The sequence below is a fragment of the Enterobacter cloacae complex sp. 2022EL-00981 genome, assembly GCF_028737495.1.
Taxonomy (GTDB): domain Bacteria; phylum Pseudomonadota; class Gammaproteobacteria; order Enterobacterales; family Enterobacteriaceae; genus Enterobacter; species Enterobacter cloacae.
The window spans coordinates 1-84,403 of record NZ_JAQZRK010000022.1 but is presented as its reverse complement, the minus strand read 5'-3'; the positions used below and the strand labels follow the sequence as shown (position 1 = coordinate 84,403).

The 84,403-nt window shown below is 51.8% G+C and carries 68 protein-coding genes and 1 riboswitch; of the genes, 50 read left to right on the top strand and 18 right to left on the bottom strand.

Going from position 1 to position 84,403, the window contains the following annotated elements:
* Positions 1-335 precede the first annotated feature (335 nt).
* Positions 336-1,043, bottom strand: coding sequence for a DarT1-associated NADAR antitoxin family protein (locus PUZ33_RS17825; RefSeq protein ID WP_097649333.1), 708 nt, complete (start codon positions 1,041-1,043; stop codon positions 336-338).
* A gap of 9 nt (positions 1,044-1,052) precedes the next feature.
* Complete coding sequence (locus tag PUZ33_RS17820; RefSeq protein WP_097649334.1) at positions 1,053-1,688, bottom strand: DarT ssDNA thymidine ADP-ribosyltransferase family protein; 636 nt, start codon at positions 1,686-1,688, stop codon at positions 1,053-1,055.
* Between the two features lie 485 nt (positions 1,689-2,173).
* Positions 2,174-2,270, top strand: a riboswitch (TPP riboswitch).
* Positions 2,271-2,306: 36 nt separating this feature from the next.
* On the opposite strand from PUZ33_RS17820, the gene thiM reads away from it, so the two are divergent.
* From thiM to PUZ33_RS17805, 3 genes are read left to right on the top strand one after another with little or no spacing between them, the layout of a single operon-like run.
* Positions 2,307-3,077: a hydroxyethylthiazole kinase gene (gene thiM / locus PUZ33_RS17815; protein WP_058680593.1), complete on the top strand. Its 771-nt coding sequence runs from the start codon at positions 2,307-2,309 to the stop codon at positions 3,075-3,077.
* Complete coding sequence (gene thiD / locus PUZ33_RS17810) at positions 3,074-3,874, top strand: bifunctional hydroxymethylpyrimidine kinase/phosphomethylpyrimidine kinase (RefSeq protein ID WP_058680594.1); 801 nt, start codon at positions 3,074-3,076, stop codon at positions 3,872-3,874. Before thiM ends, thiD begins: the two co-directional genes overlap by 4 nt.
* Positions 3,875-3,916: 42 nt before the next feature.
* A complete protein-coding gene (locus PUZ33_RS17805; protein ID WP_013097911.1) occupies positions 3,917-4,663 on the top strand; it encodes a GntR family transcriptional regulator in 747 nt (248 codons plus the stop codon).
* Here PUZ33_RS17805 and PUZ33_RS17800 read toward each other — a convergent pair.
* The 3 genes from PUZ33_RS17800 to PUZ33_RS17790 are packed head-to-tail and all read right to left on the bottom strand — an operon-like array spanning position 4,637 to position 7,865.
* Entirely contained in the window at positions 4,637-5,590 is a 954-nt protein-coding gene (locus tag PUZ33_RS17800; RefSeq protein ID WP_058680596.1) for a PfkB family carbohydrate kinase, read from the bottom strand. The genes PUZ33_RS17805 and PUZ33_RS17800 overlap by 27 nt on opposite strands.
* Entirely contained in the window at positions 5,587-6,591 is a 1,005-nt protein-coding gene (locus PUZ33_RS17795) for an ADP-ribosylglycohydrolase family protein (protein ID WP_040022486.1), read from the bottom strand. Before PUZ33_RS17795 ends, PUZ33_RS17800 begins: the two co-directional genes overlap by 4 nt.
* Positions 6,588-7,865: a nucleoside permease gene (locus PUZ33_RS17790; RefSeq protein ID WP_013097908.1), complete on the bottom strand. Its 1,278-nt coding sequence runs from the start codon at positions 7,863-7,865 to the stop codon at positions 6,588-6,590. Before PUZ33_RS17790 ends, PUZ33_RS17795 begins: the two co-directional genes overlap by 4 nt.
* 252 nt (positions 7,866-8,117) lie before the next feature.
* On the opposite strand from PUZ33_RS17790, the gene fbaB reads away from it, so the two are divergent.
* Positions 8,118-9,170: a class I fructose-bisphosphate aldolase gene (gene fbaB / locus PUZ33_RS17785; RefSeq protein ID WP_008500869.1), complete on the top strand. Its 1,053-nt coding sequence runs from the start codon at positions 8,118-8,120 to the stop codon at positions 9,168-9,170.
* Between the two features lie 46 nt (positions 9,171-9,216).
* On the opposite strand, the gene yegS is transcribed toward fbaB, so the two are convergent.
* The 10 genes from yegS to PUZ33_RS17740 all read right to left on the bottom strand — a co-directional run bounded on the left by yegS (position 9,217) and on the right by PUZ33_RS17740 (position 23,500).
* The gene (gene yegS, locus PUZ33_RS17780) at positions 9,217-10,116 is read right to left on the bottom strand and encodes a lipid kinase YegS (protein ID WP_023621952.1); all 900 of its coding nucleotides are present in this window, start codon (positions 10,114-10,116) and stop codon (positions 9,217-9,219) included.
* 124 nt (positions 10,117-10,240) lie between these two features.
* A complete protein-coding gene (yidD, locus tag PUZ33_RS25280; protein ID WP_071829996.1) occupies positions 10,241-10,456 on the bottom strand; it encodes a membrane protein insertion efficiency factor YidD in 216 nt (71 codons plus the stop codon).
* Complete coding sequence (locus tag PUZ33_RS17775) at positions 10,449-10,691, bottom strand: hypothetical protein (protein ID WP_013097906.1); 243 nt, start codon at positions 10,689-10,691, stop codon at positions 10,449-10,451. The genes yidD and PUZ33_RS17775 overlap by 8 nt, the downstream gene beginning before the upstream one ends.
* A 346-nt stretch (positions 10,692-11,037) precedes the next feature.
* Positions 11,038-12,399 carry a prephenate-dependent tRNA uridine(34) hydroxylase TrhP gene (gene trhP, locus PUZ33_RS17770; protein WP_040022494.1) on the bottom strand — a complete coding sequence of 454 codons (1,362 nt, stop codon included), beginning with the start codon at positions 12,397-12,399 and terminating at the stop codon, positions 11,038-11,040.
* Positions 12,400-12,562: 163 nt separating this feature from the next.
* On the bottom strand, positions 12,563-13,285 hold the full coding sequence (gene baeR / locus PUZ33_RS17765; protein ID WP_013097904.1) for a two-component system response regulator BaeR: 723 nt from the start codon (positions 13,283-13,285) through the stop codon (positions 12,563-12,565).
* Positions 13,282-14,685 (bottom strand): two-component system sensor histidine kinase BaeS, encoded by a 1,404-nt coding sequence (gene baeS / locus PUZ33_RS17760; RefSeq protein ID WP_045903330.1) that lies wholly within the window; start codon positions 14,683-14,685, stop codon positions 13,282-13,284. The genes baeR and baeS overlap by 4 nt, the downstream gene beginning before the upstream one ends.
* Positions 14,682-16,097, bottom strand: a complete 1,416-nt coding sequence (locus PUZ33_RS17755) for an MFS transporter (protein WP_274205352.1) — start codon at positions 16,095-16,097, stop codon at positions 14,682-14,684. Before PUZ33_RS17755 ends, baeS begins: the two co-directional genes overlap by 4 nt.
* Entirely contained in the window at positions 16,098-19,175 is a 3,078-nt protein-coding gene (gene mdtC / locus PUZ33_RS17750) for a multidrug efflux RND transporter permease subunit MdtC (RefSeq protein ID WP_058680598.1), read from the bottom strand. It lies immediately after the preceding gene.
* Entirely contained in the window at positions 19,176-22,298 is a 3,123-nt protein-coding gene (locus PUZ33_RS17745; RefSeq protein ID WP_058680599.1) for an MdtB/MuxB family multidrug efflux RND transporter permease subunit, read from the bottom strand.
* Entirely contained in the window at positions 22,298-23,500 is a 1,203-nt protein-coding gene (locus PUZ33_RS17740; RefSeq protein ID WP_013097899.1) for an MdtA/MuxA family multidrug efflux RND transporter periplasmic adaptor subunit, read from the bottom strand. The genes PUZ33_RS17745 and PUZ33_RS17740 overlap by 1 nt, the downstream gene beginning before the upstream one ends.
* Positions 23,501-24,290: 790 nt before the next feature.
* Between PUZ33_RS17740 and ecpA the strand changes: the two genes are divergently transcribed.
* The 8 genes from ecpA to PUZ33_RS17700 all read left to right on the top strand — a co-directional run bounded on the left by ecpA (position 24,291) and on the right by PUZ33_RS17700 (position 33,605).
* Positions 24,291-24,875, top strand: coding sequence for a common pilus major fimbrillin subunit EcpA (gene ecpA, locus PUZ33_RS17735; protein ID WP_013097898.1), 585 nt, complete (start codon positions 24,291-24,293; stop codon positions 24,873-24,875).
* Between the two features lie 52 nt (positions 24,876-24,927).
* A complete protein-coding gene (locus PUZ33_RS17730) occupies positions 24,928-25,602 on the top strand; it encodes a hypothetical protein (RefSeq protein WP_013097897.1) in 675 nt (224 codons plus the stop codon).
* A gap of 54 nt (positions 25,603-25,656) precedes the next feature.
* Positions 25,657-28,149, top strand: a complete 2,493-nt coding sequence (locus PUZ33_RS17725) for a TcfC E-set like domain-containing protein (RefSeq protein WP_029881795.1) — start codon at positions 25,657-25,659, stop codon at positions 28,147-28,149.
* A gap of 4 nt (positions 28,150-28,153) precedes the next feature.
* Complete coding sequence (locus tag PUZ33_RS17720) at positions 28,154-29,770, top strand: fimbrial protein (protein ID WP_252107842.1); 1,617 nt, start codon at positions 28,154-28,156, stop codon at positions 29,768-29,770.
* A gap of 17 nt (positions 29,771-29,787) precedes the next feature.
* Positions 29,788-30,462, top strand: a complete 675-nt coding sequence (locus PUZ33_RS17715; protein WP_072203608.1) for a fimbrial protein — start codon at positions 29,788-29,790, stop codon at positions 30,460-30,462.
* 99 nt (positions 30,463-30,561) lie between these two features.
* The gene (locus tag PUZ33_RS17710; RefSeq protein WP_038979540.1) at positions 30,562-31,299 is read left to right on the top strand and encodes a winged helix-turn-helix domain-containing protein; all 738 of its coding nucleotides are present in this window, start codon (positions 30,562-30,564) and stop codon (positions 31,297-31,299) included.
* Positions 31,274-31,747, top strand: a complete 474-nt coding sequence (locus tag PUZ33_RS17705; protein ID WP_058678672.1) for a hypothetical protein — start codon at positions 31,274-31,276, stop codon at positions 31,745-31,747. Before PUZ33_RS17710 ends, PUZ33_RS17705 begins: the two co-directional genes overlap by 26 nt.
* 370 nt (positions 31,748-32,117) lie before the next feature.
* Positions 32,118-33,605 carry an EAL domain-containing protein gene (locus PUZ33_RS17700; protein WP_058680602.1) on the top strand — a complete coding sequence of 496 codons (1,488 nt, stop codon included), beginning with the start codon at positions 32,118-32,120 and terminating at the stop codon, positions 33,603-33,605.
* A gap of 51 nt (positions 33,606-33,656) precedes the next feature.
* Here PUZ33_RS17700 and yegD read toward each other — a convergent pair whose 3' ends face one another.
* The gene (gene yegD, locus PUZ33_RS17695) at positions 33,657-35,009 is read right to left on the bottom strand and encodes a molecular chaperone (RefSeq protein ID WP_058680603.1); all 1,353 of its coding nucleotides are present in this window, start codon (positions 35,007-35,009) and stop codon (positions 33,657-33,659) included.
* Positions 35,010-35,139: 130 nt separating this feature from the next.
* On the opposite strand from yegD, the gene alkA reads away from it, so the two are divergent.
* The gene (alkA, locus tag PUZ33_RS17690) at positions 35,140-36,012 is read left to right on the top strand and encodes a DNA-3-methyladenine glycosylase 2 (protein WP_058680604.1); all 873 of its coding nucleotides are present in this window, start codon (positions 35,140-35,142) and stop codon (positions 36,010-36,012) included.
* On the opposite strand, the gene PUZ33_RS17685 is transcribed toward alkA, so the two are convergent.
* Positions 35,977-39,306, bottom strand: a complete 3,330-nt coding sequence (locus PUZ33_RS17685; protein ID WP_038420943.1) for a diguanylate cyclase — start codon at positions 39,304-39,306, stop codon at positions 35,977-35,979. The two genes, alkA and PUZ33_RS17685, sit on opposite strands and share 36 nt — an antisense overlap.
* 344 nt (positions 39,307-39,650) lie before the next feature.
* Here PUZ33_RS17685 and udk point away from each other — a divergent pair, with 344 nt between their 5' ends.
* From udk to asmA, 3 genes are all read left to right on the top strand, one after another.
* Positions 39,651-40,292 carry a uridine kinase gene (gene udk, locus PUZ33_RS17680; RefSeq protein ID WP_008500855.1) on the top strand — a complete coding sequence of 214 codons (642 nt, stop codon included), beginning with the start codon at positions 39,651-39,653 and terminating at the stop codon, positions 40,290-40,292.
* 88 nt (positions 40,293-40,380) lie between these two features.
* Positions 40,381-40,962, top strand: a complete 582-nt coding sequence (dcd, locus tag PUZ33_RS17675) for a dCTP deaminase (protein WP_013097886.1) — start codon at positions 40,381-40,383, stop codon at positions 40,960-40,962.
* A gap of 22 nt (positions 40,963-40,984) precedes the next feature.
* Positions 40,985-42,835 carry an outer membrane assembly protein AsmA gene (asmA, locus tag PUZ33_RS17670; RefSeq protein WP_038979551.1) on the top strand — a complete coding sequence of 617 codons (1,851 nt, stop codon included), beginning with the start codon at positions 40,985-40,987 and terminating at the stop codon, positions 42,833-42,835.
* Between the two features lie 88 nt (positions 42,836-42,923).
* Here asmA and PUZ33_RS17665 read toward each other — a convergent pair whose 3' ends face one another.
* Entirely contained in the window at positions 42,924-44,507 is a 1,584-nt protein-coding gene (locus PUZ33_RS17665; RefSeq protein ID WP_029881804.1) for a TerC family protein, read from the bottom strand.
* Between the two features lie 691 nt (positions 44,508-45,198).
* On the opposite strand from PUZ33_RS17665, the gene PUZ33_RS17660 reads away from it, so the two are divergent.
* The 34 genes from PUZ33_RS17660 to PUZ33_RS17495 all read left to right on the top strand — a co-directional run.
* Entirely contained in the window at positions 45,199-46,338 is a 1,140-nt protein-coding gene (locus PUZ33_RS17660; protein WP_014170829.1) for a polysaccharide export protein, read from the top strand.
* A gap of 6 nt (positions 46,339-46,344) precedes the next feature.
* Positions 46,345-46,788 (top strand): low molecular weight protein-tyrosine-phosphatase Wzb, encoded by a 444-nt coding sequence (gene wzb, locus PUZ33_RS17655; protein ID WP_058680606.1) that lies wholly within the window; start codon positions 46,345-46,347, stop codon positions 46,786-46,788.
* A gap of 2 nt (positions 46,789-46,790) precedes the next feature.
* Entirely contained in the window at positions 46,791-48,953 is a 2,163-nt protein-coding gene (wzc, locus tag PUZ33_RS17650; RefSeq protein WP_058680607.1) for a tyrosine-protein kinase Wzc, read from the top strand.
* Between the two features lie 108 nt (positions 48,954-49,061).
* Positions 49,062-49,904, top strand: coding sequence for a colanic acid biosynthesis glycosyltransferase WcaA (gene wcaA / locus PUZ33_RS17645; protein WP_013097880.1), 843 nt, complete (start codon positions 49,062-49,064; stop codon positions 49,902-49,904).
* Positions 49,904-50,395 (top strand): colanic acid biosynthesis acetyltransferase WcaB, encoded by a 492-nt coding sequence (wcaB, locus tag PUZ33_RS17640; protein ID WP_013097879.1) that lies wholly within the window; start codon positions 49,904-49,906, stop codon positions 50,393-50,395. Before wcaA ends, wcaB begins: the two co-directional genes overlap by 1 nt.
* Entirely contained in the window at positions 50,392-51,609 is a 1,218-nt protein-coding gene (wcaC, locus tag PUZ33_RS17635) for a colanic acid biosynthesis glycosyltransferase WcaC (protein WP_058680608.1), read from the top strand. The genes wcaB and wcaC overlap by 4 nt, the downstream gene beginning before the upstream one ends.
* Positions 51,584-52,813, top strand: a complete 1,230-nt coding sequence (wcaD, locus tag PUZ33_RS17630; protein ID WP_057072527.1) for a colanic acid polymerase WcaD — start codon at positions 51,584-51,586, stop codon at positions 52,811-52,813. The genes wcaC and wcaD overlap by 26 nt, the downstream gene beginning before the upstream one ends.
* Before the next feature lie 129 nt (positions 52,814-52,942).
* A complete protein-coding gene (wcaE, locus tag PUZ33_RS17625) occupies positions 52,943-53,689 on the top strand; it encodes a colanic acid biosynthesis glycosyltransferase WcaE (RefSeq protein ID WP_013097876.1) in 747 nt (248 codons plus the stop codon).
* 15 nt (positions 53,690-53,704) lie between these two features.
* Entirely contained in the window at positions 53,705-54,253 is a 549-nt protein-coding gene (wcaF, locus tag PUZ33_RS17620) for a colanic acid biosynthesis acetyltransferase WcaF (protein ID WP_013097875.1), read from the top strand.
* Between the two features lie 24 nt (positions 54,254-54,277).
* Positions 54,278-55,399 (top strand): GDP-mannose 4,6-dehydratase, encoded by a 1,122-nt coding sequence (gmd, locus tag PUZ33_RS17615; protein ID WP_003863514.1) that lies wholly within the window; start codon positions 54,278-54,280, stop codon positions 55,397-55,399.
* 2 nt (positions 55,400-55,401) lie between these two features.
* Positions 55,402-56,367, top strand: coding sequence for a GDP-L-fucose synthase (gene fcl, locus PUZ33_RS17610; protein ID WP_013097874.1), 966 nt, complete (start codon positions 55,402-55,404; stop codon positions 56,365-56,367).
* A 2-nt stretch (positions 56,368-56,369) separates the two neighbouring features.
* Positions 56,370-56,849, top strand: coding sequence for a GDP-mannose mannosyl hydrolase (locus PUZ33_RS17605; protein WP_013097873.1), 480 nt, complete (start codon positions 56,370-56,372; stop codon positions 56,847-56,849).
* Positions 56,846-58,069 (top strand): colanic acid biosynthesis fucosyltransferase WcaI, encoded by a 1,224-nt coding sequence (wcaI, locus tag PUZ33_RS17600; RefSeq protein WP_013097872.1) that lies wholly within the window; start codon positions 56,846-56,848, stop codon positions 58,067-58,069. Before PUZ33_RS17605 ends, wcaI begins: the two co-directional genes overlap by 4 nt.
* 3 nt (positions 58,070-58,072) lie before the next feature.
* Positions 58,073-59,509, top strand: a complete 1,437-nt coding sequence (cpsB, locus tag PUZ33_RS17595) for a mannose-1-phosphate guanyltransferase (protein WP_000084309.1) — start codon at positions 58,073-58,075, stop codon at positions 59,507-59,509.
* Between the two features lie 110 nt (positions 59,510-59,619).
* Entirely contained in the window at positions 59,620-60,990 is a 1,371-nt protein-coding gene (gene cpsG, locus PUZ33_RS17590; RefSeq protein WP_013097871.1) for a colanic acid biosynthesis phosphomannomutase CpsG, read from the top strand.
* 46 nt (positions 60,991-61,036) lie between these two features.
* Positions 61,037-62,431, top strand: a complete 1,395-nt coding sequence (wcaJ, locus tag PUZ33_RS17585) for an undecaprenyl-phosphate glucose phosphotransferase (protein WP_014832616.1) — start codon at positions 61,037-61,039, stop codon at positions 62,429-62,431.
* Position 62,432: 1 nt separating this feature from the next.
* Positions 62,433-63,911 carry a colanic acid undecaprenyl disphosphate flippase WzxC gene (wzxC, locus tag PUZ33_RS17580; protein ID WP_058681412.1) on the top strand — a complete coding sequence of 493 codons (1,479 nt, stop codon included), beginning with the start codon at positions 62,433-62,435 and terminating at the stop codon, positions 63,909-63,911.
* A 17-nt stretch (positions 63,912-63,928) separates the two neighbouring features.
* Positions 63,929-65,209 (top strand): colanic acid biosynthesis pyruvyl transferase WcaK, encoded by a 1,281-nt coding sequence (gene wcaK, locus PUZ33_RS17575; protein WP_062676686.1) that lies wholly within the window; start codon positions 63,929-63,931, stop codon positions 65,207-65,209.
* A complete protein-coding gene (gene wcaL / locus PUZ33_RS17570) occupies positions 65,206-66,426 on the top strand; it encodes a colanic acid biosynthesis glycosyltransferase WcaL (protein ID WP_020690194.1) in 1,221 nt (406 codons plus the stop codon). The genes wcaK and wcaL overlap by 4 nt, the downstream gene beginning before the upstream one ends.
* Before the next feature lie 12 nt (positions 66,427-66,438).
* The gene (gene wcaM / locus PUZ33_RS17565) at positions 66,439-67,830 is read left to right on the top strand and encodes a colanic acid biosynthesis protein WcaM (RefSeq protein WP_058681410.1); all 1,392 of its coding nucleotides are present in this window, start codon (positions 66,439-66,441) and stop codon (positions 67,828-67,830) included.
* A gap of 175 nt (positions 67,831-68,005) precedes the next feature.
* Positions 68,006-68,902: a GalU regulator GalF gene (galF, locus tag PUZ33_RS17560; RefSeq protein WP_013097865.1), complete on the top strand. Its 897-nt coding sequence runs from the start codon at positions 68,006-68,008 to the stop codon at positions 68,900-68,902.
* A gap of 476 nt (positions 68,903-69,378) precedes the next feature.
* Positions 69,379-70,635: an oligosaccharide flippase family protein gene (locus PUZ33_RS17555; protein ID WP_058681409.1), complete on the top strand. Its 1,257-nt coding sequence runs from the start codon at positions 69,379-69,381 to the stop codon at positions 70,633-70,635.
* On the top strand, positions 70,628-71,608 hold the full coding sequence (locus tag PUZ33_RS17550) for a glycosyltransferase family 2 protein (RefSeq protein WP_058681408.1): 981 nt from the start codon (positions 70,628-70,630) through the stop codon (positions 71,606-71,608). Before PUZ33_RS17555 ends, PUZ33_RS17550 begins: the two co-directional genes overlap by 8 nt.
* A gap of 45 nt (positions 71,609-71,653) precedes the next feature.
* The gene (locus tag PUZ33_RS17545) at positions 71,654-72,745 is read left to right on the top strand and encodes a glycosyltransferase family 4 protein (protein WP_058681407.1); all 1,092 of its coding nucleotides are present in this window, start codon (positions 71,654-71,656) and stop codon (positions 72,743-72,745) included.
* Positions 72,745-73,893, top strand: a complete 1,149-nt coding sequence (locus tag PUZ33_RS17540) for an EpsG family protein (RefSeq protein ID WP_058681406.1) — start codon at positions 72,745-72,747, stop codon at positions 73,891-73,893. Before PUZ33_RS17545 ends, PUZ33_RS17540 begins: the two co-directional genes overlap by 1 nt.
* A gap of 3 nt (positions 73,894-73,896) precedes the next feature.
* Positions 73,897-75,000 (top strand): glycosyltransferase family 4 protein, encoded by a 1,104-nt coding sequence (locus tag PUZ33_RS17535; protein ID WP_062676688.1) that lies wholly within the window; start codon positions 73,897-73,899, stop codon positions 74,998-75,000.
* Between the two features lie 33 nt (positions 75,001-75,033).
* Positions 75,034-76,089 (top strand): glycosyltransferase family 4 protein, encoded by a 1,056-nt coding sequence (locus PUZ33_RS17530; protein ID WP_058681650.1) that lies wholly within the window; start codon positions 75,034-75,036, stop codon positions 76,087-76,089.
* A 1-nt stretch (position 76,090) separates the two neighbouring features.
* Entirely contained in the window at positions 76,091-77,512 is a 1,422-nt protein-coding gene (locus PUZ33_RS17525; RefSeq protein WP_062676689.1) for a mannose-1-phosphate guanylyltransferase/mannose-6-phosphate isomerase, read from the top strand.
* A gap of 110 nt (positions 77,513-77,622) precedes the next feature.
* A complete protein-coding gene (cpsG, locus tag PUZ33_RS17520) occupies positions 77,623-78,993 on the top strand; it encodes a colanic acid biosynthesis phosphomannomutase CpsG (RefSeq protein ID WP_062676690.1) in 1,371 nt (456 codons plus the stop codon).
* Between the two features lie 164 nt (positions 78,994-79,157).
* The gene (gene gndA, locus PUZ33_RS17515) at positions 79,158-80,564 is read left to right on the top strand and encodes an NADP-dependent phosphogluconate dehydrogenase (RefSeq protein WP_058681266.1); all 1,407 of its coding nucleotides are present in this window, start codon (positions 79,158-79,160) and stop codon (positions 80,562-80,564) included.
* A 92-nt stretch (positions 80,565-80,656) separates the two neighbouring features.
* Positions 80,657-81,742, top strand: coding sequence for a dTDP-glucose 4,6-dehydratase (gene rfbB / locus PUZ33_RS17510; RefSeq protein ID WP_062676691.1), 1,086 nt, complete (start codon positions 80,657-80,659; stop codon positions 81,740-81,742).
* Positions 81,742-82,623, top strand: a complete 882-nt coding sequence (rfbA, locus tag PUZ33_RS17505; protein ID WP_058681268.1) for a glucose-1-phosphate thymidylyltransferase RfbA — start codon at positions 81,742-81,744, stop codon at positions 82,621-82,623. The genes rfbB and rfbA overlap by 1 nt, the downstream gene beginning before the upstream one ends.
* Positions 82,624-82,850: 227 nt before the next feature.
* A complete protein-coding gene (gene ugd, locus PUZ33_RS17500; protein ID WP_058681269.1) occupies positions 82,851-84,017 on the top strand; it encodes a UDP-glucose 6-dehydrogenase in 1,167 nt (388 codons plus the stop codon).
* Positions 84,018-84,141: 124 nt separating this feature from the next.
* On the top strand, positions 84,142-84,403 hold a 262-nt coding region (locus tag PUZ33_RS17495; protein WP_274205351.1), incomplete at its 3' end, for a transposase domain-containing protein.

Genomic DNA, 84,403 nt, shown 5'->3' with positions numbered 1-84,403 from the left:
CGATCAACAACCTGTTTGACTGCTTCAGTTTTAAACTCTTCGGGATAACGCTTACCGCTCATGGGCACCTCTCTTTAAGCCATCTTAAATGACTCTGAGGTGTCTGTTAAACCCGTGGCGATTCACAACTCGAAAGGTCTGCCACTTCTGGCAATGAGCCTTGATAACCGATCTGATAATTGGCTGAACCTGTCAGCCATTGCGAGATATTTCGACGTTCCACGCAGCACTTTTTTGCAGCGGATGAATGATTACGGTTGGGAATCAGCACTTGCTCATTATGAGCAGCATCGAAAGACTAAACTGAAACATTGAGGCCGGGTTAATCCCGGCTTTCAAAACCCAAAACCCGATTGAGTTGTTTCATCTTGAAGAGCATTACTTATTGATGCACTTTTGATCGTTTCTAGGAAACTCTCTTTAGATGCAATGGCATCATCAAGAATGCCTTGTTTGTACAATGAAACATATAATGCCGCAGAATATGCTTGGCAATTTATCGAGCGCTCAGGGTTAAACTCTATGTCGGTAAATGCTGAATATTCAATTAGTTGCTCTGCTAGCTCGGTACGTTTTTTCAATGCACTTATGTACAGCCAATCATAAAATGCAGTACGTGGCTCCAGTTCCCATTCTTTACCAAAAAACTTGAATCCGGTTAGTCTGCCAGAAGTCAATAAACGTTTGTCCTTTTTGGCCTCGCGTGGAGTCATGTCAAACATGTCGGTATATGGCCCCCCTCGTTGGAAGACTTTGCTACCTTGAAACGCACATTCGATAGTTAATGTGCGTTGGTGTTTCAGAGTAGTAAAAGACAGGTTAAAAGCACTCAATGCAATACCGAGACTGTCACGCGACTTGCTGGAAATCTCAAGAATTTTGTCAACATTTGGCAGATTTGTTTTGGCTGCTTCATGAAGAGAGTCGATAGACTTCTGTTTCTGTGAAACTGACATGCCCGGAAACCACTTGAATTCCACAAGTTCGGTTTTAACGAAGAGTGATTGTTCAACAACAGGAACGTATACTGGTCTTTGTGCCATGAAACTACCTTATCGAACGAATGAGCGAGAAGCAAAGAAACCGCCCCCTACTTGGTTCAAACATACATTTCTTCCCAAAAGCAGATTTTCATAATCTGCTTTTACCGCTTGTTTGCAGAATGCTGCGCCAACAATATAATGTGGCTCAATCGTATCAAATACTAACACTTCTGCTTGCGCGTCTGTAGTGTCGTAGGGCAGCAAGCGTTGCTCTTGTCGAGTTTGTAACGCTGGCATTTCATCAAACATTCCTGAGAGTGCGGCAGTATCTTGAAGCTGATCTAGGGGTTGGCTACTCATTGTTCCATCGGCAGCATTGTGGCAACAAAATGCACATGGTTTTTCCCAAAGTAAAGCTGGACGCAAAAGTAGAACAACCCATTCAGTTTGAGGGTTATCGCAACGTAACCTGTAAAACATATGGTGGTTCGGTCGCGTTATTGATAGACATGACGCATTTGTATGTCCATCCCATCTATAAGGATCATTAATGACTGGATTAATTTGATTTTGGGCGGTGTTTGCAATTGGGATGATGCCATTTTGCATTATGCTTGCTAAGTTATCGACCCGAGTGAAATGAACAAGATGCTCGATTCCTCTTTGAGCCACGATGCTTTGGATTTGCTGAATTCGTTGAGGCATGGTCAGTTCTCTTTGTTTTTTATTTCAATTTATTTCTAAATGAATGAAAAAAAAACTGAATTTATTTGCCTATAATTAATACGGATTTATCATATTGTATTATGATTTTTTTTAATATTTTTATCTGAAATTTATTTTTTTTTTGGTTTTTTATGCTTTTTTCTGAGTTTGGTATCCAATATATGAGCTATTTTCATGCTGACGTCTTGACTGCTGATGAGGAAACAATCGGATAGTCCTGTTCTGGCGTAGATGCATAGTGGAAACTTGCATCTGCCAATTTGGAAACAAATGAGAACAACCCGTGAAACTTAGGCTGGGGCTACCCGGCCTTTTTTGTATTAGTAGGTTACCGCAGTGAGCCACAATGTGAGCCACAAGCTGGGACACATGCTGTTTTTAGAAGGGTTGTGTCTTTGACTTCCCGGTGGCATTATCCTGATCAGGGATTAACGGGACGTTAATCGCAAGCTTTTGATTTTGTTTTATTTGACTCGGGGTGCCCTTCTTTGTGAAGGCTGAGAAATACCCGTATTACCTGATCTGGATAATGCCAGCGTAGGGAAGTCAGATGCCTCCTCTGGTCATCGCTTCTTCACGCAAGGCAGGAGCGAACCTATGCAGCCTGACCTGCTCGATTTACACGTTTTACATCACTTCCGAACCCGTTCCCCGCTTACGCACTGTATGACCAACGATGTCGTGCAAACCTTTACGGCCAACGTTCTGCTGGCGCTTGGCGCTTCTCCGGCAATGGTGATTGAAGCCGAAGAGGCCGAGCAGTTTGCCGGGATGGCCGATGCGCTGCTGATTAACGTCGGTACCCTCACCACGCCCCGCGCCCAGTCGATGCGTCGGGCTATTGAAAACGCGGTGGCGGCAGGCAAGCCCTGGACGCTCGACCCGGTTGCGGTGGGCGCTCTGGCGTTCCGTACCCGCTTTTGTCATCAAATCCTTGCCCTGAAACCAGCCGCCATTCGCGGCAATGCGTCGGAAATTCTCGCCCTTGCGGGGATGAGCGCAGGGGGACGCGGTGTGGATACCACCGACACCGCCGTTGCCGCGCTACCCGCCGCGCAGGCGCTGGCTCGCCAGACCAATGCCATTGTGGCGGTGACGGGGGAGGTGGATTACGTCACCGACGGCCAGCGCACCCGAACGGTTGCGGGCGGCGATCCGTTAATGACCCGCGTGGTGGGCACCGGGTGTGCGCTCTCGGCGGTGGTGGCGGCGAGTTGTTCCCTGCCGGGGGATCGGCTGGATAATGTTGCCGCTGCCTGCGGATGGATGAAGCGTGCCGGAACGATCGCCGTTGCGCAGTCTCACGGGCCGGGCAGCTTTGCCAGCGCGTTCCTTGATGCGCTGCATAACCTGGAGGCACAGGCATGAAACGAATTAATGCTCTGACGATTGCCGGTACCGATCCAAGCGGCGGTGCCGGTATCCAGGCCGACCTGAAAACGTTCTCCGCTCTTGGCGCTTACGGCTGCTCGGTGATCACCGCGCTGGTGGCGCAAAACACGCGCGGCGTGCAGTCGGTCTACCGTATCGAGCCTGATTTTGTCGGTGCACAGCTGGACTCGGTGTTCAGCGATGTGCGCATCGACACCACCAAAATCGGGATGCTGGCGGAAACGGATATCGTCGAGGCGGTGGCTGAGCGGCTGCAACGTTATCAGGTGCAAAATGTGGTGCTTGATACGGTGATGCTGGCTAAAAGCGGTGACCCGCTGCTCTCTGTATCTGCTGTTGAGACATTGCGCAAGAAACTGCTGCCGCAGGTGGCGCTGATTACGCCAAATCTGCCGGAAGCGGCCGCACTGTTAGACGCGCCGCACGCGCAGAACGAACGTGAGATGAAAGAGCAGGGGAACGCCCTGCTGGCGATGGGGTGTGGCGCGGTGCTAATGAAAGGCGGCCATCTCGATGACGATGAAAGCCCGGACTGGCTCTTTACCCGCGACGGTGAACTGCGTTTCACGGCCCCGCGCGTGCATACCAAAAATACCCACGGTACGGGGTGCACGCTCTCTGCCGCGCTGGCGGCGCTGCGTCCACGGCACAACAGCTGGGACGATACGGTACGCGAGGCCAAAACATGGCTCTCGGCCGCGCTGGCAAAAGCCGATACTCTGGAAGTGGGTCACGGTATTGGGCCGGTTCATCATTTTCATGCATGGTGGTAAGCCAGTATACTGGCAGGAAACACCACGCCTGAGAAAACAGAGATGGAACAAGCGCATACCCGGTTAATCGCTCAACTCAATGAACGGATCGCCGCGCCCGACAACATGCCGCTGTATCTGAAATTTGCCGAAACGGTAAAAAACGCGGTACGCAGCGGGGTGCTGGAGCACGGGAATATTCTGCCCGGCGAGCGCGATCTGAGCCAGTTAACCGGGGTGTCGCGCATTACCGTGCGCAAAGCGATGCAGGCGCTGGAAGAAGAGGGCGTGGTAACGCGCGCCCGGGGTTACGGGACACAGATCAACAACATCTTTGAATATTCGCTCAAGGAAGCGCGCGGGTTTTCCCAGCAGGTGGTGCTGCGCGGTAAAAAACCTAACACGCTGTGGGTGAATAAACGGGTGGTGAAGTGTCCGGAAGAGGTGGCCAGCCAGCTGTCGGTCCCCCCGGACAGCGAGGTATTCTTGCTTAAGCGCATTCGTTACGTTGACGATGACGCGGTGTCGATTGAGGAGTCCTGGGTTCCGGTTGAGTTAATTCATGACCCGGACGCAATTGGCATCTCGCTGTACGACTACTTCCGTAGCCAGAATATCTTTCCGCAACGCACCCGCTCCCGGGTCAGCGCCCGGATGCCGGACAGCGAGTTTCAGGCGCATATCAGTATGGATGACAAAATACCGGTACTGGTGATCAAGCAGGTTGCGCTTGACCAGCAGCACCGGCCGATTGAGTACAGCATCAGCTACTGTCGCAGCGACCTATACGTCTTTGTGTGCGAGGAGTAAGGCCTCGCGCGTCGGCGCGCAATCCCCGCCGCGGTGGCTGACCACCCAGGCCGCCACGGCATTCCCCAGCGTCACGGCATCCGCCAGACGCCATCCTGCCGCCAGACCGGCAAGCGTACCGCCCGCATGGCTGTCGCCTGCGCCAATGGTATCGACGACGGTGGCGGGAAACGCAGGAACATAACCCGATGCGTCGCCTTCATACCAGGCTGCGCCATCTTTGTCGTGACGAATAATCAGCGCGGCGCCATAACGGTGCTGCCACTGCACGCCTAAAGTCTCAACGTCCATGCCAGCGCGCTCCGCGGCAATCTGCGCCTCCTGACGATTGAGCGACACGATGGGTTTCAGGGCCATGATCCGCGCCATCAGCGCGTCGGGAATATCGGCAATGCGGGGGCCAAAATCGATAAACGCGGTGACATTTTCCAGCGACTCCAGCCAGCGTGTGAGCAGTTCACCCGATGGTGATGCCAGCTGATAGCCGGACAGATACACCAGGCTACCCGGCGGGACATTCAGCCCATCCAGCCAGTGCGGCTGCCACTGGTTCTCCACGCCGCTGAACGACATAAAGGTACGTTCACCGTCAGGCTCTACCAGCGCCAGACACCAGCCGTTATCGCCTGCTTCGGCCTCCACGGCGCTGTGCAGATCCTGCCTGGCCATGGCGTTACGGATGATCTCCGCCCATACGCCGTGGCCGACGGGCAGGGCGTTTTGCGCCGCAATGCCGAGGCGCTTCAGGGCGATGGCAATATTCAGCGCACAGCCGCCGATATTCACCCCTTGTTGTTTCAGCTCGATATCGCATCCGCGCCAGGGCAGGGCGTACGCGTCGGCGATCACGTCGATGACCGCCGCGCCCAGCACCGTGACCGGGCGTGTGGCCTGTAACGTTTCAAGACGTTGGGCTAACGTACTCATACGCCCTCCCTTTGCTCCCGGTAGTGCAGCAGTTTTTCGCAATAGTAGTCAAAATCGAGCCGGTTTTCGGTATCGAGTTCATCCTTCAGCGCCGGGTCAATCGCCTGCACGCCGTGCAGTGCCCCGCAGATGGCCGTTGCCATCGCCCCGATGGTGTCTGTATCTCCGCCGAGGTTGGCGCACAAAATCGCGCAGCGGTTAGGGTCCGTGCCGGCCAGCTCCACCATCGCAATCGCCGCCGGAACGGACTCAATGGTGCTGGTGCCCGCGCCAATAAGCTGGTAAACCTGCTCGCTGGCGGAGTCGATGCCGTGGGCTTCCCGCACGGTCTTAAGCGCCAGTTCAATACGAGCCGCCAGCGAGGCGCTGAAGGTGGTGGTATTCGCCTCCTGTGCGTAGCGGGCAATACCGGGCAGGGCATCGACGATGTTCTGCCAGCGCTCGCCGTCGATGGCGCGCGAAACCGCCCAGGCAATCACCACGGCCCCGGCGATGGCGAGGTCCGATTTATGCGTCGGGCTGGAGGCCAGCGCGACCTGCCCGACAAAATGTTCCAGCCGCGTCGCCGGTAGCAGGCAGCCCAGCGGGGAAGCCCGCATCGCCGCCCCGTTGGTCACACCGTTGTTGTCCAGTTCACTGACGGGTTTGCCGTCGCGGATGGCGTTAAGCGCGATTTTTGAGGTGGGACCCAGCACGTTTTTATTAAAGGCATCGAAATCCAGCGCCCAGTTCAGGATGTGTTTGCCGATGACATCCGCGTCAATCTCCCCGTCGCATTCGATAATCGCATCGGCCAGGCACAGTGCCATCGAAGTATCATCGGTAAACTCCGCGCGCTTAAAATAGCAGGCCGCGTTATTCTCTGCCGGACCGGGTAAGAAGCGGTCGATCCAGCCGAAGTGCGCTTTTACGCGCTTTCTTGGCCACAGCTCGGAGGGCATACCCATCGCATCCCCTAACGCCTGCCCGTAAAGAGCACCGAGAATACGTTCTTGTTTCATTTAACTTCCCCTTGTGTCAGCGCAGCATCGCCATCAACCACCTCAATTGCGGTGATCTCTTTGTCCGATTCGCGGAAAAACAGCATAAACAGCACGGCGATCACGGCAATCATGATCGCACCGAATGTCCACATTCCGGCCCAGTTGAAGGTCAGCCCATTCACCGGCTCTTTGTAAGCGAACATTTTTTCCATCATCACGCCGCCCAGGCGGTAACCCAGCAGGCTACCAAAGCCCTGACAGCACAGCGTAATCAGGCCTTGCGCAGCCGTACGCATATGCGCCGGCGCTTTTTTATCCACGTAGATATACGCGGTTACATAGTAGAAGTCGTAGCTCACCCCGTGCAGCAGAATGCCGAGGAACAGCAACGCATAGGTGAAGTATTGTTCCGCGCCACCGTAAACAAAGAAACCGTAGCGGATGGCGGCCGTGAGCAGGCCCAGCAGTAAGACCTTCTTAATACCAAAGCGTTTAGTGAAGAACGGCAGCGCCAGCATAAAGAAGATTTCAGAGAACTGGCCGAGCGTCATCCAGCCGGTGGCGTTTTTCATCCCCACTTCGGTGAGATAGCCGTTGGCGAAGATGTAATAGAAGGCCAGCGGCATCGCGAACAGGAAAGAGCAGAAGAAGAATACCAGGAAGTTTTTGTCGCGCAGCAGGATCAGCGCGTCCAGACCGAGCATCACTTTGAAATCCAGCTTGCCGGTACTTTTCGGCGGCGTATTCGGCAGGAACAGGGCAAACACGCCCAGCAGGGCGGAGCTGGCTGCGGTCATCAGCAGCGGAATATTGGTATCAGAGATATCGCTATAGCCCAGCATCTGCGGCAGGAACCCGCATGCCAGACCGGAGGCGATCCAGCCGATAGTGCCCATCACGCGAATACGCGGGAAATCGGCTTCCACGTCATCGACGTTGGCGAAGGCAATACTGTTGGTCAGCGCAATGGTGGGCATATAGGTAAGAGAGTAGGCCAGCAGCAGCGGGAAGAAGGTGCTGAACTGGGTTTGCTGTGCGGCGAAGTACATCAGAATGGCACCGGCAAACATCAGAACCGCCAGCACTTTCTGGGCGGCAAAGAAGCGGTCGGTCAGCGAGCCGACGAGAATAGGCGACAGGATCGCCGCAATGGCCGTACAGGCGTAGGACCAGCCAATCTCCCCGGCGGTAAAGCCGCTTTTGCTCAGCCATAGCCACAGCGGCACAAACCACGCTCCCCAGATAAACCATTCAACAAACATCATGAATGACAGTTGGACTTTCGTTTTCATTGTTTAATCCTGCATGTCAGTGAGAGTACGCCTTTAACATACCATTCAATAATACCTTTAAAATACCTTTGTGGTGATTGTTTGATCAATGTAACAGTTTTGTTGTACACGAATCGAGCCAGCAGATTGTGCTGAAAAAAAATGCAAATGCTGGAAAATCTGTTAAGTCGGTACCAGGCTTAGTCTGCCCATAAAAATGTGGGTCTGGATAAACACTCACCGACATGACGTCGGAATTACGGGAGCATCGCTATGACTGATATTGCGCAGTTGCTTGGCAAAGACGCCGACAGCCTTTTACAGCATCGTTGTATGACCATTCCAGCCGACCAGCTTTATCTGCCCGGCCACGACTACGTTGACCGCGTGATGGTGGATAACAACCGTCCACCGGCCGTGCTGCGAAATATGCAGACGCTCTATAATACCGGGCGGCTGGGCGGTACCGGGTATCTCTCGATTCTGCCGGTTGACCAGGGCGTTGAGCACTCGGCAGGCGCCTCCTTTGCAGCCAATCCGCTCTACTTTGATCCGAAGAACATTGTTGAGCTGGCGATTGAAGCAGGCTGTAACTGTGTGGCCTCTACCTATGGCGTGCTGGCGTCTGTTTCACGGCGTTATGCCCACCGCATTCCTTTCCTCGTCAAACTGAACCACAACGAGACGCTCAGCTACCCAACCGAATATGACCAGACCCTCTACGCCAGCGTTGAGCAGGCGTTCAATATGGGCGCAGTAGCGGTTGGGGCGACGATCTACTTCGGCTCTGAGCAGTCCCGTCGTCAGATTGAAGAGATTTCCGCCGCCTTTGAACGCGCCCATGAGCTCGGGATGGTGACCGTGCTGTGGGCGTATCTGCGTAACTCCGCGTTTAAAAAAGACGGGGTGGATTACCACGTCTCAGCTGACCTGACCGGTCAGGCGAACCACCTGGCCGCAACCATTGGCGCTGACATCGTGAAGCAGAAAATGGCCGAGAATAACGGCGGCTATAAGGCGGTGAACTTCGGTTATACCGATGACCGTGTCTACAGCAAACTGACCAGCGATAACCCGATCGACCTGGTGCGCTACCAGCTGGCGAACTGCTACATGGGACGCGCCGGGCTGATTAACTCCGGCGGTGCGGCGGGTGGAGATACTGACCTGTCTGACGCGGTACGCACGGCGGTTATCAACAAACGCGCAGGCGGTATGGGGCTGATACTTGGCCGTAAAGCGTTTAAGAAATCGATGGCTGACGGCGTGAAGCTGATCAATGCAGTTCAGGATGTCTATCTGGACAGCAAAGTGACGATCGCCTGACGCCTCACTCTCCCTCTCCCTGTGGGAGAGGGCTGGGGTGAGGGGATTAGCGCAGAAGCACACAATCCGGCGGCAACCGGCACTGCAGCGCGCCGGGCAACACCTCTATGCGGAAATGCTCCCCGCTCAACGGTTCCCCATCCAGATTAAACGTCATCCCGTGCGGGGCATTTACTTCGAACCACGCGGATTTTCCGGCAATAATGTTTGGGCTCTCTTCGGGCTGCGTCAGCGTGGTAAATAGCGCGGGCAGCAGGCCGTCGCCGGTGAAAATACGCAGCTGAAGCTGACCGTCATTAATCAGCGCCTCCGGGCAAAGCTGCTGCCCGCCGCCTGCCTGACGACCGTTGCCAATGCCAATCACCAGCGCGTCTCCCTGCCACTGGAAATCCTCGCCGCGAATTTCACAGCGGTCCGGCTTGAGGGTGTCCATGCGCATCAGACCGTGGATCAGATAAGAGACACCGCCCAGCGCCGCTTTGAGTTTTTCCGGCGTTTCGCTGGTGATCCGCGTGCCGAACCCGCCCGTCGCCATGTTGATAAAGCAGGTTTTGTCATTCACCTGCGCAATGTCCACGGCGGTAGCTTTGCCAAGGATCGCCAGTTGCAGGGCTTTACTCAACTCCTCCGGAATGCCAGCGCTGGTGGCAAAATCATTGGCGGTACCGAGCGGTAAAATGCCCATCACCGGACGGTCTTCGGTGGGCAGGTCGACAAGCGCAGAGGCGATCTCATTGATGGTGCCGTCGCCGCCGCCGGAGATAATGGTTTCGACGCCCAACGTCAGGCCTTCATGGATATACCGTGCCGCGTCGCCTTTTTCCCACGTGACCCGTACATGGATCCGCGCCCCGTCTTCCCGCAAATCAGTGATTGCCTGACGCAGCAGATCGTTGCCTGCACTTTTACCATTGAGAATCAATAAACTGTCTGGATAGGTTGCCATCCTCGCTGCTCCCTTTTTTAGCGTTAGTAAGAGTGTATAGCAGTGTGGAAAAAAGCGGGTAAGAACAGGATGAAAGGGAAAAATAAGGCCGCCAATTTTATCTGGAGGCCTTACCAATTTAGACTCATTTATGAGGAGGATAATCGAAACCTCCATGAGGAGGACGACAGCGATAAATGCGTTGTAATCCCAATCTCCACCCTTTCAGAAAACCGAACCGCTTCAGGCTAATCAGCGTGTACTTTGAGCAGGAAGGAGTATGGCGGCAGCGATTACGGATACTCATTGGGGCATGGTTACGGTATAAGAGTATGAAATGTATGCTAAGCCATTTAAGCATCTGTCACTTCTTTTCTGAAAGTAATGACATAATAGTGTGTCAATGTTGATTTATTTCCGCCAAAGCACCCTGGCCGCTCTTCTATACCGATTGTATCAACGCGCTGGAATTCCCACCCTTCGGCAGCCCAGGAATTCACTTCTTGCTCTAAATACGCTGCTGCAATGCCATCTTTATTATCCTTTGCCTTGATAGAAATGTTTGGTGGAATCTGAACCATCTTATAGGTGTACATATAGAATCCCTTGCTTTTTGAGTGGTTATTGATGGTAAGGCCTGACATCTTTTGATTCAAATGGATTGTTGCAGAAACAAGGTGATGCGATCGCCTACAGGCATCAAAAGTGTAATTTTATTTCCTCAGGAGATGTTCCATGCAAGTGCAGCAGAATGGCGAAAAACAGAGCATTAAAAAATAAGCCCACGTAAGGGAGATTACGCGGGCTAAGGAGGTGGTTCCTGGTACAGCTAGCATTTATGGGTTATGTTTTTCAGCGCTGGGGATAATACCCGTATTGAACGAAGCGGTATGTGATCCGATTCTAAGAATTTTCCCGGCGCGAAAAAATTTCCCTGGTTGACTATTTACTATGCGGATTTCGGGTGCTTTCACCGTTGAAATTGCGCATCAGCAGGGCAAACTCCAGCTCCACCTCTTCCGGTACCGGCAGCCAGACGGTATGGCCATTGCCCGGCGCGACCTCAATCGCTTCGCCTTTGCCGTTCTCCAGGTGTTCCAGCGTGAAGTTCATGTTGCCCTGCGGGGTCATCAGCTCCAGGCTGTCGCCTTTGGTGAACTTGTTTTTCACCGCCACGGCGGCCAGCGCACCTTTGCGCTCGCCGGTAAAATCGCCGACAAACTGCTGACGCTCGGACACGGAGTAGCCATGCTCGTAGTTCTGGTAGTCGTCATGGGTATGACGACGCAGGAAACCTTCGGTATAGCCGCGGTGCGCCAGACCTTCCAGAGTTTCCAGCAGGCTGGTGTCGAACGGTTTACCGGCTGCCGCGTCGTCAATCGCTTTGCGGTACACCTGTGCGGTACGCGCGCAGTAGTAATAGGATTTGGTGCGGCCTTCAATTTTCAGGGAGTGCACGCCCATCTGGGTCAGACGTTCAACGTGGGCGACGGCGCGCAGATCTTTTGAGTTCATGATGTACGTGCCATGCTCGTCTTCAAAGGCGGTCATGTACTCGCCCGGACGTTTGGCCTCTTCAATCATAAACACGCTGTCGGTTGGTGCGCCGATGCCCAGCGTAGGCTCAACGTTCGTAACCGGGATTGGCTCATGCTTGTGGACGATATTACCGATATCGTCCTCTTTGCCTTCCTGGACATTATATTCCCAGCGGCAGGCGTTGGTGCAGGTGCCCTGGTTCGGGTCGCGCTTGTTGATGTAACCGGAGAGCAGGCAACGCCCGGAGTAGGCCATGCACAGCGCACCGTGAACGAAAATTTCGATTTCCATATCCGGCACCTGGGTGCGGATCTCTTCAATTTCGTCGAGGGAAAGTTCACGCGACAGAATGACGCGGGTCAGCCCCATCTGTTTCCAGAATTTGACCGTCGCCCAGTTAACGGCGTTAGCCTGCACGGAGAGGTGAATATCCATCTCCGGGAAGTTCTCCCGAACCAGCATGATTAAACCCGGATCCGACATGATCAGCGCGTCCGGCCCCATATCCACCACCGGCTTCAGGTCACGGATGAACGTCTTCAGCTTGGCATTGTGCGGCGCGATATTAACCACCACGTAGAATTTTTTGCCCAGGGCATGCGCTTCGTTGATGCCGAGCTGCAGGTTCTCGTGGTTGAATTCGTTGTTGCGCACGCGCAGCGAGTAGCGCGGTTGGCCCGCGTAGACGGCGTCGGCACCATAGGCGAAAGCGTAACGCATATTTTGCAGCGTTCCCGCCGGGGAAAGGAGTTCCGGTTTAAACATGTTTATTCTCGTTCTGATGACAGGTCAGATCCGCGTGCACCAGGTGCAGCGGTAAGGGGAGATCCCCCACTTTAAGGGCGGGCATTGTAGCGCTGCGGGGCAGGGAGGTAAAGCTTTGCCCCTCACCCCTTTGTGGAGAGGGTTAGGGTGAGGGGGCGTTTAGCTATGCAATCCTGCACGCATCCGCTTCCCAGCGGTATCCCACGCCATACACCGCGCGAATAAATGACTGTTCGGCGTCGAGCGCCTCCAGCTTACGGCGCAGGTTTTTGATGTGGCTGTCGATGGTGCGGTCTGTCACCACGCGGTAATCGTCATACAGGTGGTTGAGCAGCTGCTCGCGAGAGAACACTTTTCCCGGCTCGTGGGAAAGGGTTTTCAGCAGGCGGAACTCAGCAGGCGTGAGATCGAGAAGCTTGCTGCGCCAGCTGGCCTGGAAGCGGCTCTCATCGACAATCAGCGGGCTTTCGGCGTCCAGCACCTGAAGCTCGCGCTGCGGCTTACAGCGACGCAGAATGGTTTTCACGCGGGCGACCACTTCACGCGGGCTGTAGGGTTTGCAAATGTAATCGTCCGCGCCAATTTCGAGTCCCAGCAGTCGGTCGATCTCTTCGATTTTTGCCGTCACCATGACGATCGGCACGTCGGAGAAGCGACGAATTTCCCGGCACAGGGTCAGGCCATCCGTGCCGGGGAGCATCAGATCCAGCAGGATCAGATCCGGCGGCGTCTGGCGCACGTACGGTAACACCTGATCGCCATGGCTGATAAGCGACGGGGCGTAGCTGGCCGCACGTAAATAGTCGATCAGTAACTGCCCAAGCTTAGGCTCGTCTTCCACAATCAAAATGCGTGGCGTGTTTTCGTCAATCGGTAATTCGGTCATGCTTCTCTCGATAAATCCCGTTCCAGCGGTAACTCTACTGTAATGCTAACCCCGCCAAAAGGCGAATGGGCGGCATGCAGGGTGCCATTGTGCGCCTCGACGATATTAACGCAAATCGCCAGTCCCAGCCCGGAGCCGCCGCTGGCACGGTTGCGGGAGCCTTCGGTGCGATAAAAACGTTCAAACAGTTTTTCCAGCTGCGCATCCTGCACGCCGGGAGCGGAGTCGGCAAAGGTGAGGGCGAAGCGGCCGTTTTCCTGTCTGCCGGAGATGTGGAGTCCGCCACCGCTGTCGGTGTAGCGCAGGCTGTTTTCAAGCAGGTTGTTGAAAAGCTGCATCAGACGATCTTTATCGCCAAACACCACCGCGCTGTCCGGCAGGGAGAGGTCAATGGTCAGGTTGCGGCTGGCAAAACGTTCGCGGAAAGCCCCACTGATAACCTCCAGAATGTTGATCACGTCCACCGGTGCTTTCTGGTAGGCCAGCGCCCCTTCGTCTGACATGGAGAGCTGGTGCAGATCGTCTACCAGTTTGGTCAGCGTACCCACTTCCGCCTGCAGCGAAGCCACGGATTCGGGCGTGAACTTGCGCACGCCATCCTGAATGGCCTCCAGTTCGCCGCGCAGCACTGCCAGCGGGGTGCGCAGCTCGTGCGAAATATCGGCCATAAAATCGCGCCGCATCTGCTGGTTTTTCTCCAGCGTACTGGCGAGCTGGTTAAAATCCTGCGCCAGCTTGCCCAGCTCATCCTGGCTGCGCGTGTCCACGCGGGTGGAAAAATCCCCGGCGGCCAGTTTATGCGTACCTTCCACCAGCCTTTTCACCGGGGCGAGCAGGCCCCGCGCCAGCGGGAAGGTGGCAAGCGCGGCCAGCAGCGTGGAGAGGATGACGATCAGCCAACTGGCCCGGCGCTGCTGACGATCGAAGTTGATATCGGTGTTGCGCGTCAGGCGTTCCACTGGAGAGGCGATAACCCAGCCGACGGTAGCGTTATTCACTTTGATTGCCCGCCGGGTGCCGTCCGGGGGGATGGGCGCACGAGGGCCAACCAGCGTGCGCATATCCTGGTCGATCACCCAGAACTGGGTGCGCCAGCCGTGGGGCGGCATGCCCGGGCCGGGGCGGTCATCGCCGCTATCGTGCTCCAGCGAGCGCAGGATCTGGAAGATAAAACGGTCATTGTTGCGCAAAAAACGCCAGTTCCCGTGCTGGGCATACTGCTCGCTCAGTGCATCGCTCAAACCTTGCAGGCGCTGCTCATTACCATGCTTAATGTAATCGATAAAACCGCGCTCAAAGCTGAGCCGTACGGCCCAGTGCATGGTGATTAGCAGGACAATACAGGTGGCAAAAATTGCCAGAAAGAGCTTACCGGTAATGCCCGGACGCCAGAATTTCATGATCCACTCCTTTTACTGCGCCGGATAACGACGTTCTTACGGGTATCATCCGGCACACGGGCGAAGATGAAAGCGGGCAGGGCGATGATAACCGCCATGCTGAGATACGTGTATAAAAAGACCTGATGCGCCACCGGTGTGTCGATGCTGAGATGGTGCTGACCGTACATGCCGAGCAGTAAACCGGCAATGGTGACCCCCACGCTCATGGAGAGCTGCATGATCATCGACAGCAAACTGTTGCCGCTGCTTGCCAGTTCGTCCGGCAGATCCTTCAGCGTCAGGGTGTTCATCGACGAGAAGCGCATGGAGTTAATAATGCCCTGGCAGAACAGCACCAGCGGCAGGGCGTAGTACCAGCCCATCAGCGCTACGGCCATAAACAGCAGGCTGACCAGTGCCAGCCCCAGCGTGGCGGTGACCAGCACGTGGCGATAGCCAAAGCGGTTAACCACCTGCACCACAATGCGCTTCATTCCCATGCTGCCCAGCACCATCGGGATCATCATCAGCCCCGCGTGAAACGGTGAAAAGCCCATACCGATTTGCAGGAACACGGGTGTCATAAACGGCAGCATGCCGCTGTCCACGCGCCCCGCAAAACTTCCGAACAGGCCAAGCCGGTAAGTAGGGTTTTTAAACAGCGTCAGGCTGAACAGCGCCCGGTCGTTTCCTCTGGCATGCCACAGATACCACAAAATGGCGCTCATCCCGATAACGATCAGAATGGCGAGCGTCAGTGAGGAGATTCCCAGCCCTTTTTGCCCGTCGAGAGCGAGGGTCAGCGTCGCCATACCGGTGGCGAGCAACAGAAAACCGACTACATCAAAGCGCCGCGTCTGCAGGGTGTAGTTGGGCATCAACGCCAGGGTGGCGATAGCGCCAATAATGCCCACCGGCAGGTTGATGAGGAAAATCCAGTGCCAGGAGGCATATTCCACGAGTATCCCGCCCAGCGCCGGACCAAGCAGCGGACCCACCTGGCCTGGTAAGGTCACAAAAGTCATTGCCGCCATATACTGCTCGCGCGGGACGATTTTCATCACCGTCAGTCGCCCGACTGGCACCATCATAGCCCCACCGACGCCCTGCAGAACGCGTGCCATTATCAGCTGATCCAGCGTATTCGCCATCGCGCAACACAGCGAACCCGCGGTAAACAGCACGATAGCGGTGAAGAAGATATTGCGCACCCCCACTTTGTCCGCCAGCCAGCCGCTGGCAGGGAGCATCACGGCAACGGTCAGCACATAGGAGACAATCACCATATGCATGTGCAGCGGGCTCTCCCCCAGGCTTTTTGCCATTGAGGGGAGGGCGGTGTTGACGATGGTAGTATCCAGCGACTGCATAAAAAAGCCGAAGGCCACTATCCATAATTGCCAGCGAACGTTACTGGGAAGATCAGTCATTTACCCGGTCACCGTGGTTCTGTTTTTACGTGAAAAACGCAGCCGCAGGCGGTCAAAGAACAGATAGACCACCGGCGTGGTGTAGAGCGTCAGGAGCTGACTCATCACCAGCCCACCGACGATAGTGATCCCCAGCGGCTGGCGCAGCTCTGAACCATCGCCACCGGAGATCACCAGCGGCAGCGCGCCAAACAGCGCCGCCAGCGTGGTCATCATGATCGGACGAAAACGCAGCAGGCAGGCCTGGAAAATCGCCTCTTCTGGCGTCAGGTTGCCGTTACGCTGAGCCTCCAGCGCAAAGTCCACCATCATGATGGCGTTTTTCTTCACAATACCAATTAACAGCATGATCCCGATTAAGGCGATGAGGCTAAAGGGCGCGCCAAACAGCTCCAGCGCCAGCAACGCCCCCACGCCTGCCGACGGCAGCGTCGAGAGAATGGTCAGCGGATGAACATAGCTCTCATACAGCACGCCAAGCACGATATAGACCGTGGCAATGGCCGCCAGAATCAAAATCACCTGCGAATTCATCGTCTCCTGGAAGACCTGCGCGGTCCCGGCAAAACTGCCGCGTACGGTCGAGGGCACGCCGAGCTGGGTCATGGCACGGTCGATGGCCTCGCTGGCCTCGGAAAGCGACGAGCCGGTGGGCAGGTTAAAGGAGATTGTGGACGCTGCCGACAACCCCTGATGGTTCACAGAGAGCGGCGCGTTAGCGGGCCGCCAGCTGGCGAAGTAAGAGAGCGGGATCGCTTTACCGTCGTTGTTAATGACAAACATTTTATCCAGCGCGCTGATGTCCTGGGTATAGCGCGGGTCCACTTCCATCACCACCTTGTACTGGTTCATTGGCTGATAGATGGTGGAAATCTCGCGCTGGCCAAAGGCGTTGTTCAGCAGACTGTTGGCGGCTTCAACGTTAATGCCCAGCCGCGACATGGTTTCACGATCGTAGGTCAACCCCATCTCTGCCCCGTTGTCCTGCTGATCGGAGTTCACGTCCGCCAGCTGCGGCAGGGCGGCCAGCGCTTTACGGATTTTGGGCTCCCACTCGCGCAACGCGGCCAGATCGTCAGAGAGCAGGGTGTACTGGTAGCTGGCGTTCGCCTGACGTCCGCCCACGCGGATATCCTGAACGGCCATCAAAAACAGGTTGGCGCCTGGCTCTTTGGCGAGCTTCATTCGCAGCCGGTCTATCACCTGCTGCGCCGTTTCATTGCGCTCGCCGCGCGGCTTAAGGGTGATAAACATCATCCCGCTGTTAACGCGTGACCCGCCGGTAAAGCCGGTAACGTTATCCACCGCCCTGTCTTCGCGGATGATCTTCATAAAATCCTGCAGCTTGCCGCGCATCGCCTGGAAGGAAATACTCTGGTCAGCCTGGATGCCGCCCATCAGCACGCCGGTGTCCTGCTCCGGGAAGAAGGTTTTCGGGATGGAGATATACAGCCAGACGTTGAGCGCGATGGTGCCGACAAGCACCAGACCAACCAGCCGCGTGTGGTTGAGCACCCACTTCAGTGATTTTCCGTACCCTTCCTGCATTGCCAACAGGAAACGGCCAAACCCTTTACGACGCGGCTGCGAGTGCGGTTTGCTGCGCTTAAGCATCCAGCCGCACATCATTGGCGTGAGCGTTAGCGAGATAATCAGCGAGATGCCGATAGCCACCGAAAGGGTGACGGCAAATTCGCGCAGCAGTCGCCCCGGCAGCCCGCCCATCAGCAGCAGCGGCAGGAATACCGCCACCAGCGACAGGCTCATGGAGAGCACCGTAAAGCCCACTTCGCGCGTGCCCTGCAGGGCGGCCTGCAGCGGTTTTACCCCGGCTTCCAGATGGCGGGAAATATTCTCCAGCACCACGATGGCGTCATCGACCACAAAGCCGGTGGCGATGGTCAGCGCCATCAGCGACAGGTTGTTCAGGCTAAAGCCGCACAGGTACATGGCGGCGAAGGTACCAATCAGCGACACCGGTACCGCAACGGCGGGAATAAGCGTTGCGCGGCCCGAGCGCAGAAACAGGAACACCACCAGGATCACCAGCCCGACGGAGATCACCAGCGTCTGTTCCACCTCTTCAAGCGAGGCGCGAATGGTCGGCGAACGATCCTGGGCAATCTGCAGATCAATAGCGGCTGGGATGGTCTTCTGTAACTCCGGCAAACGCGCGCGAATGCTGTTTACCGTTTCGATAATATTGGCTTCCGGCAGCTTGCGGATCATCAGCAAGATGGCCGGTTTGGCGTTGGTCATCCCGGCGTTGCGCACGTCCTGCACCGAGTCGGTGACGCTGGCTACGTCGCTTAAACGTACCGCCGCGCCGTTATTGTAGTGGATGATGAGCGGCTGATATTCGGCGGCGGTTTTGAGCTCGTCGTTGGTCTGGATCTGCCAGCGGTGGCTGTTGCTCTCTATCGCCCCCTGCGGCCTGCGCACGTTGGCGCTGCTAATGGCGGAGCGCACGTCATCCAGCGACACGCCCTGGTTAAACAGCGCCTGCGGGTTCAGGCCGACGCGCACGGCGGGCAGGGAGCTACCGCCAACGCTCACGTCACCCACGCCGTTTATTTGTGAGATCGTCTGCGCCAGTTGGGTCGACGCAAAGTCGTAGAGCTGCCCCTGGGAATAGGTGTCCGAGGTCAGCGTCAGGATCATGATCGGCGCGTCGGACGGGTTGGCTTTACGGTAGGTCGGGCGGCTTGGCATTCCGCTCGGCAGCAGGCTTTGCGCGGCGTTGATGGCGGCCTGCACGTCGCGCGCCGCACCGTTAATATCCCGGTCGAAGCTGAACTCCAGAATGATGCGCGTGCTGCCGAGCGAGCTGCTGGAGGTCATCTCGTTGACCCCCGCAATTCGCCCGAGCGAGCGTTCCAGTGGCGTGGCAACCGACGAGGCCATGGTCTCCGGCGACGCGCCCGGCAGCGATGCGCTGACCATGATCACCGGAAAATCCACCTGCGGCAGGGGGGCTACCGGCAGCAGGCGGAAGCCCAGCACGCCGCACAGCGTAATGGCGAGCGAGATTAAAATCGTCGCCACCGGGCGGTAAATGAAGAGGGCGAAAAACTTCACTTACGCCTCCTCTTCACGTTTCGGGAAGCGGCTTTTGGTCCACAGGGCCAGTTGGTCAAACAGCAGGTAAATCACCGGCGTGGTGAACAGCGTCAGCACCTGGCTCACCAGCAGACCACCGACCATGCCGATACCCAGCGGACGGCGCAGCTCGGCACCGACGCCGGTGCTGAGCATCAGCGGCAGCGCGCCCAGCAGGGCGGCGAGCGTGGTCATCAGGATCGGACGAAAACGCAACAGACAGGCCTGGAAGATGGCGTCTCGCGGCGACATGCCCTGCTCGCGCTCGGCGGCAAGGGCGAAGTCGATCATCATGATGGCGTTTTTCTTCACGATCCCGATAAGCAGGATGATGCCGATAATGGCGATGACGTCCAGTTCGCTGCCCGCCAGCATCAGGGCCAGTAGCGCACCCACCCCGGCGGTCGGCAGGGTGGAGAGGATGGTGATTGGGTGGATAAAGCTTTCGTACAGCACCCCGAGGACGATGTACATCGCCACCACGGCAGCCACGATCAGCCAGATGGTATTGCCCAGCGCAGCCTGGAACGCCAGGGTGCTGCCCTGGAACTGGGTCTGAATATCAGACGGGAAGTTGAGTTCTTTCTCTGCGCCCAGAATGGCCTCGACCGCTTCACCCAGCGAATAGTTGTCCGGTACGTTGAACGAGATGGTGGTGGACGGGAACTGATCGAGATGGTTAATCGACAGCGGCGTATAACGCTCCTCCACGCTGGCAATGGCGTTTAACGGTACAATGCCGCCCTCTTTGCTGGTCAGGCGCACCGAGTCCAGCGCGGCCAGGCCGGGCGTGTTATCGGTGTTGTGTTCCAGCACCACGCGATACTGATTCGCCTGGGTATAAATGGTGGAGATGAGGCGCTGACCAAAGGCGTTATAGAGCGCGTTGTCCACGTCGGACATGGTGATGCCCAGTCGGCTGGCAGTATCGCGATTGACATTCACATATGCCGCCAGCCCTTTGTCCTGCCAGTCGCTGCTGACGTCAGAAAGCTGCGGCAGCGCCTTGAGTTTGTTGACCAGTTGCGGTACCCACGTGCTCAGCGCATCAAGGCTGGTGGCCTGAAGCGTGAACTGGTACTGCGTGCGGCTGACCTGGGTATCGATGGTCAAATCCTGAATTGGCTGCAGGTAAAGTTCAATCCCCGGCACGCGCGCCACGGCAGTTTGCAGCCGCTCAATAACGGCGTTGACCCGATCGTCGCGGTCGTCCAGCGGCTTGAGGTTGATCTGCAGACGCGCACTGTTCAGCGACGGGTTGGTGCCATCGACGCCCACGTACGCGGTCAGGCTTTCCACCGCCGGATCTTTCATGATGATGTCAGAGACCTGCTGCTGACGCTGCGCCATGCTGGCGAAGGAGACCGACTGGGGCGCCTGAAGCGTGCCCTGAATAATGCCGTTGTCCTGAATCGGGAAGAAGCCTTTCGGGATAACGATCCACAGCATGACGCTGAGTGCCAGCGTGCCGAGCGCCACGCCGAGCGTCGCCCACGGGTGGTTAAGCACTTTTGCCAGCACCCGGCCATAAGCGGCAATGATCCGTTCGAACATCCGCTCAGAGGCGCGAGAGAAACGGTTTTGCTTGCGCAGGGATTCATGGCTCAGCATGCGGGCGCACATCATTGGCGTCAGGGTCAGCGACACCACGGCAGAGATCAGAATGGCGACCGCCAGCGTGACGGCAAACTCGCGGAACAGTCGCCCGACGATATCGCCCATAAACAGCAGCGGGATCAGCACCGCAATCAGCGAGAAGGTCAGCGAGATAATGGTAAATCCGATCTCGCCCGCACCTTTCAGCGCAGCGGCCAGCGGTTTTTCGCCTTTCTCGATATAGCGCGAGATGTTCTCGATCACAACGATGGCATCATCCACCACGAAGCCGGTGGCGATGGTGAGCGCCATCAGCGTCAGGTTGTTGATCGAAAAATCGAGGAACACCATCACGGCAAATGTTCCCACCAGCGAGAGCGGCACGGCAACGGCGGGAATGATGGTTGCCGGTACGTTGCGCAGGAACAAATAGATGATCATCACTACCAGCGCAATCGCCAGCATCAGCTCAAACTGGGTATCGGTAACCGACGCGCGAATGTTGGTGGTACGGTCGGAAAGCACCTTCACAGTGACCGATTTGGGCAGGCTTTCGATAAGCTGCGGGAGCATGGTGCGAATGCTGTCGGCGGTTTCAATGATGTTAGCGCCCGGCTGGCGCTGCACGTTCATTACAATCGCCTGCTGTTTGTTGGCCCACGCACCCAGCCAGCTGTTTTCCGCGCCTTGTTCAACGGTGGCGACGTCACCCAGACGTACCGGCGCACCGTTCTGGTAGGCAATAATCAGCTGACGGTACTCATCGGCAGATTGCATCTGATCGTTGGCCGAGAGCGTCACAGCGCGGGTCGGGCCGTCCAGCGAGCCTTTCGCCGAGTTGACGTTGGCGTTGCTGATGGCGGTGCGGATGGTTTCGCTGGTCAGCCCCAGCGCAGCGATGGCCTGCGCATTAAGCTTCACGCGCACCGCCGGGCGTTGTCCGCCCGCCAGCGTTACCAGCCCGACGCCGGAGACCTGGGAAATTTTCTGCGCCACGCGGGTTTCGACCATGTCTTCCACCTGGGTCATTGGCATGGCGGAAGAGGTGACAGCAAGGGTCATGATCGGCGGATCCGCCGGGTTTACTTTGCTGTAGACCGGCGGGTTAGGCAGGTCTGACGGCAGCAGGTTGGTGGCGGCGTTGATCGCAGCCTGCACCTCCTGCTCGGCCACATCCAGTGACAGCGAGAGCTGGAACTGCAGCGTTACCACCGATGCCCCACCGGAGCTTTGCGATGACATCTGTTTCAGGCCCGACATCTGACCAAACTGGCGTTCCAGCGGTGCGGTAATGGCGGAGGTCACCACATCCGGGCTGGCGCCAGGATAGAGGGTAACGACCTGAATGGTGGGGTAATCCACTTCCGGCAGCGCCGAGACGGGCAGGAAGCGATAGCCAATAATCCCGGCGAGCAGGATCGCCACCATCAGCAGCGTGGTGGCAACAGGGCGCAGAATAAACAGGCGTGATGGCCCACCTGTTGCGCCTGGCGGCATGACCTGCATCAGGAGTTCGCTCCCTGTTTTGCGGGTTCGACCACTTCGACTTTGGCGCCTTCGGTCAGACGATCGATACCGTCCGTCACCACGCGGTCGCCCGCAGAGAGTCCGGCGCTGATCACAACCGTCTGGCTGTCCTGAATCCCGGTTTTCACCAGGTGCTTGCTGACTTTATTGTCGCTGTTCAGCACCCAGACGAAGTTACCTTCGTTGCCCATCTGCAGCGCGGCGGTGGGGATCACCACCGCGTTTTCTTCGGTCGCCACCAGCATGCGTGCGTTTACAAACTGATTCGGGAAGAGGGCGTCGTCCTGGTTGTTAAAGCGCGCTTTCAGCTTGATGGTGCCGGTGGTGGTGTCGATCTGGTTATCCAGGCTAAGCAAAGAACCTTCGCTCAATTTCTGCTTGTTGGTACGGTCCCAGGCTTCCACCACCAGCCCCTTTCCGGCTTTCTGCGCCTGCACCACCGTCGCAATTTCGCTTTCCGGCAGGGTGAAGACTAAATCAATCGGGTGGGTCTGGGTTATGACCACGATGCCCGTGGTATCACCGCTTGAGATCTGGTTGCCGATATCGACCTGCTTGAGGCCAACGCGTCCGTCAATTGGCGCGGTGATGCGGCTCCAGTCAAGCTGCAGCTGTGCGCTGGCCACCGCGGCCTCGTCAGCTTTGATGGTGCCCTGCGTTTCGCTGACCAGCGACTGCTGCGTGTCCAGCTCCTGACGAGAGACCAGGTTGGTTTTCACCAGCTGCTGATAGCGCGCCAGATCGCGCCGGGCGTTAGCGAGCGTGGCTTTGTCTTTCGCCAGCTGTCCCTGAGCCTGGGCAAGGGCGACCTTAAACTGGCTTGGGTCGATTTCAGCCAGTAAATCGCCAGCTTTCACCTGCTGACCTTCCTGGAAGTGGATCGCCATGAGCTGACCGTCGACGCGGCTGCGTACCGTGACGGTGTTGGCGGCGGTAATGGTCCCCAGGCCTGTGAGATAGCGAGGCACGGCTTTATTCACCGCGGTGGCCGCCTGAACCGGTGCCAGCGCGCCGCCGCGCATACCGTGACGTCCCCCGCCCGCAGGGCGTTTTGACTGACTGCTGGCGCCTGCCGGAGTAGAAGGCTCGGCGGATTGAGTGTGCCAGTACCAGGCGGCGGCAAGGACCACCACAATGATGCCAGCGGCGATTGCCCAGCGGGATTTATGACTGCCTTTCATCGTTATACGTTCTCATCCTGAAACACTTCGGGGAATGATACTAGTTTAGTCAGGTCAGTCGGCAGAAAAATGGAGGAAATATGGAAGACTGTCGGGAATTGTCTGAATGGCGGAGAGGGCAATGTGACACCGTGTGTACGGGTATAAGATGCTATCTCATCGCTTTGAGTGAAAGCGGCGAAGAACAGCAACACGTTGTGATAAATGCGCGAAATAAACCGTATCATTCGAATACCAGGATTTTTATATTATTCGCGGAATATTCTTATTTTTATAAATAACCACGAAAATAATGAATTTCTCGTGCGTTATTACTTTTAGGTTGTGTATAAGAATTTTCCTTGATTTATTTATTTGCGTTAGGAGTATTTCATTTTTTACTAAAATGGGTTGTTTTTGTAGCATTTTTTTAACAAGTTTTTTCTTTTCTGAGGGTTTTCATAGTTTATTGATTTGAAATGTTTTTTAATCCTTTGAATCTTTTTTTAATTTTGATTTGCATCAAAAAGCAAGAATGGATGTAAATTCTCTAATTTTATTATTTTTTAGATATAAAAACTTAATTATGAATTTTTATGGTTTTAAGTTCTAATCTTTAGGCATTTACTTATCTTCCAGACAAGAAAATTCCTAATGATGTTGAGGATTTGATAATTTCATGCTGTTGCTGTTAACAATATCTCGGAACATAATTTTTCGGCGCGGCAATTCTCGCTCGCAATTAAATGGAGCTTCCCGGTTACTTATTATGAAAAGTGCCAGGTTGCGCGTTTGTTCTTAGGAGAAGAAAATGAAAAAATTATTACTGGTGGCCTCTCTGGTTTCTGTTTTCGCAGCAGCAAATGCAATGGCTGATGTTACTGCATCTGCCACTGCGTCATGGGATGCTACAGCAACAAAAGATACAACTAGCATGCTGGTTGTTACTCCGCTGAACTCGCTGACATTCCAGTATGCGGAAGGTCTGAATGCTTTTAATACTCAGGATGGTGCTTTTGACATTACGATCCAGGGACAGGAAAGTGCAACCGACTTTGAACTGACTGCACAGGTCATTAGCAATACCCTAACCAATGCAAGCGGCGATGCATCTACTCTGGATGTCGGTGTTGCCTGGAACGGTAATGCACTTTCCAGTTCTGCTGAAACCGTTCTGGTTAATGCCTCATCAACTTCTGGTCTGGAAAGTCTGATGGCTGACGGTGCTTATAACGGTGCTGAACGCGTGAGCGATCAGTCCAGCTTTAAGTTCTCTATCGCCTCTGCGACGTCTGATGGTTCAACAGCTGTCACTGACTATTCTGCTTTGCCTGATGGCTACTGGACAGGCGATGTGAAAGTACAGTTCAACGCGACCTGGACTACGCCTGCGTAATGAATGAAAAAATTCGGGAGATTTTTCTCCCGAATTTCTTAGGAATGTACTGATGAATAAATATTTACCCTTTGCCATATTGGCGGGGATCGCTACGTCTTTTTCCAGTTGGGCAATTAATGTGGGTGATATCACGTCGATAATGACTTCCGAGCAGAGTTCATTATCTAAAGAAATTATCAACACGACGAATTCCGCACGCTATGTCAGCGTTACGGTGAAACGACTCTCATCACCGTTGCCTGATGGCACCGAAATAAGCATTAATCCAGGCGAATTACTGTCTACACCCGCCAGCCTTATTCTTCCAGGCGACGCGAAAGATGTTTTCCGCTTTTTCTATAAAGGGCCAGAGGATGATAAAGAACGCTATTATCGCCTGCAATGGATCGATGAACCTGTGAGCGAAAGCGCAGCAACGAAAGCGGGCAAAGCCGCGACGGCAACGGCTTCAGCGGAAATTGGGACTATTTTAGTTGTAGCTCCGCGTAATGAGCGCTTCAACTACAGTCGTCAGGACGATTTGATCATCAACACAGGCAATGTCTCTTTCCGCGTGATTGCCTATGGCGTGTGTAAGGATCCCGCTCAGGACCAGGGGCGGGGATGCCGGGAACGCTATTACGTTATGCCTGGAACCAAAATAAGGCTTCAAAAAAGCGATGTATCAAACAGCCGCACTCGTATTGGCATTTGGCATGGCAAGCAATTTATTACAGTGAAGTAATGCACGACGCCATTACCGGTGCCAATAATAAAATGCTGAAGTGTAAGGATGCATATGTCATTTAAATATTTTATTGGAGGGAGTGTATTTCTCTCTTTAGCGTTAACACCAGGGGCCGTTCATTCCGCCCCCGTTAAAATTGGTCATTATGTCATTCCTGGTACTTTTGCGCGCTCTCTGGAGCAAGGGATGACAGTTCCGGTGTTTATTCGGTATCAAGAGACGGACGAAAAAAGCCAGCAAAAAATTGCTGATGCGGTGATCTCATTGGTTGACGGGAATATTACAGTCAAATCGATAATGGTTTCAGACTTGCCAAACAATGCTGTGCTGGCGGATAAAACGCGCGAGATGGTAGAAAAAATAGGCAATGTGAAATTTAAGGACAACACCGCTATTGCCCTTACGCCTGAAGCACGTCTTCAACTGAACATTTCATCGTTCCACCTGGAGATGATCGTCAGCAGGGACGCGTTGACCGAGGCTGTTGTGGCGCGCAGCTCCTTGTTAGGTCCGTCAAGCGTTGACCGGTTAACTAACGTGCTCAATTACAGTTTTGGTACCTATTACAATGATTATCAAAACGGCAACAGTTCCCGCAGCTATTTAACGCTGGATAATACAACGTCACTTCGTGAGCACCATTTTAATATTAATGGTTCGGTATATGGTATTGGTGAAAGTAATGGTTCCAGCAACGTTTATCGGGCGATGTACGAGCGCGATTACGAAGGTTATCGCCTGGCATTAGGAATGCTTGATACGTGGAATGTCCAGTCTATTGCCAGTCTTAACGCCTTAAACGGCGGAAAAATCTACGGTGCAAGTTACGGAAATAAAGGCAGCACCGTTGTCGAAAATACCTCCCTTTCGCTGACCCCGATTACGGTCTTTTTACCGGCAGCAGGGGAGGTGCATGTATTTCGTGACGGACGGCTGCTGAGCGTTCAGAACTTTAACATGGGCAGCTACGAAATTGACACCAGCCGTTTCCCTTACGGGGTGTACGACGTTACGGTGGATATTGTCGTCAATGGGCGCACGGTCAATACCCGCATGAGTCGCGTAAATAAAATCTTCTCACGCCAGCAGGCGGCGGGGCTGCATGAGATCTCATGGCAGGTCTTTGGCGGTTCGCTTGATTACGATCGCGTCAGTTATAAGCGCAATCATTACCGTGACTTAGGCAGTGAACAGAGCTGGATTGGAGGGGGCGCGGCTTCTCTGACGCTGGCGGTGCTTTCCGGCCTGAATATGAAGTCAACGCTTTACGGTTTTGATTCCAATGCGGTTAACGAAACTGATATCACGTTAAATGTGAACGAATACGTGAGTGTGGGTGCGCAAACGATGCTGGCAAATGATGGAACCTGGCGAAATGTCAGCAATGTGAATGTCAGCGCACCCGGTGGATTTGGCTCAGTGTGGGCCTCTCGGGAAGACAGCAAAATTGGTGACCGTTTGCCGGTGCAAGAACGCGATAACTACTCCATTGGCGGCACGATCAACCTGGGAAGCGTTATTCCACACGGAGGATCGCTGACGCTAAGCCAGACGGAAAACCGCTATTCAGGCAATAAGTATCGCAACATAGATTACAGCACAACACTTTATGCCGGACGGTATGCCACTGTCGGTCTGCGGGCGGGTGTACAGCGCTACTTCTATAACAACACGAATGATGACGGTCGTCAGGAGCGTTATGTCAGCCTGGACTTCTCGTTACCACTGGCCTCCTGGTTAAGTGTGGGCGCATCGCGCGATCGTTACGGTGCGACGCAGGGCAATATCAGCGCTCGTAAACAGTTTAAAGATGGCCCAATCACCTCAGCAGGCGTTTCTGCCTCGACGCGCCTGAGCGGAGAGCAGAATTACGGCAACGATTATTCCGTCAATGGCAATGTCAGTTACAGCACCCAATATAACGCCGGGACGGTCTCTGTCACTCGTTCAGCAGATAACTCGACTAACATGAACTTCTCTTCTCTCGGGGCAATAGCCTGGGCTGGCGGTGATGTTGGTCTGAGTAATGAGCGACAACGCTCGGGGATCATTGTTAAAACGGGTCTGGCAGGCGATGGAAAACTGGCAGCAAAAGTCAATAACCGCAATTACCTGTTGAGCGGTAAATCGACCTTTATTGCGCTCCCTCCGTATGCGCAATACAAACTGGAAATTATGAACGACCGGAACTCCGAAGACAGCTTCGATATTGTTTCCGGACGCAAACACGCGATGAACTTGTATCCAGGGAATGTGAGCGTTGTTGCACCGGAAGTGAAAAGTATGGTGACCGTATTTGGTCGCGTCCGCTATCCCGATGGGCAACTGGCGGCGAACACAGATATCCATAATCACATAGGCAAAACTCGGACTGACGGGAAAGGTGAGTTTGCGATCGATATCGATAAAAAGTATCCCATCATTACCCTGGTATCAGCTAATGGAAGTATCTGTGAAGCCGATTTGGATCTGGATAAAGCCAGGGGGGCCGCGTGGGTGGGTGATGTTAAATGTGCACTGCAATCGACAATGGCGAAGAGGTAATTCTATGAAAAAAAGTGCAAATATTATTATTCCTTTACTCGTTGTCGGTGCCTTAACACCCTTTACAGCGAAAGCGTTGACGGCGACATCCTCCGGATCTGTCAGTAATAATTTTATGTTTATCGAAAATGCCATTGATGGTGAGTATTTTATTACTCCTTCCTCGCTTGATCCACGTTTCAGCGGGTCGAATACCTGGGTGAAATATGGAACTTCCCAGGTAAGTTTAGGCTATTTAGGCTACGTAGGTTGGCTGGCACCGGCGAATAACTATCAGGATATGTGGATTGATAATTCCCCAATCGATGGACCGTTTAGCGGTATTCGTTGCTACAGTGGAACGCAGTGCCCAACGACAGGATATATTACGGGTCAGGGAACGGACAGCAACGGTTTCTACCATGCTCAGGTCGGGTCTGTCGCCGGTGTGGTCGGCGGGGCATATGGGTTTGCCTCCCTGAGTGACTCTGCCTACGAATATTTCCGCAATATGGCCACCGGAAGTAGCGAAACATATGTTTTCAATCGCTGTTATACCTCGGTCAATTATGATTACGCGGCAGGCGAGCGCTGCAAAGATCAGTCCTCAGGACGCTGGAACTACGTAAACTACACGTTAACCAAACGCGGCCATCTGGCACTGGAATCGACCAGCGCCTTCCAGGAGCTGTGGATTGCCAGCGACGGCACGCCGAGTATTACCAATGATTCAGGTGCCTGTGAGTTGGGCGTCGTCAGTAACGTGAGCGGTGTTATCTGCAAAATGGTCAGCTATAATCTTCAGCAGACAGCTAACCTGACGGCATCATTGACGTTCAGGGCGTATGTGGATTCAACAGCGCTTGGATTTACCCCTGCAGCGGCCACCGTGCGGTATTCCGGTAATGGCTCCACATGGTATAACTTCAGTGCATCGACGGCGTATTACAACGTGTTCACCACCAGCGGTGAATATGTGTACCTCTTTTTGTCGCAGACATTTCTCAAAAATCTGGTCAATGCGGGCGTCAGTATTACGAATAGCCAGCCGTTTACCTTTGCGTTTACTAATGCTCTAACACCTGAGTCAGGTTATTACCAGTTCATGCCTTCGTTACAGCTTAATATCGTACCTAAGGAGTATGGGATAAGTATTATTTCATCTAATAATACAACGTCTGCTAGCGGTAGCGGCACTATTGGCGAGGATACGCCAATAAGAATGGATTATACCGTTACTGTTTCAGGCCCTCGCCAGGCTGACAGCATTACCGCGCAAGTTATTGGCGATAGCACAACGTTAAATGACACGCCGTACTGCCTGTTTACGTCCGCACAAGGTGGAGTAAGTGTGCCGATACCGGCCTATCTTGAGTATAACAACCAGTCAGGTAGTGTGACTCAGGCAAGAAATAGCTGTGGTGAAGCGGCCATAAGCCTGAATGATGCTCTGTGGCAACAAACGCCCTGGGACGCCAACAACACTGATGACGGGAGTTACTTCAATACCCGTTTATCGCTGCTCTTTCCGATGGACGATTCTCGCTCTGCTTTTACGGTATCAGGTTCTGACTGGGAAGGCGTGGTCAGCGCCAGTGGGGAGATAAAAGTCATGGCGAACTGGGTAGGGGTGACTAAATGACCGGATGGCGTGTGGCTATGATCGTTACTGGTTTGGCTCTCCTGGCGTTATTTAGCCTGCCCGCACGCGCCTTGTATCTTGATTCAACCATTTTTGACATGGCGGCGGATAAATCCTTTATCAGCAAACGTGTTTTTAATGACAGCCACAAGCAGAATATTTACAGCATTTCGGCGGTGAAAATTGATAAGCCCGGGCCTGGCGGGGAGCGTCGCCAGGCTATCGAAGAGGGCGAATTACTGTTTGCACCGCTTAATTTCTCTCTGGCACCGGATGCAGGAGAGTTTTTCAAGATTTTCTATCGTGGTCCGCAGGATGACAAGGAGCGCTACTACCGTGTGCAGTTTACTGAAATGCCCATCACCCTTTTCCCGGAGCGCAACAGGGGTAAAAAGAGCGAAGCGATACCAGCTATCGCACTGGAAACCATTCTGGTTGTTCGGCCACGAAAAATGAATTTGCATTATATGCTGGATGAGCAGAAAGGGGTTCTTGAAAATACAGGAAATACCTTTTTTAAAATCATTTTTCAAAAGGGGTGCAATTCGACCGATGATGAAGCGACCATTCGCTATATTCTACCGGGAGAAACGTACCGAAGCCCCGAACTGAAAGCACAAAATAAAAAATTTATAGTGGCTTTGCAAAAGTATATCCCTGTTGGTAGTGGATGTTTTACACATGCCTCATAAAATTGGAACAAACTATTCTTGTATTGCTAACTATCTGATGTGAATATATTCTGTATCGTATGTGAATCTCGTCAAAGATAAAAATAAGAGTTTATCTGGATGAAAAAAATAATTAACGGTCAGGTTTTATACGATTCAGAGCAGAGGGTATTAAGTGTGCAAGGTGAAAGGATTATCCTCTCTGCACCAACCTCAAGGTTACTGGAACTTTTTATTGATAATAACTATAAGCAAGTAAACCGGGAACTGATCATCGAAGAGGTCTGGGGAAAACATGGCATGATACCCTCAGGGCATAGCCTTAATAAAAGCGTGAGCATATTGCGCAAAGCTTTTTCATCGTTAGGCTTGAACAATATAATCGTCACGATCCCGCGCGAAGGGTTCCTTTTTCAGGCCCGGGTCAGCAGCGTGAATGATGATATCAAGAGTAAAAGAATAACGACCACCCAGTTAGATATTGTTGATAAGGCTTTTCAGTATAGACGGTGGCCGCAGCTTATCCTATGGTGTGTTTTCACTTTTACTGTCTGTGCAGTTATGGTTTTTTTTCTCATATTAATGTTTCGCAATAACGATGGGGTTGTACATATATTGAAATCCGGCTCGTGTGATTTTTACACCACAGATGATAATTCATCAGTGAAGTTATCCCGATTTTTGAATTCACCAAATTGGCAAAAACACAGTTCCATTTGTGAAGGAAGAGATAAAGTCATCATATTTTATGATGACAATAACTTATCGGCAGGTAATAAACTGAAAGAGTATTTCTTTAGCGTGTGTAAAATGGAGCAAAAAGGAACGGTGCATGAGTGCGAAAATTATCTTTATTAGTATGTTCGCTGCGGTCATGGTGATATTTCTTTTTTTGCTTAATCGCCCTCGTATTCCATCGGCTTTTGTGTGTACGGCTAAAAGCCATGTTTTTCTCCATACTCAAAAAGAGGGGGTGAGCATTGAAGGTGAGGTTTTGTTAGTTTTGAGGATTTCGTCTGCAGAGGAAGGTGCTTTCTCACAAGTTGGGGTACTGGATGTTAACGGCAAACATTATGCTATTAATCGCTCCACTACCTTGAGCTTCCTTAGAGAAGACAGTGATGGTTATTTGCGTACGCAACGCATTGCAGTGGTAAAAAATGATAACGATGACTTGCCTGATGAAATAACCAACCTGCTCATGTCTAAGCAACAACTCTTTTATTACAAGATCATACATATCACCGATAACGTTTATGGGGTCAGGGATCTACGGCGCACGCTGATGGTCTGTCGAGCAAAGTAACGTGACAATGAGGACTTCTCTTTGGCGTAATTCTCTTTATCTTTTGAGTTTCACAGATATTAATTCTGTAATTTTTCTCTTTATTCTTATTTTATTTTGTTTGGTTCTGAATGTAAGTGCATTAATTTGTACTGTATTAGGATAAGGAAAATTTCTGTATCTGCTGCGGAAATATTCTTATCATTGTGGAAAAAATATGATCTTGACGGAGGGAGGGACCATTAAGATTAACCATTTCTTGTTCTTGTTTTATTAAGGCGGATATTGTCTACCGGGCATTGGATGTTTTGCGAAAACCAAAGCAAATATAATCTTTCTCTCTGTACGATAGAAGGAAGCGATTTTCAATTAAACTTTTACGGTGATAATTATGAACACGAAAAAGGTCTTTCTGCTCAGTTACGACATTTATCTTTTCTCAGGAATAAGGTCATTTCTGCCTAATCTGTTACTCGTTGATTCTGGAACGTTTGTTTCTGATTCAGACATTTTAATGCCACAGTACAACAGCTGTTTGTTAATCATTGATAACAGAGTGCCATTTTGTATAATACAAAAATGGCTGCAAAGAAATAGCAGCCAGTTTATCTATGTTAACAGTATTGTTCTCACGATGAGTGACAGTAAATGTATCAATCGAGGCTGTGAAAATAGTGAGTCTGTTAACGCTAAAGTAAGCTGTAATAGCCTTATTTCTGTTCTAAAAACTAAATTGATGTCAAATGTGCAGGGGGGCGCTCCGTCAACATTGGGCTGCGTTGATAGATTTCATTTAAGTGATTTTGAACAAGAGATGATTTACGCCTCTTTCACTAAAATGGGGCTGGAAGAATTTTGCAAGGCAAATTCTTTAACGCCTAAATCGCTCTATCGTTATCGAGATAAAATAACTCATCGCCTGAGTTTTGATAACTTTAATGAGACTATAATTTATCTTTCCAGAAATGGTTTTTTGGCAGAACGATGGGGGGCACATGACAACAAGAAAAGCCAAACAATGACAGAGGGTATATTTGATAGCAACGAAGCTAATAGATTAACTCTGGCTTTGAAAAATGATGAGATTGTGCCTTATTTTCAACCCATCGTCGGAAGTAAAGGAGATCTGTGTGGCATTGAGGTGCTGGCGCGGTGGCCTTCAGGCCACAACTATGCCATTTCTCAACGTGAGTTCATCCCGCTGGCGGAAATTAGTGGACAAATAAACGATCTGACAAGTTATCTGATGAATAAGGTCGCGAGTCATTTAAATCACGATATTACCTGGCAGGGACAGTCTTTTTTTGTGGCGTTTAACGTGAGCCCCTCAAATTTGAGTAACCCTGTTTTCTATTGGGAATGCCTCAATTTTTTGGAATTAACGGAATCACTGCCAATAAAATTGATGATTGAGATTACTGAAAACCAGACACTGGTAGTCACGCCTGCAATAAAAGAGTTAATCCGTTCGTTACGTAACCGGGGTGTCCTCTTTGCTCTGGATGATTTTGGAACGGGATACGCCAATCTGTGTTGTCTGAATGAACTCGAGCTGGACGTGATTAAGATTGATAAGATCTTTATCAAAGGGATCCATGCAGAAGATCAGACGCTGCCGATGCTGGAATCGATCATTAATCTGGCTGGCATTCTGGGGTTACGTACTGTTGCAGAGGGCGTGGAGTTTGCCTGTCAACGCGAATGGCTTATCGCCCATAAGGTTGATTTCCTGCAGGGGTATTATTTCATGCCACCTATGGCATTGGCTGAATTTCATCGCTATATGCAGCAGTATGGCTCCGCAGCAATAGGGTCTGCATGGAGGAGAAAAAGACTAATTTCAGACCCAATGCAAGCGGAGCGTTGTCGCTCACTATAGATACCGATACTGAGGCCCCACGAGATGATCGAGGGGCCTCAGTTTGTGTATTTAACTAAACATCACCTGCGCCCAGCGCGCCAGCCCCGCCGTGACGGAGCCAAAGTCATCGCCGCCGGCAATCGGAATGCCCGGCAGCTGTTCTGCCAGCGCTTTCTTGATCAGCGGCGAACGGGCGCTACCGCCGGTCAGGTAAATCACGTCCGGCTTCTCTTTGCCGTTCTCCAGCGCCAGTTGCACCTGTTCCAGAATGCGCTGCAGCGGCTGGGCGAGCGCGGTTTCCAGTCCTTCCTGAGAAATGGCGGTTGCCAGATCTTCACTGATAAACGGCAAGGAAACCGCGTGCTCCGGGCGATCGGAGAGGGCGATTTTGCTCTCTTCGGCAGTACGCACCACGCGATAACTCAGACGCTGACGCCAGACTTTGTAGAGCAGGGCGACCTTGTCGGCCTCCCGGGCATCGCGCACCATATCGTTCAGGAAGCGGCCATTCGCGCTGCTGTAAAAATCGCTCTGCGCGGGGACGTCGTTGATGGCGATAGCGTTCCACCAGGGCAGGATCGGCAGGGCGATCCCTTTTTCCGTTTGCCCACCCATGCCCAGCAGTGGCATCAGGCTCTTAAAGGCGAGCGCGATATCCAGATCGTTACCGCCCACGCGGCAGCCGCTGTGCCCCAGCAGGCTGTTTTCGCGGTCACGACGGTTATGCCACTGCGGCCCCATCAGCAGCAGTGAGCAGTCGGTGGTGCCCCCGCCAATGTCAACGACCAGCACGCGCTTCTCTTCTGTTAGCGTGGCTTCAAAATCCAGCCCCGCCGCCACCGGCTCATACTGGAATACCACGTCGCGAAAGCCCGCGCGGTGCGCGGCACGCTCAAGGATCCCCTGCGCCTGCTGGTTAGCCTCGTCGCCACCCAGCCCCTGGAAGTTGATCGGACGGCCAATGACCGCCTGATCGATCGCCTCCGGTACCTGGGTTTGCGCCTGATTGCGAATGTGCAGCATCATGGCGCAGACCAGATCTTCAAACATCGCCACCTGCTGCGGCTTCAGCCCGCTGGCGCCGAGAAACGATTTTGGCGATTTAACGAAGTAGACCTCTTCCGGGTCGTCAATGTAGTGTCCGAGCGACGAGAGGCCGAACTGGACGCTAGACGGTGTGACGTCGATATCTTCTTCGCGGTTAAAACTGACGGCCCGGCGCAGCAACGCTTGTGATTCCGCCGCCGTGGCCGGAACCTGATGGTGGCGGAACAGCCATTCGCTGACCGCTTCGCGGGTTGGTGCGCAGAGCATTGACGGCAGCAGCGTACTCTCGTTTTCCATTTTCAGGAGCAATGGTTGTCCGTTTTGCATAATCGCAATCGAACAGTTCGCCGTACCGTAGTCGAATCCAATAAACACGATTAATCCCCATGCCAGTGAGAAGGGGCGAGACTTTAGCGGAATGCCCGACCGGCGACAACAGGAATATGAAAGCAAGGCGAAACAAGGCCTTTCGGTTTATGCTGAGGTGAACAAAAAAGGAGTGACAATGTATACCCTGACCTGGCAACCCCCTTATGACTGGCAATGGATGTTTGGCTTTCTTGGTGCGCGTGCGGTGGAGGGGATCGAGACGGTTACCGAACGCTACTACGAGCGCAGTTTCACCTGCCAGCGACACCAGGGGATCTTTCGCGTCACCCCGGATCTGAACGCCCACATGCTCAACGTCACGCTCAGCCCGGGGTTAATCCCGGTTGCGCAGACCTGTCTTGAACGCATCGCAGGTCTGTTCGATCTTGCCTGCGATCCGCAGCAAATTCAGCAGGCGCTGGGCGACCTGGGCGCTGCGCGGCCTGGGTTGCGCTTACCGGGGGCGATGGATGCCTACGAGCAGGGCGTGCGGGCGATCCTGGGGCAACTGGTCAGCGTGGCGATGGCGGCGAAGCTGGCCTCACGGGTGGTAGCCCTGTGCGGCGAACCGGTAAAAGATGCGCCGGGCTATCTGTGCTTTCCCACACCTGAGGTGCTGGCTGCGGTGGATCCGCTGGCGCTGAAGGCCCTCGGCATGCCGGTCAAACGGGCGGAGTCGTTGATTCATCTGGCCCGCTCCGTGGTCGACGGCACGTTTCCGCTGTTCCCGCCTGCGGATATTGAGGCCGGGATGAAAGCCTTACAGCAGCGGCCGGGGATAGGGCGCTGGACGGCAAATTACCTTGCCCTGCGCGGCTGGCAGGCGAAAGATGTGTTCCTGCCGGATGACTACCTGATTAAACAACGCTTTGCCGGCATGACGCCCGCGCAAATTCGCCGCTACGCCCAGCGTTGGCAGCCGTGGCGCTCTTACGCCCTGTTGCACATCTGGTATACCGACGGCTGGACGCCATCAGTTGATGGCGAAATAGCTGGTGTTCAGCAGTAGATCCAGCGGCTGCGGCTCGCCGATGGTGTCACCGAAAATAAAATCAACGCCGATGCCGGAGAGCGTATCCATCATGATGGGCTGGTTACACGGACCGGCGATGGTACGCATCCCCAGACGCTGAGCATGGCCCTGAATAATGGTAACCATCATCTCATCCATCAGGTTGCCGTGCACATTGGTCACCACTTCGGCGTCCAGCATCAGATAATCAGCCACGTTGGCACCAAGGTGGCTAAAGAGCTCCATGTTGCGTCCCGCCTGGCTGAGCACCACGCGGCAGCCAGCGTGGCGGAGCTTTTGCAGCCCCGTCTGGACGTTTGGATCCGGGTTTGCCACAACGTCGATCGCGATGACCAGATGCAGCAGACGGCCCGGTAAAGGCCCTTTATCCAGCAGGTCGAGCAATTCGTCGATCAGCGTGGTGCTGGCTAAACCCGCGGCGGACAGGGGAAGGGCGACCCCGAGGCCTTTTTTGGCAACCGGAGCGGCATACGCGCGGAAGAATTCGCTAAATATACGGCGGTCCAGCGCATGTAAAAGCTCAGGCTCCGCCAGGCCGGAACGGAAGGCGTGCTCTTCCAGCACTTCTCCCTGGCTGGTCCACAGGCGCAGCGAAATCAGCCAGAAGTTGCAACTTTCCGGGATGCGCGGGGAGGCCACGCTGCGGGCGATCATCATCAGATGGTTGTCTTTGATCATATGCCACTGTTCATCGAGCGACATCATACTGCGCGCGCTGTGTGCCCGCTCCTGCTGCGGCTCGTACACCGTCACCACGCCGCGACCGTTGTTTTTCGAGGCGTAGCAGGCAATGTCGGCCTGGGACATGACTTCCGAGGCCTGATGATTATTTTCATCAATCAGCGTGATCCCCGCGCTGGCGCCGATCCGGTGCAGGCGGCCCTCCCACATAAAGTGATAGTCGTTGATGGTATGGACCAGCCGACCCGCAATATAGCGGGCACTTTCAATATTGCAGTCCGGCAGCAGCAGCCCGAATTCATCCCCGCCCAGACGCGCCAGCACGTCGCTGGAGCGCAGCATGGTCAGCATCAAGGACGCAAGCTCCCGCAACAGGGCGTCACCCGCCGCGTGGCCTGCGGTATCGTTGACGGCTTTGAAGCGATCAAGATCGATAAACACCAGCGCATGTCGCTGGCGCGTCTCCTGCACGGTTTGCAGCAGCCGCTTGAGGTGATTTTCGAAACTGACCCGGTTTGCCAGATGGGTGAGGGCATCGTGAGAAGCGCTATAACTGAGCTGACGCAACATTTTGCGCGATTCGGTGACGTCCTGAATAACCAGCACCGAGCCGATATTCTGCCCGTCCAGCGTGCTGAGCGGTGTGATGCTGTAATGGATATCAAAAACGCCGCCGGTACGGCAGTTCAGCACCACATCCTGCTCAATATCTGAACGGGACATATCGCCGCTGTGAATATTCTCCATCAGCGGCCCTTTTTCGCCGAAGGTGATATGCAGAACCTTTAGCACCGGCTGGCCGATGGCCTCGGTTTGCAGCCAGCCGCTCATTTTCTCTGCGACCGGGTTCATAAAGGTGACATTCATGTCGACATCGGTACACAGCACTGCTTCGCCGATGGAGTCGAGGGTAATGTGCAAACGCTCTTTTTCCTGGAACAGGGCCTCATTGAGCTGCTTCACTTCGGTCATGTCCATATTGATACCGAGCAAGCGTTCGACTTCCCCCTGTTTGTTCAGGACCCGGTTCGCCAGGGAGCGAATATGGCGTACCCCCTCTTTCACGCGAATACGGAATTCAAGCTTAAACGGCAGCCGTGAAATGAGTGATTCCCGAAGCACTTTTTCCGCATGGGCGCGATCTTCAGGCAGCATCGTATCGTGCCAGAGCTGCCACGTAGGTTTGATGTGCGGCGGGATTTCATACAGCTCAAACATCCGCTTATCCCAGCTGATGATGTCCGGCTCAAGATCCCACTCCCAGATGCCAATGCCGCCCGCTTCATTGGCAAGGGTAATGCGCTCCATCAGCCGTTTATTGACCCATTCGGTCTGCTTCAGATCGTTAATATCTTCAATCTGGGCAATGAAATAGAGCGGTGAACCGTCGGCATGACGTACAACCGAGACCGCAAGCAGCGCCCAGACCACTTCGCCGCTGCGGGTGTAGTAGCGCTTCTCAAGGGTGTAGGTGTTGATATCCCCGTTGACCAGTTGTTCAAGCTGTTCGAGATCGGTGTGCAGATCTTCTGGCCAGGTTAGCTGCTGGAAGGTGAGCGACTGCAGCTCCGTCTGGCTGTAGCCGAGAAAGTTACACAGCGCTTTATTGGCCTGCAGCCACTGGCCGTCAATGCTGACCAGCGCCATGCCAATAGCTGAATACTCCATCGCATTACGAAAACGCTCTTCACTTTCAGTGATGTGTTTTCGCTCTGCGCGAAAGGCATACATCACCATGGTCATGACGTTGGCTGGCAGAAGCAGCATCAGGAACGGCAGCCAGGGGGCATTCAGCATCGCGCCGGTGTGCTGCGTGGTCAGTGCCTCCGGGTTATGGGCAATCATCAGCGAAACCACCATCACGGTGACCAGAAACACCATAAAGGCTTCCATGCGTGGCAGGCGCACAGCGCTCCACATCAGCAGAACAATGACGCAGGTAAAAGGCCACGGCAGCCAGACGATGGCCGCCCAGCTAAGGACCAGCGTCACGGCCATGGTTACCAGCGTTTCCAGCAGCAGCTTCGGGTCTCGATGGCGCAGGAGATAGTGCGGCTTAAACAGTAACCCTAATGGCACCAGGGCCAGTGCGCCAACCGCTTCAGACAAGACCCACACGAGGAAATTACGCAGCGGCTCCGGGCTGGGTATCAGTAAATGCACCAGCACACCGCCCACCAGCGGGGGGATCAGCGCGCTGCCGATGGCCAGGCGGATCCAGTCATTCAGATTCTGCAGCGGGTTGTACCAGGGGAGCAGTTTGCGCAGTAATAATGCACCAACTACCGCTTCCACCACGTTAATGGCGGTATAGGTCGGATTAATCGACGACCAGGAAAAGAGCATCCACGAGGCCAGAATATTGCCAAACGAACAGGCCAGAGCAATACCGGGCCACATTTTTCCGGCGTGGCGATAAAACGCCACCATCATAATGGCGGTGGGAAACCAGAGCGGAGCCAGCAGCGCGCCGAAGCGGGTCAACTCCAGCGAAAAAAGGGTAAAGATAAAGGTGACCAGGCCCAGACAGACAAGTCGCATAAGAGGATGTGGGGTGGTAACCAAAACCCGCTGGTGTTGTTTATTCATTACCGCTTTATCCAGAGACGCCATGCCGTCGGGAGTGAAGGTCCGGACGAGTGAATGTGCTAATTTGGTTTATGCTAGTACAAACAATTTACAATTCATATGGCGACTGCTCATAATTTGACATCATAGATTTATTAAATAGTTAGTGTTTAAAAAAATCCTGTTAAACGCTGAAAAAACGCGCGTAAAAATTTCACTCAGGGAACATGACGTCACTTTTCAGCCTGTCTCGCATAACCTGCGCTTTCGACTGGTATCACGCCCGTGAAATCCCTATAATTGCCGCGTTTGACGCTCCGGCGTCGTCCTTCCTTAACATCCAGGTTAATCAGGTCGCTAAATTTATGACTGATAAGTCTCATCAGTGCGTCATTATAGGCATTGCCGGCGCATCGGCTTCAGGTAAAAGTCTTATTGCCAGTACGCTTTACCGCGAACTGCGTGAACAAGTTGGTGATGAGCACATCGGCGTCATTCCCGAAGACAGCTATTACAAAGACCAATCCCATCTGTCGATGGAAGAGCGCGTAAAAACGAACTATGACCATCCTAATGCCATGGATCACAGCTTGCTGTTCCAGCATTTAGAAGCGCTCAAGAGCGGCCAGGCGATTGAACTGCCTGTTTATAGTTACGTGGAACATACCCGCACGCAGGAAACGATTCGCATTGAGCCAAAGAAGGTGATTATCCTTGAAGGCATCCTGCTTCTGACCGACGCGCGTCTGCGCGAGTCAATGAACTTCTCCATCTTTGTTGATACCCCGCTGGACATCTGCCTGATGCGCCGCATCAAGCGTGACGTGAACGAACGTGGCCGTTCAATGGACTCCGTCATGGCGCAGTACCAGAAAACCGTTCGCCCAATGTTCCTGCAATTTATTGAACCATCCAAACAATACGCCGATATTATCGTGCCGCGCGGAGGCAAAAACCGCATTGCCATTGATATCTTAAAAGCGAAAATCAGCCAGTTTTTTGAATAAGCCGCGCGAATTGTGTACCGTTCAGAGATAACCTGCTTTGCCCTGAGGCGTTATCCTCAGGGCACGATGCACGAAAGGAGAGAGTGCCATGCGTCTTTGTGATCGCGATATAGAAGCCTGGCTGGATGAAGGCCGCCTGTCTATTACCCCACGTCCACCCGTGGAGCGTATCAATGGTGTCACCGTTGATGTGCGACTGGGGAATAAATTCCGCACCTTCAGCGGCCATACCGCACCGTTCATCGACCTTAGCGGGCCGAAGGATGAAGTCAGCGCCGCGCTTGATCGCGTGATGAGTGACGAAATCGTTATCGACGAAGGCGAAGCCTTTTATCTGCATCCTGGCGAGCTGGCGCTGGCGGTGACCTTTGAATCGGTGACGCTGCCCGCGGATCTGGTGGGCTGGCTCGATGGCCGTTCCTCTCTGGCGCGTCTGGGGTTGATGGTACACGTGACCGCGCACCGTATCGATCCAGGCTGGTCGGGCCGAATCGTGCTGGAGTTTTTCAACGCCGGTAAACTGCCGCTGGCGCTGCGCCCGGGCATGATGATTGGTGCGCTGAGCTTTGAACCGCTGACGGGTCCGGCCGATCGTCCTTACAACCGCCGTCAGGACGCAAAATACCGCGACCAGCAGGGTGCGGTTGCCAGCCGTATTGATAAAGACTGATCGTTAGTCCATTGAGGATGCCATGAGAAGAGTTCTGACAACGCTGATGATTTTGCTGGTGGTGCTGGTTGCTGGCCTTTCAGCGTTGGTTCTGCTGGTTAACCCGAATGATTTTCGCGCCTATATGGTGCGGCAGGTCGAAGCCCGCAGTGGTTATCAACTGAAGCTGGATGGGCCGCTGCGCTGGCACGTCTGGCCCCAGCTCAGCATTCTCTCTGGCCGCATGTCGTTAACCGCGCCAGGGGCTGCTCAGCCCCTGGTGTCTGCCGATAACATGCGCCTTGATGTGGCGTTAGTTCCGCTCTTTTCGCACCAGTTGCAGGTCAACCAGGTGATGTTAAAAGGCGCGGTGATTCAGCTTACCCAGCAAACTGAAGCCGTGCGTAACGCGGATGCGCCGGTTGCGCCGCGGGAAAATACCTTACCTGATGAACCGTCGGATACGGGCTGGTCATTCGATATTGGCAAACTGAAGGTGGCCGATAGCGTGCTGGTTTTCCAGCATGAAGACGATGAGCAGGTCACCGTACGGAATATCAACCTCAAGATGGAGCAGGATGAGCACCATCTTGCTTCGCTGGAGTTTAGCGGACGGGTCAACCGCGATCAGCGCGATCTCACCCTGTCTCTGAATGCCAGCGTCAATGCGTCGGATTATCCGCACCAGCTTACCGCCGACATTCAGCAGCTGAACTGGCAACTGACAGGAGCCGATCTCCCTGCCCAGGGGATTGCCGGTCAGGGAACGATGCAGGCCGTCTGGCGTGAAGAGTTAAAACAGCTGGAGATGAATAATCTCAACCTGCAGGCGAACGACAGCAGCCTGAAAGGGCAGGCGAGCGTCATTCTGGAGGCGAAGCCGAAATGGGTGCTCAATCTGCAGTTTGACAAGCTCAACCTGGAAAACCTGCTTCCTCCGCCTCCGGCGAGCGCTACGGACAACGATCCCGCGCAGCTCGGGCAAAACCAGGGGAAACAGACGCGTCCGGTTATCTCGTCTAATCTCGATCAGCCGGACTATAACGGTCTGCGGGGCTTCACGGCGGACATTCTGCTGAAGGCCAACAGCCTGCGCTGGCGCGGTATCGATTTCACCGACGTGAGCAGCCAGATGTTCAACCAGAACGGTTTGCTGGTGATCTCCGAACTGAGCGGCAAAATGGGCGCCGGGCACCTATCCCTGCCGGGCACGCTGGATGTGCGTAAAGAGGCCTCGACTGCGGAATTTCAGCCGCGTCTCGACAACGTTGAGATTGGCACCATCCTGAAAGCCTTTGACTACCCCATCTCCATGACGGGTCAACTGACGCTGGCGGGGGATTTCTCGGGCACGAAGATCGATGCTGATGCTTTCCGCCGCGACTGGCAGGGACAGGCTCACCTTGAACTGAAAGATGCCCGCATGGAGGGGCTCAACTTCCAGCAGCTGGTGCAGCAGGCGGTGGAGCGTAGCAGCGATGTTAAAGCGCAGGAAAATTACGACAGCGCCACGCGTCTCGACAGCTTTAGCAGTGACCTGACGCTCGACAATGGGCAGCTCTCTCTGAACGGCATGCAGGGGACCTCCTCACTGTTGTCATTAACCGGCGAGGGCAAGCTCGATCTGGTAAAAGAGACGGCAGATACCCACTTCAACGTTCAGGTGCTGTCCGGCTGGCAGGGTGAAGGTAAGCTGATCGACTTCCTGAAAGAGACGCCGGTACCGCTGAGCGTATATGGCCAATGGCAGTCGCTGAACTACAGCCTGCAGGTGGATCAGATCCTGCGCAAGCATCTGCAGGATGAAGCCAAACGTCGATTGAACGACTGGGCGGATCGCAATAAAGATACCCAAAACGGGAAGGACGTGAAGAAGCTGCTCGATAAGCTGTGATGCCTGTTGTGCCGGGTGGCGGCTGCCAGTGCGGCCTGATGCCCTCACCCCATCCCTCTCCCACGGGAGAGGGAGCAACTTGTTTTTCTTACACCTCAAAATCCATCTCGTCTTCGTCGCGCAGCGGTATCAGCTGCACCTTCTGCACGCGATGGTTCTCAATCTGCAGCGTCTTGAGCATATAGTCGCCTACCTGAACTTCTTCACCCGGCTGGGGAATGCGCTGCAGATACTCCATCAGCAGACCTGCAATGGTGTGATACTCGCGCTTTTCATCCAGCGGCAGGGGAACATACTGGACCAGGTCTTCAAGCGGCATATGGCCGTTGGCCGTCCATGAACCGTCCGCGTTTTTCTGAATGTCGTGGCGCGCATCGATTTCATCCACTTCGTTTGGCAAATTACCGGCGATGGTTTCCATCACGTCGCTGAGCGTGACCAGCCCCTCAACCGAACCAAACTCATCCACCACAAAGGCAAAGTGCGTACGCGCGTTACGGAATTGCTCAAGGGCAGAGAGCAACTGCAACCCCTCCGGGAACACCAGCGGCTGGCGCACCAGGGCGCGCAGATTGAGCGCCTCACCGTGCAACTGCTGTTGCAGCAGGTCAATGACGTGCACCACGCCCAGCAGCTCCTCTTCCTCGTCACCCCCCGTCACGACCACCCGGGTATGCTGGTTTCTGTCCAGCAGGGCGCGGATCTGCTCTTCCGGGGCGGTGAGGTCGATATGTTCGATGTCATGGCGCGACGTCATGATGCTGCTGACCGTGCGCTGGTTAAGATTGAGCACCCTCTCAATCATCAGTCGTTCCTGCGGGTTGAAGATCTGCCCGTCACTGTGATCGGCCAGCATCGCAGAGGATTCGGCATCCAGCTCCGCATCTTCTTTCTTCCCGCTGAGCAGGCGCATCACCGTGTCGGCGGTGCGTTGACGTAATGTCTGATTTGCCGAGAGGAAACGGCGGCGGTTGAAAATCGCCAGCTGGTTAAGCGCCTCAATCATGACGGAGAAACCAATGGCGGCGTAGAGATAGCCTTTCGGAATGTGGAACCCAAAGCCGTCGGCCACCAGGCTAAAGCCAATCATTAACAGGAAACTCAGGCAGAGAATCACAATGGTCGGGTGGCTGTTAACAAACCGGGTCAGCGCTTTACTCGCCATCACCATCAGCGTAATGGCAATGATCACCGCAGCCATCATCACCGCCAGATGGTCGACCATCCCGACGGCGGTAATGACGGAGTCCAGGGAGAAGACCGCATCGAGCACCACAATTTGCGCCACCACCGGCCAGAATTTAGCCCCACGCCGCTGGGTGGGGTTTTCGCTGTCTTTGCCTTCGAGCCGCTCGTTCAGTTCTACCGTGGCTTTAAACAGCAGGAACAACCCGCCGAAGAGCATGATCAAATCACGCGCGCTAAAGCTCAGGCCGTGAACGGAGAAAAGGGGCTTTGTCAGGGTCACCAGCCAGGAGATTGAGGCCAGCAGCAGCAGTCGCATCACCATCGCCAGCAGCAGGCCCGTTACGCGCGCACGGTCGCGCTGCGCCGGGGGGAGTTTTTCGGCGAGGATGGCGATAAAGACCAGGTTATCAATACCGAGCACTAATTCGATGACGACCAGCGTAACCAGCCCGGCCCAGATTGATGGATCGGCAATCCATTCCATAGTAATCGCAATACCTTCTGTTATATGAGCAATGTCACACTTCGATCATGGATAAAGCCAGGGGAAATTGCAATGCCGGGCTGAGATTTCTCTTAATACGATCCGGCAAAAAGGAAGAACAATGCGGAATCTGTAAATAAGCTAAATACGTAGATTTAATTACGGCGAAAGCATTTTAGGATATATCGCAATAAATGGTTTTTATTTTAATTTTGTCAATATAAAGAAAATCCTAAAACGTCAAAACTTTGCTCTTAATATTAATCTTAAAAACCGTTATTAGGACAGTTGTCTCCTTGCCTGCTATTAGGTTAGCTGCAACAATTCTCCCAGCATCAAATGTTAAATCTCCTTGTTGCTATTATTGTTCCGGTCTTCAGTGATGGTTATTCATTATCTGCCGTGTATCGCAAGCGGCTGATATATTTCCAGAAGGCCTTATCAAAGAGGGTGTCTATCCATAACGCATTGTTTAGTCAGTGGATTGGTAACTGAAAGCCAAGGGCGGTAGCGTGCCTGAAAGCGTGTGAATCAGCCTCGATTATTCTGTCAATAGCCAATGGATGAATAAGCTTTTTTTAGGACTGATGCCAGTTATATTTCTATTTGAACAACTGCATGCTGAAAGCCAAATCGACCCGGCTTATTTAATTGCACAGGATAATTACTCTGCCAAAGTGATAAATAATCAATGATGAAATCCAAAATGAAATTGATGCCATTATTGGTGTCTGTGACCTTGATGAGTGGTTGTACAGTCTTTCCCGGCAGCAATATGTCAACAATGGGTAAGGATGTGATCAAACAACAGGATGCTGATTTTGATCTCGACAAAATGGTGAATGTTTATCCACTGACACCACGTCTGGTCGAACAATTACGTCCACGTCCTAATGTTGCGCAGCCGAATATGTCACTGGACCAGGAAATTGCCTCCTACCAGTACCGCGTAGGTCCGGGTGACGTGATTAACGTTACCGTGTGGGACCATCCGGAATTGACCACGCCAGCGGGCCAATACCGCAGCTCAAGCGACACCGGTAACTGGGTGCAGTCTGATGGCACCATGTTCTATCCCTATATCGGCAAAGTACACGTTGCCGGGAAAACCCTTGCCGAAATCCGTAGTGATATTACCGGCCGCTTAGCGCAGTACATCGCCGATCCGCAGGTGGACGTTAATATCGCCGCATTCCGTTCGCAAAAAGCCTATATCTCCGGACAGGTGAACAAATCTGGCCAGCAGGCCATCACCAACGTGCCGCTGACCGTGCTGGACGCCATTAACGCCGCGGGCGGCTTAACCGACGGTGCCGACTGGCGCAACGTCGTTCTGACCCACAACGGCAAAGAACAACGCATTTCTCTGCAGGCGCTGATGCAAAACGGCGACCTGACGCAGAACCGTCTGCTCTATCCGGGCGACATTCTGTATGTACCGCGTAATGACGATCTGAAAGTCTTCGTGATGGGTGAAGTGAAGAAACAGAGCACCCTCAAAATGGACTTCAGCGGCATGACCCTGACCGAAGCACTGGGCAATGCAGAGGGTATCGATCTCACCACCTCTAATGCCACCGGTATCTTCGTGATCCGTCCGCTGAAAGGCGAGGGCAGTGCGAAAGGCAAGATTGCCAATATTTACCAGCTGGATATGTCCGATGCGACTTCTCTGGTAATGGCAACGGAGTTCCGCCTCCAGCCTTATGACGTGGTGTATGTCACCACCGCACCGGTTGCCCGCTGGAACCGTCTGATCAACCAGTTGCTGCCAACCATCAGTGGCGTTCGCTACATGACGGATACGGCGCGCGACATTCATACCTGGTAATCCGCGATGTTTAATAAAATTCTGGTGGTATGCGTGGGGAACATTTGCCGTTCCCCAACGGCTGAGCGGTTGCTGAAACACTACCAGCCCGAGCTCACCGTCGAATCTGCAGGGCTGGGCGCGTTGGTCGGTAAAGGTGCCGATGAAAGCGCCGCGAGCGTGGCCCACGATCACAACCTTTCTCTTGACGGGCACTGCGCCCGCCAGGTCACCGGCCGCATGTGCCGGGAGTATGACCTGATCCTGACGATGGAAAAACGCCATATTCACTCGCTATGCGAAATCGCACCGGAGATGCGCGGCAAAGTGATGCTGTTTGGTCACTGGGAAAACGAACGCGAAATCCCCGATCCCTATCGCAAAAGCCGTGAGGCCTTTGAGGCGGTGTATACCTTACTTGACCAGTCTGCCCGTCAATGGGCGCAGGCACTGAAAGCTCAGCAGGGATAACAATGACAGAAAAAACAAAACCTTCTGCCGCCCCGATTTCGGGCAGTGATGAAATCGATATTGGTCGCCTGGTCGGCACCGTCATAGAGGCGAAGTGGTGGGTACTTGGGATCACCGCCGTGTTTGCCGCCGCGGCGATCGTCTATACGCTGTTTGCGACACCCATCTATAGCGCCGATGCGCTGGTGCAGATTGAGCAGAACACCGGCAACTCGCTGGTGCAGGATATTGGCTCTGCCCTGGCGAACAAACCGCCTGCCTCCGAGGCCGAAATTCAGCTGATCCAGTCGCGTCTGGTGCTGGGTAAAACGGTTCACGATCTGGGGCTTGATATCTCCGTCACCAAAAATACCTTCCCGATATTTGGTGCCGGCTGGGATCGCCTGACCGGGCACAGCAACGACACGGTAAAAGTTACCGACTTTGTGCTGCCGAAAGGGAGCGCGGATCAAACCTTTACCCTGACCGTGCTAGGGCCGAAGCAGTATCAGCTGACCAGCGACGCAGGCTTCAGCGCGCGCGGTGAAGTGGGACAAATGCTGACAAAAGATGGCGTCAGCATGAAGGTGAGCGCTATTCAGGCGCAGGAAGGCAGCGAGTTTACCGTCACCAAATTCTCCACCCTGGGGATGATCAACAATCTGCAAAATAACCTGACGGTCACCGAAAATGGCAAGGACACGGGTGTCCTGAGCATGACCTTTACCGGTGAAGATAAAGATCAAATCCGCGAAATTCTCAACAGCATTACCCGCAACTACCTTGAGCAGAACGTCGAACGCAAGTCGGCTGAAGCGGCGAAAAGCCTGGCCTTCCTCGCCAAACAGCTCCCGGAAGTGCGCGCACGTCTGGATGACGCAGAGAACAAACTGAACACGTTTCGTCAGGATAAAGATTCCGTCGATCTGCCGCTGGAAGCGAAATCGGTGCTCGATTCGATGGTCAACATTGATGCGCAGCTTAATGAGTTGACCTTCAAAGAGGCGGAAATTTCTAAGCTCTACACCAAACGTCACCCGGCCTATCGCACGCTGCTGGAAAAACGTCGCACCCTCGAAGAGGAAAAAGCGAAGCTTAATGACCGCGTCACCGCGATGCCAAAAACGCAGCAGGAAATTGTGCGTCTGACCCGCGACGTGGAATCCGGCCAGCAGGTCTATATGCAGCTGCTGAACAAACAGCAGGAGCTGAAGATTACCGAAGCCAGTACCGTCGGCGACGTGCGTATTGTTGACCCGGCCATTACCCAGCCTGGCGTACTGAAGCCGAAGAAAGCGCTGATTATCCTCGGCAGCATTATCCTCGGCCTGATGCTCTCCATTGTTGGTGTGCTGCTGCGTTCGCTGTTCAACCGCGGTATCGAAAGCCCGCAGGTGCTGGAAGAGAATGGTATCAACGTTTACGCCAGTATCCCGCTCTCCGAATGGCAGAAGTCCCATGACCGGGTCAAAAGCGTCAAAGGCGTCAAGCGTTACAAACAGAGCCAGCTGCTGGCAGTGGGTAACCCGACGGACCTGGCAATTGAAGCGGTGCGCAGCCTGCGTACCAGTCTCCACTTCGCCATGATGCAGGCCAAAAACAACGTACTGATGTTAACCGGTGTCAGCCCGTCGATAGGTAAGACCTTTGTCTGTGCCAACCTGGCGGCGGTGGTCAGCCAGACCAATAAACGGGTGCTGCTGATCGACTGCGATATGCGTAAGGGTTATACCCACGAGCTGCTGGGGACCAATAACGTCAACGGTCTGTCGGAAATCCTGCTTGGCAAGGGTGAGATTAGCCAGAGCGCAAAACCGACCAGCATCCCGAAATTTGACCTCATCCCACGTGGTCAGGTGCCGCCAAACCCATCCGAACTGTTGATGAGCGACCGCTTTGCCGAGCTGGTGGAGTGGGCGAGCAAAAACTATGACCTGGTGCTGATCGATACACCACCAATTCTGGCCGTGACCGATGCGGCCGTGGTCGGTCGCCTGGCGGGAACCACGCTGATGGTGGCGCGCTATGCGGTGAACACCCTGAAGGAAGTGGAAACCAGCCTGAGCCGCTTCGAGCAGAATGGCATTGAGGTGAAAGGGGTGATCCTGAACTCCATCTTCCGCCGTGCGACCGGGTACCAGGATTACGGGTATTACGAGTACGAATATAAGTCTGACAGCAAATAACAATCCCCCTCACCCTAACCCTCTCCCGAGGGGAGAGGGAACTGCCCGGTGCAGCTATTCTCCCTCTCCCTTTGGGAGAGAGGCGGGGTGAGGGATCAGGGGAAGACTATGACCACACAACGCCCTTTAGTTTCTATTTATATGCCGACATGGAATCGTCAGCAGCTGGCGATCCGTGCAATCAAATCGGTGCTGCGCCAGGATTACGATAACTGGGAGCTGATCATTGTTGATGACTGTTCCTCTTCGTATGAGCAGCTGCAAAAGTTTGTCACTGACCTCAATGACCCGCGTGTCAGCTATACCCATAACGCGATCAACTCCGGGGCGTGTGCGGTGCGTAATCAGGCAATTATGCAGGCCAAAGGGCAGTATCTGACCGGCATCGACGACGATGACGAGTGGACACCAAACCGTCTGTCCATTTTCCTGTCGCACAAGGAACAACTGGTCACCCACGCTTTCCTGTATGCCAACGACTATGTCTGTCAGGGCGAGGTTTACTCGCAGCCTGCCAGCCTGCCGCTGTACCCGAAATCACCATACTCTCGCCGCCTCTTCTACAAGCGCAACATCATCGGCAATCAGGTGTTCACCTGGGCGTGGCGCTTTAAAGAGTGCCTGTTCGATACCGAACTGAAGGCCGCGCAGGATTACGACATCTTCCTGCGGATGGTGGTGGAGTATGGCGAGCCGTGGAAGGTGGAAGAGGCCACGCAGATCCTGCACATCAACCACGGGGAGATGCAAATCACCTCCTCACCAAAAAAATTCTCGGGTTACTTCCATTTCTACCGCAAGCACAAGGATAAGTTTGACCGTGCCAGCCGGAAGTACCAGCTCTTTACCCTCTATCAGATCCGCAATAAGCGGATGACCTGGCGTACCTTGTTGACGCTGTTTTCTGTGCGCAACGGCAAGCGACTGGCTGATGGACTGCGGGGGAAATAATGTTTCTGGAAGATTGCCGCGCTAACAGCTGGAGCCTGCGCCCGTGCTGCATGGTTCTGGCGTACCGCATCGCGCATTTCTGCTCGGTGTGGCGTAAGAAAAATGTTCTGAACAACCTCTGGGCGGCACCGGTTCTGGTGCTGTACCGAATTATCACCGAATGCATTTTTGGCTATGAAATTCAGGCTGCGGCCACCATCGGCCGCCGCTTTACCATTCACCACGGCTATGCGGTGGTCATCAATAAGTTCGTGGTCGCCGGGGATGATTTCACTATTCGTCATGCGGTCACCATCGGCAACCGGGGGCCGGAGAGCCTGGCCTGCCCGGTCATCGGCAACAACGTCGAGCTGGGGGCGAACGTGGTGATCATTGGCGACATTACCATTGGTAACAACGTCACGATTGGTGCAGGCAGCGTGGTGCTGGACAGCATTCCGGATAACGCGCTGGTAGTGGGCGAAAAAGCCCGCGTGAAGGTGATCAAATGAACATTCTGCAATTTAACGTCCGTCTCGCCGAGGGCGGGGCGGCTGGCGTGGCGCTGGATCTGCACCAGCGTGCGCTGCAAAAAGGGCTTCAGTCTCGTTTTATCTACGGCTATGGCAAAGGCGGTAAGAAAAGCGTCAGCCACGATATCTATCCTCAGGTGCACAAGCAGACGCCACGTCTGACGTCTGTCGCCAACATTGCGCTGTTTCGTCTGTTTAACCGCGATCTGTTTGGCAACCTGAACAACCTCTATCGTACGGTCACGCGCACTTCCGGCCCGGTTGTGCTCCATTTTCACGTGCTGCACAGCTACTGGCTGAACCTGCAAGAGGTGGTGACGTTTTGCCAGAAGGTACAGGCTCACAAGCCGGATACCCGCTTCATCTGGACGCTGCACGACCACTGGAGCGTAACCGGGCGCTGCGCGTTCACCGACGGCTGCGAAGGCTGGAAAAACGCCTGCCAGAAGTGTCCGACATTAACCAATTACCCGCCGGTGAAAGTGGATCGCGCTCACCAGCTGGTGGACGGAAAACGTCAGCTGTTCCGCGACATGCTGTCGCTCGGCTGCACGTTTATCTCCCCAAGCCAGCATGTGGCCGATGCCTTCAACAGTCTGTATGGGGCAGGGCGGTGTCAGATCATCAACAACGGGATCGACGTGGCGACGGAAGCGATTCTGGCCGAGTTGACCCCGGTTGCGGAAACTGAAGGCAAACCGAAAATCGCAATCGTCGCGCATGACCTGCGTTACGACGGCAAAACCAACCAACAGCTGGTGCGCGACATGATGGCGCTGGGTGACAAAATCGAACTGCATACCTTCGGCAAATTCTCGCCGTTCGACGGCGCTAACGTGGTGAATCACGGGTTTGAAACGGATAAGCGCAAGCTGATGAGCGCCCTCAACGGGATGGATGCGCTGGTGTTCAGCTCGCGCGTGGATAACTACCCGCTGATCCTCTGCGAAGCGCTCTCGATTGGCGTGCCGGTGATCGCCACCCACAGCGATGCGGCGCGTGAAGTGCTGGAAAAATCGGGCGGGAAAACGTTCGCGGAACAGGAGGTGCTGCCGCTGGTGCAACTGCCGAAGCCGCAGATTGCGCAGGCCGTTTTTGGCACTGACCTGGAATCGTTCCGCAACCGCAGCCGCAAGGCCTACAGTGGACAACAGATGCTGGAGGAATATGTCTCGTTCTATCAGAGTCTGTAGTTATCTGCTGCTGCCGCTGATCTATCTGCTGGTCAATGTCAAAATTGCCCAGCTTGGCGAAAGCTTCCCGATAACCATTGTGACCTTCTTGCCTGCTCTGCTTCTGTTGTACGTCGATAAAATCAACCTCAAGAAGCTGATGATTGCCTTAGGGATGGGCTTTGGCCTGACGCTGTTTAACTACATCTTTGGCCAGTCGCTGGATCCCAGCAAGTACGTCACCTCTACCATGCTGTTTGTTTATATTGTCATTATTATTGGCATGGTCTGGAGTATTCGTTTTAAAACTATTTCTCCGCACAATTATCGGAAAATCCTCAGGCTCTTTTATATTGCCGTTGCGTTAATTGTTATGCTTGCTGCACTGGAAATGGCACAAATTATTCTCACCGGTGGTAGCAGCCTGATGGAGATGATTTCGAAATATCTCATTTACAGTAACAGCTATGTACTGAACTTCATTAAGTTTGGCGGTAAGCGTACGACAGCCCTCTATTTTGAACCGGCGTTTTTCGCTCTGGCGTTAATCTCAATTTGGCTCAGCATCAAACAGTTTGGTATCAAAACCCCTAAGACCGATGCTATGATTCTTGCAGGAATCGTTCTGTCTGGTTCGTTCTCAGGGGTCATGACATTTATCCTGTTTTACCTCCTGGAGTGGGCATTCCAGTACCTGAACAAAGATGCGATTAAGAAAAAACTGCCGCTGGCGATCATCTCCCTGACGGTATTTTTAGTAGGCGTGATATTTGCATTCCCGTATATCTCAGAGCGTCTGGGAGATTTGGGAACGGAAGGTTCATCATCCTATTATCGCATTATCGGGCCGCTGGTGATGGTGGGTTATTCCTTAACCCATATCGACGGTGTAGTAAGATTCGGCTCACTTTACGAATATGTTGCATCATTCGGAATCTTTAACGGTGCGGATGTCGGTAAAACCATAGACAATGGCCTGTATCTGTTAATTATTTATTTTTCGTGGTTCGCCGTACTGTTGACGCTCTGGTATCTGTTTAAAGTTTTCAAAATGATGATTAACGCGTTTGGGGATAACCAGAACTTTCGCGTGCAGCTTTATCTGTTTACGCCAGTGTCGCTGTTTTTTACGGGGTCAATATTTAGCCCGGAATATGCTTTCTTGATTGTCTGTCCGTTTATTCTGCGCAAAGCGCTTAATATTACGAACGTAAGCCCTAAATAATTCGAGTTGCATGAAGGCGGCGACGCAGCGAATCCCCAGGAGCGTACAAAAGTACGTGACTGGGGTGAGCGAGGAAGCCAACGCGCAGGCAACTCGAAGTATGACGGGCATGACGAAATGAGGTGATTTATGTTTCTAAGCGTCATTACTGTTGCCTTTCGTAATTACGAAGGGGTGGTAAAAACCTGGCGCTCGCTGCGCAACCTGGCGCGCGATCCGAGTCTCAGCTTTGAGTGGATCGTGGTCGATGGCGGCTCGAACGATGGCACGGCGGAGTTTCTGGAAAAACTCAACGGTGAGTTCAACTTACGCTTCGTTAGCGAGAAAGATAAAGGCATCTACGATGCGATGAACAAAGGCATTAACATGGCGCAAGGCCGTTATGCCATCTTCCTTAACTCGGGCGATGTGTTCCATGACGATGTGGCGCAATTTGCCCGTCAGCTGGCGCGCCAGAAAGATGACGCGATGTATATTGGCGATGCGCTGCTCGATTTTGGCGACGGGCATAAAATTTGCCGCAGCGCGAAACCCGGCTGGTATATCTATCACAGTTTACCGGCAAGCCATCAGGCCATTTTCTTCCCGGTAAAAGGTCTGAAAAAACAGCCTTACGATCTGCAGTATAAAGTGTCATCAGATTATGCCCTGGCCGCCAGTCTGTATAAATCAGGCTACCCGTTCCGTCGAATTAAAGGGCTGGTGTCTGAATTTTCAATGGGCGGTGTATCCACCTCGAATAATCTGGAATTGTGCCAGGATGCAAAAAACGTACAGCGTAAGATATTACGCGTGCCTGCATTCTGGGCGGAATTGTCTTATTTATTCCGCCTGCGCACCACGGGTAAAACGAAAACCTTATATAACAAAGCCTGAATATAAGGAAATGTAATGCAGGATCTTAACGGGTTCACCGTGCCGAAAGGTTTTCGGGGCGGGAACGGAATTAAAGTGCAGTTATGGTGGGCCGTTCAGGCCACCTTATTTGCCTGGTCACCGCAAATACTGTATCGCTGGCGTGCCTTTTTATTGCGTCTGTTTGGCGCAAAAATCGGAAAAAACGTAGTCATTCGTCCATCGGTAAAAATTACTTACCCCTGGAAATTAACGCTTGGCGATTACGCCTGGGTAGGGGATGACGCCGTGTTATATACCCTTGGCGATATCACGATTGGTGCAAACGCAGTGGTGTCACAGAAGTGTTATTTGTGTACCGGCAGCCACGATTTTATGAGTCAGCATTTTGATATTACCGCTTCGCCAATTGTGATTGGCGAAAAATGCTGGCTGGCAACAGATGTATTTGTTGCACCTGGTGTTTCTGTTGGCGATGGCACGGTAGTCGGTGCCCGCAGCAGCGTTTTTAAATCGCTACCGGCAAATAAAATTTGCCGTGGCAACCCCGCAGTGGTGATACGCGAACGCGTTGAAACTGATTAAATTCATAAGTAGAGGAATATAAACATGTCTAAAGTCGCTCTCATCACCGGCGTTACCGGGCAGGATGGTTCTTACCTGGCAGAGTTACTGCTGGAAAAAGGTTATGAAGTTCACGGTATTAAGCGTCGTGCTTCTTCTTTCAACACGGAACGTGTGGATCATATTTACCAGGATCCGCATGCGGCGAATCCGAAATTCCATCTGCACTACGGCGACCTGACCGATACCTCCAACCTGACCCGCATCCTGCAGGAAGTACAGCCGGATGAAGTTTACAACCTGGGCGCGATGAGCCACGTAGCGGTTTCTTTCGAATCCCCGGAATACACCGCTGACGTTGATGCCATGGGTACGCTGCGTCTGCTGGAAGCGATTCGTTTCCTCGGCCTTGAGAAGAAAACCCGTTTCTACCAGGCATCCACCTCTGAACTGTACGGTCTGGTGCAGGAAATCCCGCAGAAAGAGACCACCCCGTTCTACCCACGTTCTCCTTACGCGGTAGCCAAACTGTATGCCTACTGGATCACCGTAAACTACCGTGAATCATACGGCATGTACGCCTGTAACGGCATTCTGTTTAACCACGAATCCCCACGTCGTGGCGAAACCTTCGTGACCCGTAAAATTACCCGCGCTATCGCCAACATCGCTCAGGGTCTGGAATCCTGCCTGCACCTCGGCAACATGGACTCCCTGCGTGACTGGGGCCATGCCAAAGACTACGTGAAGATGCAGTGGATGATGCTGCAGCAGGAGCAGCCAGAAGATTTCGTGATTGCGACCGGCGTGCAGTACTCCGTCCGTCAATTCGTGGAAATGGCTGCCGCACAGCTGGGTATCAAACTTCGCTTCGAAGGCACTGGGGTGGAAGAGAAGGGGATCGTTGTCTCTGTGACCGGCCATGACGCACCGGGCGTGAAACCAGGTGATGTGATTGTGCAGGTTGACCCGCGTTACTTCCGTCCTGCGGAAGTGGAAACCCTGCTGGGCGACCCAACCAAAGCGCACGAGAAACTGGGCTGGAAACCAGAAACCACTCTGCAGGAGATGGTCTCTGAGATGGTAGCCAAAGATCTTGAAGCAGCGAAAAAACACTCCCTGCTCAAATCTCATGGCTACGAGGTTGCCATCGCGCTGGAGTCCTGAGAATGACAAAACAACGTATTTTTGTCGCCGGTCATCGCGGAATGGTGGGTTCCGCGATTGTTCGACAGCTGGAGCAGCGCGGTGACGTGGAAGTGGTTGTCCGTACCCGCGACGAGCTGAATCTGCTCGATAGCCGTGCGGTACAGGACTTCTTTGCCAATGAACGTATCGATCAGGTGTATCTGGCGGCGGCAAAAGTGGGCGGCATTGTCGCTAACAACACTTACCCGGCAGATTTCATCTACGAGAACATGATGATTGAGAGCAACATCATTCACGCGGCGCATCTGCACAACGTGAACAAGCTGTTGTTCCTCGGCTCATCCTGTATCTACCCGAAAATGGCGAAACAGCCGATCGCCGAGAGCGAACTGCTGCAGGGGACGCTGGAAGCAACCAACGAGCCGTACGCCATTGCCAAAATTGCCGGGATCAAGCTGTGCGAGTCCTACAACCGTCAGTACAACCGTGACTATCGCTCGGTGATGCCGACCAACCTGTACGGGCCGCACGATAACTTCCACCCGAGCAACTCGCACGTGATCCCGGCGCTGCTGCGTCGTTTCCACGAGGCGACCGCCGAGAACGCACCGGATGTGGTGGTGTGGGGCAGCGGCACGCCGATGCGCGAATTCCTGCACGTGGACGACATGGCTGCCGCCAGCATTCACGTGATGGAGCTGGATCGCGAGGTGTGGCAGGAGAACACCGAGCCGATGCTGTCGCACATCAACGTTGGCACTGGCGTGGATTGCACCATTCGCGAGCTGGCGCAGACCATTGCTCAGGTGGTGGGCTACAAGGGCCGCGTGGTGTTTGACGCCACCAAACCGGACGGCACGCCGCGCAAACTGCTGGACGTCACCCGTCTGCATCAGCTGGGCTGGTATCACGAGGTGTCGCTGGAACAAGGGCTGGCAAGTACCTACCAGTGGTTCCTGGAAAACCAGCACCGCTTCCGGGGGTAACAATGTTTTTAAGTCAGGAAGATTTTGCCACGGTAGTGCGCTCCACTCCGCTCATCTCAATTGATTTGATCGTGGAGAACGAACGCGGCGAGTTCTTGCTGGGGAAACGAACCAATCGTCCTGCTCAGGGCTTCTGGTTCGTGCCCGGCGGGCGCGTGCAGAAGGATGAGACGCTGGCCAACGCGTTTGAGCGTCTCACTCTGGCGGAACTGGGCCTGCAACTGCCGATGGCAGCAGGCCAGTTTTACGGGGTCTGGCAGCACTTCTATGACGATAACTTTTCAGGTACCGGCTTCACCACGCACTACATCGTGCTGGGGTTCCGCCTGAAGGTGAGTGAGGCAGACCTGCGTCTGCCTGATTCTCAGCACGACGACTACCGCTGGCAGACGCCAGAGGCGCTGCTGGCCAGCGACAATGTGCATGACAACAGTCGTGCCTATTTCCTGGCCGATCGTCAGTCTGAGGTGCCGGGACTATGAAGATCCTCGTATATGGAATCAACTACTCGCCGGAATTGACCGGTATCGGGAAATACACCGGCGAGATGGTCGAGTGGATGGCGAGCCAGGGACATGACGTGCGGGTCATTACCGCGCCGCCGTACTACCCGGAATGGAAAGTGGGCGAGCGCTACTCCAGCTGGCGCTATCGCCGCGAAGAGGGCGCTGCGACCGTCTGGCGTTGCCCGCTGTACGTGCCGAAGCAGCCCTCGACGCTGAAACGTTTAATTCATCTGGGCAGCTTTGCCCTGAGCAGTTTCTTCCCGCTGATGGCGCAGCGTCGCTGGAAGCCGGATCGCATCATTGGCGTGGTACCGACGCTGTTCTGCACGCCGGGCATGCGGCTGCTGGGCAAGCTCTCCGGAGCGCGCACGTTGCTGCACATTCAGGATTATGAAGTCGACGCCATGCTGGGCCTGGGGATGGCAGGTAAAGGCAAGGGCGGCAAAGTGGCGAAACTCGCCAGCGCTTTTGAGCGCAGCGGTCTGCATAACGTGGATTATGTCTCCACCATCTCGCGCTCGATGATGAACAAAGCGCAGGAGAAGGGCGTCGCGCCGGAAAAGGTGATCTTTTTCCCGAACTGGTCCGAAGTGGCCCGTTTCCGTGACGTAACAGAACACGACGCGCAGGCGCTTCGCGCAGAGCTCGGTTTGCCTGATGACCAAAAAATCATTCTTTATTCAGGCAATATCGGCGAAAAGCAGGGGCTGGAGAACGTTATCGAGGCGGCTCAACAGCTTAGCGAACATCCGTGGATGTTTGTGATTGTCGGTCAGGGCGGCGGAAAAGCGCGTCTGGAGAAGATGGCCAGTGAACGCGGCCTGACTAACGTGAAATTCTTCCCGCTTCAGTCTTACGAGGCGCTGCCTGCGCTGCTGAAGATGGGTGACTGCCATCTGGTGGTGCAAAAGCGCGGCGCGGCGGATGCGGTGCTGCCGTCCAAGCTGACCAACATTCTGGCCGTGGGCGGGAACGCCGTGATCACGGCAGAAGCCGAAACCGAATTAGGCCAGCTGTGTGACAGCTACCCAGGGATCGCCGTTTGCGTGGAGCCGGAATCGGTTCCGGCGCTGGTGACCGGAATTGAACAGGCACTCGCCATGCCAAAAGTGAACACGGTGGCACGTGAATATGCCGAACGCACGCTCGAGAAAGAGAACGTGCTGAGCCAATTTATTGCAGATATACGGGGATAAATCATGAGTCAAACCACGTTGTATCCGGTTGTGATGGCAGGTGGCTCTGGTAGCCGGTTGTGGCCGCTGTCCCGCGTGCTCTATCCAAAACAGTTCCTCTGCCTGAAAGGGGATCTCACCATGCTGCAAACGACGGTTAACCGTCTGCAGGGTGTGGAGTGTGAAAGCCCGGTGGTGATTTGTAACGAACAGCACCGCTTTATTGTTGCCGAGCAGCTGCGCCAGCTGAACAAACTCACAGAAAACATCATTCTGGAGCCTGCCGGACGAAATACCGCCCCAGCCATTGCCCTGGCGGCGCTGGCGGCAAAACGCAGCAGCCCGGATTGCGATCCGCTGATGCTGGTCCTGGCGGCAGACCACGTCATTCAGCAGGAAGAGGCGTTCCGCGACGCAGTGCGGGCGGCCATTCCTTACGCAGAAAGCGGCAAGCTGGTGACCTTCGGCATCGTGCCGGATCTGCCAGAAACCGGCTATGGCTATATCCGCCGCGGCAGCGTGACGCCGGGCGAAGGCGACAGCGTGGCGTTTGACGTGGCGCAGTTCGTTGAGAAACCGAATCTGGAAACCGCGCAGGCCTACGTTGCCAGCGGTGAATACTACTGGAACAGCGGTATGTTCCTGTTCCGCGCCGGTCGCTATCTGGAAGAACTGCAAAAGTATCGTCCGGATATCCTGAGCGCCTGCGAAAAAGCCATGAACGTGGTGGATCCGGATCTCGACTTTATTCGCGTCGACGAAGCCGCTTTCCTCGCCTGCCCGGAAGAGTCCATTGACTATGCGGTGATGGAGCGCACGGCGGATGCGGTGGTGGTGCCGATGGATGCAGGCTGGAGCGATGTTGGCTCCTGGTCCTCCCTGTGGGAGATCAGCGCGCATACCCCGGAGGGTAACGTCCATCACGGTGATGTGATTAGCCACAAAACCGAGAACAGCTACGTCTACGCCGAATCCGGCCTCGTGACCACGGTGGGGGTGAAGGATCTGGTGGTCGTCCAGACCAAAGACGCCGTGCTGATTGCCGACCGTAACGCCGTGCAGGACGTTAAAAAGGTGGTAGAGAAGATCAAAGCCGACGGTCGCCACGAGCACCATATTCACCGCGAAGTGTACCGGCCGTGGGGCAAATACGACTCCATCGATGCGGGCGAACGTTACCAGGTGAAGCGCATTACCGTGAAGCCGGGCGAAGGCCTGTCGGTACAGATGCATCACCATCGTGCCGAGCACTGGGTGGTGGTGGCGGGTACCGCCAAAGTGACCATCGACGGTGAAGTGAAACTGCTCGGTGAAAACGAGTCAATTTATATTCCGCTGGGGGCGACACACTGTCTGGAAAACCCAGGGAAGATACCTCTCGATTTAATTGAAGTGCGCTCCGGCGCGTATCTGGAAGAGGACGATATTGTCCGTTTCCAGGACCGCTACGGTCGGGTGTAACCACTTCGCATCATGCCCGGTGGCGCTGTGCTTACCGGGCCTACGAATGAATAAAAAATATTTTGCCTGTTAATTGGGCGGGCCAACTGTTGCCTGAAAAAGGGGTCATGATGGAAAAGTTAACCTGTTTTAAAGCCTACGATATTCGCGGCAAGCTGGGCGAAGAGCTGAATGAAGACATTGCGTGGCGCATCGGTCGCGCGTACGGCGAATACCTGAAACCGAAAACTATCGTGCTGGGCGGTGACGTGCGTCTGACCAGCGAATCCCTGAAGCTGGCGCTGGCGAAAGGGCTGCAGGACGCGGGCGTGGACGTGCTGGATATCGGCCTTTCCGGTACCGAAGAGATCTATTTTGCCACCTTCCACCTGGGCGTGGACGGCGGGATTGAAGTCACGGCCAGCCATAACCCGATGGATTACAACGGCATGAAGCTGGTGCGCAAGGGTGCGCGCCCTATCAGCGGCGATACCGGCCTGCGCGACGTGCAGCGTCTGGCGGAAGCCAACGACTTCCCGCCGGTGAACGAGTCTGCACGCGGCAGCTACAAGCAGATCGATCTGCGTAAAGAGTACATCGATCACCTGCTGGGTTACATCAACGTGGCGAACCTTAAGCCGCTGAAGCTGGTCATCAACTCCGGCAACGGCGCGGCGGGCCCGGTGGTGGATGCCCTGGAAGCCCGCTTTAAGGCGCTGAACGTGCCGGTGACCTTCGTCAAGGTACACAACACCCCGGATGGCAACTTCCCGAACGGTATCCCGAACCCGCTGCTGCCAGAATGCCGCGACGACACCCGCAATGCGGTGATTGAACACGGTGCGGATATGGGTATCGCCTTTGACGGCGATTTCGACCGCTGCTTCCTGTTCGACGAGAAAGGGCAGTTCATCGAGGGCTATTACATTGTCGGCCTGCTGGCGGAAGCGTTCCTCGAGAAAAATCCGGGGGCGAAGATCATTCATGACCCGCGTCTCTCCTGGAACACCGTTGACGTGGTGTCAGCGGCAGGCGGCACGCCGGTGATGTCCAAAACCGGTCACGCGTTTATTAAAGAGCGTATGCGCGAAGAAGACGCCATCTACGGCGGCGAGATGAGCGCCCACCACTACTTCCGCGATTTTGCCTACTGCGACAGCGGGATGATCCCGTGGCTGCTGGTGACCGAACTGCTGTGCCTGAAAGGTCAGACCCTGGGCGAGCTGGTGCGCGACCGTATGGCGGCCTTCCCGGCAAGTGGAGAGATCAACAGCAAACTGGCACAGCCGGCTGAAGCCATTGCCCGCGTGGAGCAGCACTTTGCTATTCACGCGCTGGAAATTGACCGTACCGACGGTATCAGCATGGCGTTCCCGCAGTGGCGCTTTAACCTGCGCTCGTCCAATACCGAGCCGGTGGTGCGCCTGAACGTGGAATCCCGCGCCGACACCGCGCTGATGGAAGCCCGAACGAAGGACATTCTGGCGCTGTTGAATCAGTAATATTTGCCCCTCCCGGTGGGAGGGGAAACCGAATACAGGAACAACGATGACGAATCTAAAAAAGCGCGAACGAGCGAGAACGAATGCATCGTTAATCTCTATGGTGCAGCGTTTTTCTGATATCACCATCATGGTCGGCGGATTGTGGGCGGTGTGTTGGATCAGCGGGCAATCGTTCTTATACATGCACCTGCTGATGGCACTGATTGCGCTGGTCGTGTTTCAGATGATCGGCGGGATGACGGATTTCTATCGTTCGTGGCGTGGCGTCAAGATGACCACCGAACTGATGCTGTTGCTGCAGAACTGGACCTTAAGCCTGATCTTCAGCGCGGGCCTGGTGGCGTTCAGCCATGATTTTGATAATCGTCTGGTGACGTATCTGTGCTGGTATCTGTTAACCAGCGTCGGCATGGTGGTTTGCCGCTCCCTGATCCGCTTTGGCGCGGGCTGGTTGCGTAACCGTGGTTACAACCGCCGCTATGTCGCCGTTGCTGGCGATCTGCCGGTGGGCCAGGTGCTGCTTGATAGCTTCCGCAAAGAGCCGTGGTTAGGTTTTGAAGTGGTTGGGATCTACCACGACGCGAAACCGGGTGGCGTGCCGTCGGACTGGGCGGGCAACTACGATCAGCTTATTGACGATGCGAAAGCGGGCAAAATTCACAACGTCTACATTGCCATGCAGATGAAAGAGGAGTCCCGCATTAAGAAACTGATGCGCGACCTGGCGGACACCACCTGTTCCGTGATCCTCATTCCGGACGTCTTTACCTTCAACATTCTCCATTCCCGTATCGAAGAGGTGAACGGTGTACCGGTAGTGCCGCTGTACGACACGCCGCTGTCAGGTATCAACCGTGTTCTCAAACGCCTGGAAGACATTGTGCTCTCTTCACTGATCCTTCTGCTGATCTCTCCGGTGCTGTGCTGTATTGCCCTGGCGGTGAAGCTGAGCTCTCCCGGGCCAGTTATCTTCCGTCAGACGCGCTACGGCATGGACGGTAAGCCGATTATGGTGTGGAAATTCCGCTCCATGAAGGTGATGGAGAACGACAAAGTGGTGACGCAGGCTACGCAGAACGATCCGCGCGTGACCCGCGTGGGGAATTTCCTGCGCCGCACCTCGCTGGACGAGCTGCCGCAGTTTATCAACGTCTTTACCGGCGGTATGTCGATTGTCGGGCCACGTCCGCATGCGGTTGCCCATAACGAGCAGTACCGTTCGCTGATTGAAGGCTACATGCTGCGCCATAAAGTGAAACCAGGCATTACCGGCTGGGCGCAAATCAACGGCTGGCGCGGTGAAACCGACACGCTGGAAAAAATGGAAAAACGCATTGAATTCGACCTTGAGTACATCCGTGAGTGGAGCCTCTGGTTCGATATCAAAATTGTTTTTCTGACCATCTTCAAAGGTTTCGTGAACAAAGCGGCGTACTAAGATGAGCTTACGTGAAAAAACCATCAGCGGCGCCAAGTGGTCAGCGATGGCGACTATCGTCATCATTGGCCTGGGGCTGGTGCAGATGACCGTGCTGGCGCGCATTATCGATAATCATCAGTTCGGTCTGCTGACCGTCTCGCTGGTGATTATCGCGCTGGCCGACACGCTGTCTGACTTCGGTATCGCCAACTCGATTATCCAGCGCAAAGAGATTAGCCATCTCGAGCTGACCACGCTCTACTGGCTGAACGTGGGGCTGGGGATGTTTGTTTTTGTGCTGGTGTTCCTGCTGAGCGATGTGATCGCCAGCGTGCTGCACAACCCGGATCTGGCACCGCTGATGCGCACGCTGTCGTTTGCCTTTGTGGTGATCCCGCACGGGCAGCAGTTCCGCGCGCTGATGCAAAAAGAGCTGGAGTTCAACAAGATCGGCATGATTGAAACCAGCGCCGTGCTGGCGGGCTTTACCTTCACGGTGGTGAGCGCCCATTTCTGGCCGCTGGCCATGACCGCCATTCTGGGGTATCTGGTGAACTCTACCGTGCGTACGCTGCTGTTCGGTTACTTTGGCCGCAAGATCTACCGCCCGGGGCTGCATTTTTCCCTGGCGTCCGTCTCCTCGAATCTGCGCTTTGGCGCCTGGCTGACGGCCGACAGCATCATCAACTACGTCAACACCAACCTTTCCACGCTGGTGCTGGCGCGCATTCTGGGGGCGAGCGTTGCAGGGGGCTATAACCTGGCCTACAACGTTGCGGTCGTCCCGCCGATGAAGCTCAACCCGATTATCACCCGCGTATTGTTCCCGGCGTTCGCCAAAATTCAGGACGACACTGAAAAGCTGCGCGTCAACTTCTACAAGCTGCTCTCCGTGGTCGGCATTATTAACTTCCCGGTACTGCTGGGTCTGATGGTGGTGTCGAGCAACTTTGTGCCGCTGGTATTTGGCGAGAAGTGGAACAGCATCATCCCGATCCTGCAGTTGCTCTGTGTGGTGGGGCTGCTGCGCTCCGTGGGTAACCCGATTGGCTCCCTGCTGATGGCGAAAGCGCGCGTGGATATCAGCTTTAAATTCAACGTATTTAAAACCTTCCTGTTTATTCCGGCAATTATCGTCGGCGGACACATGGCGGGCGCCATTGGCGTCACGCTGGGCTTTCTGCTGGTGCAAATCATCAACACCGTGCTGAGCTACTTCATCATGATCAAGCCGGTGCTGGGCTCCAGCTACCGTCAGTACATCCTGAGCCTGTGGCTGCCGTTTTATCTCTCCTTGCCGACCCTGGTGGTGAGCTACGGTCTGGGCGTGCTCCTGAAGGGCCATTTGCCGCTGGCCGCGCTGCTGGCAGTGCAGGTTGCCGCGGGCGCGCTGGCGTTTGGGGTGATGATTGTGCTGTCACGCAATGCGCTGGTGGTGGAGATGAAGCGCCAGTTTTGCCGTAACGAAAAAATGAAAACGCTGCTTCGCGCAGGCTAGTTATTTAAGAGGCCATTATGAAATTATTAATTCTTGGCAACCATACCTGCGGCAACCGTGGCGACAGCGCCATCCTGCGCGGTTTACTGGATGCAATTAACACCCTTAAGTCTGAGACAGAAGTGGACGTGATGAGCCGTTACCCGGTCAGCTCATCCTGGTTACTGAACCGCCCGGTGATGGGCGACCCGCTCTACAGCCAGATGAAACAGCACAATAACGCTGCGGGCGTGATGGGACGCGTGAAGAAAGTGTTGCGTCGCCGCTACCAGCATCAGGTGCTGCTTTCTCGCGTAACCGACACCGGCAAGTTGCGCAACATCGCCATCGCGCAGGGCTTTACCGATTTCGTGCGTTTGCTTTCCGGCTATGACGCTATTATTCAGGTAGGCGGTTCGTTCTTTGTCGATCTTTACGGCGTGCCGCAGTTTGAGCATGCCCTCTGTACCTTTATGGCGAAGAAGCCGCTGTTTATGATTGGTCACAGCGTCGGGCCATTCCAGGAACCTCAGTTCAACCAGTTGGCAAACTATGTGTTTGGCCACTGCGATGCCCTGATTTTGCGTGAGTCAGTCAGCCTCGACATGATGAAGCGCAGCGAGATCGACACCTCGAAAGTCGAGCACGGCGTGGATACCGCGTGGCTGGTGGATCACCAGGACGACAGCTTCCAGCCGAGCTACGCGGTGCAGCACTGGCTGGACGTGGCGGCAAAACAGAAAACCGTCGCCATTACCCTGCGCGAGCTGGCACCTTTTGATAAGCGTTTAGGTACGACTCAGGCCGCCTACGAGAAGGCCTTTGCCGAGGTCGTTAACCGCGTGCTGGACAGCGGTTATCAGGTGCTGGCGCTCTCCACCTGTACCGGTATCGATAGCTACAACAAGGATGATCGCATGGTGGCGCTTAACCTGCGCCATCTGGTGAACGATCCGTCCCGGTATCACGTGGTGATGGACGAACTGAACGATCTGGAGATGGGCAAACTGCTCTCAGCCTGTGACCTGACCGTGGGTACCCGTCTGCACTCTGCCATCATCTCGATGAACTTCGGCACGCCGGCCATTGCCATCAACTATGAGCACAAGTCTGCCGGGATTATGCAGCAGCTGGGGATGCCGGAAATGGCCGTGGATATCCGTCATCTGCTGGATGGCTCGCTCGGCGCAATGGTGGGCGACACCCTTGGGCAAATGCCCGCCGTGAATGAGCGCCTGGCCGTGGCAGTGAAAGCTGAGCGCGAAAAGGGAATGGGGATGGTGAAGTCTGTGCTTGACCGCGTGCGGGAGGGGAAATGAAGGTTGGTTTCTTCTTACTGAAATTTCCACTGTCGTCTGAAACCTTTGTACTCAATCAAATCACCGCGTTTATCGATATGGGATATGACGTGGAAATTATCGCCCTGCAAAAGGGCGATACGCAAAACACCCATGCGGCGTATACCCAGTATGGGCTGGAGGCGAAAACCCGCTGGCTGCAGGATGAGCCATCCGGAAAAGTGAACAAGCTGCGCTACCGTGCCAGCCAGACTTTACGCGGGCTCCATCGCGCGTCGACCTGGCGAGCGCTGAACATCTCCCGCTATGGCGCGGAGTCGCGCAATCTGATCCTGTCGGCCATCTGTGGGCAAACGGCGCAGCCGTACCGCGCTGATGTCTTTATCGCCCACTTTGGCCCGGCAGGGGTGACCGCAGCCAAACTGCGCGAGCTGGGGGTGATTGACGGGAAGATTGCCACGATCTTCCACGGCATTGATATCTCCAGCCGTGAAGTGCTGAACCACTACACGCCGGAGTATCAGCAGCTGTTCCAGCGCGGCGACATGATGCTGCCCATCAGCGACCTGTGGGCCGGACGCCTCAAAAAGATGGGTTGCCCGGGCGAGAAAATCACCGTCTCGCGGATGGGGGTGGATTTGGCGCGCTTTACCCGACGTCCGGTCAAGGTGCCGGGTAAACCGCTGCAGATTATCTCTGTTGCCCGACTGACCGAGAAAAAAGGGCTGCATGTGGCGATTGAAGCCTGCCGCCAGCTCAAGGCGCGCGGGGTGGATTTCCGTTATCGCATACTCGGTATCGGCCCGTGGGAGCGTCGTCTGCGTACGCTTATTGAACAGTATGAGCTGGAAACGCACGTGGAGATGCCGGGCTTTAAGCCGAGCCACGAGGTGAAGGCCATGCTCGATGAAGCCGACGTGTTTCTGCTGCCGTCCGTTACCGGCGCCGATGGCGACATGGAAGGCATACCGGTGGCGCTGATGGAGGCGATGGCGGTGGGGATTCCGGTGGTATCGACCCTGCACAGCGGGATCCCGGAGCTGATCAAGTCTGACCATTCCGGCTGGCTGGTCCCCGAAAATAACGCCATGGCCCTGGCCGATCGGCTGGCCGCGTTTAGCGATATCGACCAGCAGGCGCTGGAGCCCGTGCTGCACAATGCCCGACAAAAAGTCGAGGCAGATTTTAACCAGCAGGTGATCAATCGCCAGTTAGCGAGCCTGCTGCAAACGTTGTAACGCCGAGGTTGTATGCTGAAAAAGATTACCCGACGCAGCTTTGTCTCTTCTCTGTCCGTCCTGGCGGCAATGCCGCTGCTGTCGTCCCGCGTTGCGCGGGCGGCAACCGGCAAGACGGTCTCTGTAAATCAGTACAATAACAACGACTGGATCGCCGCCTTTAAGCAGGCGTTTAACGAAGGCGACACCGTCGTTGTGCCTGCAGGGCTCACCTGCAAAAACATCAACACGGGCATTTTCATTCCTGGCGGCAAAACGCTGCTGATTCGCGGGGCGTTAACCGGCAATGGCCGGGGGCGCTTTGTTCTGCAGGAGGGCAGCAAAGTCATCGGTGAGGGCGAAGGCCGTACCGAAAATATTACCCTTGACGTTCGTGGCTCTGACTGTGTCATCAAAGGGCTGGCGATGAGCGGATTTGGCCCGGTAACGCAAATCTACATTGGCGGCAAAAAGCCCAGCGTGATGCGTAATCTGGTCATTGATAACATCCGCGTGAGCCAGGCCAATTACGCCATCCTGCGCCAGGGGTTTCATAACCAGGTGGATGGCGCCCGCATCACCAACAGCAAATTCAGCCACCTGCAGGGCGATGCGATCGAGTGGAATGTGGCCATCAATGACCGCAATATTCTGATCTCCGACCATGTGATCGACAACATCAACTGCACCAACGGGAAGATTAACTGGGGGATTGGTATTGGCCTTGCGGGCAGTACCTACGACAACGACTACCCGGAAAAACAGACCGTGAAGAACTTTGTGGTTGCCAATATCACTGGCAGCAATTGCCGCCAGCTGGTGCACGTTGAGAACGGTAAACACTTTATTATCCGCAATATTAAGGCCAAAAATATTACGCCTGATTTCAGTAAAAAGGCGGGAATAGACAATGCCACGGTAGCAATTTATGGCTGTGATAATTTCGTTATTGATAATGTCGATATGGTCAATAGTGCCGGCATGTTAATCGGTTACGGCGTGATCAAAGGTGACTACCTGTCGATTCCGCAGAACTTCAAGCTTAACGATATTCGTCTGGATAATAGCCAGCTTGCCTATAAGCTGCGCGGCATACAAATTTCATCCGGTAATGCGACCTCGTTTGTGGCCATCACCAACGTCGAGATGCAGCGCGCGACGCTTGAACTGCATAACAAACCTCAGCACCTTTTCTTACGCAATATCAACGTGATGCAGGAAGCAGCAATCGGACCCGCGCTGAAGCTGAACTTCGACCTGCGTAAGGATGTGCGGGGTAAGTTTATGGCGAAAGACGAGACGTTGCTGTCGCTGGCAAACATCAAAGCAGTGAATGAGAAAGGGCAGAGCTCGGTGGATATTGACCGGGTGGATCAGCATGTGGTGAATACGGAACGGCTGAATTTTGCGCTGCCGCACAGATAATCGTCAGTGGGCTTTTTGCGACTATTCCTGGCACGGAATCGCATTCTATTCAGATTACAACTACTGTAATTTGTGGTGCTAAGGCGTAATATCATTACAGGATTACGGCAAATCATACTGGCGAAAACAGGTTTAAGAGCTATAATTCGTCAACCATTTTAAGGTGGAAGAAATAATGATTAATTTGAAAGCAGTCATTCCGGTAGCAGGACTGGGCATGCATATGCTGCCAGCCACAAAAGCCATTCCTAAAGAGATGCTACCGATCGTCGACAAGCCGATGATTCAATACATCGTCGACGAGATTGTTGCTGCAGGGATCAAAGAAATCGTTCTGGTTACGCACTCGTCCAAGAATGCGGTTGAAAACCACTTCGACACCTCTTACGAACTCGAAGCGCTGCTGGAGCAGCGTGTTAAACGTCAACTGCTGGCGGAAGTGCAGTCCATTTGTCCTCCTGGCGTGACCATCATGAACGTGCGTCAGGCGCAGCCGCTGGGCCTGGGCCACTCCATCCTGTGTGCTCGCCCTGTCGTGGGCGACAACCCGTTTATCGTGGTCCTGCCGGATATCATCATCGATACCGCTTCTGCGGATCCGCTGCGCTATAACCTGGCGGCGATGGTGGCGCGTTTCAACGAAACAGGCCGCAGCCAGGTGCTGGCGAAACGCATGAAAGGCGATCTGTCCGAATACTCTGTTATCCAGACTAAAGAAGCGCTGGAGACAGAAGGGCAGGTGAGCCGCATCGTTGAGTTCATCGAAAAACCGGATCAGCCGCAGACGCTGGATTCTGACCTGATGGCGGTTGGTCGTTATGTCCTGAACGCGGATATCTGGGCCGAGCTGGAAAAAACCGAACCAGGCGCCTGGGACCGTATCCAGTTGACCGATGCCATTGCCGAGCTGGCGAAAAAGCAGTCTGTTGACGCGATGCTGATGACCGGTGAGAGCTACGACTGCGGTAAGAAGCTGGGCTACATGCAGGCGTTTGTGAACTATGGGCTGCGCAACCTGAAGGAAGGGGCGAAGTTCAGAAGCCGTATTGAGAAGTTGTTAGCTAACGACTGATTTTATCTTACTTGATTTGCACAAGCGGCAGTCATCATTTGGGTATGTTGAAACATAACCAAAATGGTAGCTGCCGTTTTTTGTTATTAATTCTAATGATAACATGGATTTATCTGATTTAAATCTGGTCAGATTTGTAACGATTTGTGCTTGTTTCTGAGGTCATTTAGGACGACAATTAACGGCAGTTTTTGCAGTTGTCCAGCGCCAGTAGAGTTCGGTGTCGGACTTCAACAAATGGAACATTTCACCCTCGTTCAGTGCACTGGTAGCTGTTAAGCCAGGGGCGGTAGCATTCCTCTTTTCCCTAAATTTTACAAAAATCGCCTCGTAAATAGACTTTAAATTAGCTTTTCAACAAAAGTAATAATATTTTGTTAGTTATATTGCGAAACTAATTACAGAGGAAAATCATTATTTTATGATTAATCTTTTATTATATGTGATTAAATTTTCTTAAAACTAAAGAGAAGTAAATGACAGGACTAAAAAAAAATATATTTTCGCTTTTTATACTACAGGGCTCAAATTATCTCATTCCGCTCATTATTTTCCCTTATCTGGTCAGAGTGTTAGGGCCTGCAGAATACGGGGAAATAGGGCTGGCAACCAGTGTTATTCAATATTTTTGCCTATTTATTGATTTCGGATTTAACCTCACAGCATCAAAAGCGATAGCAGTAAGTAGCAAAACAAAAGAAGAAATTAGCGCTATATTTTTTAAAACCATGCTAGCTAAAGCTGTCTTATTGTTATTATCTATCAGTTTGGTTTTTTTCCTTTCATACAGGGTTGAGCAATTTCACATTATTAAGCCTTTGCTGCATATATTATCCTTACAGCTAGTAGGAGCGATGTTGTTACCCGTTTGGTTTTTCCAGGGCGTTGAAAAAATGTCCTCTGTTACGATAAGTTATATTTTAGCAAGAGGGTTGAGTATCCCCTTGACATTTATCTTTGTTCAAGAGCCGAACGATATTAATATTGCGGCTTTAATTCAGGGAGGAACGGCTTTCGTAGCAGGAGTAATATCTATTTATTTTGTTTATAAAACTAACTATGTTGTTTTGAAATGTAGATTTCGAATATCTGAAATCGTTGGCACGTTAATTCAATCAACGCCAATATTTATCGGAAGTATTGCCATGAGTTTATACACAATGAGCAATCCATTTATATTGGGAATGGTGAGTCATGTTGAGCAGGTAGGTATATATATCGCTGCTGATAAATTAAGGCAGGCTTTAATGGGCGCTTTCTTGATTCTGGGTGGTGCTTTATATCCAAGAGTTAATGCTCTTTTCAAAGAATCTAGAGAGGCTGGATTTTCTTTTGTTAAAAAGATAATTCTGATACAAGGTGGTTTAGCTTTAATTGCGAGCATAATGTTTTATTTATGCTCGGCATATATTTCAAACATTATGCTTGGCAGAGAATTTGACGAATCTATCATGATTCTAAAATTAATGTCTCCAATGATAATTTTGATAGTATCATCTGTAATTTTATGCAACTATGTGCTTTTACCTCTCGGCCATAATAAAATTTATGCAAAGCTTCCTATTTTTACAGGTTTATTGCATTTATCATATGCTATTCCTCTTTGTTCTTTATATGGTGCATCTGGAGCATCATTGTCTATACTTATTACAGAAACCCTTACCTTTATTTTGCTATTAATAATTACATTAAAAAAAGGTTATCTGAAAAAAATATGGAAAAGCCATGAGTGATATTACATTAAGTATTATAATACCATGCTACAATGTTGAAAGTTATATAAAGGAATGTTTAGACTCTGTATTTATTCAGTTGGATGTGAAAACTGAAGTTATCATTGTTAATGATGGTTCTACTGATTGCACAAAGAATATTATTAAATCTTTATGTGCAGGTAAGAAAAATATAAAAGTAATAAATCAACTCAATGCCGGGCTATCAGGTGCCAGAAACGCTGGTTTAAAAATAGCACAAGGAGAATATATTGCATTTTTGGATGGTGATGATGTTCTTTTTCCAGAGTACATAAACGAGGTTTCGAATGCTATCTTAGAATTCAGACCTGATATCATTGAGATAGATGCATATCGGTTTACTAAAGAATCTACTGAGGCTTTTAATTTATGCTCCTACTCAGGTCAAAAAGTAATCAATAAAAAAATGGATTTGATGCCTGTGTTTGAGTTCAATCAATGGTATGTTTGGGGTAGAATTTACAGTAAAAAAATTATTAGCTTTGAATACTTTGAAGATGGGCGAAGATATGAAGATATAATGTTTACTCCTTATCTTTATCTTAAGGCAAAGGTTATTTATAGCATAAACAAACCATTGATTGGTTATAGACACACTCCTAATAGTATAACTAAGAGCGTAAAAGAATGTGATTATCTTGATATAATATACGCATTGCAAAAGTTTAAGAAATATACAAATAAACAGGTTGATACCGATATAAAAATCCTTTTGCTTAATTCGAGAGTACGTACATTTAGTTATCTCAAATTTATTAGTAACAATGTTTACGGATACTTTAAAACTTTAGAACAAACAAAACTCATTGCAAACGACATTTTAAATGATAACAGTTCTGTGGATGTAAAATATAGAATAAAACGGTCAAAATTGTTAACTATAAGATATTATCGCATGTCAAGTACATTTTCATGGTTAAAAAAGAAATTAAACACCCTATTCAATTCATAATTTTCTTTTTGTATATGTAAAGCCATTAAATCTAGAGTTTATTAAATGAAAAATAAAAAGATTTGTCTCTTTATTAATGCCCTGCATAATTCCGGTGGTACAGAAAGAATTATCACTCTATTGGCAAACGGACTTACAAATATTGACTATGAAGTCCACATTGTAACAATACTGAAAACTAGCGAACCTTTTTTTCAGTTAAACGATAAAATTAATTTAGTAAGTTTATGTAACCATGAATCATTAACTTCAGAATTGGAAAGATTAAAGATAATTTTTGCACTTCGAAAATACTTAAAGAGTAATGAAATAAAAACTATAATTGCGGTTGATTCATTATTATGTATATATTCTTTACCGGCTGTGCTATTCACTAATATTCGTCATATATGCTGGGAACATTTTAATTTTAAAATTGATCTTGGGGTAAAAGCACGTAGATTAGCAAGGCAGTTATCTGGATTGCTTTCAGATGAAATAGTTGTATTGAGCGAAAAAGATAAAAAATATTGGCAAGAAAAGTTATTGTTTAAAAAAAGCAAATTACGGGTTATCTATAATGCCTCGCAGTTTCATATCACTAATAACGATTATCCTGCTGACAGCAAGAATATAATAAGCGTAGGAAGATTAACAGATCAAAAGGGCTTTGATCTTCTTTTACAGGCTTGGAAAAAGGTTCACAATGAATTTCCCGATTGGACTTTAACAATTATTGGGAGTGGTCCTAAAAAAGATAGTTTAGAACAATTAGCAACAAAATTGAGTTTAAACAAGTCGATAAAATTCATTGCTGCTACACAAAATATTACTGATTACTATCAAAGTTGCGGTTTTTTATGTCTTCCGTCCAGGTATGAAGGATTTGGTTTGGTTCTCATTGAAGCTATGTCTTTTGGCGTTCCAGCGATTGCATTCGATTGTGATTGTGGGCCTTCTGAAATATTAGATATGGAAAACGGGATTTTAGTACCAAATGAGAACATTAAAATATTCGCTGAATCTCTGAGATTAATGATTAGTCAAAAAAGTTTAAGAGTAAATATGTCCAATAATGCTAAATTAAAGGCTAATGCTTTTACAAGTGAAAAATTCACAGAATGCTGGGATAGTGTATTGAGAAATGAGAAATTATAATGTATTGGATTATTTTCTTAACCTTTCAGTTCATATGTGTTTTATTAAGCTGGCAACTGCCGTTTTTAAAAAAAATCATTTTTACCTTAATGATTTTTATATTGATGTTTTTTATGATAGATGGGTATTTTAACGGTATTGATTGGGTTAATTATTACTATGGCTTTATTACTTATACAGATGTAATGGATTATCTTTCATCATATGAACCTTTATTTGGCTCTGAGATTTTTATCCTGAAATATTTGTTTACTGATTTCTATTTATCTATAGCAATGTACTATTTTATATTATCGGTATTACTGTATTTCGCTATAATAAAACTAAGAGGGTTGTTTGACTTTAATATATGCCTGTTCGTCTTCTTGTTAATCGTAATCAATGGTATAGATCTATTTAATGATCAAATTAGACAAGCAATGGCATTTGCTATATCTATATTTGCTTTTCTTAAATTATTAAAAAATGAGAAAACTAGATTTATTATTATTGCATTTTTAGCTGTTTGTTTCCATTTTTCTGCCATTGTGGTTTTATTATTTTATCCTCTGGTAACGAAAAATAAAAAAAGTGTTATTTTCTTTGGTAGCTGTGCTGCATTTTGTATAGTAATACTTAGTCTTTCGAATGAACTATTTTCAAATGTAATATCTTTATTTGGAGCGCCTGGGGCTGTTATCTCAGCAAAAATCAAAGTATATTTTTCAAAATTCGAACCAACATTCGGCTTGCTCGCTATTGTCAATTTATTGATCATATTTAGATATTTCGTAGCAACGAAATATGAAACAGAAATTGAACGCATTCTTTGGAATGGAAGTTTTATTGCTTCTTTATTGCATTTGTCATTTTATTTTTTCCCAATACTGCATCGTTTAAATCCGTACTTTAATCTATTCTATTGTTTACTTTCTGCATATTACCTGCGTAGTTTAATAAGATTGTTAACAATAAATAGGATTGTAAATTACTTATCTATATTATTAATTATCGCCTCTGTGAATATTTCCTATTTTAATGATCCTGCTAGGCCTGAAAACTACAGGGGATACACATTAGATTATTTGCTCGGGTATTATGATATCGATAAAGATAAAATTAAAAGATGTAACTCATTTATTACAGATGTTCCTTTTTGTCGGTGGTAATTTATGAAAGTTGTTTTTTCCTCAAATACGGCATGGTATCTTTATAACTTTAGGAAAGGTACAATAAAAAAATTTATTGAAAAAGGATACGAGGTTTTTATTATAGCACCTACTGATAAATATTCATATCAGTTAAAAGAATTAGGCTGTAAAATTAATCATTTATATATACGTAGCAATTCACTAAATCCAGGTCATGATATTGTCACATTAGTGCATTTATTATCGTTATACATTAAAATAAAACCTAGTATTATTTATAACTTTACACCAAAGATTAATATATACAGTTCTCTTGTTTCATATTTTTTCCCTAGAGTGAAAGTCGTTAATAATATTGCTGGATTAGGCACGGCCTTCATTAATGAAGGTATGAAAAAAAAATTGTTAAGTAATTTATATAAAATTTCACAGAAAAGAGCAGATTTTGTTTTTTTTCAAAATAATGAGGATCATAACTATTTTGTCAAGGAAAAAATAGTTTGCGAGGCTAAAACTAAACGAATTTTAGGTTCTGGTGTTAATTTGGAGTTTTTTAAACCTACAAAAATAACTAAAGAAGAACATATTAAATTTTTACTTGTGGCCAGATTGATTGAACAAAAAGGTATTAGGCTATATGCTGAAGCAGCAAAAATTATAAAAGAAAAATATCCCCATGTTGAGTTTTCTCTTTTAGGCCCAATAATTACTAACAACCCCTTTGCTATTGATGAAAGGGAGATAAATAATTGGGAAGAATTAGGGGTTATTGAATATTTGGGACATTCTGATAATGTGGCAGAAGTTCTTATTGGTTATGATTGTGTGGTTTTGCCATCATTTTACCGTGAGGGCGTTCCAAAATCTTTACTAGAAGCTGCTGCTTCAGGAAAAATTATTATCACTACAGATAATATCGGGTGTCGCGATGCTGTTATTGATGGTGTAACAGGGTTTTTATGCAAGCCAAAGTCGTTGGAAAGCTTATTGGAAGCATTTTATAAAGTACTGCAATTAGATTATAATAGCTTCATAAAAATGAAAGTAGATGCTAGGAAATTAGCCCAGGAAAAATTCGATGAGAATATCATAATCGAAGAATACCTTAAAACTGCATCTAATTAAAAATCTATACTTACACTTTGAATGAGGAGTGTTGTGAACATAATTCTTAGCTCACTGTATTATGAGAAAAATCGAGTCACTGGTGCAAATAAGAGATTTGATTTTTTTGGGAAGAACTTACAATCAAGAGAAAATATAAATCTTACTGTTTTGGTTAGAGAAGGTGAAGCTCCTGATTGGGCTGAAAATAGTATTACTCTCCCTCGCTATGATTCAATGCCTTCTGTTATTCGTCGGCTTGTCTATTGTATAAAATTAACTTTTATTTTTTATAGGCGTGATGGAGTGATTATTAATGATTTTATGCCGGTCCCGTTAATCTTTTCGAAACGTAATTATTACTATCAGCTTGTCCACGATATTAGAAATTTCACCGATTTTAATCGTGCGGCAGTAAAAAAAATATCAAGTTTGTTTCAAAAAATCCAATGGAGAATGGTCCCTAATATATTAACAGTCAGTTCTTTCACCAAGAATCAATTAATTAAATACTGCAATATTAACCCTAATAAAATTGCTGTATCATATAATGGAATTGATCCTGTAAAGCGGAATAAAGCTAAAAAAGATATCGATTTTCTATATATAGCTACATTTGAAAAGCGGAAAAACCATGATAATTTAATTAAAGCTTTTTCTGTCTATGTGAAAAATTGTGATCAGAATGCTAGATTATATCTTATAGGTCGTGATCTGGGTTATAGAAAACATATTGAGACCTTGATTTCTAAATATCAAATTGATAAATTTGTAACTATTATAGAAAAAATATCTGAGAGTGAATTAAAAAATATTTACGAGCGAACTTACTGTTTTGTTAACCCATCACTGTATGAAGGCTTCGGTATGCCATTAATTGAAGCTATGTATTTTGATTGCCATGTTATTTGTAGTGATATTGACGTTTTCCATGAAATTGCTAAAGAACATGCATATTATTTTGATCCCCTCGATCATGGTAGTATTCTTAACGCAATGAAGGAAATCAAGGATACTGAAATCAAAGGCGAAAGCAAAACATGTTATACAATAAAAAATTTTTCATGGTCTGCAATTGTTGATAATTTTTTAAACTTATTGGTTAAATAAAATGATACTACCAATCGTTATCGCTGGAGGTACAGGCTCGCGCTTATGGCCCCTTTCGAGGAGCCAATATCCTAAACAGTTTTTATCTTTATTGGATGAGAATAGTTTACTTCAAAATACTATTTCCCGCTTGAAAGATATTGACCATGCCTCACCAGTTGTTATTTGCAATGAAGAGCATAGATTTATTGTTGCTGAGCAACTTCGAGAAGCTAATATTGACGTCAATGGGATTATTCTAGAACCTATAGGCAAGAATACAGCTCCAGCAGTTGCTCTTTCCGCCTTTTTTTCTCAAAAAGTAATAAAAGAAAGTGAAGGCGATGATCCACTTTTGCTTGTTTTGGCGGCGGATCATGTAATTAAAGATGTTGATAAATTTAAAATTGCCATTAAGCATGCTTTACCTTTAGCTAAACAAGGTAAAATTGTTACATTTGGCGTAGTGCCAACCCACCCTGAAACTGGATATGGATATATCCAAATTGGTAATTCTTTGGCGGAAGATGCTTACGAAATTAATTCATTCAAAGAAAAACCTGATCTCCAGACTGCGCAGCAATATGTTAAAAATAAGGGTTTTTTGTGGAATAGTGGAATGTTTTTATTCCGCGCATCTTCTTATCTTGAAGAGTTGAAAAAATATCATCCCGATATATATGACATCTGCTGTGCTTCAGTTGCATCCGCACAAAACGATTTAGATTTTACAAGAATCGATCGTGAAATCTTCTCATTATGTAAGTCTGAGTCGATTGATTATGCAGTTATGGAAAAAACAGATAAGGGTGTAGTTATTTCTCTTGATGCTGGTTGGAGTGATGTTGGTTCATGGTCATCACTATGGGAGATAGACAAAAAAAACGAAGATTATAATGTTATACATGGTGATGTTATAGCACATAACTCTATAAATAATTATATATACTCAGAATCAGCTCTAATAGCTACAGTTGGAGTGCAAAATCTTATTGTTGTTCAAACAAAAGATGCAGTACTCATAACCCAAAAATCTGAATGTCAAGATGTAAAAAATATCGTTGAACAACTTAATCGTTCCAATAGACAAGAATATCGCAGTCACCAGACAGTATATCGCCCGTGGGGCAAATACGACTCCATCGATGCGGGCGAACGTTACCAGGTGAAGCGCATTACCGTGAAGCCGGGCGAAGGCCTGTCGGTACAGATGCATCACCATCGTGCCGAGCACTGGGTGGTGGTAGCGGGTACCGCCAAAGTGACCATCGACGGTGAAGTGAAACTGCTCGGTGAAAATGAGTCAATTTATATTCCGCTGGGGGCGACACACTGTCTGGAAAACCCAGGGAAGATACCTCTCGATTTAATTGAAGTGCGCTCCGGCGCGTATCTGGAAGAGGACGATATTGTCCGTTTCCAGGACCGCTACGGTCGGGTGTAACCGCTTCGCATCATGCCCGGTGGCGCTGTGCTTACCGGGCCTACGAATGAATAAAAAATATTTTGCCTGTTAATTGGGCGGGCCAACTGTTGCCTGAAAAAGGGGTCATGATGGAAAAGTTAACCTGTTTTAAAGCCTACGATATTCGCGGCAAGCTGGGTGAAGAGCTGAATGAAGACATTGCGTGGCGCATCGGCCGCGCGTACGGCGAATACCTGAAACCGAAAACTATCGTACTGGGTGGCGACGTGCGTCTGACCAGCGAATCCCTGAAGCTGGCGCTGGCGAAAGGGCTGCAGGACGCGGGCGTGGACGTGCTGGATATCGGCCTTTCCGGTACCGAAGAGATCTATTTTGCCACCTTCCACCTGGGCGTGGACGGCGGGATTGAAGTCACGGCCAGCCATAATCCGATGGATTACAACGGCATGAAGCTGGTGCGCAAGGGTGCGCGCCCTATCAGCGGCGATACCGGCCTGCGCGACGTGCAGCGTCTGGCGGAAGCCAACGACTTCCCGCCGGTGAACGAGTCTGCACGCGGCAGCTACAAGCAGATCGATCTGCATAAAGAGTACATCGATCACCTGCTGGGTTACATCAACGTGGCGAACCTTAAGCCGCTGAAGCTGGTCATCAACTCCGGCAACGGCGCGGCGGGCCCGGTGGTGGATGCCCTGGAAGCCCGCTTTAAGGCGCTGAACGTGCCGGTGACCTTCGTCAAGGTACACAACACCCCGGACGGCAACTTCCCGAACGGTATCCCGAACCCGCTGCTGCCAGAGTGCCGCGACGACACCCGCAATGCGGTGATTGAACACGGTGCGGATATGGGTATCGCCTTTGACGGCGATTTCGACCGCTGCTTCCTGTTCGATGAGAAGGGGCAGTTCATCGAAGGCTATTACATTGTCGGCCTGCTGGCGGAAGCGTTCCTCGAGAAAAATCCGGGGGCGAAGATCATTCATGACCCGCGCCTCTCCTGGAACACCGTTGACGTGGTGTCTGCCGCAGGCGGTACGCCGGTGATGTCCAAAACCGGTCACGCGTTTATTAAAGAGCGTATGCGCGAAGAAGACGCCATCTACGGCGGCGAGATGAGCGCCCATCACTACTTCCGCGATTTTGCCTACTGCGACAGCGGGATGATCCCGTGGCTGCTGGTGACCGAACTGCTGTGCCTGAAAGGTCAGACCCTGGGCGAGCTGGTGCGCGACCGTATGGCGGCCTTCCCGGCAAGCGGGGAGATCAACAGCAAACTGGCGCAGCCGGCTGAGGCCATTGCCCGCGTGGAACAGCACTTTGCCATTCACGCGCTGGAAATTGACCGTACCGACGGTATCAGCATGGCGTTCCCGCAGTGGCGCTTTAACCTGCGCTCGTCCAATACCGAGCCGGTGGTGCGCCTGAACGTGGAATCCCGCGCCGACCCCGCGCTGATGGAAGAGAAGACACAAGAAATTCTTGTTTTGCTCATGAAGTGAAGTCTTACGCCAGTTTATTTCTGGCGGCTTGGCTGTGTCGGAGTTGTGCAATCAGGTGGCATACATCAGCAAAAGCTATTCATGACACCTAATACTGAGTTAACATCTTAACCACATTTCAAGCCGCGCACAGTCGCGGCGACCACACCTGACAGGAGTATGTAATGTCCAAGCAACAGATCGGCGTTGTCGGTATGGCAGTGATGGGGCGCAACCTGGCGCTCAACATCGAAAGCCGTGGTTATACCGTCTCCGTTTTCAACCGCTCCCGTGATAAGACCGAAGAAGTCATCGCTGAGAATCCGGGTAAGAAACTGGTTCCTTTCTATACGGTTAAAGAGTTTGTTGAATCTCTGGAAACGCCTCGTCGTATCCTGTTAATGGTGAAAGCGGGCGCAGGTACCGATGCAGCCATCGATTCCCTGAAACCTTATCTGGATAAAGGCGACATCATCATTGATGGTGGTAACACCTTCTTCCAGGACACCATTCGTCGTAACCGTGAACTCTCTGCCGAAGGTTTCAACTTCATCGGTACCGGTGTTTCCGGTGGTGAAGAGGGCGCGCTGAAAGGCCCATCTATCATGCCTGGCGGCCAGAAAGAAGCGTATGAACTGGTTGCGCCAATCCTGATCAAAATCGCTGCGGTTGCGGAAGATGGTGAGCCGTGTGTGACCTATATCGGTCCGGACGGTGCAGGCCACTATGTTAAGATGGTTCACAACGGCATCGAATACGGCGATATGCAGCTGATTGCTGAAGCCTACTCTCTGCTGAAGGGTGGCCTGAACCTCTCCAACGAAGAACTCGCAGAGACCTTCACTGAGTGGAACAAAGGCGAGCTGAACAGCTATCTGATCGACATCACCAAAGATATCTTCACGAAAAAAGATGAAGAAGGTAAATACCTGGTCGATGTGATTCTTGACGAAGCGGCGAACAAAGGTACCGGCAAATGGACCAGCCAGAGCTCTCTGGACCTGGGCGAACCGCTGTCTCTGATCACCGAATCCGTATTTGCTCGCTACATCTCTTCTCTGAAAGATCAGCGCGTTGCGGCTTCCAAAGTGCTGTCTGGTCCGCAGGCTAAACCAGCTGGTGACAAAGCGGAATTCGTTGAGAAGGTTCGTCGTGCTCTGTACCTGGGCAAAATCGTCTCTTACGCGCAAGGTTTCTCTCAGTTGCGCGCGGCTTCTGACGAAAACAACTGGGATCTGAACTACGGTGAAATCGCGAAGATCTTCCGTGCAGGTTGCATCATCCGCGCCCAATTCCTGCAGAAAATCACCGATGCCTATGCTGAAAATGCAGGTATCGCGAACCTGCTTCTGGCACCTTACTTTAAGAAGATTGCTGACGAATACCAGCAGGCACTGCGTGATGTGGTTGCTTACGCTGTACAGAATGGTATTCCTGTGCCGACCTTCTCCGCTGCAGTGGCGTACTACGACAGCTATCGCGCTGCCGTACTGCCTGCCAACCTGATCCAAGCGCAGCGTGACTACTTCGGTGCGCATACGTATAAACGTACGGATAAAGAAGGTGTGTTCCACACCGAATGGCTGGATTAATCTAATTAGTTCTGCCATTCCATCAAGCCCGGTAGCGATACCGGGCTTTTTTATCCCGCCCAATCCACTCACTTTTTAACGGAATAGATCGCGTGAAAATTCTTGTTACTGGTGGCGCCGGTTTTATTGGCTCCGCGGTTATCCGACACATTATTCGCAATACACGGGATAGCGTTGTTAACGTTGATAAATTGACCTATGCCGGTAACCTTGAATCCTTGCGAGAAGTCAGCAATAACGCACGTTACGTATTTGAACATGCTGATATCTGTGACAAAGTTGCCATGGAACGCATTTTTGCCTCTCATCAGCCAGATGCTGTAATGCATCTGGCTGCGGAAAGCCATGTCGATCGTTCTATTACCGGGCCAGCGGCGTTTATTGAAACTAATATTGTCGGTACTTACGTCCTGCTGGAAATTTGCCGCGCTTACTGGTCTTCACTGGATAACGCGGCAAAAGCAGCGTTCCGTTTTCATCACATTTCGACGGATGAAGTATATGGTGATTTACCTCATCCTGATGAGCAAACTGATTCTGCGCCATTACCGCTCTTCACAGAAACAACATCATACGCACCGAGTAGTCCGTATTCCGCCTCGAAAGCATCCAGCGATCATTTGGTCCGGGCGTGGATCCGTACTTACGGCTTCCCAGCAATTGTCACTAACTGCTCAAACAATTATGGACCTTTCCACTTCCCGGAAAAACTAATCCCGCTGGTTATTCTTAATGCCATTGAGAACAAACCGTTACCGATTTACGGGAAGGGAGATCAAATTCGCGACTGGCTATATGTGGAGGATCATGCCCGTGCGCTTTATACGGTTCTGACAACAGGTAAAACCGGCGAAACGTATAATATCGGTGGTCACAACGAGAAGAAAAATATTGAAGTTGTACACACTATTTGTGATTTGCTGGATGAAATCGTTCCGAAGGAAAAATCATATCACGAGCAGATAACCTATGTTGCAGACCGACCTGGCCATGACCGCCGTTATGCAATAGATGCGCATAAAATTAGTCGTGAACTAGGCTGGATACCTAAGGAAACCTTCGAGAGCGGTATACGTAAAACGGTTGAGTGGTATTTAAACAATTCGGAATGGGTCTCGAATGTTAAAAGTGGTGCCTATAAGAGTTGGATTGAACAGAATTATGGAGGGCGCAAGTAATGGCGAAGCGTAAAGGTATTATCTTGGCGGGCGGTTCGGGTACTCGCCTTTATCCCGTCACAATGGCGGTGAGTAAGCAGCTGTTGCCCATCTATGACAAGCCGATGATCTATTATCCGCTTTCAACGCTGATGCTCGCTGGTATCAAAGATATTCTTATCATTAGTACACCGCAGGATACCCCTCGTTTTGAACAACTTCTGGGTGATGGTAGCCAATGGGGGTTGCGCCTCCAATATAAGATACAGCCTAGCCCGGATGGTTTAGCTCAGGCGTTTATTCTTGGCGAAAAATTTATCGGCGAGGACAACTGTGCGCTGGTTTTAGGCGATAATATTTTCTATGGTCACGATCTTCCTCGATTGCTGGAGGGGGCCGCCAGCCAGGAAATTGGGGCAACCATATTTGCCTATCATGTCAGCGATCCTGAACGTTACGGTGTGGTTGAATTCGACAAAGACGGTACTGCTATCGGTCTTGAAGAAAAACCTCAGCAGCCGAAAAGTAACTATGCAATAACGGGCCTCTATTTTTACGACAATGATGTCATTGAGATGGCGAAGAGCTTAAGTCCCTCAGCACGCGGTGAGCTGGAAATAACGGATATCAACCGTCTTTACATGCAGCAGGGAAGATTATCCGTCGCGATGATGCGACGCGGTTATGCATGGCTGGATACCGGGACGCACCAGAGCATGATTGAGGCAAGTAATTTCATCGCAACTATTGAAGAGCGTCAGGGGCTGAAAGTATCTTGCCCTGAAGAGATTGCATTCCGCAGAGGCTTTATCAATGTTGAACAGCTCCGTGCACTTGCCGAGCCTTTGAAAAAGACCGGCTATGGGCAATACCTGCTAAATCTGGCTAAGGGATTAGTCTGATTTGAAGCTGCTTGTTATGAGTCTGCTACATCATAAAGAAGCAGTAATGCTGCTAGAAGATAGGCACTTTGAGCCTTGTTCGGGACCCCTCGGAGGGGCGGAAGAGCGTTCATCCATTCAGCTTTAACCTTGACAGTTAAATAGCGTTAGCGATAAAAAACCACCAGTTAATCATTGTGGTGACGGTTTGATTGTCACCAGAAACTCATACTGAAGAAGTCAAACGAATGAAAATAACTATCTCCGGAACGGGCTATGTCGGGCTTTCAAACGGCATTCTGATCGCACAAAACCATGAAGTGGTTGCACTGGATATCGTGCAGGCCAAAGTGGACATGCTTAACCAGAAGAAGTCCCCAATTGTCGACAAAGAAATCCAGGAGTATCTGGCAAATAAGCCGCTGAATTTCCGTGCAACGACTGATAAAGAAGATGCCTATCGTAATGCGGATTTTGTCATCATCGCGACCCCTACCGATTACGACCCCAAGACTAACTACTTCAATACCTCCACGGTAGAAGCAGTAATCCGGGACGTTATCGCAATAAACCCAAATGCGGTGATGATTATCAAGTCAACCATTCCGGTAGGTTTCACTAAATCCATCAAAGAAGAGTTGGGCATCGATAACGTCTTCTTCTCGCCAGAGTTCCTGCGCGAGGGCAGGGCGTTATACGATAACCTGCATCCTTCCCGTATCGTGATTGGTGAGCGTTCTGAGCGCGCGGAGCGCTTCGCCGCGCTGCTGCAGGAAGGTGCAATCAAGAAAGATATTCCGGTACTGTTTACCGACTCCACTGAAGCGGAGGCGATTAAGCTTTTCGCCAATACCTACCTGGCAATGCGTGTCGCTTACTTCAACGAACTGGACAGCTACGCTGAGAGCCTGGGTTTGAACACCCGCCAGATCATCGAAGGTGTTTGTCTCGATCCGCGCATTGGTAACCACTATAACAACCCGTCATTTGGCTACGGTGGTTACTGCCTGCCAAAAGATACCAAGCAGCTGCTGGCTAACTATCAGGCTGTGCCAAATAACCTGATTTCAGCGATTGTGGATGCCAACCGCACGCGTAAGGATTTCATTTCTGATTCCATCCTCGCGCGTCAGCCGAAAGTGGTGGGCGTGTATCGTCTGATTATGAAGAGTGGTTCCGATAACTTCCGCGCCTCGTCCATTCAGGGGATCATGAAGCGTATTAAAGCGAAGGGTGTGCAGGTCATTATTTATGAACCTGCAATGCAGGAAGATGAGTTCTTCCATTCACGCGTGATTCGCGATCTGGATGCGTTCAAGCAGGAAGCGGATGTGATCATCTCTAACCGCATGGCAGCAGAACTGGCGGACGTGGCAGATAAAGTCTATACCCGTGATCTGTTTGGTAGCGACTGATATTCTGCGTTAAGCACGTAAAAAACCCGGCCAGTGTGCCTAATGCCGATCATTTAAGGATCGGTTGACCGATCCAGTGGCTGTGTAAGAATCCGGAAATGTTCACCCGTTTCCGGATTTTTTTATGCACACTGGACAGGCTCTTGATCTGGTATCCCGTTACGATTCTCTGCGTAACCCTCTGACTTCTCTGGGCGACTATCTTGACCCGGAACTGATTTCCCGCTGCCTTGAAGAATCCGGCACCGTCACGTTACGTAAACGGCGCCTTCCTCTGGAAATGATGGTCTGGTGCATTGTCGGTATGGCCCTTGAGCGCAAGGAGCCGCTTCATCAGATCGTTAACCGGCTGGATATCATGTTACCCGGTAATCGTCCGTTCGTTG

Coding starts and splice junctions, on each gene's coding strand:
- wcaF (WP_013097875.1), top strand. CDS start 53,705: ATGCAGGATCTTAACGGGTTCACCGTGCCGAAAGGTTTTCGGGGCGGG.
- yidD (WP_071829996.1), bottom strand. CDS start 10,456: ATGCTTAAATGGCTTAGCATACATTTCATACTCTTATACCGTAACCAT.
- galF (WP_013097865.1), top strand. CDS start 68,006: ATGATTAATTTGAAAGCAGTCATTCCGGTAGCAGGACTGGGCATGCAT.
- wcaE (WP_013097876.1), top strand. CDS start 52,943: ATGTTTCTAAGCGTCATTACTGTTGCCTTTCGTAATTACGAAGGGGTG.
- wcaJ (WP_014832616.1), top strand. CDS start 61,037: ATGACGAATCTAAAAAAGCGCGAACGAGCGAGAACGAATGCATCGTTA.
- PUZ33_RS17720 (WP_252107842.1), top strand. CDS start 28,154: ATGAAAAAAAGTGCAAATATTATTATTCCTTTACTCGTTGTCGGTGCC.
- rfbA (WP_058681268.1), top strand. CDS start 81,742: ATGGCGAAGCGTAAAGGTATTATCTTGGCGGGCGGTTCGGGTACTCGC.
- wcaB (WP_013097879.1), top strand. CDS start 49,904: ATGTTTCTGGAAGATTGCCGCGCTAACAGCTGGAGCCTGCGCCCGTGC.
- asmA (WP_038979551.1), top strand. CDS start 40,985: ATGAGAAGAGTTCTGACAACGCTGATGATTTTGCTGGTGGTGCTGGTT.
- PUZ33_RS17715 (WP_072203608.1), top strand. CDS start 29,788: ATGATCGTTACTGGTTTGGCTCTCCTGGCGTTATTTAGCCTGCCCGCA.
- PUZ33_RS17745 (WP_058680599.1), bottom strand. CDS start 22,298: ATGCAGGTCATGCCGCCAGGCGCAACAGGTGGGCCATCACGCCTGTTT.
- ugd (WP_058681269.1), top strand. CDS start 82,851: ATGAAAATAACTATCTCCGGAACGGGCTATGTCGGGCTTTCAAACGGC.
- yegS (WP_023621952.1), bottom strand. CDS start 10,116: ATGGCAACCTATCCAGACAGTTTATTGATTCTCAATGGTAAAAGTGCA.
- trhP (WP_040022494.1), bottom strand. CDS start 12,399: ATGTTTAAACCGGAACTCCTTTCCCCGGCGGGAACGCTGCAAAATATG.
- udk (WP_008500855.1), top strand. CDS start 39,651: ATGACTGATAAGTCTCATCAGTGCGTCATTATAGGCATTGCCGGCGCA.
- cpsG (WP_062676690.1), top strand. CDS start 77,623: ATGGAAAAGTTAACCTGTTTTAAAGCCTACGATATTCGCGGCAAGCTG.
- baeR (WP_013097904.1), bottom strand. CDS start 13,285: ATGACCGAATTACCGATTGACGAAAACACGCCACGCATTTTGATTGTG.
- PUZ33_RS17540 (WP_058681406.1), top strand. CDS start 72,745: ATGTATTGGATTATTTTCTTAACCTTTCAGTTCATATGTGTTTTATTA.
- PUZ33_RS17730 (WP_013097897.1), top strand. CDS start 24,928: ATGAATAAATATTTACCCTTTGCCATATTGGCGGGGATCGCTACGTCT.
- PUZ33_RS17800 (WP_058680596.1), bottom strand. CDS start 5,590: ATGAGTACGTTAGCCCAACGTCTTGAAACGTTACAGGCCACACGCCCG.
- gndA (WP_058681266.1), top strand. CDS start 79,158: ATGTCCAAGCAACAGATCGGCGTTGTCGGTATGGCAGTGATGGGGCGC.
- thiD (WP_058680594.1), top strand. CDS start 3,074: ATGAAACGAATTAATGCTCTGACGATTGCCGGTACCGATCCAAGCGGC.
- PUZ33_RS17805 (WP_013097911.1), top strand. CDS start 3,917: ATGGAACAAGCGCATACCCGGTTAATCGCTCAACTCAATGAACGGATC.
- PUZ33_RS17555 (WP_058681409.1), top strand. CDS start 69,379: ATGACAGGACTAAAAAAAAATATATTTTCGCTTTTTATACTACAGGGC.
- alkA (WP_058680604.1), top strand. CDS start 35,140: ATGTATACCCTGACCTGGCAACCCCCTTATGACTGGCAATGGATGTTT.
- wcaC (WP_058680608.1), top strand. CDS start 50,392: ATGAACATTCTGCAATTTAACGTCCGTCTCGCCGAGGGCGGGGCGGCT.
- PUZ33_RS17825 (WP_097649333.1), bottom strand. CDS start 1,043: ATGGCACAAAGACCAGTATACGTTCCTGTTGTTGAACAATCACTCTTC.
- PUZ33_RS17790 (WP_013097908.1), bottom strand. CDS start 7,865: ATGAAAACGAAAGTCCAACTGTCATTCATGATGTTTGTTGAATGGTTT.
- wcaD (WP_057072527.1), top strand. CDS start 51,584: ATGTCTCGTTCTATCAGAGTCTGTAGTTATCTGCTGCTGCCGCTGATC.
- fbaB (WP_008500869.1), top strand. CDS start 8,118: ATGACTGATATTGCGCAGTTGCTTGGCAAAGACGCCGACAGCCTTTTA.
- dcd (WP_013097886.1), top strand. CDS start 40,381: ATGCGTCTTTGTGATCGCGATATAGAAGCCTGGCTGGATGAAGGCCGC.
- PUZ33_RS17700 (WP_058680602.1), top strand. CDS start 32,118: ATGAACACGAAAAAGGTCTTTCTGCTCAGTTACGACATTTATCTTTTC.
- PUZ33_RS17820 (WP_097649334.1), bottom strand. CDS start 1,688: ATGCCTCAACGAATTCAGCAAATCCAAAGCATCGTGGCTCAAAGAGGA.
- gmd (WP_003863514.1), top strand. CDS start 54,278: ATGTCTAAAGTCGCTCTCATCACCGGCGTTACCGGGCAGGATGGTTCT.
- PUZ33_RS17605 (WP_013097873.1), top strand. CDS start 56,370: ATGTTTTTAAGTCAGGAAGATTTTGCCACGGTAGTGCGCTCCACTCCG.
- ecpA (WP_013097898.1), top strand. CDS start 24,291: ATGAAAAAATTATTACTGGTGGCCTCTCTGGTTTCTGTTTTCGCAGCA.
- wzc (WP_058680607.1), top strand. CDS start 46,791: ATGACAGAAAAAACAAAACCTTCTGCCGCCCCGATTTCGGGCAGTGAT.
- PUZ33_RS17550 (WP_058681408.1), top strand. CDS start 70,628: ATGAGTGATATTACATTAAGTATTATAATACCATGCTACAATGTTGAA.
- PUZ33_RS17755 (WP_274205352.1), bottom strand. CDS start 16,097: ATGACTGATCTTCCCAGTAACGTTCGCTGGCAATTATGGATAGTGGCC.
- PUZ33_RS17775 (WP_013097906.1), bottom strand. CDS start 10,691: ATGTACACCTATAAGATGGTTCAGATTCCACCAAACATTTCTATCAAG.
- wzb (WP_058680606.1), top strand. CDS start 46,345: ATGTTTAATAAAATTCTGGTGGTATGCGTGGGGAACATTTGCCGTTCC.
- fcl (WP_013097874.1), top strand. CDS start 55,402: ATGACAAAACAACGTATTTTTGTCGCCGGTCATCGCGGAATGGTGGGT.
- PUZ33_RS17710 (WP_038979540.1), top strand. CDS start 30,562: ATGAAAAAAATAATTAACGGTCAGGTTTTATACGATTCAGAGCAGAGG.
- wzxC (WP_058681412.1), top strand. CDS start 62,433: ATGAGCTTACGTGAAAAAACCATCAGCGGCGCCAAGTGGTCAGCGATG.
- cpsG (WP_013097871.1), top strand. CDS start 59,620: ATGGAAAAGTTAACCTGTTTTAAAGCCTACGATATTCGCGGCAAGCTG.
- PUZ33_RS17665 (WP_029881804.1), bottom strand. CDS start 44,507: ATGGAATGGATTGCCGATCCATCAATCTGGGCCGGGCTGGTTACGCTG.
- cpsB (WP_000084309.1), top strand. CDS start 58,073: ATGAGTCAAACCACGTTGTATCCGGTTGTGATGGCAGGTGGCTCTGGT.
- PUZ33_RS17725 (WP_029881795.1), top strand. CDS start 25,657: ATGTCATTTAAATATTTTATTGGAGGGAGTGTATTTCTCTCTTTAGCG.
- wcaK (WP_062676686.1), top strand. CDS start 63,929: ATGAAATTATTAATTCTTGGCAACCATACCTGCGGCAACCGTGGCGAC.
- PUZ33_RS17525 (WP_062676689.1), top strand. CDS start 76,091: ATGATACTACCAATCGTTATCGCTGGAGGTACAGGCTCGCGCTTATGG.
- baeS (WP_045903330.1), bottom strand. CDS start 14,685: ATGAAATTCTGGCGTCCGGGCATTACCGGTAAGCTCTTTCTGGCAATT.
- PUZ33_RS17795 (WP_040022486.1), bottom strand. CDS start 6,591: ATGAAACAAGAACGTATTCTCGGTGCTCTTTACGGGCAGGCGTTAGGG.
- wcaI (WP_013097872.1), top strand. CDS start 56,846: ATGAAGATCCTCGTATATGGAATCAACTACTCGCCGGAATTGACCGGT.
- PUZ33_RS17685 (WP_038420943.1), bottom strand. CDS start 39,306: ATGAATAAACAACACCAGCGGGTTTTGGTTACCACCCCACATCCTCTT.
- PUZ33_RS17545 (WP_058681407.1), top strand. CDS start 71,654: ATGAAAAATAAAAAGATTTGTCTCTTTATTAATGCCCTGCATAATTCC.
- wcaL (WP_020690194.1), top strand. CDS start 65,206: ATGAAGGTTGGTTTCTTCTTACTGAAATTTCCACTGTCGTCTGAAACC.
- wcaA (WP_013097880.1), top strand. CDS start 49,062: ATGACCACACAACGCCCTTTAGTTTCTATTTATATGCCGACATGGAAT.
- PUZ33_RS17705 (WP_058678672.1), top strand. CDS start 31,274: ATGAGTGCGAAAATTATCTTTATTAGTATGTTCGCTGCGGTCATGGTG.
- PUZ33_RS17660 (WP_014170829.1), top strand. CDS start 45,199: ATGATGAAATCCAAAATGAAATTGATGCCATTATTGGTGTCTGTGACC.
- PUZ33_RS17740 (WP_013097899.1), bottom strand. CDS start 23,500: ATGAAAGGCAGTCATAAATCCCGCTGGGCAATCGCCGCTGGCATCATT.
- PUZ33_RS17535 (WP_062676688.1), top strand. CDS start 73,897: ATGAAAGTTGTTTTTTCCTCAAATACGGCATGGTATCTTTATAACTTT.
- wcaM (WP_058681410.1), top strand. CDS start 66,439: ATGCTGAAAAAGATTACCCGACGCAGCTTTGTCTCTTCTCTGTCCGTC.
- thiM (WP_058680593.1), top strand. CDS start 2,307: ATGCAGCCTGACCTGCTCGATTTACACGTTTTACATCACTTCCGAACC.